Source organism: Cellulosimicrobium sp. SH8, assembly GCF_025818875.1.
Lineage (GTDB): Bacteria > Actinomycetota > Actinomycetes > Actinomycetales > Cellulomonadaceae > Cellulosimicrobium > Cellulosimicrobium cellulans_D.
In genome coordinates this window covers 115,344-230,686 of record NZ_JAMXMH010000003.1, presented here as the reverse complement: position 1 = coordinate 230,686, position 115,343 = coordinate 115,344, and the positions used below count along the sequence as shown (strand labels likewise).

101 protein-coding genes and 1 tRNA gene (1 of these 102 only partly in view) are annotated in these 115,343 nt (G+C 74.1%); 68 read left to right on the top strand and 34 right to left on the bottom strand.

Annotated features, from left to right (window positions below):
* The 3 genes from rfbA to NF338_RS05990 all read right to left on the bottom strand — a co-directional run.
* Positions 1 to 591, bottom strand: the 5' portion of a protein-coding gene (gene rfbA / locus NF338_RS06000) for a glucose-1-phosphate thymidylyltransferase RfbA (RefSeq protein ID WP_087469573.1). The gene continues 273 nt to the left of window position 1, outside the view; only the first 591 of its 864 coding nucleotides appear in the window; its start codon is at positions 589 to 591; the stop codon falls past the left edge of the window.
* A gap of 52 nt (positions 592 to 643) precedes the next feature.
* Positions 644 to 1,312: a class I SAM-dependent methyltransferase gene (locus NF338_RS05995; protein WP_264029940.1), complete on the bottom strand. Its 669-nt coding sequence runs from the start codon at positions 1,310 to 1,312 to the stop codon at positions 644 to 646.
* 88 nt (positions 1,313 to 1,400) lie between these two features.
* Complete coding sequence (locus NF338_RS05990; protein ID WP_264029939.1) at positions 1,401 to 2,195, bottom strand: TIGR03089 family protein; 795 nt, start codon at positions 2,193 to 2,195, stop codon at positions 1,401 to 1,403.
* A gap of 179 nt (positions 2,196 to 2,374) precedes the next feature.
* On the opposite strand from NF338_RS05990, the gene NF338_RS05985 reads away from it, so the two are divergent.
* The 3 genes from NF338_RS05985 to NF338_RS05975 all read left to right on the top strand — a co-directional run bounded on the left by NF338_RS05985 (position 2,375) and on the right by NF338_RS05975 (position 7,956).
* Positions 2,375 to 2,704, top strand: coding sequence for a WhiB family transcriptional regulator (locus NF338_RS05985; RefSeq protein WP_082141085.1), 330 nt, complete (start codon positions 2,375 to 2,377; stop codon positions 2,702 to 2,704).
* Positions 2,705 to 2,837: 133 nt separating this feature from the next.
* Positions 2,838 to 6,203 carry a glycosyltransferase gene (locus tag NF338_RS05980; protein WP_264029938.1) on the top strand — a complete coding sequence of 1,122 codons (3,366 nt, stop codon included), beginning with the start codon at positions 2,838 to 2,840 and terminating at the stop codon, positions 6,201 to 6,203.
* A gap of 4 nt (positions 6,204 to 6,207) precedes the next feature.
* Entirely contained in the window at positions 6,208 to 7,956 is a 1,749-nt protein-coding gene (locus NF338_RS05975) for a DUF5719 family protein (RefSeq protein WP_264029937.1), read from the top strand.
* A 10-nt stretch (positions 7,957 to 7,966) separates the two neighbouring features.
* Here the strand turns inward: NF338_RS05975 and NF338_RS20975 are convergent, their stop codons facing one another.
* A complete protein-coding gene (locus NF338_RS20975; RefSeq protein WP_307840181.1) occupies positions 7,967 to 8,545 on the bottom strand; it encodes a metallopeptidase family protein in 579 nt (192 codons plus the stop codon).
* A gap of 113 nt (positions 8,546 to 8,658) precedes the next feature.
* Between NF338_RS20975 and NF338_RS05965 the strand changes: the two genes are divergently transcribed.
* The 5 genes from NF338_RS05965 to NF338_RS05945 all read left to right on the top strand — a co-directional run bounded on the left by NF338_RS05965 (position 8,659) and on the right by NF338_RS05945 (position 13,341).
* On the top strand, positions 8,659 to 9,012 hold the full coding sequence (locus NF338_RS05965; RefSeq protein ID WP_047232115.1) for a DUF3499 domain-containing protein: 354 nt from the start codon (positions 8,659 to 8,661) through the stop codon (positions 9,010 to 9,012).
* 42 nt (positions 9,013 to 9,054) lie between these two features.
* Positions 9,055 to 10,512 carry a phosphomannomutase/phosphoglucomutase gene (locus tag NF338_RS05960; protein ID WP_264029936.1) on the top strand — a complete coding sequence of 486 codons (1,458 nt, stop codon included), beginning with the start codon at positions 9,055 to 9,057 and terminating at the stop codon, positions 10,510 to 10,512.
* A gap of 62 nt (positions 10,513 to 10,574) precedes the next feature.
* The gene (locus NF338_RS05955) at positions 10,575 to 11,753 is read left to right on the top strand and encodes a cell wall-binding repeat-containing protein (RefSeq protein ID WP_264029935.1); all 1,179 of its coding nucleotides are present in this window, start codon (positions 10,575 to 10,577) and stop codon (positions 11,751 to 11,753) included.
* 269 nt (positions 11,754 to 12,022) lie between these two features.
* Positions 12,023 to 13,075 (top strand): cell wall-binding repeat-containing protein, encoded by a 1,053-nt coding sequence (locus NF338_RS05950; RefSeq protein WP_264029934.1) that lies wholly within the window; start codon positions 12,023 to 12,025, stop codon positions 13,073 to 13,075.
* Positions 13,076 to 13,152: 77 nt separating this feature from the next.
* Positions 13,153 to 13,341 (top strand): Trm112 family protein, encoded by a 189-nt coding sequence (locus NF338_RS05945; RefSeq protein ID WP_087469567.1) that lies wholly within the window; start codon positions 13,153 to 13,155, stop codon positions 13,339 to 13,341.
* A gap of 78 nt (positions 13,342 to 13,419) precedes the next feature.
* On the opposite strand, the gene NF338_RS05940 is transcribed toward NF338_RS05945, so the two are convergent.
* The 3 genes from NF338_RS05940 to NF338_RS05930 all read right to left on the bottom strand — a co-directional run bounded on the left by NF338_RS05940 (position 13,420) and on the right by NF338_RS05930 (position 16,708).
* Positions 13,420 to 14,367, bottom strand: a complete 948-nt coding sequence (locus NF338_RS05940; RefSeq protein ID WP_264029933.1) for a glycine betaine ABC transporter substrate-binding protein — start codon at positions 14,365 to 14,367, stop codon at positions 13,420 to 13,422.
* A gap of 116 nt (positions 14,368 to 14,483) precedes the next feature.
* Positions 14,484 to 15,353, bottom strand: coding sequence for an ABC transporter permease (locus NF338_RS05935; RefSeq protein WP_264029932.1), 870 nt, complete (start codon positions 15,351 to 15,353; stop codon positions 14,484 to 14,486).
* On the bottom strand, positions 15,350 to 16,708 hold the full coding sequence (locus NF338_RS05930) for a quaternary amine ABC transporter ATP-binding protein (protein WP_264029931.1): 1,359 nt from the start codon (positions 16,706 to 16,708) through the stop codon (positions 15,350 to 15,352). Before NF338_RS05930 ends, NF338_RS05935 begins: the two co-directional genes overlap by 4 nt.
* Positions 16,709 to 17,278: 570 nt before the next feature.
* On the opposite strand from NF338_RS05930, the gene ahcY reads away from it, so the two are divergent.
* From ahcY to NF338_RS05905, 5 genes are all read left to right on the top strand, one after another.
* Positions 17,279 to 18,838: an adenosylhomocysteinase gene (gene ahcY / locus NF338_RS05925; RefSeq protein ID WP_264029930.1), complete on the top strand. Its 1,560-nt coding sequence runs from the start codon at positions 17,279 to 17,281 to the stop codon at positions 18,836 to 18,838.
* Positions 18,839 to 18,873: 35 nt separating this feature from the next.
* Positions 18,874 to 19,503, top strand: coding sequence for a hypothetical protein (locus NF338_RS05920; protein ID WP_087469563.1), 630 nt, complete (start codon positions 18,874 to 18,876; stop codon positions 19,501 to 19,503).
* A 262-nt stretch (positions 19,504 to 19,765) separates the two neighbouring features.
* Positions 19,766 to 21,286, top strand: a complete 1,521-nt coding sequence (locus NF338_RS05915) for a sensor histidine kinase (protein ID WP_264029929.1) — start codon at positions 19,766 to 19,768, stop codon at positions 21,284 to 21,286.
* 115 nt (positions 21,287 to 21,401) lie between these two features.
* Positions 21,402 to 22,061, top strand: coding sequence for a response regulator transcription factor (locus tag NF338_RS05910; protein WP_087472475.1), 660 nt, complete (start codon positions 21,402 to 21,404; stop codon positions 22,059 to 22,061).
* Positions 22,062 to 22,459: 398 nt separating this feature from the next.
* Complete coding sequence (locus NF338_RS05905; protein ID WP_264029928.1) at positions 22,460 to 23,668, top strand: acyltransferase family protein; 1,209 nt, start codon at positions 22,460 to 22,462, stop codon at positions 23,666 to 23,668.
* Between the two features lie 27 nt (positions 23,669 to 23,695).
* Here NF338_RS05905 and NF338_RS05900 read toward each other — a convergent pair whose 3' ends face one another.
* A complete protein-coding gene (locus NF338_RS05900; protein WP_264029927.1) occupies positions 23,696 to 24,514 on the bottom strand; it encodes an RDD family protein in 819 nt (272 codons plus the stop codon).
* An 88-nt stretch (positions 24,515 to 24,602) separates the two neighbouring features.
* Here NF338_RS05900 and NF338_RS05895 point away from each other — a divergent pair, with 88 nt between their 5' ends.
* Complete coding sequence (locus NF338_RS05895) at positions 24,603 to 25,592, top strand: stage II sporulation protein M (protein ID WP_264029926.1); 990 nt, start codon at positions 24,603 to 24,605, stop codon at positions 25,590 to 25,592.
* Between the two features lie 98 nt (positions 25,593 to 25,690).
* Here the strand turns inward: NF338_RS05895 and NF338_RS05890 are convergent, their stop codons facing one another.
* The 7 genes from NF338_RS05890 to NF338_RS05860 all read right to left on the bottom strand — a co-directional run bounded on the left by NF338_RS05890 (position 25,691) and on the right by NF338_RS05860 (position 33,092).
* A complete protein-coding gene (locus tag NF338_RS05890) occupies positions 25,691 to 26,992 on the bottom strand; it encodes a winged helix DNA-binding domain-containing protein (RefSeq protein WP_264029925.1) in 1,302 nt (433 codons plus the stop codon).
* A 7-nt stretch (positions 26,993 to 26,999) separates the two neighbouring features.
* The gene (locus NF338_RS05885; RefSeq protein ID WP_255318720.1) at positions 27,000 to 27,122 is read right to left on the bottom strand and encodes a hypothetical protein; all 123 of its coding nucleotides are present in this window, start codon (positions 27,120 to 27,122) and stop codon (positions 27,000 to 27,002) included.
* A 158-nt stretch (positions 27,123 to 27,280) separates the two neighbouring features.
* The gene (locus NF338_RS05880) at positions 27,281 to 28,573 is read right to left on the bottom strand and encodes a DUF58 domain-containing protein (protein ID WP_264029924.1); all 1,293 of its coding nucleotides are present in this window, start codon (positions 28,571 to 28,573) and stop codon (positions 27,281 to 27,283) included.
* A 10-nt stretch (positions 28,574 to 28,583) separates the two neighbouring features.
* Positions 28,584 to 29,558 carry an AAA family ATPase gene (locus NF338_RS05875; protein WP_264030055.1) on the bottom strand — a complete coding sequence of 325 codons (975 nt, stop codon included), beginning with the start codon at positions 29,556 to 29,558 and terminating at the stop codon, positions 28,584 to 28,586.
* Positions 29,559 to 29,773: 215 nt separating this feature from the next.
* A complete protein-coding gene (locus NF338_RS05870) occupies positions 29,774 to 31,030 on the bottom strand; it encodes a DUF4350 domain-containing protein (protein ID WP_264029923.1) in 1,257 nt (418 codons plus the stop codon).
* Complete coding sequence (locus NF338_RS05865; RefSeq protein ID WP_264029922.1) at positions 31,027 to 31,698, bottom strand: DUF4129 domain-containing protein; 672 nt, start codon at positions 31,696 to 31,698, stop codon at positions 31,027 to 31,029. The genes NF338_RS05870 and NF338_RS05865 overlap by 4 nt, the downstream gene beginning before the upstream one ends.
* Positions 31,695 to 33,092, bottom strand: a complete 1,398-nt coding sequence (locus NF338_RS05860; protein WP_264029921.1) for a hypothetical protein — start codon at positions 33,090 to 33,092, stop codon at positions 31,695 to 31,697. The genes NF338_RS05865 and NF338_RS05860 overlap by 4 nt, the downstream gene beginning before the upstream one ends.
* Before the next feature lie 197 nt (positions 33,093 to 33,289).
* Between NF338_RS05860 and mtrA the strand changes: the two genes are divergently transcribed.
* The 7 genes from mtrA (at position 33,290) to secA (ending at position 44,077) form a co-directional block, all read left to right on the top strand.
* Positions 33,290 to 33,973, top strand: a complete 684-nt coding sequence (gene mtrA / locus NF338_RS05855; RefSeq protein WP_047232133.1) for an MtrAB system response regulator MtrA — start codon at positions 33,290 to 33,292, stop codon at positions 33,971 to 33,973.
* The gene (gene mtrB / locus NF338_RS05850) at positions 33,970 to 35,811 is read left to right on the top strand and encodes an MtrAB system histidine kinase MtrB (RefSeq protein ID WP_318782974.1); all 1,842 of its coding nucleotides are present in this window, start codon (positions 33,970 to 33,972) and stop codon (positions 35,809 to 35,811) included. Before mtrA ends, mtrB begins: the two co-directional genes overlap by 4 nt.
* Positions 35,808 to 37,568: an LpqB family beta-propeller domain-containing protein gene (locus NF338_RS05845; protein WP_264029920.1), complete on the top strand. Its 1,761-nt coding sequence runs from the start codon at positions 35,808 to 35,810 to the stop codon at positions 37,566 to 37,568. Before mtrB ends, NF338_RS05845 begins: the two co-directional genes overlap by 4 nt.
* Positions 37,569 to 37,706: 138 nt before the next feature.
* On the top strand, positions 37,707 to 38,474 hold the full coding sequence (locus NF338_RS05840) for a ComF family protein (RefSeq protein WP_264029919.1): 768 nt from the start codon (positions 37,707 to 37,709) through the stop codon (positions 38,472 to 38,474).
* Between the two features lie 273 nt (positions 38,475 to 38,747).
* Positions 38,748 to 39,401, top strand: a complete 654-nt coding sequence (hpf, locus tag NF338_RS05835) for a ribosome hibernation-promoting factor, HPF/YfiA family (protein ID WP_087469553.1) — start codon at positions 38,748 to 38,750, stop codon at positions 39,399 to 39,401.
* Between the two features lie 152 nt (positions 39,402 to 39,553).
* Positions 39,554 to 40,786, top strand: a complete 1,233-nt coding sequence (locus NF338_RS05830; RefSeq protein ID WP_264029917.1) for a winged helix-turn-helix domain-containing protein — start codon at positions 39,554 to 39,556, stop codon at positions 40,784 to 40,786.
* Between the two features lie 240 nt (positions 40,787 to 41,026).
* Positions 41,027 to 44,077, top strand: coding sequence for a preprotein translocase subunit SecA (gene secA, locus NF338_RS05825; protein ID WP_264029916.1), 3,051 nt, complete (start codon positions 41,027 to 41,029; stop codon positions 44,075 to 44,077).
* 100 nt (positions 44,078 to 44,177) lie between these two features.
* Here the strand turns inward: secA and NF338_RS05820 are convergent, their stop codons facing one another.
* Positions 44,178 to 44,774, bottom strand: a complete 597-nt coding sequence (locus NF338_RS05820; protein WP_264029915.1) for an Rv3235 family protein — start codon at positions 44,772 to 44,774, stop codon at positions 44,178 to 44,180.
* 28 nt (positions 44,775 to 44,802) lie between these two features.
* Entirely contained in the window at positions 44,803 to 45,822 is a 1,020-nt protein-coding gene (locus NF338_RS05815) for a LysM peptidoglycan-binding domain-containing protein (protein WP_264029914.1), read from the bottom strand.
* Between the two features lie 167 nt (positions 45,823 to 45,989).
* Between NF338_RS05815 and NF338_RS05810 the strand changes: the two genes are divergently transcribed.
* Positions 45,990 to 46,529, top strand: a complete 540-nt coding sequence (locus tag NF338_RS05810; protein ID WP_264029913.1) for a hypothetical protein — start codon at positions 45,990 to 45,992, stop codon at positions 46,527 to 46,529.
* A gap of 83 nt (positions 46,530 to 46,612) precedes the next feature.
* Here NF338_RS05810 and NF338_RS05805 read toward each other — a convergent pair whose 3' ends face one another.
* Positions 46,613 to 46,828 (bottom strand): helix-turn-helix domain-containing protein, encoded by a 216-nt coding sequence (locus NF338_RS05805; RefSeq protein ID WP_087472469.1) that lies wholly within the window; start codon positions 46,826 to 46,828, stop codon positions 46,613 to 46,615.
* Between the two features lie 126 nt (positions 46,829 to 46,954).
* On the opposite strand from NF338_RS05805, the gene NF338_RS05800 reads away from it, so the two are divergent.
* From NF338_RS05800 to NF338_RS05790, 3 genes are read left to right on the top strand one after another with little or no spacing between them, the layout of a single operon-like run.
* On the top strand, positions 46,955 to 47,656 hold the full coding sequence (locus tag NF338_RS05800; RefSeq protein ID WP_264029912.1) for a hypothetical protein: 702 nt from the start codon (positions 46,955 to 46,957) through the stop codon (positions 47,654 to 47,656).
* Positions 47,653 to 49,029: an AAA family ATPase gene (locus tag NF338_RS05795; protein ID WP_264029911.1), complete on the top strand. Its 1,377-nt coding sequence runs from the start codon at positions 47,653 to 47,655 to the stop codon at positions 49,027 to 49,029. The genes NF338_RS05800 and NF338_RS05795 overlap by 4 nt, the downstream gene beginning before the upstream one ends.
* Before the next feature lie 4 nt (positions 49,030 to 49,033).
* Positions 49,034 to 49,564, top strand: a complete 531-nt coding sequence (locus NF338_RS05790) for a DUF6912 family protein (protein WP_264029910.1) — start codon at positions 49,034 to 49,036, stop codon at positions 49,562 to 49,564.
* 61 nt (positions 49,565 to 49,625) lie between these two features.
* On the opposite strand, the gene hisN is transcribed toward NF338_RS05790, so the two are convergent.
* The 5 genes from hisN to NF338_RS05765 all read right to left on the bottom strand — a co-directional run bounded on the left by hisN (position 49,626) and on the right by NF338_RS05765 (position 54,388).
* Positions 49,626 to 50,420 (bottom strand): histidinol-phosphatase, encoded by a 795-nt coding sequence (hisN, locus tag NF338_RS05785; RefSeq protein ID WP_264029909.1) that lies wholly within the window; start codon positions 50,418 to 50,420, stop codon positions 49,626 to 49,628.
* Between the two features lie 56 nt (positions 50,421 to 50,476).
* On the bottom strand, positions 50,477 to 51,571 hold the full coding sequence (gene rsgA, locus NF338_RS05780; RefSeq protein ID WP_264029908.1) for a ribosome small subunit-dependent GTPase A: 1,095 nt from the start codon (positions 51,569 to 51,571) through the stop codon (positions 50,477 to 50,479).
* A complete protein-coding gene (gene aroA, locus NF338_RS05775) occupies positions 51,571 to 52,926 on the bottom strand; it encodes a 3-phosphoshikimate 1-carboxyvinyltransferase (RefSeq protein ID WP_264029907.1) in 1,356 nt (451 codons plus the stop codon). Before aroA ends, rsgA begins: the two co-directional genes overlap by 1 nt.
* A 71-nt stretch (positions 52,927 to 52,997) precedes the next feature.
* Positions 52,998 to 53,702, bottom strand: coding sequence for a DoxX family membrane protein (locus NF338_RS05770; protein WP_264029906.1), 705 nt, complete (start codon positions 53,700 to 53,702; stop codon positions 52,998 to 53,000).
* A gap of 140 nt (positions 53,703 to 53,842) precedes the next feature.
* Positions 53,843 to 54,388 (bottom strand): ferritin, encoded by a 546-nt coding sequence (locus tag NF338_RS05765; protein WP_264029905.1) that lies wholly within the window; start codon positions 54,386 to 54,388, stop codon positions 53,843 to 53,845.
* Between the two features lie 242 nt (positions 54,389 to 54,630).
* Here NF338_RS05765 and NF338_RS05760 point away from each other — a divergent pair, with 242 nt between their 5' ends.
* Both NF338_RS05760 and rsrA read left to right on the top strand, forming a co-directional pair.
* Positions 54,631 to 55,350, top strand: a complete 720-nt coding sequence (locus tag NF338_RS05760) for a sigma-70 family RNA polymerase sigma factor (protein WP_239576732.1) — start codon at positions 54,631 to 54,633, stop codon at positions 55,348 to 55,350.
* Positions 55,347 to 55,682, top strand: coding sequence for a mycothiol system anti-sigma-R factor (rsrA, locus tag NF338_RS05755; RefSeq protein ID WP_244286228.1), 336 nt, complete (start codon positions 55,347 to 55,349; stop codon positions 55,680 to 55,682). Before NF338_RS05760 ends, rsrA begins: the two co-directional genes overlap by 4 nt.
* Before the next feature lie 120 nt (positions 55,683 to 55,802).
* Here the strand turns inward: rsrA and NF338_RS21025 are convergent, their stop codons facing one another.
* Positions 55,803 to 55,877: a 50S ribosomal protein bL37 gene (locus NF338_RS21025; RefSeq protein ID WP_099052597.1), complete on the bottom strand. Its 75-nt coding sequence runs from the start codon at positions 55,875 to 55,877 to the stop codon at positions 55,803 to 55,805.
* A 191-nt stretch (positions 55,878 to 56,068) separates the two neighbouring features.
* On the opposite strand from NF338_RS21025, the gene NF338_RS05750 reads away from it, so the two are divergent.
* From NF338_RS05750 to NF338_RS05740, 3 genes are all read left to right on the top strand, one after another.
* Positions 56,069 to 56,998: a DUF4097 family beta strand repeat-containing protein gene (locus NF338_RS05750; RefSeq protein WP_264029904.1), complete on the top strand. Its 930-nt coding sequence runs from the start codon at positions 56,069 to 56,071 to the stop codon at positions 56,996 to 56,998.
* Positions 56,998 to 57,597: a PadR family transcriptional regulator gene (locus NF338_RS05745; protein WP_087472465.1), complete on the top strand. Its 600-nt coding sequence runs from the start codon at positions 56,998 to 57,000 to the stop codon at positions 57,595 to 57,597. Before NF338_RS05750 ends, NF338_RS05745 begins: the two co-directional genes overlap by 1 nt.
* 76 nt (positions 57,598 to 57,673) lie before the next feature.
* Positions 57,674 to 58,477 carry a DUF4097 family beta strand repeat-containing protein gene (locus NF338_RS05740; RefSeq protein ID WP_264029903.1) on the top strand — a complete coding sequence of 268 codons (804 nt, stop codon included), beginning with the start codon at positions 57,674 to 57,676 and terminating at the stop codon, positions 58,475 to 58,477.
* Positions 58,478 to 58,549: 72 nt separating this feature from the next.
* Here NF338_RS05740 and NF338_RS05735 read toward each other — a convergent pair whose 3' ends face one another.
* The gene (locus NF338_RS05735; protein WP_412846191.1) at positions 58,550 to 59,173 is read right to left on the bottom strand and encodes a GDSL-type esterase/lipase family protein; all 624 of its coding nucleotides are present in this window, start codon (positions 59,171 to 59,173) and stop codon (positions 58,550 to 58,552) included.
* A 93-nt stretch (positions 59,174 to 59,266) separates the two neighbouring features.
* Entirely contained in the window at positions 59,267 to 60,181 is a 915-nt protein-coding gene (locus NF338_RS05730) for an aldose 1-epimerase family protein (RefSeq protein ID WP_264029901.1), read from the bottom strand.
* Between the two features lie 108 nt (positions 60,182 to 60,289).
* On the opposite strand from NF338_RS05730, the gene NF338_RS05725 reads away from it, so the two are divergent.
* A complete protein-coding gene (locus tag NF338_RS05725; protein ID WP_264029900.1) occupies positions 60,290 to 61,285 on the top strand; it encodes an aldo/keto reductase in 996 nt (331 codons plus the stop codon).
* Between the two features lie 181 nt (positions 61,286 to 61,466).
* Here the strand turns inward: NF338_RS05725 and NF338_RS05720 are convergent, their stop codons facing one another.
* The 3 genes from NF338_RS05720 to NF338_RS05710 all read right to left on the bottom strand — a co-directional run bounded on the left by NF338_RS05720 (position 61,467) and on the right by NF338_RS05710 (position 67,652).
* Entirely contained in the window at positions 61,467 to 65,291 is a 3,825-nt protein-coding gene (locus NF338_RS05720) for a multifunctional oxoglutarate decarboxylase/oxoglutarate dehydrogenase thiamine pyrophosphate-binding subunit/dihydrolipoyllysine-residue succinyltransferase subunit (RefSeq protein ID WP_264029899.1), read from the bottom strand.
* Positions 65,292 to 65,643: 352 nt separating this feature from the next.
* Positions 65,644 to 66,852, bottom strand: a complete 1,209-nt coding sequence (locus tag NF338_RS05715) for an ATP-binding protein (protein ID WP_264029898.1) — start codon at positions 66,850 to 66,852, stop codon at positions 65,644 to 65,646.
* The gene (locus NF338_RS05710) at positions 66,849 to 67,652 is read right to left on the bottom strand and encodes a response regulator transcription factor (RefSeq protein WP_239576730.1); all 804 of its coding nucleotides are present in this window, start codon (positions 67,650 to 67,652) and stop codon (positions 66,849 to 66,851) included. The genes NF338_RS05715 and NF338_RS05710 overlap by 4 nt, the downstream gene beginning before the upstream one ends.
* Before the next feature lie 150 nt (positions 67,653 to 67,802).
* Here NF338_RS05710 and NF338_RS05705 point away from each other — a divergent pair, with 150 nt between their 5' ends.
* From NF338_RS05705 to NF338_RS05690, 4 genes are all read left to right on the top strand, one after another.
* Positions 67,803 to 69,179: a hemolysin family protein gene (locus NF338_RS05705; RefSeq protein WP_264029897.1), complete on the top strand. Its 1,377-nt coding sequence runs from the start codon at positions 67,803 to 67,805 to the stop codon at positions 69,177 to 69,179.
* On the top strand, positions 69,176 to 70,219 hold the full coding sequence (locus NF338_RS05700) for a hemolysin family protein (protein ID WP_087469534.1): 1,044 nt from the start codon (positions 69,176 to 69,178) through the stop codon (positions 70,217 to 70,219). Before NF338_RS05705 ends, NF338_RS05700 begins: the two co-directional genes overlap by 4 nt.
* A gap of 132 nt (positions 70,220 to 70,351) precedes the next feature.
* On the top strand, positions 70,352 to 71,161 hold the full coding sequence (locus tag NF338_RS05695) for a D-alanyl-D-alanine carboxypeptidase family protein (RefSeq protein WP_264029896.1): 810 nt from the start codon (positions 70,352 to 70,354) through the stop codon (positions 71,159 to 71,161).
* A 54-nt stretch (positions 71,162 to 71,215) separates the two neighbouring features.
* A complete protein-coding gene (locus NF338_RS05690) occupies positions 71,216 to 71,779 on the top strand; it encodes a hypothetical protein (RefSeq protein WP_264029895.1) in 564 nt (187 codons plus the stop codon).
* A 38-nt stretch (positions 71,780 to 71,817) separates the two neighbouring features.
* On the opposite strand, the gene NF338_RS05685 is transcribed toward NF338_RS05690, so the two are convergent.
* A complete protein-coding gene (locus tag NF338_RS05685) occupies positions 71,818 to 72,450 on the bottom strand; it encodes a CYTH domain-containing protein (protein WP_204542651.1) in 633 nt (210 codons plus the stop codon).
* Between the two features lie 118 nt (positions 72,451 to 72,568).
* Positions 72,569 to 72,641 (bottom strand) — tRNA-Arg (locus NF338_RS05680).
* 151 nt (positions 72,642 to 72,792) lie between these two features.
* Between NF338_RS05680 and argS the strand changes: the two genes are divergently transcribed.
* The 22 genes from argS to nucS all read left to right on the top strand — a co-directional run bounded on the left by argS (position 72,793) and on the right by nucS (position 95,552).
* A complete protein-coding gene (gene argS, locus NF338_RS05675) occupies positions 72,793 to 74,478 on the top strand; it encodes an arginine--tRNA ligase (RefSeq protein WP_264029894.1) in 1,686 nt (561 codons plus the stop codon).
* Complete coding sequence (lysA, locus tag NF338_RS05670; RefSeq protein WP_264029893.1) at positions 74,475 to 75,863, top strand: diaminopimelate decarboxylase; 1,389 nt, start codon at positions 74,475 to 74,477, stop codon at positions 75,861 to 75,863. Before argS ends, lysA begins: the two co-directional genes overlap by 4 nt.
* A gap of 163 nt (positions 75,864 to 76,026) precedes the next feature.
* Entirely contained in the window at positions 76,027 to 77,367 is a 1,341-nt protein-coding gene (locus NF338_RS05665; protein ID WP_264029892.1) for a homoserine dehydrogenase, read from the top strand.
* 11 nt (positions 77,368 to 77,378) lie between these two features.
* Entirely contained in the window at positions 77,379 to 78,482 is a 1,104-nt protein-coding gene (gene thrC / locus NF338_RS05660) for a threonine synthase (RefSeq protein ID WP_264030053.1), read from the top strand.
* Positions 78,482 to 79,408 (top strand): homoserine kinase, encoded by a 927-nt coding sequence (gene thrB, locus NF338_RS05655; RefSeq protein WP_264029891.1) that lies wholly within the window; start codon positions 78,482 to 78,484, stop codon positions 79,406 to 79,408. Before thrC ends, thrB begins: the two co-directional genes overlap by 1 nt.
* A 262-nt stretch (positions 79,409 to 79,670) precedes the next feature.
* The gene (gene rho / locus NF338_RS05650; RefSeq protein ID WP_264029890.1) at positions 79,671 to 81,833 is read left to right on the top strand and encodes a transcription termination factor Rho; all 2,163 of its coding nucleotides are present in this window, start codon (positions 79,671 to 79,673) and stop codon (positions 81,831 to 81,833) included.
* A gap of 166 nt (positions 81,834 to 81,999) precedes the next feature.
* Complete coding sequence (gene rpmE / locus NF338_RS05645) at positions 82,000 to 82,218, top strand: 50S ribosomal protein L31 (protein ID WP_087469526.1); 219 nt, start codon at positions 82,000 to 82,002, stop codon at positions 82,216 to 82,218.
* A gap of 162 nt (positions 82,219 to 82,380) precedes the next feature.
* Positions 82,381 to 83,484: a peptide chain release factor 1 gene (prfA, locus tag NF338_RS05640; protein WP_264029889.1), complete on the top strand. Its 1,104-nt coding sequence runs from the start codon at positions 82,381 to 82,383 to the stop codon at positions 83,482 to 83,484.
* Entirely contained in the window at positions 83,477 to 84,466 is a 990-nt protein-coding gene (gene prmC / locus NF338_RS05635) for a peptide chain release factor N(5)-glutamine methyltransferase (RefSeq protein ID WP_264029888.1), read from the top strand. Before prfA ends, prmC begins: the two co-directional genes overlap by 8 nt.
* Positions 84,463 to 85,191: an L-threonylcarbamoyladenylate synthase gene (locus NF338_RS05630; RefSeq protein ID WP_087469524.1), complete on the top strand. Its 729-nt coding sequence runs from the start codon at positions 84,463 to 84,465 to the stop codon at positions 85,189 to 85,191. Before prmC ends, NF338_RS05630 begins: the two co-directional genes overlap by 4 nt.
* Positions 85,188 to 86,441: an MraY family glycosyltransferase gene (locus NF338_RS05625; RefSeq protein ID WP_264029887.1), complete on the top strand. Its 1,254-nt coding sequence runs from the start codon at positions 85,188 to 85,190 to the stop codon at positions 86,439 to 86,441. Before NF338_RS05630 ends, NF338_RS05625 begins: the two co-directional genes overlap by 4 nt.
* On the top strand, positions 86,438 to 86,974 hold the full coding sequence (locus tag NF338_RS05620) for a hypothetical protein (protein WP_264029886.1): 537 nt from the start codon (positions 86,438 to 86,440) through the stop codon (positions 86,972 to 86,974). Before NF338_RS05625 ends, NF338_RS05620 begins: the two co-directional genes overlap by 4 nt.
* 164 nt (positions 86,975 to 87,138) lie before the next feature.
* Positions 87,139 to 87,996: a F0F1 ATP synthase subunit A gene (gene atpB / locus NF338_RS05615; protein WP_264030052.1), complete on the top strand. Its 858-nt coding sequence runs from the start codon at positions 87,139 to 87,141 to the stop codon at positions 87,994 to 87,996.
* Positions 87,997 to 88,104: 108 nt separating this feature from the next.
* The gene (locus NF338_RS05610; protein WP_024839300.1) at positions 88,105 to 88,332 is read left to right on the top strand and encodes an ATP synthase F0 subunit C; all 228 of its coding nucleotides are present in this window, start codon (positions 88,105 to 88,107) and stop codon (positions 88,330 to 88,332) included.
* Positions 88,332 to 88,934, top strand: coding sequence for a F0F1 ATP synthase subunit B (locus NF338_RS05605; RefSeq protein WP_087469521.1), 603 nt, complete (start codon positions 88,332 to 88,334; stop codon positions 88,932 to 88,934). Before NF338_RS05610 ends, NF338_RS05605 begins: the two co-directional genes overlap by 1 nt.
* A complete protein-coding gene (locus NF338_RS05600; protein ID WP_264029885.1) occupies positions 88,934 to 89,749 on the top strand; it encodes a F0F1 ATP synthase subunit delta in 816 nt (271 codons plus the stop codon). The genes NF338_RS05605 and NF338_RS05600 overlap by 1 nt, the downstream gene beginning before the upstream one ends.
* Before the next feature lie 109 nt (positions 89,750 to 89,858).
* On the top strand, positions 89,859 to 91,490 hold the full coding sequence (atpA, locus tag NF338_RS05595) for a F0F1 ATP synthase subunit alpha (RefSeq protein ID WP_087469519.1): 1,632 nt from the start codon (positions 89,859 to 89,861) through the stop codon (positions 91,488 to 91,490).
* A 2-nt stretch (positions 91,491 to 91,492) separates the two neighbouring features.
* Positions 91,493 to 92,389, top strand: coding sequence for a F0F1 ATP synthase subunit gamma (locus NF338_RS05590; RefSeq protein WP_264029884.1), 897 nt, complete (start codon positions 91,493 to 91,495; stop codon positions 92,387 to 92,389).
* 91 nt (positions 92,390 to 92,480) lie between these two features.
* Positions 92,481 to 93,962 (top strand): F0F1 ATP synthase subunit beta, encoded by a 1,482-nt coding sequence (gene atpD, locus NF338_RS05585; protein ID WP_264029883.1) that lies wholly within the window; start codon positions 92,481 to 92,483, stop codon positions 93,960 to 93,962.
* Positions 93,963 to 94,095: 133 nt separating this feature from the next.
* Positions 94,096 to 94,362: a F0F1 ATP synthase subunit epsilon gene (locus tag NF338_RS05580; protein ID WP_087469516.1), complete on the top strand. Its 267-nt coding sequence runs from the start codon at positions 94,096 to 94,098 to the stop codon at positions 94,360 to 94,362.
* Between the two features lie 13 nt (positions 94,363 to 94,375).
* Positions 94,376 to 94,792 (top strand): DUF2550 domain-containing protein, encoded by a 417-nt coding sequence (locus NF338_RS05575; protein WP_047232904.1) that lies wholly within the window; start codon positions 94,376 to 94,378, stop codon positions 94,790 to 94,792.
* 64 nt (positions 94,793 to 94,856) lie between these two features.
* Positions 94,857 to 95,552 (top strand): endonuclease NucS, encoded by a 696-nt coding sequence (gene nucS / locus NF338_RS05570; RefSeq protein ID WP_264029882.1) that lies wholly within the window; start codon positions 94,857 to 94,859, stop codon positions 95,550 to 95,552.
* A gap of 123 nt (positions 95,553 to 95,675) precedes the next feature.
* Here the strand turns inward: nucS and NF338_RS05565 are convergent, their stop codons facing one another.
* A complete protein-coding gene (locus NF338_RS05565) occupies positions 95,676 to 99,056 on the bottom strand; it encodes an MGH1-like glycoside hydrolase domain-containing protein (RefSeq protein WP_264029881.1) in 3,381 nt (1,126 codons plus the stop codon).
* A gap of 185 nt (positions 99,057 to 99,241) precedes the next feature.
* Here NF338_RS05565 and NF338_RS05560 point away from each other — a divergent pair, with 185 nt between their 5' ends.
* The 11 genes from NF338_RS05560 to NF338_RS05510 all read left to right on the top strand — a co-directional run bounded on the left by NF338_RS05560 (position 99,242) and on the right by NF338_RS05510 (position 113,321).
* Complete coding sequence (locus NF338_RS05560) at positions 99,242 to 99,973, top strand: TetR/AcrR family transcriptional regulator (RefSeq protein ID WP_264029880.1); 732 nt, start codon at positions 99,242 to 99,244, stop codon at positions 99,971 to 99,973.
* Entirely contained in the window at positions 99,970 to 101,013 is a 1,044-nt protein-coding gene (locus NF338_RS05555; protein ID WP_264029879.1) for a YndJ family protein, read from the top strand. Before NF338_RS05560 ends, NF338_RS05555 begins: the two co-directional genes overlap by 4 nt.
* Complete coding sequence (locus tag NF338_RS05550) at positions 101,010 to 101,531, top strand: DUF1990 family protein (protein WP_264029878.1); 522 nt, start codon at positions 101,010 to 101,012, stop codon at positions 101,529 to 101,531. Before NF338_RS05555 ends, NF338_RS05550 begins: the two co-directional genes overlap by 4 nt.
* A gap of 80 nt (positions 101,532 to 101,611) precedes the next feature.
* On the top strand, positions 101,612 to 102,892 hold the full coding sequence (locus NF338_RS05545) for an N-acetylglucosamine-6-phosphate deacetylase (RefSeq protein WP_264029877.1): 1,281 nt from the start codon (positions 101,612 to 101,614) through the stop codon (positions 102,890 to 102,892).
* A 300-nt stretch (positions 102,893 to 103,192) separates the two neighbouring features.
* Complete coding sequence (locus NF338_RS05540) at positions 103,193 to 104,248, top strand: LacI family DNA-binding transcriptional regulator (RefSeq protein ID WP_264029876.1); 1,056 nt, start codon at positions 103,193 to 103,195, stop codon at positions 104,246 to 104,248.
* Between the two features lie 71 nt (positions 104,249 to 104,319).
* Positions 104,320 to 105,621: an ABC transporter substrate-binding protein gene (locus tag NF338_RS05535; protein ID WP_264029875.1), complete on the top strand. Its 1,302-nt coding sequence runs from the start codon at positions 104,320 to 104,322 to the stop codon at positions 105,619 to 105,621.
* A gap of 94 nt (positions 105,622 to 105,715) precedes the next feature.
* Complete coding sequence (locus NF338_RS05530; RefSeq protein ID WP_412846177.1) at positions 105,716 to 106,705, top strand: carbohydrate ABC transporter permease; 990 nt, start codon at positions 105,716 to 105,718, stop codon at positions 106,703 to 106,705.
* Positions 106,705 to 107,634, top strand: coding sequence for a carbohydrate ABC transporter permease (locus NF338_RS05525; protein ID WP_264029874.1), 930 nt, complete (start codon positions 106,705 to 106,707; stop codon positions 107,632 to 107,634). The genes NF338_RS05530 and NF338_RS05525 overlap by 1 nt, the downstream gene beginning before the upstream one ends.
* A gap of 103 nt (positions 107,635 to 107,737) precedes the next feature.
* Positions 107,738 to 110,035, top strand: a complete 2,298-nt coding sequence (gene yicI / locus NF338_RS05520; protein ID WP_264029873.1) for an alpha-xylosidase — start codon at positions 107,738 to 107,740, stop codon at positions 110,033 to 110,035.
* 159 nt (positions 110,036 to 110,194) lie between these two features.
* Entirely contained in the window at positions 110,195 to 111,679 is a 1,485-nt protein-coding gene (locus NF338_RS05515) for a GH1 family beta-glucosidase (RefSeq protein WP_264029872.1), read from the top strand.
* Positions 111,680 to 111,818: 139 nt separating this feature from the next.
* A complete protein-coding gene (locus tag NF338_RS05510; RefSeq protein WP_264029871.1) occupies positions 111,819 to 113,321 on the top strand; it encodes an MFS transporter in 1,503 nt (500 codons plus the stop codon).
* Between the two features lie 40 nt (positions 113,322 to 113,361).
* Here NF338_RS05510 and NF338_RS05505 read toward each other — a convergent pair whose 3' ends face one another.
* Positions 113,362 to 113,808: a hypothetical protein gene (locus tag NF338_RS05505; protein WP_087469504.1), complete on the bottom strand. Its 447-nt coding sequence runs from the start codon at positions 113,806 to 113,808 to the stop codon at positions 113,362 to 113,364.
* Entirely contained in the window at positions 113,805 to 115,289 is a 1,485-nt protein-coding gene (locus tag NF338_RS05500; RefSeq protein ID WP_264029870.1) for an APC family permease, read from the bottom strand. Before NF338_RS05500 ends, NF338_RS05505 begins: the two co-directional genes overlap by 4 nt.
* Positions 115,290 to 115,343 lie beyond the last annotated feature (54 nt).

The following is a 115,343-nucleotide window of genomic DNA, read 5'->3' as shown; positions in this document are numbered from 1 at the left end:
GGTGATCTCGTACTCGCCGCGCGCCGACGGCTCGAGGTCCCGTGCGATCGCGACGACGTCGTTGTCGTAGAAGTACAGGCCGGGGACGGCGTAGCTCGAGCGGGGCCGCTGCGGCTTCTCCTCGAGCGAGAGAGCCTTGCCGTGCTCGTCGAACTCCACGACGCCGTAGGCGGTCGGGTCGGAGACCCGGTAGGCGAACACGGCGCCCCCGTCGAGGCCGTCGAACCGCGAGAGCCGCGTACCGAGGCCCGGGCCGTAGAAGATGTTGTCGCCCAGGACGAGCGCCGCCGAGTCCGACCCGATGAAGTCCGCGCCGAGGACGAACGCCTGCGCGAGCCCGTTGGGCTCGGCCTGGACGGTGTACGAGATCGAGATGCCGAACTGCGACCCGTCGCCCAGCAGCCGACGGAACTGCTCGGCGTCGTGCGGGGTCGTGATGACGAGCACGTCGCGGATGCCCGCGAGGATCAGGGTCGACAGGGGGTAGTAGATCATCGGCTTGTCGTAGACCGGCACGAGCTGCTTGCTCACACCGAGCGTGATCGGGTGCAGTCGCGTGCCGGAGCCGCCGGCCAGGATGATTCCACGCATGGGCGCCATCCTCCCACGCGTGTCGCGCGCGATCACGACGGGCCCGCGTCGCTCAGGCCGGCAGGTGCCCGTGCACGACGAACTCGTTGTAGACGAAGAATCGGCCGGCCCAGCGGGGGAACGGGAAGGAACGCGACCCGTCCACGACGACGCCGAGCTGGTCGAGCGCCTGCGCGATGCTCCGGTCGTCGACGAAGTCCGTGTGGGTGGGGTCCGACGCGTACCCGCGCTCCTGGGGGCACACCACGAGCACCTGGGCACCCGCGGCGAGCCGTTCGACGTACGGACGCAGCATCTCGACCTGGCTCCCGGGCTCGAGGTGCTCGAGGACGTGCGAGACGAGGAGGGCGTCGAACGGCGCGAGCCGTCCGTCGGAGCTCGCCTCCAGGAAGTCCTCGGGGGTGAAGGCGTCCATCCCGAGGCTGCGGCAGAACGCGACCGACGAGGCGTTGTGGTCCACACCGACGCTGCCCGGGGCGAGGTGACGGAGGTTGCGCCCGATCCCGCACCCCAGGTCGAGCGCCCGGCGAGATCCCAGGTGGTGCCGGACGTTCCACCGGTACGGGGCCTGCACGTTCAGGACCCTCTTCCACCGGGCACCTTGGAGCTCACGCAGGCGACGCGTGTACTCGGCGTCCTCCGTGCTCGCGGCACGTGCCGCGGCGTCGCCGGGCCCGCTGGGCACGGAACGCACGAACGGCTTGTCGTCGGGCTGGGTCACGCGCACCTCGCTCGGGGTCGTGCCTGTCCTCGGGTCCACCCACGATAGCCGTGACGTCTCGCTCGTGGGAGGGGTGCAGGGGAGCCGGTCAGGACGGCGTCGCCTGCTCCTGAGCGAGGAGCCGGCGGAGCCGCTCGGGGTCGGAGTCGAGCGCTGTCGCGGTGGTCGGAGAGACGAGGACGACCGACCCGTCCGCCGCCCAGGTCGCGAGGACCCGCACCAGGATCGACGCCGTCGGAGGATTCTCGTCCCCGGGGTGCGGCGTCGGTGCCAGGAGCTGCCGTCCGCCGGCGGAGCGCTCGACCAGGTGCGCGTGGTCCCACGACGAGGACGGCGCGGAGAGCGCCTCCAGCCCGGGCTCGACCGCGGGCGCCCAGCCCACGCGGTCGCCGTAGGTCATGACCGCGGACGCGGCGTCGATCGCCCCCCCCGGGAGGTCGCCGTCGAACCGGCGGGCGAGTGCCGGCAGGGCGACGGCGACGAGCTCGGCGCGCGTGCCCCTCCAGCGGTCGGGGTGCGTGGTCACGACGACGTCCGGTGGCGCCGTGCCGTCGTCGGCCGTAGCGTCGTCGGCAGCGGCCACGAGGACGACCGTCGCGCCGACGCGCCATGCGGCGAGCGCCCAGACGATCGCGCGCCAATGCACGGGAAGGTCGAGAACGACCCGCGTGCCGGGTCCCGCGTCGAATTCTTCGACGAGAAGGTTGGTCGTCTTGTTGACCCAGTTCTCGAGCACCGCGCCGGAGAGCTCGACGCGCTCGCCGTCGTCGCCGTACCACGTGAGCCGCGGGCGGCCGGGGTCTCGTGTGACGAGACGCAGCAGGTCAGCGACGTGCGCGGGGCGGTCGTCGCGCGGGGCCGGGGGATGGGGAGCGGTCACCATGGACACCACCCTAGAGTGCTGATATCGCGTCCCGACATGTCGGAATTTCACCCCTCGCCTCCTCGTCGCTATCACATTTCGGCTTGACGCCCGCGGACGACACGCGTGTAATTTCTTCAATGCAGTTTCCGGCGGGGTTCTCGGCACGAGGCCCGGCGAACGGCATGAAGGGGCGCACGATGTGGAACATGCTGGACGGGACGGGAGGGGTCTTCCCCTCCGACGCTGAACGAGAGGTGGAGCGCGTGGCACCGGTGCTGCCGCTCTTCGGCGAGCCGGTCGACGACTCGCTCATGGGATGGCAGGAGCGGGCGCTCTGCGCCCAGACGGACCCGGAGGCCTTCTTCCCGGAGAAGGGCGGGTCGACGCGCGAGGCCAAGAAGGTCTGCACGGGCTGCGAGGTCCGCGCGGAGTGCCTGGAGTACGCGCTCGAGAACGACGAGCGGTTCGGCATCTGGGGCGGTCTCTCGGAGCGGGAGCGCCGCAAGCTCAAGCGCCGCGTCGTCTGACGACGAGCGTCGCCGCGGTCCGGCTCGGCGCGCGCCGTACCGGACCACCTCGTGACGGGGTCACGACACCCCGCCACACCGGGGCGCGCAAATGCCGCGCCCGGAGCCGTGTCCGTCGCATGATCGACGGGACATGACTTCCTCCGACCTCACCACGTCCGCGCGCAGCGCACGCCCCGGCGACGTCACCCCGGGGGCGGCCGCGCGTGCCGCCGCGGTGCCGGGTGTCGTCGCGGCACCCGAGATCGTCGCCGCCGTCACCGGGGCTCTGCCTGTGGTCACGACGGTCACGGCCGTGGTCGTCACGCGCGGCAGCACGCCGTTCCTCGCCGCGACGATGGCCGCGCTGCGGGCGCAGACGACGAGTCCGCACGCCGTCGTCGTGGTGGACGCCGCGACGGGTGACGCGACACGCGAGCACCAGGGCCTCCAGCTGGGGGACGCGCGGTTCGTCGCGGCTCCGCGCGCCCGCTCGTTCGGGGACGCGGTCGACGCCGCGCTCGCGCACGTCGAACCGGGCACGTGGCTCTGGCTGCTCCACGACGACTCGGCGCCCGCTCCCGACGCGCTCGCCGAGCTCCTGCGCGCGGTCGAGCACTCGACCGCGGTCGCGGTGGCGGGACCCAAGCAGGAGCGGTGGACGGTCGGCACGGGAGCCGAGCCCGCTGCGCCGTTCGAGCCGGGCACGGCGAGCCGCCTCGTCGAGGTCGGCGTCACGACGACGCCGCTGGGGCGCCGCATGACCGGGATCGACGACGACGAGATCGACCAGGGCCAGCACGACGCGCGCGACGACGTGCTCGCCGTCGGGCTCGCGGGCGCGCTCGTGCGCCGGACGGTGTGGCTGGAGCTCGGCGGGACCGACCCCGAGTACGGGCCGTTCGGCGACGGCCTCGACCTGTGCCGCCGGGCGCGCCTCGCCGGGCACCGCGTGATCGTCGTGCCGTCCGCGGTGGTGCGGCACGCGCAGGCGTCGCTCCTCGGCCTGCGGGACCGGCGGCGCGGGGCGACCACGCTCCCCACGCCGGACCCCGACTCCTCCTCCGCCGCGCGGCGTCGGTCGCAGCTCCACGCGCGGCTCGTCGGGGTCGCGGCGCCGTGGCTGCCGTTCGTCGCGCTCGCGATGGTCCTCGGTGCGCCGTTCCACGCCGCGTACCGGCTGCTCGTCAAGCAGCCCGGCCACGCGCGCGACGAGCTGCTCGCCCCGCTGTGGGCCCTCGTCCGGGTCGGGCCCGTGTGGCGCGCGCGGCGTGCCGCCCGGCGCACCCGCAGGCTCCCGCGTCGTGCGCTGCGTCCGCTGCGCGGCACGTGGCGCGAGGTCCTCGCCGAGCGCCGCGACCGCCGCCTGGCCCGTGCGGAGCAACGACGCACCGCATGGGCGCCGACCGACATCGAGCGGCGGGAGCTGCGCGCGCTCGCCCTGCGGCGGCGTGCGGGGCTCGCCGCGACGGTCGTGGCCCTCGGGGCGTTCACGGCCGTCGTGTTCGGCCCGCTCGCGGGGGCGCTGCTCGCCAGCGGGCGCCTCGTCGGCGGCTCGCTGCTACCCGCGACGGGCACGCTCGGCGACGTCTGGCGCGCCGCCACGACCGGGTGGGTCACGACAGGGCTCGGGGCGCCCGCCCCGGCCGACCCCTACGTCACGGCGCTGGTCCCCGCCTCCCTGCTCGCGGGCGGCGCGACGCAGACCGCGGTGAACCTGCTGGTGCCGGCGTGCTTCGTCGTGGCGGGACTGGGCGCCTGGTTCGCCGCGGGCGCGCTGGTCCGCTCGGTCCCGGCGCGCGCGTGGGCCACGCTCGTGTGGGTGGCCGCGCCCGCGATGCTCACCGCCGTCGGTGCGGGACGGGTGGGTGCCGTGCTCGTGCACGCCGCCCTGCCGTGGCTCGCGCTCGCGGTCGTCCGCGCGCTCGGGCTGCAGCGCGTCGACGCCGTCGCCCCGGCCACCCCCGACACCATGCGCCCGGCCCCGCGGCGCGAGCCGGGGTCGCTCGCCGCGGCGGCGACCGCCGGTCTGCTCTTGGCCGTCGTCGTCGCCGGCGCGCCCGTGCTCCTCCCGGTCGGCGTCGTCGTGCTCGTGGTGGTCGCGGTCGGGGTGCCCGCGCACCGGCGTTACCTCGCCCTCGTCCCCGTCCCCGCCGTCGTGCTCTTCGCGCCGTTCCTCGTGCACCTGGCGAGGACCGCGGGCGACGGCGGGTGGCGCCTCCTCCTCGCCGACCCCGGAGCGCCCGTCGCGGCCACGGCCGCGCCGCCGTGGCAGCAGCTCCTCGGCCTGCCGGTGACGCCCGGCGCCTGGTTCGGCCTCGACGGCTCGGGCGCCGTGGACCTGCTCGCGCGGTGGGCCCCGTTCGCGGCCGGCGCGGCGGTCGTGGCGCTCGCCGTCGTGGCCGTGCTCCGCGGGCGCCGCCTCGCCGTCGGCGCGTGGTTCGTCGCGGCGATCGGCCTCGCGACCGCGATCCTCGCCGGCTCGACCGTCGTCGCGGCCGGGGCGTCGCCGGACGCCCCGGTGACGGGCTGGCCCGGGGCGGGCACCTCGCTCGCGCTCCTCGCTCTCCTCGGCGCCGCGCTCGTCGGTGCGCCGCGCCTGCCCGACGGTGGCGCCCCGCCCTGGCGGTCCGGCGCCGTCGTCGCGCTCGGCCTCGTCGTGACGCTGCTCCCGCTGGGCACCGCGGCGTCCTGGACGGCGGGCGTCCTCGACCGGGACGACGCGCGGGTCGGCGACGTCCGCGCGACGACCCAGCCCGTCGTCCCGCCGGTCGGTCGCCAGATGCAGTCCTCCCCGCGTCAGGCCCGGGTCCTCAGCCTCGAGCTCGGCCCGGGCGGGGTGGTCGAGTACGCGGCCCTGCGCTCGGACGGTCCGCAGGCCGTCGACTCCTCGGTCGTCGTGGAGGCGTGGCAGGCCGCGGACCCCGGCGCGACCGAGGGCGAGCTGCCCCGGCTCGTCGCGGAGCTCGTGTCCGGGACGTCGTCCGACGCCGCGGGCGGGCTCGGTCGCCTCGGTGTGGGGGCGGTCCTGCTCCCGGCGAGCGCGGAGCAGGACCAGGCGCGGGCGGAGCTCGTGGCGCGCCTCGACACGGTGCCCGGGCTCGAGCGGATGACCGAGGGTCAGGTGGGGCTGGTCTGGCGCGTGGCCCCCGAGGGTGTCGAACCCTCCTACGCCCGGGTGGAGTCCGCCGCCGGGACGCAGCCGCTCGACGCCGACCGGCAGGCGCTGCGACCGGTCGACACGGCGGTGCCCGCAGGGACCGAGGACCGGGTGGTGGTGCTCGCGGAGAACGCCTCGTCCGGGTGGCGCGCGACGCTCGACGGCCGCCCGCTGGAGGCCGTCGACCCGTCCACCTCGGGCGGGCTCCAGGCGTTCTCGCTCGGCGCCGACGCCGGGCGGCTCGAGGTGTTCCACGCTGCGGACCACCGGTCGGGCTGGATGACCGCGGCAGGGATCACCCTGCTCGTGTACGTGCTGCTCGCGGTGCCGGTGCGGCGCCGACGGGCGGGGACGAGGTAGCACGGTGGCGACGGAGAACGAGACGGGTCAGGGTCGGAGTCGGACGGTCCCGGACGGGGCGAGCGCCGCGACGCCCCACGGCGGGCGGCGCGGGCTGGTGCGCCGGATCACGACGACGGGCGCAGGCCTGGTCGCGATGCTCGCGGCTGGCGCCGTGGCCGCGTTCGGGAGCACGGGCGCGACGCTCGTCCCCGCCGCACCGGTCCCCGCCGACGCGGTCGAGCAGGTCGCCGTCGAGCCGGGCCCGGAGGTCACGGTCTGCCCGGGCCCCGCGCGGCTCACCGACCCGGAGACGGTCGGCGACGCGCAGTTCGGTCCCGCGCCGGTGGGCACCGAGAGCAGCCTGCGCGCCGTCGTGGAGGGCGACGGGTCGGCCGAGCTCGGCGCGTTCGACGGCACGGTGGCGCGTGCCGACACCCGGGCGCTCGAGCCGGCGCCCGAAGGCGACGTCACGGTGAGCACCGTCGCGGACCCGGCCGCGGGCACCGTCCTGACCGTCCGCCCGGAGGAGGGGGCGGCGCCGCGCGTCGCGGCGTCGGTCGGGTCCGTGACGACCGCCGGTGACCTGCGTGGCCTCGCCGCGGCGAGCTGCTCACGGCCCGGCATCAGCCAGTGGCTCGTGGGCGGGAGCACCCAGATCGGCAGCAGCACCCAGCTCGTGCTCCAGAACCCTGGGCTCACGCCGGCGGTCGTGCAGGTCGACGTCTGGGGCCAGGGAGGGGCCGCGGTGCTCTCCGGGGGCGGGCAGCAGCTCGTGGGCCCGGGTGAGGAGGTCGTGACGCTCGTCGAGGCCGCCGCCCCCGAGCAGCGGCGCCTCGTGGTGCACGTCGCGGCGACCGGCGGGCTCGTCTCCGCGTACCTCCAGCACTCGACGCTCGACGGGCTGGTGCCGCTCGGCGTCGACTACGTGGTCCCCGGCGCGGAACCCGCGCACGACCTCGCGCTCGCGGGCGTCGCGAGCGTCGGCGAGGCCGTCGACGACCCGCACGCCCCGCAGCTCCGCCTCCTCGCCCCGGGCGACCAGGCCGGGTCCGCGCACGTGACGGTCTACGGCGCGGACGGGCCCGTGCCGCTGCGCGGCGTGGAGGACGTCGCCCTCACGCCCGGGGTCGTCACCGACGTCTCGCTCGGCGGCCTCCCCGCGGGGTCGTACGCCGTGGCCGTGCACGCGGACGTCCCCGTCGTCGCCGGGGCGTCGGTCGACCGGCGGGGCGAGCCGGACCCCGACCTGCTCCACGAGGAGCGCCAGTACGACCGGGCGTGGATCGCGGCACGCGCGCTGGCGCCCGCGGGGGACGACGTCCCGACCGAGGAGGACGACGTGCGCGCCGGGCAGGTCGCGCTCGTCCCGGGCACGTCGTCCGTCCTGACGCTGGCGGCCGTGCCCGCCGCGGGTGCGGAGGAGACAGCCGACGGTGCGCTCGAGCTCCGGGTAGGCGCCTACGACGACGCCGGGGCGGAGGCTGGCGCGACGACGGTGAGGCTGCCCGCCGGCACGACGCAGACGCTCGACCCCAGCACGCTGCGGGCGAAGGGCTCGGACGCGACGGTCGCGGTCGTGACGGTCGACGTCGTCGGCGCCCGCGGAGACCTGCACCCGGCATGGTCGGTCACGGCGAGCGCCGGTCCGCCGAGCGGGGACGACGGCGACGAGGCGCCGAGCCTGCTCTCGGTGCTCCTGCCCGTCGTCGACGCGCCGGCCCCCGGAACCGTCGCGGTCCGCGCCTCGGACACCGCGGGCCTCGGCGGCTAGGGGCCGTGGTTCAGCGGTCTCCGGTGTAGCGGGGGTCGATCTCCTCCGGGGTGCGCGCGAGCAGGTGGGCGACCTGCTCCACGAGCACGTCGCGGACCAGGTCCTCCAAGTCCTCGGCGTCGAACGCACGGGCCTCGACCGGTCGACGGTAGACGACGATGCGCGCGGGCTGTCCCGACTCGGCGGGGAAGCACCGGCCGAGCGGCACGCCGCCGTCCTCCCAGGGTGCGGGGTCCGACGGCGGGACGTCCTCGACCGCGAACTCCGTCCCGCGGAGCTGCTTGGCCCACGACTGCTCGACCCGCTCGACGACGTCGACGACGACGTCGTCGAACTTCTCCGCCCGCGTACGGCTCGCCGGTGCGGTCGGTGGCAGGAGCGGACCGCGGATCCCGCGACCACGACGGTCCCGACGCCGCGGGACCGGGCCCTGACCGCCCGGTCCGGGCGCACGGGGCGGGATGACGAGCTCGTCGAACGAGACGGGGGGCGGGGCGGGGGCCGCCCGGCGCGACCAGCGGTCGCGGGCCCGGCGCCCCTTGCCGGCGGGCTCGGGCCGCGAGCCCGGGGACGGAGTGTTGCCACGCACACCACGACTCTAGCCCGCCGACGCCCGGCGCAGCGCGCCCACCTGCGGTGGCGCGAGCACCAGGACGGCGTGTGCCGGCCCCACGGCACGCCCGGAGGGCGTAAGGTCAGCGCGTGAGATCCGTCAGGCAGTGCTCGCGCACGGCGTGCGTCCGTGCCGCCGTCGCGACCCTCACCTACGTCTACGCCGACTCCACGGCGGTCCTGGGCCCCCTCGCGCACCTCGCCGAGCCGCACAGCTACGACCTGTGCGCCGAGCACGCGGAGCGGCTCACCGCGCCGCGCGGCTGGGAGGTCGTGCGCCTGTCCCCGCAGTTCGTCGAGACCGGCCCGAGCGACGACGACCTGTCGGCGCTCGCGGACGCGGTACGCGAGGCGGGCAAGGTCCGGACGGAGCCCGAGCCGCCGGACGTCACCGAGGTGGGACGACGCGGCCACCTGCGCGTGCTGCGCGCCGAGGGCGACTGATCCGACGCACCCCCGCGCTCCCGCCTCGGTAGGGTGGGCGGCGTGACGACCGACCTCTCCCACCTCATCAAGGCGTACGACGTCCGCGGCACCGTCCCGGACCAGCTCAACCCTCGGGTGGCGAAGGCCGTCGGCGCGGCGTTCGCCCGCGCCGTCGTCCTTCCTGAGGCGCCGGCGACGGCCAGCGACGGACCTGCCCGTGCGAGCGTCGTCGTCGGGCACGACATGCGGGACTCCGGCCCGGAGCTCGTGGACGCGTTCGCGGCCGGGCTCACCGAGGCGGGGGTCGACGTCGTCCGGATCGGGCTCTGCTCCACGGACGGGCTGTACCACGCGTCAGGTGCTCTCGGCGTCCCCGGCGCCATGTTCACCGCGAGCCACAACCCCGCGGTCTACAACGGGATCAAGCTGTGCCGGGCGGGCGCGCGGCCCGTCGGGCAGGACTCGGGGCTCGCGGAGGTCCGCCGGCTCGCGGAGGGCTACCTGGACGACGGCCTGCCGGCCGCCGCGGACGAGCAGGGCACGGTCAGCGACCGGGACACGCTCGCGGACTACGCGCAGTTCCTGCGCTCGCTCGTGGACCTGTCGGAGATCCGGCCGCTCAAGGTCGTCGTCGACGCGGGCAACGGGATGGGCGGGTACACCGTCCCCGCGGTGCTCGGCACGGGCGCGGGGCTGCCCGCGTTCCCGCTCGACGTGGTGCCGCTGTACTTCGAGCTCGACGGCACGTTCCCGAACCACGAGGCCAACCCGCTCGACCCGAAGAACCTGCTCGACCTGCAGGCCGCCGTCGTCGAGCACGACGCCGACCTCGGGCTCGCGTTCGACGGCGACGCGGACCGCTGCTTCGTCGTCGACGAGCACGGCGACCCGGTGTCGCCGTCGGCGATCACGGCGCTCGTCGGGCTGCGCGAGGTCGCGAAGGAGGTCGAGGCCGGGCGCACGCCGACCGTGATCCACAACCTCATCACGTCGCGCGCCGTCCCCGACTTCCTCGGGGCGGCCGGCGCTCGCACGGTGCGCACGCGCGTGGGCCACTCGTTCATCAAGGCGGAGATGGCCGAGAACGACGCCGTCTTCGGCGGAGAGCACAGCGCGCACTACTACTTCCGCGACTTCTTCTTCGCGGACACGGGGATGCTCGCGGCGATGCACGTGCTCGCCGCGCTCGGGTCCCAGCCCCACCCTCTCTCGGCGCTCGGGGAGATGTACGAGCCGTACGTCGCCTCGGGCGAGATCAACTCGACCGTGGCCGACTTGCCCGCCGCCCGGGCGCGCGTCGTCGAGGCGTACGTGACGCAGCAGGGGGGCGGCCCGGTCGAGGTCGACGAGCTCGACGGCCTGACCGTCTCGCACTGGGACGCCCACCCGCAGTGGTGGTTCAACCTCCGCGCCTCGAACACCGAGCCGCTGCTGCGGCTCAACGTCGAGGCCGCCGACGAGGACATCATGGAGAAGGTGCGCGACGACGTCCTGTCGCTCGTGCGCGAGACTCGTTAGGGGAACGTCCGAACCACCGCTACTCTCAGCGCACCCTGTACAACCGCTGAGAGGAACTCAGAATGGCAACACCCCTGCGGGGCGCGGACCTCGACCGCCGCACCCCCGTCCGCGCGCGCCGCGTCGCGCGTGCGCTCCTCGCCTCCACGCTGGCGCTCACCGTGGTCGGTGGCGTGGCCGCTACCGCGGGGGCGGAGCCCCTCCCCGGTCCGGGCGCCACCACGCTCGGCGAGCAGTCCGGTGGGGTGAGGTCGTTCCAGGACCTCCTCGCGTCACGTCTGACCCCGGAGCATGAGGCCGAGCTCGAGCAGCGCGTCCAGGCCTTCGCGGCCGCCGGGACCGAGCGGGTAGCGGGCAAGGACCGCTACCAGACGGCGGTGGCCGTCTCCGCCGCCTTCGACCCGGGTGTCCCGGTCGTCTACGTCGCGAGCGGCACGGGCTTCGCCGACGCGTTGAGCGCGGCCCCGGCCGCCGCGGTGCAGGGTGGCCCGCTCCTGCTCGTCCAGCCGAACGGCGTCCCCACGGTCGTCGCGGACGAGCTGGCACGCCTCGCCCCGCAGCGCATCGTCGTCGTGGGCGGCTCCGGCGCCGTCTCGAACGCGGTGTACAGTCAGCTCGCGGCCTACACCCCCGCGATCCGTCGTGACTCGGGGGCCGACCGGTACGCGACGTCGCGCCTCGTGAGCGAGCGCGCGTTCGCCGGGTCCCCCGTCGGGGTCGCGTACCTCGCGACCGGCGTGGACTTCCCGGACGCGCTCTCCGCGGGCGCGGTGGCCGGCGCCTACGGGGTCCCCGTCGTCCTGGTCAACGGCAAGGCTCCCGGCGTCGACGCGACGACCAAGCAGCTGTTCCAGACGCTCGGAGTCGAGGCCGTCGGTATCGCCGGGGGCTACGGTGCGGTGAGCGCCGGCATCGAGGCCGACCTGCTGGACGAGCCGTACATTAACGGGGCGGTCGCCCGGTTCGCGGGCAAGAACCGCTACGAGACGTCGGTGGCACTGAACCAGGGCGTCTTCGAGTGGGCGACCGGGGCATTCCTCGCGACGGGCTCCGGGTATGCGGACGCGCTCGCGGGCGCGGCGGCCGCCGGCGCACTCCCCCTTCCTCTGTGGGTGGTCCCGAGCACGTGCGTCCCCGGCGGCGTGCTCGACGACGGTGCGGCGCTCGGCGTGACCACGTACTTCCTGCTCGGAGGGCGTGGGGCGCTGGGAGACGGCGTCGCGGCACTGTCGCGCTGCTGAGCGCTGGGGACGGTAGGCCTGGAGCGGATCGGTTCCAGGCCTGCCCTCCCCTCGTACCGAGCATCGACGGTGCAGTCCCCGCCTCTCGTGAGCTCCTGCATCCTCGGTGAGCCGTCGGCGGATCACGTTCGTCACCTCAGCCCTGGCGGCTGGCCTCCGGGGCCGCCGCCTCCCATCCGATAGACGAGGCCCAGATGCATCCCAACTGCCTTCGCACGACAGCGACTCCGCACGTATTCCGACGGCACCCACGCGTCGCGCGTCGGCTCGTGGCCGTCGCCGGAGCGCTCGCACTTCTCCTGGCGGCACCGACGGCGGCTTCCGCGGGCGCGGCCGTGGACGTCCGCACGACCGGCGCGGCAGGGGATGACGGCGCGGCTCTCGGCCCTGCCGACACGGATCCTGTCCTCAACCCGACGACCGCGCGTCTCGCCGGCGCGGATCGCTACGAGACGGCGGTCGCGATCTCGAGAGCGGGGCATCCTGAGGGCTCGCCTGTCGTCTACGTCGCGAGCGGGGTGGGCTTCGCAGACGCGCTGAGCGCCGGCCCGGCGGCCGCCCATGCGGGTGGCCCGCTCCTGCTCACCCCGTCGTCCGCGTTGCCCAGCGTGATCCGCTCCGAGATCGAACGGCTGGCACCGGAGCAGATCGTCGTCGTGGGGGGTGAGGGCGCGGTGTCCGCCGACGTCTACGCGACGCTCGCCGCCCTGGCGCCCGACATCCGACGCGACTCGGGTCCGGACCGCTACGCGACGTCGCGCGTCGTCAACGAGCGGGCGTTCGGAGGAGACGGTCCGTTCACGGTCTCGCTCGTCGCGACGGGTAGGGACTACCCCGATGCGCTCTCGGCCGGTGCGACCGCCGGGGCCTGGGGCGTCCCGGTGATCCTCGTCGACGGGCTCGCTTCGCGCGCTGACGCCGAGACGAAGGCCCTCCTCCAGCGCCTGGGCATCCGTGGGGTGCACATCGTCGGGGGGACGGGTGCCGTGACCGCAGGAGTCGAGAAGGACCTCGGGACGGTTCTCGTGGACGGCGTCGCCCGCCAGGCGGGGAGAGACCGGTACGAGACGTCGGTGCGGGTCAACGCGGCGGTCTTCGGCTCCGCGGACGAGGCGCTCCTCGCCACCGGCGGCGACTTCGCGGACGCGCTCGCCGGCGCGGCGCTCGCCGGCTCTGTCCCCATGCCGCTGTGGGTGGTTCCGAAGACGTGCGTCCCGAAGCTCACGCTCGGCGAGGGGCGCTACCTCGGCGTCACCCGGTACACGCTCCTCGGCGGTCGCGGAGCGCTGGACGACCGCGTCGCGAGCCTCGACCAGTGCTGACTCGACGGCCCGGGCTTCTCTCGCGGCAACCCGTAGACTCACGAAGGCGCTGTATCTGGAGACGACGAGGAGCGAGCATGAGCCTGCAGATCGACCCCTGGGTGCGCGAGGCCCTGCGCTGCCCCGTGACGGGCGCGCGGCTCGTGGACGGCACCGGGCCGACAGGAGAGCCCGAGCTGCACTCCACCGACCCCGACCGCCCGCTCGCGTACCCGGTGCGCGACGGTATCCCGGTCCTGCTGGAGGACGACGCGCGCCCGCTGTGACCGTGCTCGTCGGTCCGACGACGCGCCGAAGGCCGGCTCCCCCACGGGGAGCCGGCCTTCGGCGTCGAGCAGGGCGGGTCAGACGCCCGCGGACTCCTTGAGGTCGTCGACGAACGTCGGGTTCGCCTCGAGCCAGGCCTGGACGGCAGCGGCCTCGTCGGCGTACTCGTCGGAGTTGAACATCATGTTCTCGAGCGAGAAGAGCTGCTCGTCGTCCAGCGTGAAGGCGCCGAGCAGCTTGGTCAGCGTCGGGTAGCGCTCCTCGAAGTCGGACGAGCCCCACATGTGGATCTTCTCGGCCTCGCCGAGCGCGCCCTCGGGGTCCTCGAGGTCGCGGACCGGGAACTCGTCGTAGGCCCAGTGCGGACGCCACAGGGTCACGGCGATGTTCTCGCCGGCGTCGGTCGCGCCCTTGAGCTCGGCGAGCATCGCGGGGGTCGAGGAGATGGAGTAGTCCATGCCCTCGAGGCCGTAGGTCGGGATGACCTGCTCCTGGGTGATCTCGGTCAGGCCGGCGCCCGCCTCGATCCCGACGAGCTTGTTGCCGTACTCGTCGGCCATGCCGGCGAGATCCTCGAGCGACTGCGCGGGCGAGTCCTCGTTCACCGCGACGGTGAGCTTGGCGTCGTCGTACCAGTAGCCGAGGTCGGTGACCTCGTCGCCGTACTCCTTCTCGTAGGAGGCGTGCGTGTAGGGGAGCCACACGTCGAGCGTGACGTCGAAGTCCCCGCCGGCCAGGCCGGTGTAGATCACGCCGACGTCGGCGGTCTGGGAGGAGACGTCGTAGCCCTCCTCCTCGAGGATCGCCGTCCACAGGTGGGAGACGGCGATGCCCTCGTCCCAGCCGGACGGGATCCCGATGGAGACCGAGGTCTCGTCCTCGCCCGTGGACGACGCCCCGTCGTCGGCGCCCGACCCGGAGTCGGAGGCGCAGGCGGTGAGCGCGAGGCCGAGGACGGCGGTCGCTGCCACGGCGGCGGTGCGGCGGGCGGTGCGGCGGGTGGTGCGGGTGCGTGCGGGGGTCATGCTGTCCTTCCATGGGCCCGGGGGGACCCGGTCGGTGTGCCCGACGCCGGGGGTGCGGCGGGCGGGTTCCCGGCGCTGCGGCCGGGTTCGGTTCGTGCGCGCGTCAGACGCGCCCCTCAGACGCGCGCCGCGGCGAGCGCCCGCGAGACGGGGGCGCGGTTGCCGAGGGCCGAGGTCACGCGGTCGAGGAACATCGCGAGGATGACGACGGCGAGACCGGCCTCGAAGCCGAGCGCGACGTTGACGCGCTGGAGCGCGGCGACGACGTCGTTGCCGAGGCCGCCGGCGCCGACCATGCCCGCGATGACGACCATGGAGAGCGACAGCATGATGACCTGGTTGACGCCGGCCATGATGGTCGGGAGCGCGAGCGGGAGCTGGATCTGGCGCAGGATGCGCCCCGGGGTCGAGCCGAACGCCTGGCCCGCCTCGACGACCTCCTTGTCCACCTGCCGGATGCCGAGCTCGGTGAACCGGACGCCGGGCGCCATGGCGAAGATGATCGTCGCGATGATGCCCGGGACGGGTCCCGTGAGGAAGATGACGACGGTCGGGATGAGGTAGACGAACGCCGGCATCGTCTGCATGAAGTCGAGGACCGGCCGCACGACGGCCGAGACGCGGTCGTTGCGCGCGGCCCAGATGCCGACCGGGATCGCGACCACGAGGGCTAGGACGGCGGACAGCAGGACGAGCGCGAGGGTGTCCATCGCGTTGTCCCACTGGTCGACGCCGGCGATGACGACGAACCCGACGAGCGAGCCGAGCGCGAGCTTCCAGCCCTTGGCGAGGAGCGCGAGGGCGGCGAGCGCGAGCGCGACGACCCAGAACGGCGGGCTCGACAGGATCGTGTCGAGGCCGTCGTAGATGCCGACGAGGACGTCCTTGACGAAGCGGAACAGCGGCCGGAACGTCGTGGTCATCCAGTCGACGAACGTGTCGACCCACTCGCCGAGCGGGATCCGGGGGACGAGGGTGTCGTTCACGCGGCACCTCCCTCGGTCGTCGCCTGGGCGTCCACGGCGGCGTCCTCGACGGTCTCGTCCTGCACGGCCGGCGCGCCGAGGTCGATCTCGCCCGTGCGGGGCTGCTCGGTCGGGACCATGGCCTCGAGCAGGGTGACGCGCGGGACGACGCCGACGAGGCGGCCCTCGCCGTCGGTCACGGGCACGGGCAGCGAGGACTCGGCCGCGGGGGCGAAGATCTCCGCGAGGGGCGTGTCCGGGGAGACGGGGGCGACGCCGTCGTGCACGAGGTCGCCGATGGACTCCTGGCCAGCCTTGAGGGCGGCCACGGCGTCGTCGTCGCGCACGACGCCGTGCAGCACGCGCTGGCGGTCGACGACGTACGCGGCCGAGACCTGCGCCTCGCGCATCGCGCGGCTCGCCTGGCGCGGCCCGCCGCTGACGGGCACGACGACCGCGGGACGCACCATGACGGACGACGCGGTGAGGACGCGCGTGCGGTCGACGTCGGCGACGAACTGGGCGACGTAGTCGTTCGCGGGGTCGGACAGGATCTGCTCGGCGGTGCCGATCTGGACGATCCGCCCGTCGCGCATGACGGCGATGCGGTCGCCGAGGTGCATGGCCTCGTTGAGGTCGTGCGTGATGAAGACGATGGTCTTGCCGAGGCGCTGCTGCAGGTCGAGGAGCTGCTCCTGCATCTCGCGCCGGATGAGCGGGTCGAGCGCGCTGAACGCCTCGTCCATGAGGAGGACGTCGGTGTCGGCGGCGAGCGCGCGGGCGAGGCCGACGCGCTGGCGCATGCCGCCCGAGAGCTGCGACGGGAGCGAGTCCTCCCAGCCGCCGAGCCCGACGAGGTCGAGCGCGGTGCGGGCCTTCTCGCGGCGCTCGGCCTTGCCGACGCCCTGGATCTCGAGCGGGTAGGCCGCGTTGTCGAGCACGGTGCGGTGCGGCAGGAGCGCGAAGTGCTGGAACACCATGCTCACGCTGCTGCGGCGCAGGGCGCGCAGCTGCTTGGCGTCGGTGCTCGCGAGGTCGGTCCCGCCGACCACCACGTGCCCGGCCGTCGGCTTCCACAGGCCGTTGAGCATGCGGATGAGCGTGGACTTGCCGGAGCCGGAGAGGCCCATGACGACGAAGATCTCGCCGCGACGGACGTCGAAGCTCGCGTCGATGACCGCGGCCGTGCCGAGCGCCTTGACGTCGTCGCGGGTCGCGCCCTGCTCGAGGCGCCGGATGGCCTCGACGGGCCGACGGCCGAAGACCTTGTAGACGTCGCGGACGGAGACGGCCACGTCGGCGGCTGTCGTGCTCGGCTCGGCCTGCTCGGGTGCTGCGGTGGTGCTGTCTGGCGGGGTGATGCTGGGGGCAGTCATGCGGGCGGGTCTCGCCACCTTCCGTGCGGGGGACCGGCACGCCCCGCGCGAGGACGGCGCCAGAGGGGTCCGGCGGCGGCGTCTCGGGAGCGTGGCACGCGGCCCCTGATCGCGTCGCGGTCGGGCGCCCGGGGGGCGACCTCCGCGCTCGGCGCGCAGCGGGCCACATGCTGGTCCGACGTCAATCGGTACTCCAGCACCCTGCCTGATTCGAGGTTCAACTTCTACCTAGAGGTCGTGGATCAGGGGTTGTTCCAGGACGATTCTTGACCGATCATCGTTGCAACGGTGCGGATGACGGACGATCGCGGATCGTTATCCCTTTGTGATCTTGAGATGGTCAAGCATTCGTGTTACGCGCGCGCCCGGGCGCGCGCGCCGGACGAACGGTGTGACCCGCGTCGGGCGTCCCGCTCGCCGGGGCCGGTCGGCACCGTCGTCGGTAGGCTGGGACCGGGCGGGCCGCGGTCCCGTCCGGCGCGGACGGGAGCCCCCAGCGCAGCCACCGGCCGACCACCGGACCGGCCGGTACCACCGGCCCGACCGGCACCGAGAACGCACAGGAGAACCATGTCCACCACAGCGCCAGCCCCGACGGCCACCCCGGGAGCCGCTCCCGGCTTCGACGAGGTCCCCGGCCGCTACAAGGTCCGTGACCTGTCCCTCGCGGAGGCGGGCCGCCACCAGCTCCGCCTCGCGGAGCACGAGATGCCCGGCCTCATGGCGCTGCGTGCCGAGTACGGCGCGTCGCAGCCGCTCGCCGGCGCGCGGATCGCCGGGTCGCTCCACATGACCGTGCAGACCGCCGTCCTCATCGAGACGCTCGTCGCCCTCGGGGCGCAGGTGCGCTGGGCGAGCTGCAACATCTTCTCCACGCAGGACGAGGCCGCTGCCGCCGTCGTCGTCGGGCCGCACGGCACGCCCGAGGACCCGCAGGGCGTGCCCGTCTTCGCGTGGAAGGGCGAGAGCCTCGAGGAGTACTGGGACTGCACCGAGCAGATCCTGCTCTGGCCCGGGGACGAGTCGCCGAACCTCATCCTCGACGACGGCGGCGACGCCACGATGCTCGTCCACCTCGGCCTGCAGTACGAGCGTGCGGGCGTCGTCCCGCCGGACACGCTGCCGGGCGAGCCCGACCACACGCACGAGATGAACGTCGTGCGCGCCGTGCTGCGCCGCGCGCTCGAGGCCGACCCCCTGCGCTGGACGACGATCGCCCAGGCGATCCAGGGCGTCACCGAGGAGACGACGACGGGCGTGCACCGCCTCTACCAGCTCGCCGAGGCGGGCGAGCTGCTCTTCCCGGCGATCAACGTCAACGACTCGGTCACCAAGTCGAAGTTCGACAACAAGTACGGCATCCGCCACTCCCTGCCCGACGGCATCAACCGCGCGACCGACGTCCTCATGGGCGGCAAGGTCGCGTTCGTCGCGGGCTACGGCGACGTCGGCAAGGGCGCGGCCGAGGCGTTCCGCGGCCAGGGCGCGCGCGTCATCGTGTCCGAGGTCGACCCGATCTGCGCGCTCCAGGCCGCGATGGACGGCTACCAGGTCGCCCGGATCGAGGACGTGCTCGGCGAGGCGGACTTCTTCATCACGACCACGGGCAACAAGGACGTGATCCGCGCCGAGCACCTCGTCGCGATGAAGGACAAGGCCGTCGTCGGCAACATCGGCCACTTCGACAACGAGATCGACATGGCAGGCCTCGCCGAGGTGCCGGGCGTCTCCCGCACCGAGATCAAGGCGCAGGTCCACGAGTGGACGTTCGCCGAGCCCGGTCCGGGCGGGCAGCCCGCAGGCCGCTCGATCGTCGTGCTGTCGGAGGGGCGCCTGCTCAACCTCGGCAACGCGACCGGCCACCCGTCGTTCGTCATGAGCAACTCGTTCTCCAACCAGGTGATCGGCCAGATCGAGCTGTTCCAGGACGCGACCCGCGCCGAGCAGGAGGGCCGCGAGCGCTCGTACGCGCGCCAGGTCTACCGTCTGCCCAAGGTGCTCGACGAGAAGGTGGCCCGCCTGCACCTCGACGCGCTCGGCGTGCGGCTCACCGAGCTCTCGCCGTCCCAGGCCGACTACCTCGGCGTCCCGGTGGAGGGCCCGTACAAGCCCGAGCACTACCGCTACTGAGCGCCGACGACCCGCTCGCGCCACGAGGAGGCCGCATGGAACCGTCGTCCGACGAGCGCGGCCCCGTCGTGCCCCCGCCCGCACCGGGCGAGGGCACGACGGGGCCGAGCGACGGGCAGCCCGGCGGGCCGGGGGACGGGCCCGACAGCCCGCCGCCGGGCCGCGTCCGGCCCCTGTGGCACCGGGTGGGTGACCGCTGGGAGCGCGAGCCCCCGCACGACCTGCTGTACGGCGCGATCGTCGCCGGCTTCGTCATGGCCGTCTCGAGCGTGCACGCTCCGAGCGGGGACCGCGTCGTGATCGCGACCTCGCTCGTGGCGGTCGGCTACTGGCTAGCGCACTGCTACGTCGACGCGGTCAGCGGGCGCTTCCACGACAGCGGGCACTCCCTGTGGGACCGTACCCTCACGGCTCTCCGGCTCAACGTCGGGGTGTTGCTCGGTGCGGTTCCCGGGATCGCGGTCTACCTGATCGCCTACGCCTTCGGGCGCGACGCGGAGGCGGCCGCTCTCGTCGCGGTGTGGTTCACCGTCGTGCTGCTGGGCGTCGTCGGCTTCCTCGCGGCGTTCCGCGCGGGGGCGCGGGGCGCGCGGCTCGTCGGGGAGACCGCGCTGGCGGCAGCGTTCGGCGGCATCGTCATCGCCGTCAAGTACCTGCTGCACTGACGCGCGCCCCGGGCCGACCGCGCCGGCGGTCGCCCGATGAGCGCCGCGCTCGCGGTGTGGGTCGTGCCGGCCCGGAGGCGCGGGGTGGCCCTCGTCACGGGGACGTGGACGGCTGCGGGGCTCCTGCTCGTCGGCGCGATCGCGTTCGGGCGCGCGGACGGCGGAGGAGGCCGCTGCGACGGCGTGACACGGGGGTTGTCCCCACCCCGGTCGGGCGGACGCCTCCCTGTCGCCGTGACCTCGGGTCGCCGAGACTGGCACCATGACTGCCGTGACCCCTGACCAGCCGAGCGTCGTGCCCGCGGACGACGCGACGTCGGGCACCCCGACGCCCGGACCTGCGCGGGCACCTCTGGCGGCACCGACCGCACCCGCGACGGGCGTCACGGCGACGCCCACGGCGGCCGCGGACGCGACGTCGTTCGCCGGCACCCAGCCCGACCCACGGTACGTCGACCACCGCGAGCGCGTGGCGTTCGCGCGTGCGCCGTTCCACCGGCAGACGTGGCGCGCGTACGGGTACCTGTGGCTCGCGATCCTCCTCGCGCCGTTCGCGTTCACCTACGGGCTGTTCGCGGTGGTCTTCCTCGTGGCGATGCTGGTGCCGGTCATCGGCCTCGTGGTCGCGGGGTGGGTCGTGGTCGGCGGGCGGGGCTGGGGCTCGATGTACCGGTCCCTGGCGCGCTCGGCGCTCGGCATCGACGTCGCCGCCCCCGCGCCGTACGTCCGGCGCCGCGGGTTCTGGAGCACGCTGTGGAGCGGCATCGGCGACGGGACCGGCTGGCGGGCCGTGCTCTTCCTCCTCGTCACGTTCCCCCTCGCGATCGTGTCGTTCGTCGTGAGCACGGTGTTCCTCGCCGTGGGGCTGGGCGGGATGACGCACTGGATCTGGTCGCGCTGGCTCCCTCTCCAGCAGGCGAGCGACGGGTCGTGGCACCGCGGCGCGTCGTTCGGCACGGACTGGTTCGTCGACACCCCGGTGCGGCAGCTCGGCCTCGTCGTCGTCGGCCTGCTCTTCCTCTGGCTCTGGGCGCAGCTCACGCGGGGCTTCGCCCAGCTCTTCCGCGCCCTCACCGTGGCGCTGCTCGGGCCGACCCTCTCGAGCCTGCGCGTCGCCGACCTCGAGGAGTCGCGCGGACGCACCGTCGAGGACGCCGACGCGAAGCTGCGGCGCATCGAGCGCGACCTGCACGACGGCACGCAGGCTCGCCTGGTCGCCGTCGCGATGCAGCTCGGCGAGGCCAAGGAGCAGCTCGCCGCGGGGGGCGACCGCGACGACGCGCTCGAGCTCGTCGACCTCGCGCACTCGTCGACCAAGGAGGCGCTCGTCGAGCTCCGCGAGCTCGCGCGCGGCATCCACCCGCCGGCGCTCGACAACGGGCTCGCCGTCGCGCTCGAGACGCTCGCGGCGCGCTCGCCGCTCCCGGTCACGGTCGACGTCGACCCGGCCGTCGAGGCGTCGGGCAGGCTCGCGCCGGCCGTGGAGTCGATCGCGTACTTCTGCGTCGCCGAGCTCGTGACCAACGCGGTCAAGCACGCGCGCGCCACGGGCGCGTACGTGCTCGTCGAGCGGCAGGGGAGCGGGCGCGGCGCGCGGCTGCGCCTGCGGGTGCGCGACGACGGCCAGGGCGGCGCGCGCGTCGTGCAGCCCGGGTCCGACGGTCAGCGGTCCGGCCTCGCGGGCCTCGCGGAGCGCGTGCGCTCCGTGGACGGCACGTTCGAGCTCACGAGCCCGGTCGGCGGCCCGACGGTCGTCACGGTCCTCCTCCCCGTGCGGGTCTGACGTGCGCACGGACGACCGTGTCCTGCGGGGGCGCGCGGACGGCGTCGGGCACGATGTCCCCGGGGCATCCCGCCCGCCGGGGCCGTCGCACGGCCCGCCCGACCGGAAGGACACCATGCGGCTCGTCATCGCCGAGGACTCCGCCATCCTGCGCGACGGGCTCGTCGCGCTCGTCACGCGCCGCGGCCACGAGGTCGTGGCGGCGGTCGCGGACGGCGACGAGCTCGTCGCGCGGGTGGCCCGGCTCGCGGCCGAGGACGCCCTGCCCGACGTCGCGGTCGTCGACATCCGCATGCCCCCGACGTTCACCGACGAGGGCCTGCGCGCCGCTCTCGCGCTGCGCGCCGCGCACCCCGACCTCGGGGTGCTGCTGTTCTCCCAGTACGTCGAGACGCGGTTCGCGAGCGAGCTGCTCACGGGCGGCGCGCGCGGCGTCGGGTACCTTCTCAAGGACCGTGTCGCGGACGTCGGCGAGTTCGTCGACGCGCTCACGCGCATCGCGGCCGGGCAGACCGTGCTCGACCCCGAGGTCGTGAGCCAGCTCATGGGCGCCTCGCGGTCCGACGACGGGCTGGCGCGCCTCACGCCGCGCGAGACCGAGGTCCTGGAGCTCATGGCGCAGGGGCGGTCGAACTCCGCCATCGCGGAAGCGCTGTTCCTCTCCTACGGCGCGGTCGAGAAGAACGTCACGTCGATCTTCGGCAAGCTCGGCCTGCCCCAGGACGCGGGCGACCACCGGCGCGTGCTCGCCGTGCTGCGCTACCTCAAGGTGTAGCCGACCGTCCCTCCACCTGTCAGCACGCGCTCGCGCCCGAGCGCGACGTGCTGCTGACAAGTTGTCGGGACCGGGCCGGGGGACAACCCCCGTGCGCGGCGGTGGTCCGCCGCGGCGAGGTCGGGGGACCGTCCCGTACCAGGACGAACAGGATGTTTCGAGACTGGTGAGCACCGGGGATCCTCCCGGGCACGCCGACCTTGGAGCATCCCGTGGCCGTCCTGTCGCCGCCGCCGTCCCCGACCCGCGCGCCGTCCCGCACGCGGCCCGCGCCCGTCCGACCGTCGCCCCCGGGAGGATCGCCCGCCCACCGGGACGGGCCGCGGTCGGGCCCCGAGCGGACGCCCGGCACCGCCCCGCTCCCCGGAGGGGACGGTCCGCGCCGGCCTCGCCGCGACGTGTTCGTCGACGCCGTGCGGGCCCTCGCGACGCTCAGCGTCCTCACGGTGCACTGGCTCATGGCGGACGCGACGTGGGACGGCGAGCACCTGCGCATCGGCAACGCCCTCGCGCACGGCGCGGGCTGGACCGTCACCTGGGTGCTGCAGGTCCTCGCGCTCCTGTTCTTCGCCGCCGGGGCCTCGGCCGCGTACGGGCTGCAGCGCGGGGACGACGGCGGTCGCTCGCGCGGGCTCGCGGGCGCCGGGCGGGTGGTGGCCCGCCCGAGCGCCCTCGCCGACCTCGCGGCCGGGGCGCGGCTCGCCGGTCGGCGCGTGCCCCGTCTGCTGCGACCCGTCGGGGTTTTCGTCGGGGCGTGGGTCGTCGCGATCGGCGTGCTGCTCGTGGCGGGACTGCCCGGGGACGCCGTGCGCTCGCTCGCGACGCTCGCGCCGCAGCTCCTGTGGTTCCTCGCGGTGTACCTCGGCCTCGTCGTGCTCACGCCGCTCCTGCGCCGCGCGCTGCACGCCGCGGGCTGGTGGGCCGTGGGGGCGCTCGTCGCCGCACCGCTCGCCGTCGAGGCGCTCCGCTTCGGCGCGGGGCTGGAGCGCCTCGCGCTCGTCGACGTCGTGCTCGTGTGGGCCGTCCCCTACGCCATCGGGCTCCTGTACGCCGACGCGCGCTCCGGGACGCGGGTCGTGCGCCGGGGACGCGTGGTGCCGGTCGCCGTCCTGCCACGGCCGGTCGTGCTCGTGGGCGTCGGGCTCGCCGCGGCGGCGCTCGCGGCCCTGCTCGTCGCCGTCGGACCGTACCCGGTGTCGCTCATCGGCATGCCGGGGGACGCGATGTCGAACCTCGGCCCGCCGACGGCGCCGGTCGTCCTGCACGCGGTCGCTCTCGTCGCGCTGGCGCTCGCCGCCCGAGGGCCGCTCGTGCGCTGGGCGGACGGCCGCGGCCGGACGGTCGTCGCGGGGATCGCCCGGCGGTCCATGACGGTCTACCTGTGGCACCTCACGGCGATGATCGTCGTCGTCGGGATCGTGCTCGTGGTGCTCGGCCAGCAGCTCCCGGCGCCGGGCAGCGCCGACTGGTGGGCGAGCCGCCCGGTCTGGTTCGGTGCGTTCGCGCTCGTGCTCCTGGGCATCTCCCGCCTGGTGGGCCGCTTCGAGGACGCCCGTCCCGCGCGACCTGTCAGCGGCAGCACGCGCTCGAGCGCGACGAACCGCTGACAGGAGCGGCGGACAGGTGTCGTCGCGTCAGCGCGTGGGGTCGGGGATCGAGTAGGGGAGCCGGTGCAGCAGCTCGGCCTGCTCGCCGGCGAGCGCCTGCGCGCGCTGCGCCGTCGCCCAGTCGCGGTCCCGCCGTTCCGCGAGCACGGCCAGGAGGAACGTCTCCGGGTGCGTGCCGGGCGGCGGGCCCGGCGCGACGTACCGCTCGACCTGCCCCGCGAGCTCCTGCCCCAGCCGGGCCCGCGACGCCGGGTGGAGCTTGCCCGCGCGGGAGAGGAACTGCCGCGCGGCGAGCGCGAGACCGTCGGGCAGGCGGCGCATGTCGGCGCGGGACGCCCACGCGGCGAGGTACGGCGGCATGACGAGCGGCGCGAGCGTCGGCCGCCCGCCCCGCACCCGGATCGCGTACGTCCCCGCCGCCATGTCGCCGAGGCGCTTTCCCTTGTCGTTCGTCAGCGACGCCACGAGCGCGACGGAGCCGAGCGTCAGCCAGATCTCGCCGACGCCGACCAGGGCGCGCAGGAAGGCGTGCCGGAAGCGGACCGGGCCCCCGTCGTCGCGCACGATCCGGATGCCCAGCGCGAGCTTGCCGAGCGAGCGGCCGCGCGAGAGCGTCTCGACCGTCGTCGGGACGACGACCATGACGAGGACGGCGAGCGCGATCCCGATGGCCGGGGCGAAGTCCGGGTCGACGAGCTCGAGCGAGCCCGACGTCGCGAAGAACAGCGCGAACAGCGCGACGAAGAGCGTCAGCATGTCGAGGAAGAGCGCGAGGCCGCGCGTGACGAACGACGCCGGTCGTGCGTCGAGGACCACGCCCTCGCCGATCAGGATGCCGTCCCGCACGCTGCTCCTCGCCTCGTTCCGTCACGGGTCCGTGCCCGCGCGCCGGTCGGCGCACCGGCGGCACGCCCTGTGTGGCAGGGTATCGGTCGTGGACCTCGACGCCTTCACCGACGTGCACCGCGCGCAGTGGGACCGCCTGGAGACCCTCACCTCGCGGCGCACGCTCGACGGCGCCGAGGCGGACGAGCTGGTCCGGCTCTACCAGGCCGTCGCGACGCACCTGTCGACGGTCCGGTCCGTCGCGCCGGACCCCGTGCTCATCTCGCGCCTGTCCGTGCTGCTGGGCAAGGCCCGCACGCGCATCGCGGGAGCGCACGAGCCCGCGTGGCGCGACGTCGTGCGGTTCCTCACCGTGTCCTTGCCCGCCGCCCTGTACCGGATCCGGTGGTGGTCGGTCGGCGTGACGGTCGCGTGCCTCGTCGTGGCGCTCGTCGCCGGGATCTGGGTCGCGACGACGCCCGAGGGCCTCGCGTCCATGGGGCCGCCGAGCGTCCAGGAGAACTACGTGAACGAGGCGTTCGCGTCGTACTACGACCCCGGCCTCGACTTCGCCACCGTCGTCTGGACCAACAACGCCTGGATCGCGGCCCAGTGCATCGGGCTGGGGATCACGGGGATCTTCCCCGCCTACGTGCTGTTCACGAACGCCGTGGGCGTGGGCTCGATCGGCGGCATGATGGCCGCGCACGGCGAGCTGGGGCTCTTCCTCCAGCTCATCGCGCCGCACGGCCTGCTCGAGCTCATGTCGGTCTTCGTCGCCGGCGCCGCGGGGCTGCGGATCTTCTGGGCCTGGGTCGACCCCGGCCCGCTCCCGCGCTCGCGTGCCCTCGCGCAGGAGGGACGTGCGCTCGTCACGGTCGCGATCGGGCTCGCCATCGCGCTCGCGATCTCCGGCGTCATCGAGGGCTTCGTCACGGGCTCGACCATGCCGTGGTGGCTCAAGATCGTCATCGGCGCGATCGCGCTCGCCGGGTTCTGGGTCTACACGATCGTGCTCGGTCGTCGTGCCGTGGCGGCCGGAGAGACCGGCGACCTCACCGCCGACCACGCGGGCGACGTCGCCCCGGTCGCGGCCTGACGGTTTTCCCGGCTCCTCCCTCCTCCCGGCTCTGGACTCCTCGGCTCCCGGATCGGCTGCCGGCCATCGGCTCGGGGCCGGGGAGCCGTGGGGCGCGGTCAGTCGTGCACGACGACGCTCGCCCGCGCACCCGGCCACGCACACCGGACCCAGTCCTCGGCTCGCGCGACGACCGCGTCGCGCACGCCGGGCTCACGGAGCCGGTCCGCGGGGGAGCGACGGACGTCGGTGTCGCCCAGCCCGCGCGCGCCCGTGCCGCGTCCGGCCGCGTCACCCGCGGGTCCGCGCAGCGGGCGCACCTCGACGTGCACGACGTCGTCCGCAGCCTCGTCGGGCGGGGTCGCCCCGGTCGTCGCCCGGCTGGGGGCGGACGGGGTTGTCGGGCGCGCCGTCCACGCCCCGGCGACGCGGCCGTCGACCAGCACCGTCGCCGCGACCTGGCCGTTGACGCTCACGACGCTCTTGACCGGGACGTCACCGAGGACCCGCGTCCGGTCGTCGTGCGAGAGGACGAGGTTGTCGAAGTCGCCCGCGAGGACCACCGGCACGGGCACGTCGCCAGGCGGGCGGGGTGCGTCGGGGAGGTCGAGGAGCTCCTTGTCGTCCGGTCCGGTGAACGTCACGAGCTCGGGACGCAGCACGTCGAACGCGGCCTTGAGCCGGGTCAGTCCCGCCCAGCGCTGCGCGTCGGCCACGGAGGCCGGTCCGAACGCCGCCAGGTAGCGCCGCACGAGCCCGACGCGCGCCGCGAGGACGGCGGCGGGGTCCGTGTCGTGCGCGACCGCGTCGTGGACCGGGTCGGACCGGCCCAGCCACGCCTGCGCCGTCGTCCAGGTGGTCGTGGTGCCCGGCCCGTTCGCGCCCCAGAGCCCGCGCGGCGGCACCTGGACCAGCGGCAGCAGGCAGCGCGCCCCGTACGCGAGGTGCTTGGGGTCGACGTCGGGCCACCGCTCGGCGAGCCGCCTGCCGAGCTCGACCGAGGTCAGCGGCTCGTCGAGCAGGTCGCGTGCGACCTCCTCGAGGGCGTCGAGGTCGACGTCCGCGAGGGCTGCGCCGTGCTGGTTCTTCGCCCGCAGGTACGCGGCGAGCGTCGGTCGCACCAGCGCGGTGAGCCCCAGCGCGTCGTCCGCGGCGACCAGGTGCACCGTGCCGCGCAGCGCGCCGACGCGCACGATCTCGCGGTCGGTGAGGAGCGAGCCCAGGTCGTCGGGCGCGAACGCGGCGAGCCGCGACCACAGGGCGGGGTACGGCGACGACGGCACCTGTGACTGGAGCCCGACGAGGTGCCGCACCTCGTCCAGCACCGACGCCTCGCGCGGGGCGTCGAGGTGCTGACGCGCGAGCAGCGCGCGGCTGAGGTCGTCGTGGCTCAGCCGCGGCCCGTACCGCCCGTCCGCCATCGGCAGGTCAGGACAGCACGATCGCGAGCGCGGGGATGAGGAACGTCGCGAGGAGCGCCGCCACGACGATCATCGCGACTCGACGGTTGCGCCGTGCGCGCTGCCGGGGATCGGTCGGCTGCCAGGCCACGGGGTTCTCCTGAGCTCGGTGAAGATACCCGCAAGACCCTACCTCGCCCGCGAAGGCAGCAACGTTGCTCGCGAGATAGAACCCCCGGGCGCGAGGTAGAACGCCAGGAGCTCTACCTCGCGACCGGGGGTTCTACCTCGCGGTCGGCGGCCCGGATGTCAGAGGCGGCCGGCGGCCTTGAGGGCGAGGTAGGTGTCGGCGAGGCGGGGAGCGAGGTCGTCGGGGAGGGCGTCGACGACCTCGACGCCGCGCTGGCGCAGGACGGTCGTCACGGCGGCGCGCTCGATCTCGCCACGTGCCGCCGCGGCGGCGTCGTACGCCTCGGCGGTGCCGCTGCGGTCGTCGCGCAGGGCGGCGACCTCGGGGTCGCCGGCGGCGGCGAGCACGACCTGGTGCTTGGCCGTGAGCTGCCCGACGACGGGGAGCAGCCCGGTCTCGACCGCGGCGGGGTCGAGGGTGGACAGGAGCACGACGAGCGCGCGCTGGGACAGGCGCTCGTGGACGGCGCCGACGAGCCCCGGCCAGTCGGTCTCGAGCAGCGCGGGCTCGAGCGGGGCGAGCGCGTCGGCCATGGCGGGCATGAGACGTGGGCCGGCGGCCCCGGCGACGCGCGAGCGCACGGTGCGGTCGTACGCGACGAGCTCGACGCGGTCGCCCGCGCGCCCGGCGAGCGCGGCGAGCAGGAGCGCGGCCTCGATGCTCGCGTCGAGGCGCGGCTCGTCGCCGACGCGCGTCGTGGACGTGCGGGACGTGTCCACGACGATGAGCACGCGCCGGTCGCGCTCCGGACGCCAGGTGCGCACGACCATGTCCCGACCGCGGGCGGACGCCCGCCAGTCGATCGAGCGGACGTCGTCGCCGAGGACGTACTCGCGCAGCGAGTCGAACTCGGTGCCCTCGCCGCGCACCTGGACCGCGGCGCGACCGTCCATCTCGCGCAGGCGCGCGAGCCGGCTCGGCAGGTGGCGGCGGGACGCGAACTCGGGGAGCACGCGCAGCCGACCGGGCACGGTGATCGAGGCCTGGCGCGCGGCGAGGCGCAGGGGGCCGAACGAGCGGATCGTGACCCGGTCGGCGACGCGCTCGCCGCGCCGCGTGGGCACGAGGACGGTCGTGACGCGCGTGGCCTCGCCGGGCGGCAGGTCGACCGGGTGCCGGTTGACCTGGGTCCCCGCGGACGGCGGCCACGCGTCGCGCACGAGAGCGCGGAGCCGTCGGGGCGCGAGGTTGGTGAGGGTGAGGCGCGACGTCGTCGTGTCGGTGAGGCGGACCGAGCCCGGGACGCGCCGCTCGATCGCGACGCGTCGCGGGGACGCGGCGAGCGACGCGTCGAGCGCGCACAGCGCGACGACGAGCAGCGTCCACACCAGCACCGTCCCCGGCACGGGGAACAGCAGCACGGGGACGATCCCGAGCGCCGTCAGCACGACGGCGCGCCACGTCAGGGCCACGTGCGACGCCTCAGCGGGGGACGGGGACGGACGCGAGCACGGTGTCGAGCACGCTCTCGGCGGTCACGCCCTCGAGCTCGGCCTCGGGCCGGAGCTGCACGCGGTGGCGCAGCGTCGGGTGCGCGAGGGCCTTGACGTCGTCGGGGGTCACGTAGGAGCGGCCGGACAGCCAGGCCCACGCGCGCGCCGTCGCGAGGAGCGCGGTGGCGCCGCGCGGGGAGACACCGAGCGAGAGCGAGGGGGAGTGGCGCGTCGCGCGGCACACGTCGACGGCGTAGCCGAGGACCTCGCGCGCGACCTGAACGCGCGCGACCTCCGCACGAGCCCGGTCGAGAACGTCGCGCCCGGCGACGGCGCGCACGCCCGCGCCCGCGAGGTCGCGCGGGTTGAACCCGGCGGCGTGGCGCGCGAGCACCTCGACCTCCTGCTCGCGCTCGGGCAGGGGCAGCACGACCTTGAGCAGGAAGCGGTCGAGCTGGGCCTCCGGCAGCGGGTAGGTGCCCTCGTACTCGACGGGGTTCTGCGTCGCGATGACGAGGAACGGGTCGGGCAGCGGGCGCGGCGTCCCGTCCACCGACACCTGGCGCTCCTCCATCGCCTCGAGGAGCGAGGCCTGCGTCTTGGGGGGCGTGCGGTTGATCTCGTCCGCGAGCAGGAGGTTCGTGAAGACGGGGCCCTCGCGGAACGAGAACTCGGCGGTCCGCGCGTCGTACACGAGCGAGCCGGTCACGTCGCCGGGCATGAGGTCGGGCGTGAACTGCACGCGCTTGGTGCCGAGGTCGAGCGACGCGGCGAGCGTTCGCACGAGCAGCGTCTTCGCGACGCCGGGCACCCCCTCCAGCAGCACGTGGCCCTTGCACAGCAGCGCGATGAGCAGGCTCGTCACGGCCCCGTCCTGCCCGACGACGGCCTTGCCGACCTCGGTGCGCACGGCGGCCAGGGCCTGGCGCAGCTCGGGGGACGGCGCGGGCGGCGCGTCGTGCACGGGTGCGGGTCCGGGCTGGCCGTACGCGGCCTGGGGCGCGGTGGCGTAGCCGGGCGCCGGGGCGCCGGGACCGTGCGCTCCGGGCTCGTGCCCGGGTGCGCCGGCGGCCGCGCTGACGCGGTCGGCGACGCTCGGGTCCTGGCCCTGCGGCTGGTCCTGGCGCGGTGGCGGCGCGTAGCGGTCGGGCTGCGGCACGGAGCCGTCGGGGTGGTGCGTCACGAGTGGTAGACCTCGCTCTCGATCCGGTCAAGGTGACGCGCGAGCTCGAGCAGCGCCGCGTCGTCGGCGGGTGGTGGTCCGTACAGGAGCTGGGCGACCTGCTCGCCCGGGCGACCCGTCGCGCGGGCGACCGCGTCGACGAGGGCGGGCGCGTCGGCCGAGCGCGGGAGGCCGAGCCGGTTCGCGAGCCGGTCCGCGGCGCTCGCGCGCAGCCCGGCGGCGGCGTGCCCGCGCGCCCCGGCGCGCCGGTAGAGGCGGCCGCGGCCGCGCGTCGTCTCGGCCGCGCGCACGACGACCGGCAGGTCCTCCGTCACGAGCCGGCCGAGCCGGCGGCCGCGCCACAGCGCAACGACGAGCACGACGACGAGCACCTGGAGCGCGACGACGCCGAACCACGGCGGGAGGGAGAGCGCCGGGGTCTGCTCGTCCTCGCCTCCGCCGAGCGACGTGTCGAACGGGTCGGGCACGAGCCACACGAGGCGGTCGTGCGCGCCGAGCGTCCACAGGGCGAGGGCGGCGTTGCCGTCGTCGGTGACCGCGTCGTTGCGCAGCACGGCCGTCGTGTCGACGGCGCGCACGCTCCGCCCGTCCGTCTCGTGCACGAGGTAGGCGCCGATCGACGGGTCGTCGGCGGAGGGGAAGCACAGGACGGTCGTCCGGTCGAGCGAGAGGAAGCCCACGCCGTCGGAGCGCAGCGACCCGGCCGCCTCCGCGGCCGGGTCGTCGCAGCGCGCCGACCGGGCGGACGTCCCCGACCCCCAGTCGTAGGCGAGCTCCGCGCCGCCGTCGGTCGCGGTCGAGAGCAGGAAGTCGGGCGGAGCCACCAGGACGAGGTCGGTCGGCGTGCGGACGAGCGCGTCGACCTGCTCGTCGAGCAGGAAGTCGCCCTGCGCGACGAGGAGGGTGCCCCCGTCCGCGGCCGCCGCGACCGCGTCCGCGACCGTCGTGACGTACGTGATCTCGACGCCCTGGTCGCGCAGCACCTCGGCGACGGCGCGCGCGCCGTCGGGGCCGGGGTTGTCGGGCGCCAGGGGCGTCGCCGAGGTCGTGGGGCGCGCGATCGCGGACAGGCCGGCGAGCACGAGGAGCGCGACGACCACCGCGACGGGCCAGCGGGCGCGCCGCCACCGGCTCCGCGCCCGGGAACCGGCCGTCGTGCCGTCGCCGACGACGGGCACGTGCGCCGTCGTGACCGTGCGGGGGCCGTCCGTGGCCGCGGGAGCGGTGGGCCCCGGGGGTGCCGTGGTGCTCACGCGTCACCCCCCGAGGACGAGGCGGCCGCCGTCGCGAGCTCAGGCCGCAGCACGGGACGCGTCGCCAGGGTGCGCTCGTCGAGCGCCCGCAGGAACGCGTCCGCCTCGGGCCCGACGGCGGCCTTGCCGTACGCGACGTCGTCGAACAGGTGCGCGCCGCGGGCGAGGCCGTCCGCGACGTCGGGCACGCGCTCGCCCGCGGCCTCGGCGGCCTCCCACGCGGTGCGCCCGGGACGGGCGTCGAGGACGGCCCGCTCCTCGAGCGAGCGGACGACGGCGCGGAAGCGCTCGAGCGTGGCGGTCGCCCAGTCGGCCCGGGAGGCCGCGGCGTCGGCCGCCGCGCGCATCTCGGCGGCGGTCCGCACGTCGTCGTCCAGCACGACGGCGGACGTCGTCGCCCGGCGCGACAGGCGCACCGGGCCGGCGACCCAGTAGGCGATCCCGGCCACGAGGAGCACGACCGCGACGACGAGCACCGCGGTGAGCGGGCCGCCCAGGTCGATCGTGGGTGCGCCGTCGAAGAGCCCGAGCAGCCAGTCGAGGAACCGCTGGAGGAGCGACGGCTCCGTGCGGTACTCGGGCTTCGCGAGCTCCTCGACGAGCCACCGGCGCGCCTCGTCGGCGCCCGGCTGCACGGGCACGTCGGCCGCGAGCGACCGCAGCGTCATGCCGGCGGCTGCGCGTTCGCCGCGGTGGCGAGCTCGACGTCCAGGCCCTCGCGCCGCATGCGCACGTCGATGTAGAGCAGCGCCACGACGCTCCCGAGGAACAACGTCATGACGATCGTCGAGAGCGCGACACCGAGCGCCAGCAGAGCGTTCGCGACGAAGCCCTGCCCCGCGGCGAGGAGGAACGTGCTCACGAGGCTGAACGGCGAGACGACGATCTGCACGACGACGTACATCGCGACGTAGGCGAGCAGGTAGATGCCGAAGAGGCGCCAGAAGCTGCCGCGCGTCAGGAGCCACGAGCGCCGGACCGTCGCCCAGAACGGCTGACCCTCGAGCGCGAGCGCGGGCGGGACCAGACCGGTGCGCGTGCCGACCCAGACCGCCAGGGCGAGGAGACCCGGGAGGGCCACGACGAGCAGGACCACGCCGAGCCCGGTCGTGGCGGCGAAGCCGAGGACGACCAGGAGGACGACCAGCGAGACGGCGACCGCCCACGCCAGGCCCAGCAGGAGCGAGAAGCCGATGAGGAACCACGCGCGGCGGCCGACCTGGGACCAGACCTCCCCGATCGTGGCCTTGCGCCCGATGACGGACTGCCCGATCGAGACCGTGAGCAGCCCGCTGACGATGGGGGTGGCGAGGCTCGTCGTGAGCCCGGTCCCGAGCGTGCTCGAGTAGAGCATCGCGAAGTCGTTCTCCATCCCGCCCAGCCCGGACTCGCTGGGCAGGGAGAGGAAGAAGTCGGCGAAGTAGCCGGAGAACGCCCACCCGAGCAGCGCCCCGATGACGGTGGCGATCACGACGACGAGCGTGCTCATGCCGAGCATGACGCGGGGGTTGTGGCGGATCGCGCCGAACGCGCCGTCGAAGATCTCGCCGAGCGACAGCGGGCGCAGCGGGACGATCCCCGGCTTGGCGGCCGGGGCCACGTAGGGCGCGCCCGCGAACCCGGCGGGCGGGCCGTAGCCCGGGGCGCCGAACTGCTGCTGCCCGTACTGCTGCTGCCCGTACTGACCCTGCCCGTACTGACCCTGCCCGTACTGACCCTGCCCGTAGCCCGGCTGGCCGTACCCGCCCGGACCCTGCGGCGCGGCCTGCCCGTGCTGCGGCTGACCGGACGGCGGCTGTCCCCACCCGCTCGGCGCGGCGGGCGCGGGCGGCTGGTCCGTCGTCGGGACCTGGCCGGGTCCGTATCCCGGGGCGTACTGGCCGTACTGGGGCTGGGGGGCCGCGCCGCCCGGCGCGCCGTAGCCGGGCGCGCCGTACGCGGGGGCTCCCCAGCCGCCGGCGTCGTCGCCCTGGGCGGGGCCGGCGGGCGTCGTCGGACCGGGTGCCGTCGTCGGGTCCGGCGTGGCACCGTCCGGCGTGCCGGAGGTGTCGGGTGTGCTCATGTGCTCGTGGTCCCCCGCGGTCGGCTCGGGCGTCGTTCCAGGCCGCCGGGCGAGGATCGGGCGACGGCGGCGAGGCCACCCTAGTACGCGGCCCTGCGCGACGGCGGCCCGGCCCGGCGGGTCGGCCGGGCGGGTTCACCCGCGCCGCAGTCCCCGGGCCGCGCCGAGCGGCGGCCCGTCGATGGCAAGATGTCCGCATGAAGGTTCGTGTGCTCGTGGTCGACGACGACACCGCTCTGGCCGAGATGATCGGGATCGTCCTGCGCTCCGAGGGCTTCGAACCCGTGTTCTGCGCCGACGGCGACCTCGCGCTCGAGACGTTCCGCAGCACCCAGCCGGACCTCGTGCTCCTCGACCTCATGCTCCCGGGCAAGGACGGCACCGAGGTGTGCCGCCTCATCCGTGCCGAGTCGGGCGTTCCCGTCATCATGCTCACCGCGAAGAGCGACACGGTCGACGTCGTGCTCGGCCTCGAGTCGGGCGCCGACGACTACATCTCCAAGCCGTTCAAGCCCAAGGAGCTGGTCGCCCGCATCCGCGCGCGCCTGCGCCGTACGGAGGAGCCGGCCCCGGAGCACCTGTCGATCGGTGACGTCGAGATCGACGTCACCGGCCACCGCGTCTCGCGCGGCGGCGAGCAGGTCGCGCTCACCCCGCTCGAGTTCGACCTCCTCGTCGCGCTCGCGCGCAAGCCCTGGCAGGTGTTCACGCGCGAGGTGCTCCTCGAGAAGGTGTGGGGCTACCGGCACGCCGCGGACACGCGCCTCGTCAACGTCCACGTGCAGCGCCTGCGCTCGAAGATCGAGCACGACCCGGAGAACCCGGAGATCGTGCTGACCGTCCGCGGCGTCGGGTACAAGGCGGGCGCGACCCGCACGTGAGCACGACGGCCGGCTCCACCGACGGGCGCTGGCGGGGGCTCTGGCGCCGGGTGCGACGCCGTGCGCGCGCCACGGTCCGCCGCGTCGTGTGGCGGTGGCGCTCGTCGATGCAGCTCCGTGTCGTGACGTCCGCGCTCGTGGTGGGCGTGCTCACGGTCGGCGCGCTCGGCGCCTACCTGACCGACGCGATGCGCGACGGGCTCTACGAGCGCCGCGCCGCCGAGGTCGACCTGGAGAGCGCGCAGTCGACGCAGCAGGCGCGCAGCACGCTCGACGCGTCTCCCGCCGCGAACGCGACGGAGGCGCAGTCGTTGCTGTTCGACCTGTTCTCCATGCTCCAGAGCACGGGCTCCTCACGCGACGTCTTCCTGTGGCAGGCCGGGGGGTCGAGCACCGTCGGGTTCCTCGACCTGTCGACGAACCCGCAGCTCGCCGACCTCGTCACGCCCGAGATGCGGGCGGCGACGGTCGCCGCCGACGGCGAGCAGTACCTGCAGTCCGTCGGGATCCCGGTCGACCCGGCGGACCCGGACTCGCCGGTCGTGCCGGGCATCGTCGTCGGCTCGACGGTCGAGGTGCCGGTCGCCGGGACGTGGGAGCTCTACTACCTCTACGACCTGCAGGCGGACCAGGAGACGCTGCGCTTCCTGCAGTCGGTCCTGCTCGTCGGCGCGCTCGTGCTGCTCGGGCTGCTCGTCGGCATCACCGCGCTCGTCACGCGTCAGGCCGTGCTCCCCGTGCGCCAGGCGGCGAGCGTCGCGGAGCGGCTCGCCGACGGCCGCCTCGACGAGCGGCTCCCGGTCAAGGGCCACGACGAGATGGCGTCGCTCGCGCACTCGTTCAACGAGATGGCGCAGGGTCTGCAGGAGCAGATCGGGCGCATGGAGGAGCTGTCGATGCTCCAGCGCCGGTTCGTCTCCGACGTCTCCCACGAGCTGCGGACGCCGCTGACGACGATCCGCATGGCGTCCGAGGTGCTGTACTCCTCGCGCGAGGAGTTCGACCCCGTCTCGAAGCGCTCGACCGAGCTGCTGCAGGCCCAGCTCGACCGGTTCGAGGACCTCCTCGCGGACCTGCTCGAGATCAGCCGGTTCGACGCCGGGGCCGCGGTCCTGGACGCCGAGCGGCGCGACCTGCGCGACGTCGTCAACGCCGCGGTCGACCACGCCGCCCCGCTCGCCGAGCGCAAGGGCGTGTGGCTGTCGGTCCACCTCGGGGACGAGCCCGTCACGGCCGACATCGACCCGCGACGCGTCGAGCGCATCGTCCGCAACCTGGTCGTCAACGCGATCGAGCACGCGGAGGAGCGGCCCGTCGAGATCACGGTCGAGGGCGACGGGCACGCGGTCGCGATCGCGGTGCGCGACCACGGCGTCGGCATGACCTCGGACGAGGTCCAGCACGTGTTCGACCGCTTCTGGCGTGCGGACCCGGCCCGCGCGCGCACGACCGGGGGCACGGGACTCGGCCTCGCGATCTCGCTCGAGGACGCGCACCTGCACGGCGGCTGGCTCGAGGCGTGGGGTCGTCCCGGACGTGGCGCGAGCTTCCGCCTCACGCTCCCGCGGCGCGCGGGCATCCGGCTCCAGTCCTCGCCGCTGCCGCTCGTGGCCGAGGCTGCGGTCGGGAGGGGGCTCCCGGCCGAGTGGAGCGCCACGACGCCGGTCGTCGAGGACGTCGAGGGGACGGCGGGTCCCGCCGACATCCCGTCGGTCACGGGCGGCATCCCGGTCGTCCTGCCGCGGGACCACGCCGCGCACCCCGGCCGGGCGGCCGAGCCCGGACCCGGCGACAGCACGGAGCACCAGACCAGCGACGACGTGCAGGAGGCGCGATGACCACGACCGGGACGCTGCGCGGTCCGACACCGCGTGGTCGGACCCTGCGCCGACGGGCCGGGCGCGCGCTCGCCGCCGGGCTCGCGACGGCGCTGGTCGCAGCGCTCGGCGCGTGCGCGTCGATCCCGACCTCCGGGCCCGTCACGGAGGGGCAGGCCACCCCGGAGGATCCGGGCCAGCCGTTCGTCAGCGCCGCGGCCCCGATCCGGGACGCGTCGCCGACCCAGATCGTCCAGGGTTTCCTCGCGGCGCAGGCCCAGGGTGCGCGGAGCTCCTTCGACGTCGCCTCGGAGTTCCTCACGTCCGAGGTGCAGGAGGAGTGGTCCCCCCTCGCCCAGGTCGCGATCCTCTCGGGCGAGCCGGAGCTCGTCGTGGACGAGTCGACGCTCGAGGACGGCACGACGACGGTCCGCACGACCGCGGAGCTGATCGGCACCGTCGACGAGCACGGCGTCTACACCGAGCAGGTCCGGGGTCAGACCATCGAGATCTCCTACGGGCTCGTGCGCGACGACGACGACCAGTGGCGCATCGACACGGTCGACGACGGCCTGACGATCACGGAGACGAACTTCGCGCAGACGTACAAGCAGGTCAACCTCTACTTCCCGACGATCGACCGCGCCTACCTCGTGCCCGACGCGCGCTGGTTCCCCAGCCGCAACTGGCAGGCGCTCGCGGTGCGCGAGACGTTGCGCGGGCCGGCGGAGTGGCTCGCCGGCTCCGTGTCGACCGTCGCCCCCGAGGGCACCGCGCTGAGCATCGACTCGGTCCCGCCCGGGGAGGGCGCCGTCATCGTTCCGCTCAACGAACCCGTGGCCGAGGCGTCGTCCGCCGACCGCGCCCTCCTGCTGGCCCAGCTCCAGGCCTCGCTCGGAGGGCGGGTCGAGATCACGGTCGGCGTGGGCGGCTCCACCCTCTCCGCGGACGAGGTCCCGACCATCGGCGTCGCGACCACCCCGGACGACCCCGTCGTCCTGGCCGGGGACCAGATCATGAGCCTGGAGGGCCGCACGACCAAGGCCGTCGCGTCCGCCGCGCCGCTCACCGGGCTCCAGCCGACCGCGCTCGCGTTCCGCGGGCGGTCCGTCGACGCGACGTACGTGGTCCGGGACGGGGCGAGCCGCATCGTCACGGCGCCCACCGCGGAGTCCGGTCCGACGACGCTGCTCACCGGGTCGAACCTGCTCGCCCCGACGATCGACCGCTTCCAGTACCTGTGGAGCGGGCCGCAGGTCCAGGACGGCACGCTGCAGGTCGTCGACCTCCGCGAGGCGGGGTCCGACGCGGCGGTCTCCACCGTCGCGGCCCCCTGGCTCGAGGGCCGCACGATCATGTCGGTGCGCGTGGCACCGGACGGCGCGCGGGTCGCCGTCGTGAGCGACGCCGGGAGCGGGGCGCAGATCCAGGTCGCCGGCATCGTCCGCGACGAGGCCGGTCGCCCGACCCAGCTCTCGGAGCCGGTCCGCGTGGGGCAGCCCGTGGTCGCCGCCACCCAGGTCACGTGGATGGACCGTGCCCTGCTGGGGGTGCTCGGCCGCACCGCCGGTACGGCCGAGCCTGTCGTGCAGCGCGTGCCCGTCGGCGGACCGACGGCGGCCGCGTCGCCGGTCGAGGACGCCGTGTCCCTCGCCTCGGCGACCGGCATCGCCACGGCCCTCGTCGGGACGAGCGACAGCAGCCTCTACGCGGCGGGCACCTCGACGCTCTGGACGAAGGTCGCGACCGAGGTGCGCCTGCCCACCTACCCGGGCTGACCGGGGCGCGGACCGCCGCCGTCGAGGCCGGACCACAGGCTCGGCCGCCGCTCGCCGGTCCGGCCCGTGGGCCGCCGTCGTCCACCGGGTCCCGCCCCGCGCCCGCCCGCGGACGGCGCTCACGGGCATGCTGGTCCGGTGCTCCTCCGTGCTCTCGACGACGTCGCGCGCGTCGCGCTGCCGGTCGCGTGCCCCGGGTGCGACCGTCCCGACGTCCGGTGGTGCCCCGACTGCCTCGCGCCCCTGGGCGCCCCGCTGCGGCGGCGCGAGCTCGCGGCCCCGCGCCTCGACCGGCTCGACGGCGTCCCACCCCTCCCCGTCTGGGCCCCGGCGCACTACGTGGGCCCGGTGCGCGGCGTGGTCGTCGCCTGGAAGGACCGCGGCCGGGCCGACCTCGACCGCCCGCTGGGCTCCGTCGCGAGACGAGCGGGCGCCGCGCTGGGACAGGTCCTCGGCACCCGCAGCGGACCACCGGGTCCGGTCCTGGTCGTGCCCGCGCCGACGTCGGCCGCCGCGCGCCGGACGCGCGGACGCGACCCCGTCAGCGTGCTCGCGCGGGCGGTCGCCGCAGGCCTCGTCGCGTCCGGGACGGCGGCGCGGACCGCACCCCTGCTCGTGCAACGGGGACCGGTGCGTGACCAGGTCGGTCTCGGCTCCCGGGCGCGGGGTGCCCGCCTCGGGGCGGTCCGTCTCGCGGCGGGTCCGGTGACCGGACGCCGGGCGCGCGCGGCCGTGCAGGACGGGATCCCGTGCCTCCTCGTCGACGACGTCCTCACCACCGGGGCGACGCTCGCCGCGTGCGCGGCCGCCCTCGTGGGCGCCGGGACACCCGTGCTGGGAGCCTTCGTGCTGGCCGCGACACCCGCGCCGTCGACGCGTCGGCGGGCGCCCGAGGGGACGGGGTGACGCCCGACGGGGCGTGCGGGTCGAAGGTCCTCCGGTTCACCTCCCGTTGGTGCTGCCGACACCCCGGACCGCGGGTTAGTCTGAGGGCCAGTCGCCGCGGACGACGGAGGTGCAGGGCACGTCCGACGCCGCGCGAGCGTACCGAGCGCGCGGCCTCGCGCCGCAAGGAGGTGGTAGCCCACCGCACCCGGGAACGGGTGCTCCTACCGAATCCGAACGAGGCGCTCGGACGCATCGAGCCGGGCGCCGCACAAGATCCTCGCGGAGGCTCACATGGAGATCGTCGTCGTCGGCAGGCACACGGAAGTGGCAGACCGCTTCCGCCGGCACGTGGAGGACAAGCTCGCCAAGGTCCAGCAGCTCGCGCCCACGGCGCAGCGCGTGGACGTCGAGGTCACCCACGAGAACAACCCGAGGCTCTCCGGGGTCCGCGAACGCGTCGAGCTGACCGTGCGCGCCAAGGGACCCGTCGTCCGCGCCGAGGCAGCGGCAGACGACCGGTTCGGCGCCCTCGACCTCGCGATGGACAAGCTCGCCGAGCGCCTGCGCCGTGCCCGCGACCGTCGCAAGGACCACCGCAACCACACCGTCGTGCCGCCCGTCGACGTGCGCCCCTACGACCCGGCAGCGCACGCCGCACCCCCGCCGCCGGCGCCGACCGCGCCCAGCGAGCCCGGGGAGGCCGTCGAGACGACCCTCGGCGACTCGCCCGTCGTCATCCGGCAGAAGCTGCACTCCGCGGAACCCATGACCGTGGACGACGCGCTGTACGAGATGGAGATGGTCGGTCACGACTTCTTCCTCTTCGTCGACGTCGAGACCTCGCGCCCGTCCGTCGCCTATCGGCGCCGCGGCTGGACGTACGGGGTCGTCGCGCTCGACACGTCCTGCGACTGCGCCGACGCCGCGGTCGAGAAGACCGCCTGACCCGCACCGACGCGCCCGGACCCTCCTCGGGTCCGGGCGCGTCGTGCTGTCCGCGCCCGGCCGACCAGGCGGTCCTGGTGGGCAGGGGCGGGCGTGTGGGTGGGGCAGGGCAGGATCGGGGGGTGGTCGCCACGCCGTCGAGGTCCGAGTCGATGTCCCTGTCCCAGGCGCGCCGCGTCGCGCTCGCCGCGCAGGGGCTGCACCGCGAGCGTCCGTACGACGGGACGGGCGGGCGGGCCCCGACGATGCGGCAGGTCCAGGGGGTGATCGACCGCCTCGGGCTGCTGCAGATCGACTCGGTGAACGTGCTCGCGCGGGCGCACCTGATGCCGCTGTACGCGCGTCTCGGCCCGTACGACACCGCGCTGCTGGACCGCGCGGCAGGTCGTGCCCCGCGCCGGCTCGTGGAGACGTGGGCGCACGTCGCGTCGTACGTCCCGCCCAGCACGTGGCCGCTGCTGGAGTGGCGCCGCCGTCGGTACCGGACCGAGGCGTGGGGGACCATCAGCGCGGTCGAGATGAGCCACTCCGAGGCCGTGGAGGACGTGCGTCGCCTCGTCACCGAACGCGGCCCGATCACCGCGAGCGAGGTGCACGAGATCCTGGAGGCCGAGGGCCGGGCGCACCCGCGGGACCGGTCCCAGTGGGGCTGGAACTGGACCGTCGCCAAGCGCGCGCTCGAGTTCCTGTTCTTCACCGGGGAGATCACGTCCGCGCGCCGCAACGGCGCGTTCGAGCGCTGCTACGACCTCACGGAACGCGTGCTGCCGCCGGCAGTCCTCGCGGCGCCGCCCGTCACGGACGCCGACGCCGTCCGGGCTCTCCTCGAGATCGGTGCGCGCGCGCACGGGGTGGGGACGCTGCGCTGCTTCAAGGACTACTTCCGGCTCCGCGGTCCCGCGGTGCGGACGGCGTTCGACGAGCTCGTCGAGGCCGGGACGCTGCGGCCGGTGACGGTGCGGGGCTGGGACGAGCCGACCTACCTGCACGCGGACGCCGCGCTCCCGCGCCGCGCGACGGCGACGACGCTGCTCAACCCGTTCGACCCGCTCGTGTTCGAGCGCACGCGGCTCGAGCGGCTGTTCGACGTGCACTACCGGATCGAGATCTACGTGCCGGCGCCCAAGCGGGTGCACGGCTACTACGTGCTGCCGTTCCTCGAGGGCGAGGACCTCACGGCGCGGGTCGACCTCAAGGCCGACCGGCGGGCGGGCGTCCTGCGCGTGCTGTCGGCGCACCACGAGCAGGCGGCGGGAGAGGGGACGGCGGCGCGCCTCGCCGCGGAGCTCCGCGTGCTCGGGGGCTGGCTGGGGGTGCCCGAGGTCGACGTCGCGCCGTCGGGAGACCTGGCCCCGGCACTTGCCGCCGAGGTGGCGGCCGCCTGACGACGCCCACCCCGACGGTGGGCGGGACCGCCGGAGGACGCCCTGTCGTCGTACCCTGGCGCGGGTCTCGCCGGCGAGGTTCGTCGTCGGCGAAACCCGGACGGGTCCGACGTCGCTCCGACTCGCCTACGATGTTGTGTGACGTTGCCGACGTCCGCTGCCGTGCGCGCCCGCGCGGGAGAGCGTCGGCGCTGCTCCCGGACCACCCGGCCCGGGCACCGATCGATACGGGAGTCCTGCGTGCCTTCGATCCTCGACAAGGTCCTTCGCATCGGCGAGGGCCGGATCCTCAAGAAGCTGTCCGGCCTCGCCGACCAGGTCAACAAGCTCGAGCCGGGCTTCGAGGATCTCACCGACGAGGAGCTGCGGGAGGAGACCGACCGCTTCAAGGCGCGCCTCGAGGCGGGTGAGACCCTCGACGACCTGCTCCCCGAGGCGTTCGCCGCGGTGCGCGAGGCGTCGCGTCGCACGCTCGGCCAGCGGCACTTCGACGTCCAGCTCATGGGCGGTGCGGCGCTGCACCTCGGCAACATCGCCGAGATGAAGACCGGTGAGGGCAAGACGCTCGTCGCGACCACGGCCGCGTACCTCAACGCGCTCGAGGGCAAGGGCGTGCACGTCGTCACGGTCAACGACTACCTGGCGAAGTACCAGAGCGAGCTCATGGGCCGCGTCTACCGCTTCCTCGGCCTCACGACGGGCGTGATCCTGTCCGGCCAGACGCCCGCCCAGCGCCGCGAGGAGTACGCCGCGGACATCACGTACGGCACGAACAACGAGTTCGGCTTCGACTACCTGCGCGACAACATGGCGTGGTCCACGGACGACCTCGTGCAGCGCGGCCACCACTTCGCGATCGTCGACGAGGTCGACTCGATCCTCATCGACGAGGCGCGCACGCCGCTCATCATCTCGGGTCCCGCGTCGGGCGACACGAACCGCTGGTTCGGCGAGTTCGCGAAGGTCGTGCGGCGCCTGAACCAGGGGGCCGACTACGAGGTCGACGAGAAGAAGCGCACCGTCGGCGTGCTCGAGCCGGGCATCGAGAAGGTCGAGGACTACCTCGGCATCGACAACCTCTACGAGTCGCTCAACACGCCGCTCATCGGGTTCCTCAACAACGCCATCAAGGCGAAGGAGCTCTTCAAGCGCGACAAGGACTACGTCGTGCTGAACGGCGAGGTCATGATCGTCGACGAGCACACGGGGCGCATCCTGCCCGGCCGCCGGTACAACGAGGGCATGCACCAGGCCATCGAGGCCAAGGAGGGCGTGCAGATCAAGGCGGAGAACCAGACGCTCGCCACGATCACGCTCCAGAACTACTTCCGCCTGTACTCCAAGCTCTCGGGCATGACCGGTACCGCGGACACCGAGGCCGCCGAGTTCCAGGGCACCTACAAGCTCGGCGTGGTGCCGATCCCGACGAACCGTCCGATGCAGCGCGTCGACCAGGCCGACCTCGTGTACAAGAACGAGGAGGGCAAGTTCGACGCGGTCGTCGCGGACATCGTCGAGCGCCACGCGCAGGGCCAGCCGGTGCTCGTCGGCACGACGAGCGTCGAGAAGTCCGAGCTGCTGTCGTCCAAGCTGAAGAAGCAGGGCGTGCCGCACGAGGTCCTCAACGCGAAGCAGCACGAGCGCGAGGCCTCGATCGTCGCGCTGGCGGGCCGCAAGGGCGCCGTCACGGTCGCGACGAACATGGCCGGTCGCGGTACCGACATCATGCTCGGCGGCAACGCCGAGTTCATGGCGGTCGCGGACCTCGCGGCGCGCGGCCTCGACGCCGCGGAGAACCCGGAGGAGTACGAGGCCGCCTGGCCCGACGCGCTCGAGAAGGCGAAGGCCGCGGTCGCGGCGGAGCACGACGAGGTCCGTGAGCTCGGTGGCCTCTACGTGCTCGGCACCGAGCGCCACGAGTCCCGCCGGATCGACAACCAGCTCCGTGGTCGTTCCGGCCGTCAGGGCGACCCGGGCGAGTCCCGGTTCTACCTGTCGATGCAGGACGACCTCATGCGCCTGTTCAACTCGACCCTCGCCGAGTCGATGATGAACCGCGCCGGGTTCCCCGACGACGTGCCGCTCGAGTCGAAGATGGTCACGCGCGGCATCGCGAGCGCGCAGGGTCAGGTCGAGTCGCGCAACTTCGAGATCCGCAAGAACGTCCTCAAGTACGACGACGTCCTGTCGCGCCAGCGCACCGTCATCTACGACGAGCGCCGCCGCGTGCTCGAGGGCGAGGACCTGCACGAGCAGGTGCAGCACTTCCTCACCGACGTCGTCACCGCGTACGTCGAGGGCGCCACGGCCGAGGGCAACCCGGAGCACTGGGACCTGGACGCCCTGTGGACCGCGATCAAGGCCGTCTTCCCCATCTCGATCTCGCCGGAGGAGGTCGTCGAGCAGGCGGGCGGGGAGACCCGGCTGTCCCAGGACCTGCTCCTCGAGGAGATCCTCTCCGACGCCCGCATCGCCTACCAGAACCGCGAGGAGCAGCTCGGCTCGACGAACATGCGCCAGCTCGAGCGACGCGTGACGCTCTCGGTCCTGGACCGCAAGTGGCGCGAGCACCTCTACGAGATGGACTACCTCAAGGAGGGCATCGGGCTGCGCGCGATGGCGCAGCGCGACCCGCTCGTCGAGTACCAGCGCGAGGGCTTCCAGCTTTTCCAGGCCATGACGGAGGCCATCAAGGAGGAGACGGTCGGCTACCTCTTCAACCTCGAGGTCAAGGTCGCGGAGCCCGGTGCGGCCGACCCCGCCCAGTCCCCGGCGATCTCCGCCGCGGCGGCGGCGCAGGCCGCGCAGTCGGCGGCGGGCCAGGCGCTCGGCGGCGCGGCGGGTGCGGCCTCGGCGGGCGCGGCCGCGGGTCTCGCGGCGGCGGCGCAGTCCGCCACGCAGGACGCGCCGGCCGCGGAGGACGCGACCGAGGACGCGCCGTCCGAGGAGGTCGCGACCGAGGACGCCCCGGTCGAGGAGCCCGCACCCGTCACGGCACCGGCGGCGTTCGGTGGCCCGGCGAGCGGCGATCGCCCCGGCACGCTCATCGCGAAGGGCCTCGACGGCCCCGACCGTCAGGTCCCGCTGTCGTACAGCGCGCCGAGCGAGGACGGCACCGGCCAGGCCGTCGTGTCCGGCGACGCGGGTCGACGCTCGCGCCGGGCGCTGCACGGCGAGGCGAGCGCCGTCGAGAGCGACGGTCGCACGTTCCCCGGGACGCCGCGCAACGCCCAGTGCCCGTGCGGCTCGGGCAAGAAGTACAAGGTCTGCCACGGTCAGAACGAGGAGTGACCCTCCTCCCGTCCGGCCTGCGCCGTGACGGGACCGACGACGGCGGGGCGTGCCACCACTGGTGGCGCGCCCCGCCGTCGTCGTGCCGGGTGAGGTCCGCTCACCCGATCTCGAGCGCGACCACGCGCCACGTGCCGCGGCGCGCCTCGAGCCGCGCCGCAGCGGCCCGGACGCGGTCGCCGTCCTCGACCACGACGGTGCCCTCCGCGACGCCGTCGCCGATCCGCAGCACGCGGGCGCGGCGCACGGCGACGGGCCGCGTCGTCGTCGGGCGGGGGCCGTCGGCGACGAGACGCGACCGCCGGGCGAGCGTCTCGTAGATCTCGGGCGACACCCACCGGGCGAGCTGGCCCACGGTGCGCTCGCCGCGGACGACCTCGACGGCGGCCCGCACGACGGCGCAGCACAGGGCCGTCGGGTCCGGGAGCGGGAGCGGTGCGGTCGGGGGTTCGAGGGGGCGTCCCCGCACGACGTGCTGCGGTGCCCGTGCGGTCGTGACGTCGGTCAGGTCCATCGTCGGGACGGGGCGCTCGCCGACGCACCGCACCAGGCGGGCGGGCGGGTCGGCGGGCACGCTCGTGGAGCGGGCGGGTCGCGCGGGCCGCTCGGGCGACGCGGGGGCAGTGCGACGGTGCGACGGGGTGGCGACGTCGGTCGCGGGCTGGACGTCCGCGGCGGTCAGCAGGGGAGCGGTCATGGTCGGGCTCCTTCGTGGCGGGCGGTCGTCACGAGCTCGGTGCGACGAGCACCTGGCCGGGGCGGACGAGGTCGGGGTCGTCGCCGACGACCTCGACGTTCGCGGCGTACCAGCGCTGGACCGCGTCGGCGACCTGCGCGTCGGACGCGCCGTCCGGCAGGTGGCGTGCGGCGATCGACCAGAGCGAGTCGCCGCGCACGACGACGACCTCGCGCGGCCCGTCCGCCGCGGCGTCACGCACCACCGTGAGTGCCGCGTCACGCTGCGCGGCCGCGGCGCTCGGGGCCTGCGGTGCACGTGCGGGAGCGGAGGCGCCCGACGTCGGCGCGGTGCCCGGGGCCGTCGCCCGGTCCGGGGCCGAGGCCGTGGCGGGGGTCGACGGCGAGGTCGGAGCGGTACTCGAAGCGTCGGGAGCGCCCGTTGACGTCGACGGTGCGGCCGGCGCGGTGGTCGCGGGGTCGGGCGACTCCGGGACCGGGACGGTGACCGCGGGCGCCGGCTGGGCGGCGGCCGACGTCGGCACGGAGGGGGCGTGCGAGGGCGCGGGGACGGAGGCGTCCGTCGGGTGCGGAGCGGGCTCCGCGGGTGCGTCCGGCTCGGGGGCGGACGCCGAGGTCTGCCACCCCAGGTCGACCGCCGCGACGCCGGGGTCGGCGTCGGGGGTCGTGGCGGCCTGCGCGGTCCCTCCGGCGAGGACGAGGCCCGCCCCCACGGTCAGCCCCACGCCGGCCCGCACCGCCCGGCGGACGACGGCCGGCGCCACGCGCAGGACGAGCCGTTCTCCGGCTCCCCACGAGCGGCCCACGGCACGCACGACGATGCAGCCCAGGCCGAGGAGCGCGCTGACGCCCACCCAGGTGGCTGCCACGGCGCCGAGCGCCACGGCGAGAAGCTCCACGTAGGGCTCCGGGCGGGCGCCGGAGAGGGTGCCGGCGAGGTGCTCAGCGCGGAGCGAGAGCGCCGTCACGGCGCCGCTCATGACGAGGAGGAGCGCGAGGAGGACGGCGATCCCCCCGGCTCGTGCGGGTACGGCGGTGCGACGGTCCATCGGTGCCCCCTGCGTGGCCGTCCGTGGAGGACGGCCCTTGGTGTCGTTTGATGTCGTTTGATGTCGACAGGTCGATCTAAGCGCGACCCGACCCGGCTGTCCAGAGGGCTTCTCGTGATGTGGACACAGCGGGGGTCGCCGGTGCGCGGGACCGCTACGGTGTCCCGGTGCGATGGGACGCCCTCTTCGACGACCTCGCGGCACAGCTCGCCGCCGCGGAGTCGCAGGACCGGGCCGCCGCCGTCGCCGACCTCACCCGCGCCGAGCACGCGACGATCACGCTCGTCGAGCGGCTGCGCGGCACGCCCGGCACGGTCACGCTCGAGCTGCGCGACGGGTCGACCGTCACCGGAGAGCTGCGCGAGGCGGCGGAGGAGTGGGTGCTCGTAGGCGACGCCCGGCGTCAGCACCTCGTCCCGACCGGGGCGATCGCCACCGTCCAGGGCGTCGGCCGTCACGCACAGCCCGCGCCCTCGGCCCGGTCGGCACGACTGGGTCTCGGCCACGCCCTGCGCGCGCTCATGCGCGACCGCCGACCGGTCCAGGTGCGGACCCCCGCGGGGACGTTCCCCGGCTGGGTCGCGCGCGTCGGCAAGGACCACGTCGACCTCGAGGTCGCCCCCGGCACCGGGCACGGCGCGCGGGTCGTGCCCTGGTCCGCCGTCCTGTGCGTGAGCGAGTCGGAACCGGGGTTCGTCCCGCGATGACGAGCGTGCAGGGGGAGCGCGCGAGACTCGCGGCCGTGCCCGCCCAGGTCGTCTCAGGCCGAGCCCGAGGACGCGACGTGAGCTCAGCCGTCGAAGTCGCCGGCCTCGATGCGTTGGCGCGTCTGGGCGTACATCCGCTGGATGTACGCCTCGAGCTCGCTGACCTCGACGCGCCACTGCCCCCGGCCGCCCACCTGGATCGCGGGGAGCTCCCCGGAGCGGACGAGCGCGTACGCCTGCGCCGCCGAGATGTTGAGCTCGTCCGTGACGTCGGCGAGGGTGAGGAACCGCTGGGCCATGGCGTCAGTCTGGCACGCGCGCGCCGCGACCCGGCGCTCGTCCACAGGCTCCGCCACGGGCGGCGCGGAGCGGGGATCATGAAGCCGCGGCACGGCTGACGTGCCGGACCACCGAGGGGGAGATCGATGACGACGACCACGGAACGACCTGTGCGGGTCGAACCGGCACCACGTGCCGCCGCGCGCCTGAGGCGACCCGGCTGGAAGGACCCACGGCTCCTCGTGGGGATCGTCGTGGTCGCGCTGTCCGTGGCCCTCGGGTCCTGGGCCGTGAGCACCGCGAGCCGGACCGTCACCGTCTACGCGGCCGGGGAGGCGCTCACGCCCGGGACGGCCGTGACCGTCGCGGACCTGAGGGCGGTGGAGGTGCGGCTCGGCACGCAGACGGACCGCTACCTCCTCGCGGCGGACGGGCTCCCGGACGAGGCCGTCGTCCTGCGGACCGTCGCCGAGGGCGAGCTGGTCCCCGCGTCCTCGCTCGGTGCGGCGGCCGACCTCGCGGTGCGCGCCGTCGCCGTACCCGTGACGACGGGCCTCTCGGAGCGCATCGTCGCCGGGGCGACGGTCGACGTCTGGTACGTCCCCGAGACACCCGGCCCGACGGCCGGCGCCGACCCGGGTGCCGGAGCGGCCGACGAGCCGCCGCAGCCCGAGCTGCTCGTCGGCGGCGTCACCGTCGCGCAGGTCGACGAGGGGGAGGGGACGCTCGTCGTGGGCGGCCCGACGACGGTCCACCTCCTGGTCGGTGTCGACGACCTCCCGGCCGTGCTCGCGGCGGTGGCCGGGGACGGGACGATCGCGCTCGTCCCGGCCGGGGGTGCGGGGTGAGCGGGGCGACGACGGTCGCGACCGTCCTGTGCGCGGTCCGCGGTGCGCGCGAGGCCGAGGTGGTCACCACGCTCGCCGCCCCCGGGCTCCAGGTCACGCGGAGGTGCGCGGACGTCGTCGAGCTGCTCGCCGCGGCCGCGGCGGGTGCGGGGCGGGTCGCCGTCGTGTCGTGCGACCTGCCGGCGCTGGACCGGCAGGCGGTCGTCGACCTGCACGCCCACGACGTCCGGGTCGTCGCGCTCGCCCCGGGCGGGACGTGGGAGGAGGGACGGGTGCGGGCCTACGGCGTCGACGCGGTCGTCGACCTGGACGCCGCCCCGGGCGCGCTGTGCGACGTCGTCCGCGCCGTCCTTCCGCCGCGCGAGGCGGCCACGGGCGCACCCGGCGTCCCCCGGCCGGCCGCCGGCACCGGTGCGGCGGCCCCAGGGCGGGAACCCCGCCGCGGGCGGACCGTCGCCGTGTGGGGGCCGACCGGTGCACCCGGTCGCACGACCGTGGCGACGAACCTCGCCGCCGAGCTCGCGGGACCGCCGCCGGCGCGGCGTGCTCGTCCGCCGCGCCGGGAGCGGCGCGCCGCCGACGTGGACGTCCCGGCCGGCGTCCTGCCGTCGCCCGAGGCGGAGGTCCTGCTCGTCGACGCCGACACGTACGGCGGGAGCGTCGCGCAGCGCCTCGGCCTGCTCGACGAGTCACCGGGGCTGGCCGCGGCCGCCCGCAGCGCGGGTCAGGGCGCGCTCGACGCCGCGGGGCTGGTCGCGCTGGCGCCGACGGTCCTGCCGCGGGTCCGGGTGCTCACGGGCCTGACCCGGGCGGCCCGCTGGCCGGAGCTGCCCGGGGCGTCGCTCGACGCCGTGTGGGAGGTCGCGCGATCCGTCGCGGACTGGACGGTCGTCGACTGCGGCTTCGGGATCGAGCGGGACGAGCTCCTGACGTACGACACCCGTGCCCCGCAGCGCAACGACGCGACGTGGAGCGCCCTCGGCGCCGCGGACGTCGTGGTCGTCGTCGGCGCGGGCGACCCCGTCGGGCTCCAGCGCCTCGTCCGTGCGCTCGACGAGCTCGCCGAGACGGGCGCGTGCGTCGGTGCGGCGCGCGCCGTCGTGGTGAACCGGGTGCGCGCGAGCGTCGTGGGGCCACGACCCGAGCGAGCGGTGCGTGACGCGATGGCCCGCTACGCGAGCGTCGACGACCTCCACGTCGTCCCCGAGGACGGTGCGGTCGACCTCGGCCTCCGGGAGGGCCGGACGCTCGCGGAGTCGGCCCCCGCGAGCCCCGCCCGCCGCGCCCTCGCGCGGCTCGCCGCGCACGTGCGGGAGGCGGCACCTCCCGGGCGTGGTGCGGCGCACGGACAGGCGCTGGAGGCGGCACACTGAACCCATGCGCATCTACCTCCCCGCGACGCTCGACGAGCTCGACGCCGTCACCGTGACCGCCGACGCCGCCCGCTGGAGCGTCGCCCCGCGCGGCGCGCACGCCGTGACCGCCGCGCTGACGCGCGCGCTGCCCGACGAGGACGAGGAGGGCCTGGAGTACGCGGCCGCGCTCGAGGCGGCGGACGACTCGCTCGCGCTCGTCGCGGCGCGCCCGGACGCGCCGCGCCAGCGGCTCGTCGTCACGCTCGAGGTGCCCGACGGCGCGGTGCAGGTCGTGGGGGCCGACGACTCCGACGACGAGGACGCCCCCGCGCCGAGCGCCGTCGAGGTCCTGCGGACCGTGCCCGACGTCGCGATCGTGTGCGTGCACGTCGACGAGCCCGAGGCGGTCCCGGACGTGGAGGCGGTGCTCGCCGCGGCCGACGACGACGGGCCCGGTGCCGACGAGGCGCTCGACGCCGCGATCGACCGCGTCAACGAGCGCGACCTGCTCTGGTACGACTGGTCGGAGCTCAAGGACGTGCCGCGGGGCTGACGGGCGCGCCGTGGCACGCCGTGGTCTGCCGATCGGGGGCGGCGCCCGACGGCGGTCCGCGTCAGCCCAGGCGGCCGAGCACCTCGTCGTGCAGCAGGCCGTTCGTCGCGACGGCGTTGCCGCCCCACGGGCCGTCGGCGCCGTCGAGCGACGTGAACCGGCCGCCGGCCTCGGTGACGATGGGGACGAGCGCGGCCATGTCGTAGAGCTCGAGCTCGGGCTCGGCGGCCGCGTCGGCCGCGCCCTCGGCGACGAGCATGTACGACCAGAAGTCGCCGTACCCGCGCGTGCGCCAGGCACCGCGCATGAGGTCGAGGAACGGGTCGAGCTTTCCGCGCTCCTCCCAGCCGTCGAGCGACGAGTAGGCGAGCGAGGCGTCGGACCACGACGCGACGCCCGAGACCTGCAGGCGGCTCGCGGCCGCGAGCGACTTGCCGGTCCACGCGCCGGTGCCCTTCGAGGCCCACCAGCGACGGCCCAGCGCGGGCGCCGAGACGAGCCCGACGACGACCTCGTCGCCGTCGGCGAGCGCGATGAGCGTCGCCCACACCGGGACGCCGCGCACGAAGTTCTTGGTCCCGTCGATGGGGTCGACGATCCAGCGTCGGGCGCCGTGACCCGACTCGCCGAACTCCTCCCCGACGATCGCGTCGCGACCGCGCGCCCGTCCGAGCTGGCCGCGGATGATCTCCTCGGCGGTGCGGTCGGCGTCGCTCACGGGCGTCGAGTCCGGCTTCGACTCGACGTGCAGGTCCAGCGCCTTGAAGCGCGACATCGTGTGCGCGTCGACCTGGTCGGCGATCACGTGGGCGAGGCGCAGGTCGTCGTCGTAGCCGCGCGTCGAGGGGGGCGTCATGGCTCACACCGTAGCGGTGCCCGCCCGGCCGGGGGAGGCGCCGCGCGGTCGGGGGCTCAGGCCGCGCCGGTGCGCGAGGCGAGCACGCGGCGGAACGACTCGAGCCGGGCGGCCCGGGCGGCGCGGGTCTCGTCGTCGGGGGACGCCTCGACCCACTCGTCGAGAGCGCAGTCCGGGGCGTCGTCCAGGTGGGTGCACCCGCGGGGGCAGTCCGCGGCGACCGCGTCGAGGTCCTCGAACGCGTGCAGCAGGTGGTCGACCTGCACGTGCGCGAGGCCGAACGACCGCACGCCGGGGGTGTCGATGACCCAGCCACCACCGGGCAGGCGCAGCGCGACGGCGGACGTGGACGTGTGGCGGCCGCGGCCCGTGACGTCGTTGACGTGGCCGGTCGCGCGCTGCGCGTCGGGGACGAGGGCGTTGACGAGCGTCGACTTGCCGACGCCCGAGTGCCCGACGAACACGGACGTGCGCCCGGCCAGCGCCTCGCGCACCGCGTCGAGCGGCTCGATCGCCCAGCCGTCCGGCGCGAGGCCGTCGGGCGCGCGGCGCGTCACGACCACGGACACCCCGAGCGGCTCGTACAGCGCGCGCAGCGGGCCGGGGTCGGCGAGGTCGGCCTTGGTGAGGCACAGGAGGACGTCCATGCCGGCGTCGTACGCGGCGACGACGCACCGGTCGATCATGCGCGTGCGCGGCTCGGGCTCGGCGAGCGCGGTGACGACGACGAGCTGGTCGGCGTTGGCGACGATGACCCGCTCGTAGGGGTCGGTGTCGTCGGCCGTGCGGCGCAGCACCGACGAGCGGTCCTGGATGCGCACGATCCGCGCGAGCGACCCGTCGTCGCCGGTCACGTCCCCGACGAGGTCGACACGGTCCCCGCACACGATGCGCGTGCGGCCGAGCTCGCGCGCCTTCATCGCGAGGACGGTGCGCTCGTCGTCCCCGGTCCCGTGGCCGGTCCCGTCGCCCGTCCCGTCGCCCGTCCCGTCGTGGTTCCCGACGAGCAGCGTGTACCGGCCGCGGTCCACGCCCGTGACGAACCCCGTGACTGCGTCCGCGTGCTCGGGCCGCTGCTTGGTGCGCGGCCGGCTGCCGTGCTTGCCGGGGCGAGAGCGGAAGTCGGACTCGTCCGGGACGCGGCGGGCCATCAGCGGGCCGCCGCTCCCGCGCCGGGTCCGGTCCCGCCCCCGAGCATGCGCTCCCACATCCCCGCGAACCCGGGCAGCGTCTTGGCCGTCGTCTCGACGTTCTCGACGCCGACCCCCGGGACGCGCAGGCCGATCACGGCGGCGGACGTCGCCATGCGGTGGTCGTGGTACGTGCGGAACAGCGCGCCGTGCAGGGGGCGCGGCGTGATGACGAGACCGTCGCGCGTCTCCTTCGCCTGCCCGCCGAGGCGCGTGATCTCCGTCGCGAGCGCGGCGAGCCGGTCGGTCTCGTGCCCGCGGAGGTGGGCGATGCCGCGCAGGCGGCTGGGGGAGTCGGCCAGGGCGGCGAGCGCGGCGATCGTCGGCGCGAGCTCGCCGGCCGCGTGCAGGTCCACGTCGACGCCGCGCACCTCGCCCGTGCCCGTCACGGACAGCACGTCGCCGTCCAGCGACGTGGTCGCGCCCATGGACTCGAGCAGCTCGGGGACCATCGCGCCCGGCTGGGTCGTCGCCGTCGGCCAGCCCGTGACGCGCACCGTGCCCCCCGCGACGAGCGCGGCGGCGAGGAACGGAGCGGCGTTCGACAGGTCGGGCTCGACCTGCACGTCGCGCGCCGCGATCGGACCGGGCTCGACCCGCCAGATCGCGGGCCGGGAGTCGTCGACGACGACGCCGACCTCCCGCAGGACCTCCACCGTCATCTCGATGTGGGGCATGCTCGGCAGCGTGTGGCCGATGTGCCGCACCGTGAGGCCCTGGTCGTAGCGCGCGGCGGCGAGGAGGAGCCCGGAGACGAACTGGCTCGACGCCGACGCGTCCACGTCGACCGACCCGCCACGCACCCGGCCGCGGCCGCGGATCGTGAAGGGGAGCGTCGTCGGCAGGCCGCCGCGGTCGCCCTCGACCGGCACGTCGAGCGCGCTGAGCGCCGCGAGCACGGGGCCCATGGGACGCACGCGCGCGCCCTCGTCGCCGTCGAACCGGACGGTGCCGTCGGCGAGCGCGGCGAGCGGCGGCAGGAAGCGCATGACGGTGCCGGCGAGGCCGCAGTCGACCTCGACGGGTCCGCGCAGCGGACCGGGGGTCACGCGCAGCTCGCTCGGCGACGCACCCTCCTCGACGCCGACGCCGAGCGTGCGCAGGGCGGCGATCATCAGGTCCGCGTCGCGGCTGCGCAGGGCGCCGCGCAGCGTCCCGGGCCCGTCGGCGAGCGCGGCCAGGACGAGCAGCCGGTTCGTCAGCGACTTCGACCCCGGGACCTCGACCGTCGCGTCGAGCGGCCCACCCGCCGTGGGCGCGGCCCAGCCCTCGTCGACGGAGGCGGGCACGGACGCGGCGGAGGGCGAGGTCGTCATGGCCTCCAGGCTAGTGGAGGGACCGCGCCCGACGGCGGACGGTTCCGCCGCCCGGACGCGTCGCGACCGCGTCAGGCGACCTTCGCGCGGACCGCGGCCTCGGCGTCGTGCACGGCCCCCGCGGCGAGGGTCGCGGCGTGCTCCGCGGCCTCCTGGGCGGCCTTCGTGGCGCGCCGCGCCGAGCGCCGCGCCTCCTCGGCCGCGTGCTTCGCGGCGTTCTTCGTGGAGCGTCCCGCCTCCTTCGCCGCTCCCCGGGCCGAGGCGGAGACGTCCTTCACGGCACCCTTCGCGCTCGCGACCACGGCCTCCTGCTTCGCCTGCTTGGCGAGCGCGAGGTCGTGCCGCGCCTGCTCGAGCCGCCACTGCACGCCGGGGCGGCCCTCGTAGTCCGCGCCCGCGATGAGCGCCGCGCCGATCGCGCCGACGTTCGCGACGAACTTCCGCGTGCGCTCGGCACGCGTCGCCTCGCCCGGGGTGAAGGGCTGGTTGACGACCGCGAGCGGCACCGTGAGCGCGGCGAGGGTCAGGGCGGCCGTGCGAGGCGCCTTCCCGACGGCGAGGAACAACCCCGCGACGGCCGTCGCGGCCCCGTGGGCGCGCACGAGCAGGGCGACCTGCTTCTCGCTGAGCGGAGCCTCGATCCCGGCGCTCTTCTCCACGAGCTCGACGCCCGAGCGCGCGGCTCGCACGTGCTCGGCAGGCTTGAGCGCGGCCTGGAGCCCGTCGTAGACGAACCACGAGGCCAGCATGGGCCTCGCGAGGTGACGCAGCAGCATCGGTTCTCTCCTCATCGCCGGTGACTCGCCGGTGTCCGTCCCAGGTGTCCGCCCCGGGCGTCCGCCGGTCGGTCCCAGCCTGCCGCGACCGCCCGGGCGGCGCCACCCGCGGGACGTGAGGCGCGCCTCACGGCGGAGCGTCAGAGCGCCCCGCCCGCGGCTTCCGGTGCGTCGGCCGACTCGCCCGAGTCGCCGATCGTCTCGCGCGCGACGAAGTTCTCGAGGTCGAACAGGTTGTCGCCCGCGCGCTGCGCGACGGTGAGCAGGGTCGTCGCCGACGCGACCTCCTCCACCTGCTCCTTGAGGAACCACAGGAGGAACTGCTCGCCGAGGGCGTCGCCCTCCTCGCGCGCGGCGCGGAAGATCGCCTCGATCTGCGCCGTGACCTGCTTCTCCTGGTCGAGCGCGAGCCGCAGCGGCTCGACGACGTCCCCGAAGTCGTTGCGGACCGGGCCGGAGCCGGGGATCTCGACGGGCAGGTCCCGGTCGAGGTGGTACTGCACGATCATCATCGCGTGGTTGCGCTCCTCCACCGACTGCCGGTAGAAGTGCGCGGCGAGCTGCGGCAGGTCGTGCGCGTCGAACCACACGGCGATCGCGATGTACTGCTGGTGCGCGTCGAGCTCGTGCCCGACCTGCTCGCGCAGCAGGGTGAGGAAGCGGGACGGGGTCTGCGAGGTCGTCATGGCGCCACGCTAGCGAGGCCGTGCCTGCTGCGCTCGGGCGGGTCCCCGGGCGCGGGAATGCGCGAGGGCGTGCGCGGGTTGCACCACTCGTGACCGTCCTGCTCGAGACTCCCGCACCCGCTGCCCGGGCCGCGTCGTCGACCCCCGAGGCGCCGACGGCGGACGCGGCGTTCGCCGCCGCGTGGTCGGCACCGGTCACGTCACCGGACACCCAGACGAACAGGGGACTAGGCTCGTTGTTGATGACAGAGCGAATCTCCGGCAGCGACGTCTCCGGCAGCCCCGCGACGGCGTCGGGAACGACGCCGGTCGAAGGCACGACGCTGCCCGTGGACACGACGGACGCCGAGGACACGAACCGCGCGCCGCAGACCGAGAGCGACGCCGCGCGCGCCGCACGGTTCGAGCAGGACGCGTTGCAGTACCTCGACCAGCTGTACTCCGCGGCCCTGCGCATGACGCGCAACCCGTCGGACGCCGAGGACCTGGTGCAGGAGACGTTCGCGAAGGCGTTCGCGGCGTTCCACCAGTACCGGCCGGGCACGAACCTCAAGGCGTGGCTGTACCGCATCCTCACGAACACGTTCATCAACACGTACCGCAAGAAGCAGCGCGAGCCGCAGCAGGCGCAGACGGACGACGTCGAGGACTGGCAGATCGCGCGCGCCGCGTCGCACACCTCGCAGGGGCTGCGCTCCGCCGAGGCGGAGGCGCTCGACCGGCTGCCGGACTCGGACGTGAAGCGCGCGCTGCAGGAGCTGCCCGAGGACCGTCGCATGGTCGTGTACTACGCGGACGTCGAGGGCTTCCCCTACAAGGAGATCGCGGAGATCATGGGGACACCGATCGGCACGGTCATGTCGCGCCTGCACCGAGGCAGGCGTCAGCTGCGCGAGCTGCTGGCCGACTACGCCGTGAGGCGAGGACTGGTGGGGGCCAAGACCCCCGGAGGTGAGTCGTGAGCACGTCAGAGAGCCGGATTCCCGGGCGCGGCCCCGTGGAGGAGTCGGTGACGCCCATCCCGCACTCGACGGCGGGCGAGTCGGAGTGCGAGCACGCGCTCACGCACCTCTACGAGTACCTCGACTCGGAGATGACTCCGGACGACGAGCTGCGCATGCGCGCGCACGTCGCGCACTGCTCGCCGTGCCTCGCCGAGCTGAGCGTGGAGGAGCTCGTCAAGCAGCTCGTGCGCCGCTCGTGCCACGAGAAGGCGCCGGCGGGACTGCGGGAGCGCATCCACACGCAGCTCACGGTCATGGTCACGACGACGACGGTCGTCGAGACGCGCTGAGACCACCCGAGGCGCCCGCCACCGCGGGCAGAGCGGGTAGAGCGGGTAGAGAACGAGAGAGGGCCCGGACCGACGTCGTCGGTCCGGGCCCTCTCGCCGTCCCCTGGGGGGCGCGCCGTCTCAGGCGTTGGGGCGCTTGCCGTGGTTCGCGGCGTTGCCCTTGCGGCTGCGACGCTTGCGTCCGCGCTTGCTCATGGTGTTCTCCTGACGATCGGGGGAGTCCCGCCGGTCTCGGCGGGTCCAGTCCGCCCACCATCGTCCCACACGCGACCCCTTGCCACGGTCGAGCACGCGATATATCGTGTCTGGCAGAACGAGATATATCGCGAGTCTCGCACGCGACCGCCTCCATGGCGCAGGGGGCGCGACCACGGACGGAGCACAGGATGACGCAGGAGAGCTGGACCGTCACCAGTCCCCAGGCCATCGACCTCGCGCGCGTGCGGACGCTCGACGCGACCGTCATCGGCGGGCGTATCGACGTCGTCGCGCACGACGACCCGACGCGCACCGACACGCGCGTCGAGGTCCACTCGGTCGTGGGCCGTCCCCTGGAGGTGCGCCTCGAGGGGACCACGCTCCGGGTCGGCTACGGGCCGTTCGTCGCGGGCTGGAAGGGCTTCCTCGAACGCTTCCGCACGTACACCGGCAAGGACGCGGCCGACGTGCACGTGGCCGTGCCGGCGACGACGACGGTCAAGGTCGCGACCGTGCAGGGCGAGGCGCTCGTCGCGGGCGTGCGCGACGGCGCCCGGCTGGCGACCGTCTCCGGCTCCGTGATGACGAGCCGCACGAGCGGCGAGCTGCGCGTCGACACGGTCTCGGGCGAGGTCTCGGCGAGCGAGCACGACGGCCCGGTCCGCATGGACTCGGTGTCCGGCGGCCTCACCGCGACCGGCGCGCTCCGTGCGCTGCGCCTCGACTCCGTCTCGGGGTCCGTCACGGTCGACACCCGCACGACCCCGTCCGAGATCACGGTCAGCGCCGTCTCCGCCGACGTGCTCGTGCGGCTGCCCGACCCGGACGCGATGGACTACGCGATCCGCTGCGTGAGCGGGCGGCTGCTCGTGGACGGCGCGGAGCAGCGCGGGTCCGCGCGCTCGTTCCACCAGCCCGCGCGGTCCGGGAAGGGTTCGCCGGTCCGGGTCTCCGCCGTCTCCGGCGACGTGACCGTCCTGCGCGGGGCGCCGGACGAGACGTCGTGGGACGCGGCCGTGCACCCGGTCGAGGACGCCCCGGTCGACGCCGACGCCCCCGTGTGGGGGAGCCCGGGGGCTCGCGACGGCGCGCCGTCGAGCGGGCCGGTGGACCGCTGATGGCCACCGTCTTCGCGCACGGCGAGCTCCGGCTCTACCTCCTGGCGCTCCTCGACACGGGGCCGAAGCACGGCTACGAGCTCATCACCGAGCTCTCGGAGCGGTTCGGCGGCACCTACCGGCCGAGCGCCGGGACGATCTACCCCCGCCTCGCGCGGCTCGAGGACGAGGGCCTCGTGCACCGCAGCGCGGACGGTCGCAAGACGACGTACGAGCTGACCCCGGCGGGCCGCGCGGAGATCGAGGCGCGCCGCGCCGACGTCGCCGCGCTGGAGCACGGCATCGCCGAGACGGTGCGCCAGCGCGCCGAGGCGCTGCGCGCCGACGTGCAGGGCTCGCTGAAGGGACTGCGGGCCGAGCTCGCGGCCGCCGCGCAGACCGCGCGCGCCCGCCCGCGCGACGGCGAGCCCGACCCGCGGCGACGCGAGTCGTACGCGTGGCGCATGGAGGCCGAGGCGGTGCTGCAGCGCTTCCGCGAGGACGTGCGCGCCGACCTGCGCCGGGCCGACGCGGCGAGCGTCGTCTCGGAGCTCACGGTCGACACCCTGCGCACCGTGCTCGACAGCGCGCGCAAGGCCGTGCGAGCGACCCTGCCCTGACCGACGATCACGAGAACCCCTCGACGAACGACCAGCACCGCACCCCTGAACCGCAGCACCGAACGAGGAGAAGCGCATGAGCACCGAGTCCTGGGTCATCAACGCCCCCCAGACCGTCGACGTCGCCGACGTCCGGCGCGTCGTCGTCCAGCTCACCGACGGCGCGGTGGACGTCGTCGCCGACCCTGCGCGCGACGCCGGGGCGCACCTCTACGTCAGCGAGGTGTCCGAGCGCCCGCTCCAGGTGAGCGTGCACGACGGCGAGCTGCGCGTCGGCTACGACTTCGCCGGCGTCGAGGGCCTCGTCGAGCGGGCGAAGGGCCTGCGCGACAAGGACCGCGCCGTCGTCCGGCTCACCGTCCCCGCGCACGTGCCGGTCAAGGTGACGACCGCGCGCGCCACGGCCTCCGTCGTCGGGACGCGGGCCGACCTGTCCGTGACGACCGCGAAGGGCGCGGTGCGCGTCCAGGGCGTGTCGGGCACGGCGTCGATCAAGACGGCGACCGGTGCGGTCGACGTCAGCGAGCACGTCGGCGACGTCCACGTGAGCACCGCGTCCGGGGCGGTCACGCTCGACGGGACGCTCGGCCGGGTGTCGGTCAACACGGTGACGAGCGGCGTCGAGGTCGTGGCACGCGAGAGCACCCCGCTCGTCGACGCGCGCACCGTCTCCGGCGACGTGGCCGTGCGCCTCGGCGCCGGGTCGCCGGTCAACCTGAAGGCCCGCAGCGTCACGGGCAAGGCCGTGCTCGACGGCGTCCGCCTGGACTCCGCCGCGCAGCGCACGACGTCGGTCGACCACGTCGACCAGCCCGGCGCGGGCGGCGCGTACGTCTCGGCGAACACCGTCTCGGGCGACCTCACGGTCTCGCGCGGCTGACGCCGACGCGCCGACGGCCCGCCGTCCCAGGAGTGGTCCTGGGGCGACGGGCCGTCGTCGTGCGCGGTGGGTTCAGACGGTGTCGTCCGGCAGGCCCAGCCACGCGTGCCAGCCCGTGTGCAGCACGAGCCAGGCCATGAGCCCGTAGCCCGCCTGCCCGGGGAAGCCGTTGCCGCTCTGCGCGAGGTCGGCGAGCCACTGCTCGTGCGTGACGAGCGGGCTGAAGGTGTCGACGTACGGCACGCGGCGCCGGTTCGCGACGTCGGAGAAGGCGTGCGAGAGCTCGGCGAGCCGGTCGGCGTCCTGCGCGTGGCCCGGCGGGGGGCCCACGACGAACGTCGGCAGCCGGTGCGACTCCGCGACGTCGAGCACGTTCGCCAGGTTGAGGCGCGAGCGCGCGACCGAGAGCCCCGCGTCGAGGTCGTGGCGGCCGAGGCCGATGACGAGGCGGTTGTCCACGTCCGGCTCCGGGGCGAACCGTCGCGCGGTCTCCGCCTCCCAGCGCTGGCTGAGCGCCGTCGTCGTCTCGCCGGGGATGGCGAGCGGGAACACGTACGCCGGCTGGGGGAAGCGCGTGCGCGCCACGACGCGCCCCGCCCACCCCAGGGCCTTCGCGTCGCCGACGCCGGCGCTCAGCTCGTCGCCGACGACGCAGATCCGTACCTCACGACTCACGGCGTCCTCCACGGGCGCCATTCTCCCCGACGTGGGCGGCGTGGGTCGAAACCGCCTCGTGGGCCCGGCGTGTCCAGCCGGGCATATCGGACGGACCGCCCACGATCCGACAGGTCAGAGCAGCGTCGCGCCCCAGGTGACCTCGTGCGAGGCGCCCGGCTCGAGCCGCACGAGGCGCTCGCCGGTGCGGAACGCGTCCGCGATGCAGCTCATCGGCTCCGCGGCGACGCCGGACCGGCGGAACGCGACGTCCCCGACGTGGTCGCCCGTGCAGACCTGCCAGGTGTCCATCGAGCCGTCCATCCAGACGGCGGACGTGCGGCCGTCGGGAGCGGCGAGCCGCATCCAGGACAGGCCGTCGGCGTCGCGCAGCACGTCGACGTACGCGTCGTCGAGGTCGACGCCCGCGAGCGGGCGCGGCTCGCGCAGGTCGTAGCTCCCTGCGACAGGCTCGGTGCCGGTGGGCAGGAGCCGGTCGTCGGTCGTGACGCGCGTCGCGGCGTCGAGGCGCAGCGTGCACTCGTCGAGGTTCGCGCCGTCGGCGGAGAGCCACGGGTGGAAGCCGATGCCGTAGGGAGCCGTCGTCGCGCCGACGTTCGTGGTCCGCACGTGGACGCGCAGCCCGGCGTCGTCGAGCGAGTAGGTGACGCGCGTGACGAGGTCGAACGGGTAGCCGGGCGAGGGCGGCAGGTGCAGCTCGAGCGTCGCGCGCGCGGCCTCGTGCTCGACGACGACCCAGCGCTGCCAGCACGCGAGCCCGTGCAGGGCGGTGCTGCGGTCGGGCTCCGACACGGGCACCTGGTACGCGGTGCCGTCCACCTCGTACGCGCCGTCCCGCAGCCGATTGGGCCAGGGGAGCAGGACCGCGCCGTTGAACGCGGGTGCGACCTCGTCCTCCGCGAAGGGGGTGAAGACGGGCCGGCCGCCGACCGCGTACTCGCGCACGGCCGCGCCCACCTCGGTGATCGTCGCTGCGTGCTCGCCGTGGGCGATGCGGACCTGGGTCCCCGAGGGGGCATGGGTGTTCACGCTCACATACGGTACTCGGCGTGCGAGGGTGCGCGATGCGCTCTCGGCAGTCAGACTCGGTGCCCGGGTGTGTCTCCCGGCGCACCCGACGCAGCACGAGGAGGAACGATGGAACGACAGGTGCTCGGACGCACGGGACGGCTCGTCTCGGTCGTCGGACTGGGAACCTGGCAGCTCGGCGCCGACTGGGGCGACGTGAGCGAGGACGACGCGCGCGCCGTGCTCGACGCCTCCGCCGAGGCCGGCGTGACGTTCTTCGACACCGCGGACGTCTACGGCGACGGGCGCAGCGAGCAGATCATCGGCGGGTACCTCGCGGACAACCCGAGCCACGCGATCACGGTCGCGACCAAGATGGGGCGCCGCGAGGCCCAGGACGCGGACAACTTCACGCTCGCGAAGTTCCGCGAGTGGACCGACCGGTCGCGTCGCAACCTCCGGACGGACCGCCTCGACCTCGTCCAGCTCCACTGCCCCCCGACGGCGGTCTACTCGCGCGACGAGGTCTACGACGGCCTCGACACCCTGGTCGCCGAGGGTGCCATCGCGAGCTACGGCGTGAGCGTCGAGACCGTCGACGAGGCGCTCACCGCGATCGCGCGCCCCGGCGTCGCGACCGTGCAGATCATCCTCAACGCGTTCCGGCTCAAGCCCCTCGACGCCGTCCTGCCCGCGGCGTCCGCCGCCGGGGTCGGCGTCATCGCGCGAGTGCCGCTCGCGTCCGGGTTGCTGTCCGGCAAGTACACGAAGGACACGACCTTCGCGGCCGACGACCACCGCACGTACAACCGCGACGGGAGCGCGTTCGACGTCGGCGAGACGTTCTCCGGCGTCGACTTCGAGACGGGTGTCCAGGCGGCGGGCGAGTTCACCACGCTCGTGCACGACATCGTCGGGCAGGAGCTCACGCCCGCCCAGGTCGCGATCGCGTGGGTCTGGCAGCAGCCCGGCGTGTCGACCGTCATCCCCGGCGCGCGCAACGTCGATCAGGCACGTTCGAACGCCGCCGCGGGCGACGCGGACGTCCTCGGTCCGCTCTTCACCTCGGGCGTCCGCGAGATCTACGACGAGCACCTGCGCGCGAAGATCCACGACCGCTGGTGACCCGCGAGGTCGACCCGCACGTCGCCAGGTCGGTCCCCTGAGGGTCGATCTCGGACGCCCGGGTCGGTCTCGGCGGGGACGGCCCCGAGCGCCCGGCGCGACCGTGCCGCGCGCCCGACGACGAAGGCCCCCTCCGTGCGGAGGGGGCCTTCGTCGTGTCCAGGGCCGGAGCCCGGCGAGGTCAGCGGGCGAACGCCTGCTCGAGGAGCACGGCCTGCTGGGCCTGGTGCTTCTTCGCCGTGCCAGCGGCGGTCGACGCCGACGCCGGGCGCGAGACGACGCTCACGCGCGGCAGGTCCTCGGGCAGGTTGATGTGCACGAACGACCAGGCGCCCTGGTTCTCCGGCTCGTCCTGGACCCACACGACCTCGGCGCCCGGGTACTTCGCGAGCTCGGCGCGGATGCCGTCGACGTCGAGCGGGTAGAGCTGCTCGAGGCGGACGAGCGCCACGCCCTCGTCGCCGCGCTTGGTGCGCTCGGCGAGGAGGTCGTAGTACACGCGGCCCGTGCTGAGGAGCACGCGGTCGACCTTCGCCGGGTCCACCGTCGCGTCCGGGATGACGGGCTGGAACGTGCCCGTCGTGAAGTCCTCGACGCTCGACGCGGCGGCCTTGAGGCGCAGGAGCTGCTTGGGCGTGAACACGACGAGCGGACGGCGCGGGCGGGCGTACGCCTGCTGGCGCAGCAGGTGGAAGTACGACGCGGGCGTCGACGGCTGCGCGATCGTCATGTTGTCCTCGGCCGCGAGCTGGAGGAACCGCTCGATGCGCGCGGACGAGTGGTCCGGCCCCTGGCCCTCGTAGCCGTGGGGGAGGAGCATGACGACCGACGAGTACTGGCCCCACTTCTGCTCGGCGGACGAGATGAACTCGTCGATCACCGTCTGGGCACCGTTGACGAAGTCGCCGAACTGCGCCTCCCACAGCACGAGCGCGTCCGGACGCTCCACGGAGTAGCCGTACTCGAAGCCGAGCGCGGCGTACTCGGACAGGGACGAGTCGTAGACCCAGAACTTGGCCTGGTCCGCCGACAGGTACAGCAGCGGCGTCCACTCGGCGCCGGTCTCGCGGTCGTGCAGGACGGCGTGGCGCTGCACGAACGTGCCGCGGCGCGAGTCCTGCCCGGCGAGGCGCACGGGCGTGCCCTCCGCGAGGAGCGAGCCGAACGCGGCGAGCTCGCCGAAGCCCCAGTCGATGCCGCCCTCGACGGACATCTGCCGGCGCTTCTCGAGGAGCTGCGCGAGCTTGGGGTGGACGGTGAAGCCCTCCGGCGGCGCGACGTGCACCTGGCCGACGCGCTCGAGGACCGAGCGGTCGATCGCCGTCTTCCAGCCGACCATCGTGCCGGCGTCCTCGAGCTGGGACTCCGGGCGCTCGAGACCGGCGACCGGCTCGCGGTCCGCGGCGGGCGTGAAGCCGCCCTCCTTGGTCTCGGTGAAGACGCGCTCGAGCTGGGCCTGGTAGTCCTGGAGGACGTGCTCGGCCTCCTCGAGCGTGATGTCGCCGCGCGCGACGAGGTTCTCGGTGTAGAGCTTGCGCACCGAGCGCTTGGCCTCGATGAGGTTGTACATGAGCGGCTGCGTCATCGAGGGGTCGTCGCCCTCGTTGTGACCGCGGCGGCGGTAGCAGATCATGTCGATGATCACGTCGCGGTCGAACTGCTCGCGGAACGCGAAGGCGAGCTCGGCGACGCGCACGCACGCCTCGGGGTCGTCGCCGTTCACGTGGAAGATCGGGACCTGGTAGCCCTTGGCGACGTCGGTCGCGTACGTCGTCGAGCGCGACGACGACGGGCCCGTGGTGAAGCCGACCTGGTTGTTGATGATGACGTGCACGGTGCCGCCGGTGCGGTACCCGCGCAGCTGCGCGAGGTTGAGCACCTCGGGCACGACGCCCTGGCCCGCGAAGGCCGCGTCGCCGTGGATGAGGATCGGCAGCACGGAGAAGCCGTCGCCGCCCAGGTCGATGCGGTCCTGCTTGGCGCGCACGATGCCCTCGAGCACCGGGTCGACCGCCTCGAGGTGCGAGGGGTTCGCCGCGAGGTAGACCTTCGTCGTCGCGCCGGTCTCGGCCGTGAAGACGCCCTCGGTGCCGAGGTGGTACTTCACGTCGCCCGAGCCCTGGACGCTCTTCGGGTCGAGGTTGCCCTCGAACTCCGCGAAGATCTGCGCGTAGCTCTTGCCCGCGATGTTGGCGAGCACGTTGAGGCGACCACGGTGGGCCATGCCGATGCCGACCTCGTCGAGGCCGTTCTCCGCGGCCTTCGACAGGATCGCGTCGAGCAGCGGGATGAGCGCCTCCCCGCCCTCGAGCGAGAAGCGCTTCTGCCCGACGAACTTCGTCTGCAGGAACGTCTCGAACGCCTCGGCCGAGTTGAGGCGGCGCAGGATGCGGAGCTGGTCCTCGCGCGGCGTGCGCGCGTACCCGGACTCGAGGCGCTCCTGGAGCCACTTGCGCTGCGTGCGGTCGGCCAGGTGCATGTACTCCACGCCGACGGTGCGGCAGTAGGAGTCGCGCAGCAGGCCGAGGATGTCGCGCAGCGTCGACTTGGTGCGGCCGCCGAACCCGCCCGTGGGGAACGTGCGGTCGAGGTCCCACAGCGTCATGCCGTGGTTCTGGATGTCGAGGTCGCCGTGCTTGCGCTGGCGGTACGCGAGCGGGTCGGTGTCGGCCATGAGGTGGCCGCGCGAGCGGTAGGAGTGGACCAGCTCGGCGATCTTGGCGGGCTTGGCCGCCTCGATCTCGGCGTCCGTCGTGTTGTCGCGGACCCAGCGCACCGGCTCGTACGGGATGCGCAGCGCGGCGAACACGCGGTCGTAGAAGCCGTCCTCGCCGAGGAGCTTCTGCGACAGGATCCGCAGGAACTCGCCCGACTGCGCGCCCTGGATGATGCGGTGGTCGTAGGTCGACGTGATCGTCAGGACCTTCGAGATGCCCAGGCGCGCGAGGCGCTCGGTCGAAGCGCCCGCGAACTCGGCGGGGTAGTCCATCGCGCCGACGCCGATGATCGTGCCCTGACCCGCCATAAGGCGCGGGACCGAGTGCACGGTGCCGATGCCGCCGGGGTTGGTGAGCGAGATCGTGGTCCCGGCGAAGTCGTCGACGCCGAGCTTGCCGCCGCGCGCGCGACGCACGAGGTCCTCGTAGGCCGCCCAGAACTGGGCGAAGTCCATCGACTCGGCCTTCTTGATGCTCGGCACGAGGAGCTGGCGCGACCCGTCCGGCTTGGCGAGGTCGATCGCGAGGCCGAAGTTGACGTGCGCGGGATGGTTCACCGCGGGCTTGCCGTCGAGCTGCGTGTAGCTCGCGTTCATGACTGGCATGTCCGCCAGCGCCTCGACGAGCGCGAACCCGATGAGGTGCGTGAACGAGATCTTGCCGCCGCGGCCGCGCGCGAGGTGGTTGTTGATGACGATCCGGTTGTCGACCATGAGCTTGGCCGGCACCGCGCGCACCGACGTCGCCGTCGGCACCTGGATGCTGGCCTCCATGTTCGTCACGACGCGAGCCGCGGGACCGCGGAGCTTCTGCACGTCGTCGCCGACGGTCTCCGCCTCGGCCTCCGGCGCGCCGGCGACCTTGCGGGCCGGGACCTGCGCGTACGGCGCGGTCGCCGGCTGTGCCGTCGCGACGGGCCGGGTCGCCAGGACCGCCTCGGCGGCGGCGTTGACCTCGGGGTCGGCCGGGAGCTTCGGGGGCTTGACGCGCTGCGCCGCCTCGGCGGCGGCCGAGCCGTCCGTCACCGCGGCCGGCACGGCGGGGGCTGCCGGAGCCGCGGCGGGCGCAGCGGGAGCGCCGTTCACGGGCGCCGGCGGCGCGCCGGCCGTCGTCGTGGCTGTCTCGGCACGCTCCGCCGGACGGTAGTCCTCGAAGAAGTCCCACCACGCGGGGTCCACCGCGTTCTTGTCCTGGAGGTACTGCTCGTACAGCTCGTCGACGAGCCACTCGTTCGCTCCGAACACGGAGCTTGCGTCGCTGATCGCCTCTGACTCAGCCTTCGGGGACACGCGAGGATCGCCCACTTTCACACACAGGTCGCTGTCGGTCACAGTCTGCGAAGCAGACGCGAGGCGGCACGCGGAAGGCGTGGCGCCCGACGTCGGCACAGACTCGTCCGGATTCCGGACCACTCCAGCCTAGGCCCTCGACGGCGGCCCGGGGGGCTGCGCGGGGCGTTCGCGCGCGGCCTGTTCGCGGGTTCTTCACGCCGTGTCTGGGCCAGGCAAACGCGACCCCACGCGGACCTCGTCGGACGGCAAGATCGCGGAATTCCAAGCCATCGCGAGGTATCCGGGGCGCGCGGTGTGACGGAACTCACTCGTCCTCGCGCGCTCGTGACCCACGCTGTCAGCGCCGGGCTCAGCGCACGGTCGGGTCCTCGCGGCCCGGCGCCGGGTCGTCGAGCAGGTCGGGCTCGACGGGGTGGGCGTGCGCCGGGAGCGTGACACGCATCGTCGCTCCGCTGCGCGAGTCCGCGACCTCGATCCGCCCCCCGTGCAGGTCGATCGCCCACCGGACGATCGCGAGGCCGATGCCCGTCCCGCCCGTCGAGCCGCCGGTCGTCGTGTGCGAACCCGTCGCGCTCGCCCGGGCGAAGCGCTCGAAGATGCGCTCGCGGTCCTCCTTCGCGATCCCCGGTCCCTCGTCCACGATCTCGAGCACGACGTCGTCGTCCACGGGGTACGCCTCGAGCCGGATCTCGCCCCCCTGGGGAGAGTGCCGGATCGCGTTCTGCAGGAGGTTGGTCACGACCTGGTGCAGGCGCTCGCGGTCCGCCTCGAGCACGAGGTCGGGCGGCGTCACGTCGACGACGTACCGCAGCTGCTTCCCGGCCTCCACCATCGACACGGCCTCGGCGTTCTCCTCGAGGAAGTCGCCCACGTCGATCTCGGTGATGTTGAGGGCCGCCGCGCCGGCCTCGATGCGCGACAGGTCCAGCAGGTAGGAGACGAGGCGCGTGAGGCGCTCGGTCTGGGCCAGGGCCATCTCCATCGTCGCGGGCGTCGGCTGCGTGACGCCGTCGACGACGTTCTCGAGCTGCGCCTGGAGCGCCGCGATCGGCGTCCGCAGCTCGTGCGACACGTTCGCGATGAGCTCGCGGCGCACCTGGTCGCTCGTCGCGAGGTCCTCCGCCATGACGTTGAACGCGACGGCGAGCTGGCCCACCTCGTCCCGGCTCGTCGCCCGCACCCGACGCGTGTAGTCGCCGTCGGCCATGGCGCGCGCCGCCGCCGTCATCTCGCGCAGCGGCGACGTCATCCCGCGCGCGAGGAGCTGGGTGAGGAGCAGCGACAGGACGATCGCGAGCGGGAACGTGCGCGACGGCCCGAGCTGGTTCTGGAGCCCGATCCACGTGATGAGGACCGCGAGCGTGACGGTCGCTGCGACGAGCACGCCGAGCTTGATCTTCAGCGAGCGGAACGAGTCGAGCGGCCGGACGTCCGGCAGGTGCGGGCGGATCGTGTGCGCGCGGTGCACGCCGTTCCGCGCCGGGCCGGGACTCGCCGACCCGCCCTGCGCCCGGCCCGTGCCCGCGCCGTCGACGGGGTCGGCGGGGTGGGAGGTCATCCGGCGGGCGGCTCGAACGCGTAGCCGACGCCGTGCACGGTCCGGATGAGGTCGGCGCCGAGCTTGCGGCGCAGCGCCTTGATGTGCGAGTCGACGGTGCGCGTCCCGCTCGCGTCGGCCCAGTCCCAGACCTCCGCGAGAAGCCGCTCGCGCGTGAGCACGGTCTTGGGCGAGCTCGCCAGCATGACGAGGAGCTCGAACTCGGTGGGCGTGAGGTGGACCTCCTCGCCGGCGCGGTACACGCGGCGCTGGGCCTTGTCGATCGTCACGTCGCCCACGGTCATGGGCGGGTCGGTCGGGGCGGTGCTCGCGGCCTGCGTGGCACGGTCGACCCGGCGCAGCAGCGCCTTGATGCGCGCGACGAGCTCGCGCATCGAGAAGGGCTTCGTCATGTAGTCGTCGGCGCCCACGCCGAGCCCGATGAGCATGTCGGTCTCGTCGTCGCGCGCGGTGAGCATGAGGATCGGCACGGGCTGCTCGGCCTGGATGCGCCGCGTCACCTCGAGGCCGTCGATTCCGGGCAGCATGACGTCGAGCACGATGAGGTCCGGTCGTAGCCGTGCCGCGGCGTCGACGCCGGAGAGCCCGTCGCGCGCGACCTCGACCCGCCAGCCCTCTGCGCTCAGACGCTGCGCGATCGCCGTCGCGATGGCGGGCTCGTCCTCGACGACGAGGACCGTGGCCGCCTGCTGCGGGGTGCCGCCGGCCAACGGCGCCGTCGTGGGCACGGGCCCGCGGCCCGGGACGGGACCGGCGCCCGCGCCGGTCGGTGATGCGCTCGCTGCCCTCGGATCTGCCATGGGATACAGCGTGGCACACGTCGGCCCAGGTCGGCCGGATTTCACCGCCACCCGGCGGTCGGACGCCGCGCGCCCGGGCGGCGCGAGGCGAGCGGGCGCTAGCATCGTCGGCACGATGAAGAGCACCTCCCGATATCGGTGGAGCACCTCGTGGTAGGCGACTGGGTCATGGTCGCGCTCGGGGTGCTCCTCACCGCAGGCACCGCCGTCTTCGTGGCCAGCGAGTTCTCCCTGGTCACCCTCGACCCCGCCGTCCTCCCCGCGGGCGACGACCCCGACCAGGAGGGCGACAGACGCGGCTCCCCGCCGTCGGGCGGGAAGGCCCGTGCCGACCGGCGCGACCGCAGCGTCCGGGCCGGGCTCAAGCACCTGTCGACCGAGCTGTCGTCCGCGCAGGTCGGCATCACGCTCACCACGATCCTCCTCGGCTACACGGCCCAGCCGGCGCTGCTCTCGCTGTTCGGCGCCGGGCTGAGCGCCACCGCGCTCGGGCAGGCGGCCGCGGCGGTCCTCGCCGGGGTCCTGGCCCTCCTCGTCGTGAACTTCGTCTCGATGCTCTTCGGCGAGCTCATCCCCAAGAACTTCGCCCTGAGCGCCCCCTACGCGACGGCCCGGCAGGTCGTGCCGGTGCAGCGTCAGTTCACCAAGCTGTTCCGGCCCGTGATCGCCGTGCTCAACGGGTCGGCCAACGCGATCCTGCGACGCGTCGGCGTCGAGCCGCGCGAGGAGCTGTCGGGCGCCCGCTCGGCCTCCGAGCTCGCCGCGCTCGTGCGCCGCTCCGCCCAGGAGGGCACGCTGGACGTGTCCGTCGCGACGCTCCTCACCAACTCCATCGAGCTCGACGAGCTGAGCGCCGTCGACGTCATGACCGACCGCATGCGGATGGTCGTCGTGGACCGTGACGCGACGGCCGCGGACGTCGTGGACGCCGCGCGGCGGACCGGGCACTCCCGGTTCCCCGTCATCGGCGAGGACCGCGACGACGTCGTCGGCCTCGTCCACCTGCGCCGCGCCGTCGCCGTCCCGTACGAGCGGCGCGAGGAGGTCCCTGCGGCGGCGCTCATGGTCGAGGCGCCCCGGGTGCCCGAGACCGTGCGCCTCGGCCCGCTGCTCGTCGAGCTGCGCGGCTTCGGGCTCCAGATGGCGGTCGTGGTGGACGAGTACGGCGGCACCTCCGGCGTCGTGACGCTCGAGGACGTCGTCGAGGAGCTCGTGGGCGACGTGGCGGACGAGCACGACCCGCGCCGCTCCGGAGCGGCCCGGCGCGCGGACGGCTCCTGGCTGGTCCCGGGCGTCATGCGGCCCGACGAGCTCACCGAGGTCACCGGGCTCCGCGCGCCCGAGGACGGCGCGTACGAGACGCTCGGCGGCCTCGTCATGGCACGGCTCGGGCGCGTGCCGGAGCCGGGCGACGAGGTCGTCGCGGGCGATGGCCGCGACCGCGTCGTGCTGCGCGTGGAGGCGATGGAGGGCCGGCGGGTCGAGCGGCTCTCGGTCCGCGCGGCCCCCGTGGAGGTGGAGTCGTGAGCTCGACCACCGCGCTCCTCGTCGCCGTCCTCCTGCTCGCGGGCAACGCGTTCTTCGTCGGCGCCGAGTTCGCCGTCATCTCCGCGCGCCGCTCGGCGATCGAGCCGCTCGCCGCGCAGGGGAACCGGCGGGCGCAGACCGTCCTGTGGGCGATGGAGAACGTGTCGCTCATGCTCGCGTGCGCCCAGCTCGGCGTGACGGTCTGCTCCACCGGCCTCGGCGTCGTCGCGGAGCCCGCGCTCGCGCACCTCATCGAGGACCCGTTGCGCGCCCTGGGCGTGAGCACGTCGCTCGCTCACCCGATCGCCTTCGTCGTCGCGCTCGCGATCGTCGTCTACCTGCACGTGGTGCTGGGCGAGATGGTGCCCAAGAACCTCGCCGTCGCCGGTCCCGAGACGGCCGTCATGTGGTTCGGCCCGCCGCTCGTGTGGATCGGGCGCGTGCTGCGGCCCGTCATCGTCGCGCTCAACTGGCTCGCGAACCACGCCGTCCGGGCGACGGGGGTCGAGCCCAAGGACGAGGTCGCCTCCGCCTTCACGGCGGAGGAGGTCCAGTCGATCGTCGAGCACTCCCAGGCGGAGGGCGTGCTCCGGGACGAGCAGGGCCTCCTCTCGGGCGCGATCGAGTTCTCCGAGCGCACCGCGCAGGACGTCATGGTGCCCGTCGCCGACCTCGTCACGGTCACCGAGGGCTGCACGCCCGAGGAGGTCGAGCGCCTCGTGGCGAAGACCGGGTTCTCGCGGTTCGCGGTCGCCGACGTCGCGGGCGAGCTCGTCGGCTACCTCCACGTCAAGGACGTGCTGTACGCGGACGAGACGACGCGCGGGGCCCCCGTCCCGTCCTGGCGCGTGCGGGCGCTCGCGACCGCCGCGCCCGGCGACGAGGTCGAGGACGCGCTCCGGGCGATGCAGCGCTCGGGAGCGCACCTGGCGCGCGTCGACGCGCCCGAGGGCGGAGGCGCCCTCGGCGTCGTCTTCCTCGAGGACATCCTCGAGGAGCTCGTGGGGGAGGTGCGCGACGCCATGCAGCGTCGGCACTGACGAGCGCCCCGGCGTCCGGCACCGGTCCTGAGCAGGGGACTTGGCATCGTCGGAGTGCTTCGTTACTGTTCCGTGATTGATCGGTCATCGGTGGCCCGAGGGCCACCCCGAAGGGTGAGAGGCAGGTGGCGGGTGGAGTCGCAGCAGACCGACGCACCCGCCCTCGAATCCCGACGGGCACGGCGCGAGGCGGAGCAGGGCACGCGCCGTCGCCGCCCCCAGGCACAGGTCTCCAGCCAGCACCGCTGGATGCCGCGCATCGCCGTCCTCGGGACGCTCGCCGCCGCGACGATCGCGATGCCCCTCTCCGCCGGCGCGGACGACGGGCTCGGCACGGGATCACCCTTCGAGCCCGACACCCGCCCGCTCGGCCCCAGCGCGCTCGACCTCGCGACCGCCGCGTCGACGGCGCCCGCGGTCTCCCAGAGCGTCGCCGCCGCGCCCCGTGTCGAGGTGCGGCGCGAGGCCGCCTCCCGGTCCGCCGCGCGCGACCCGCTCCCCGGCTGCGATCCGACGGTCCGCCCCGCGGGCACCAACGGCAAGCTCGACGAGCACGCGCTGTGCGAGCTCTGGCAGGCGGGCGAGCACCTGCGGCCCGACGCGGCCGTCTCGCTGTCGGCCATGAACGAGGCCTTCCGGGCGACGTTCGGTCGCGACCTGTGCCTCGTCTCGTCGTACCGCACGCTCTCGACGCAGGTCTCGCTCAAGTCCTCGCGCGGCGCGTTCGCCGCACCTCCCGGCTGGTCCATGCACGGGTGGGGCCTCGCGATCGACCTGTGCTCGGTCGAGACCGGCTCGCGCGAGGTCTACGCGTGGATCAACCAGAACGGTGCCACCTACGGCTGGGCCAACCCGGCCTGGGCCAAGCGCGGCGGCAGCGGCGCCTACGAGCCGTGGCACTTCGAGTTCGTCCAGGGCGTCGAGGAAGTCCAGAACTCCTGACACGCGGCCCCCGTCGTCCGCCGTGGCGGCTCGGAGAACCGTAGGCTCGGAACCGTGGCCGACCTGCTTCTCGCCGCGGTCGTCCTGCGCCGTCCCGAGCACGCGCTCGCTGCGCAGGTGCTGAGCCTCGCGCTCACCGGCCTCGTCCGGGTGGAGCCGACCACGCCCGGCTCGTCCCCCGTGCTCGTGGTCCTCGACGCGTCGCCCACCTCCGAGCGAGAGCACCTCGTGCTGTCGGTACTGTTCGGGGACGCTGCGTCGCCCGGCGCGCGCGTCGCCCTCGACCCGGCCGACGGCGTCCTGCGGGGCCGGGTGCACGACGCGTCCCGCCGCGTCGTGCAGGGTGCGCGCCGCGACGGCTACCTCGAGCCCGGGCGGGCGCGTCGTCTCACGGAGAAGGGCGAGGCGGTGCGCGCCGAGCTCGTGGCGCTGGAGGACGCCGTCGAGCGCGAGGTCGCCGACGCTCGGGCGCACGACCACGCGCGCCAGCACGTCTCTTCCGGGGCGCTCCCGTGGGCCGTGCTGTTCGGGCACGAGCCCGGGTGGGTGCCGGTCGACCGCCGGTCGGTCCGCTTCGACGTCGCCGCCGTGTGCGCGGCGGCCGACGCGCTGCGCTGACGACCCGCGTCGGACTCCCGTGAAGCCCGGACGCGGATCTACGGCCCGGAGAGCCGCTCGTTGCGGCCGAAGTCCTGGAGGAACCGCGGGCCCGACGCCGCGAGCTCGGCCTCGAACTCCTCGCGCCACGAGCCGTACGGCCGGTTCGCGAGGGCGTCGTTGGAGAAGCGGGGGTCGTCGGTGAGCTCCGTGACGCAGAAGGCGGGGATCTGCAGGTCCGTGACGGGGCCGGTGCGCTCGCACTCCGCGACGACGAGCGGGTGGTTCGCCCCGCCGAACACGTCGACGACCCAGCCGTCCGCCCCGACCCAGACCGAGTACCGCGTCTTGACGACGCGCGCCCCGCCGCGCCGGATCATCTGCACGCCCACCGCGACGTCGACCTCGCGCTCCGCCTCGTACCGCGTGCCGCCCGCCACCGGACCCTTGACGGTCAGGGTGCACAGGTCGACGGCGGGTGCGTAGCGGTCCAGGAGGTGCACGGCGTCCGTCGTGGGGTCCATCGTCGCGTCGACCGTGGGGACCTTGGCGCGCAGCCGCAGGGCGTAGCCCTCGTCGGCCAGGTAGTAGCTCTGCACGATCAGCGCCGGCGCGTCGCGCAGGTCCTCGGGCAGGTCGCGCACGAGGAACCGCCGCTCGAACTCGAAGTCCCCGTAGCCGCCGTCGGTCATGGCCCCACCGTAGCGGGCGCGCGGGACGAGGCACGGGAAGCAGGCGAGGTCGACGGTCCCGGAGACGGCGCGAGCCCGGCCGCCGGAGGCGGGCCGGGCTCGTCGGAGCGGTGCAGGGTGCCCTCGATAGGATTCGAACCTACGACCTTCTGCTCCGGAGGCAGACGCTCTATCCACTGAGCTACGAGGGCGAGCGCCGACGGTGTCCGCCGACGCGATGCACGAGACTACCAGCACGTCCGGGGTGCGTGGGCCCGTCGGCGGCCCGGTGGTCCGGACGCCCCGCGGGCCTCGCGCGAAATGCCGCGACGGAGGGTGCTCGCGCCTCGGTAGAATCGCCCGGTGACCCCCGACGAGCTCTCCGAAGCGCTGAGCGCTGCCCTGGCCGCCGCCGTCGCCGACGGCACCCTTGCCCTGGACCCGACCGCGGTCCCCGAGCGCGTCCACGTGGAGCGACCCCGCCAGCGCGAGCACGGCGACTGGGCCACGAACGTCGCGCTGCAGCTCGCCAAGAAGGCGGGCACGACGCCGCGCGCCCTCGCCGAGGACCTCGCGACGCGGCTCGCCGCGACCCCGGGCGTCAAGGCCGTGGACGTCGCCGGCCCGGGCTTCCTCAACATCACGCTCGACGCGGCCGCGGCGGGCGAGCTCGCGCGCACGATCGTCGAGGCCGGCCCGGCGTACGGGCGCGGCAGCTCCGAGGCGGGCACGAAGGTCAACCTCGAGTTCGTCTCCGCGAACCCGACGGGTCCCATCCACATCGGCGGCGTCCGCTGGGCCGCCGTCGGCGACTCGCTCGCGCGCGTGCTCGAGGCGAGCGGCGCGGACGTGACGCGCGAGTACTACTTCAACGACCACGGGGCGCAGATCGACCGGTTCGCCCGCTCGCTCCTCGCGCGAGCCCGCGGCCTGGAGGCGCCCGAGGACGGGTACGGCGGCGAGTACATCAGCGAGATCGCGGACGCGGTCATCGCGGACGCGGTCGCCGCGGGCGACCCCGACCCGCGCACGCTGCCCGACGCCGAGGCGCAGGAGGTCTTCCGCGCGCGCGGCGTCGAGCGGATGTTCGGCGAGATCAAGGCGTCGCTGCACGACTTCGGCGTCGACTTCGACGTGTACTTCCACGAGGACTCGCTGCACGAGTCGGGCGCCGTGGAGCGGGCCGTCGAGCGCCTGCGCGCGTCGGGCCACATGTTCGAGCAGGACGGCGCGACGTGGCTGCGCACGACCGACTTCGGCGACGACAAGGACCGCGTCGTCATCAAGTCGGACGGCGACGCCGCGTACATCGCGGGCGACATCGCGTACTACCTCGACAAGCGCGAGCGCGGCTTCGACGAGGTCATCATCATGCTCGGCGCCGACCATCACGGGTACGTCGGGCGCATGATGGCGGTGTGCGCCGCGTTCGGCGACACCCCCGGGAAGAACCTGCAGCTCCTCATCGGGCAGATGGTCAACCTCGTCAAGGACGGACACCCCGTGCGCATGTCCAAGCGCGCCGGGACCGTCGTGACGCTCGAGGACCTGGTAGACGCGGTCGGCGTCGACGCCGCGCGCTACTCGCTCGCGCGCTCGTCCGCGGACCAGAACATCGACCTCGACCTCGACCTGCTCGCCCGGGCGACGAACGAGAACCCGGTCTACTACGTGCAGTACGCGCACTCGCGCACGGCGGCGGTGGACCGCAACGCGGCCGACCGCGGGGTCGCGCGCGCCGACGGCTTCGAGCCCGCGCTGCTCGACCACCCGAGCGAGGCCGCGCTCATCGGGCGCCTCACCGAGTTCCCGCGCATCGTGGCCCAGGCCGCGGAGCTGCGCGAGCCGCACCGCGTCGCGCGCTACCTCGAGGCGCTCGCGGGCGACTACCACACGTGGTACCAGCAGAAGTCGCAGCGCGTCCTGCCCTACCCCGACGAGGAGGTCACGGACACGCACCGCACGCGGCTGTGGCTCAACGACGCGGTGCGTCAGGTGCTCGCCAACGGCCTCGGCCTGCTCGGCGTGTCCGCGCCGGAGCGCATGTGAGCACGGGCCTGCCGGGACATCCCGGCGAGCCGTGGTCGCGGGGCGTGCGCCGCGGTGAGGACGGGGTCGTCGAGGTCGCGGGCGTCGACGTCCACGCGCTCGCGGCCGAGCACGGCACACCGGCCTACGTGCTCGACGAGGCGGACTTCCGCGCCCGCGCCCGCGCGTACCGCACGGCGTTCGAGACGGCGTTCCGCGCGGTCGGGTCGGACGTCGACGTCTACTACGCGGGCAAGGCGCTGCTGACGGTGGCGGTCGCGCGCTGGGCGCGCGAGGAGGGCCTGCGGGTCGACACCGCGAGCGGGGGAGAGCTCGCGGTCGCGCTGCGCGCGGGCGTCCCGGGCCGGGAGATCGGGCTGCACGGCAACAACAAGTCCGACGCCGAGATCGGCCGGGCCCTCGACGAGGGCGTGGGCCGGATCATCGTCGACTCGCTCGTCGAGGTCGAGCGCGTCGCGCGCCTCGCGGGGGAGCGTGGCGTCGTCGCGCCCGTCATGGTGCGCGTGACGACGGGGGTCCACGCTGGTGGGCATGAGTACATCTCGACGGCGCACGAGGACCAGAAGTTCGGCCTGTCGATCGCCGCGCCGCGCGCGGCGGACGGCACCCGGACCGGCGACTCCCCGGCCATGACCGCGCTGCTCGACGTCGTCGCGCGCCCCGAGCTGCACCTGCTGGGGATCCACTCGCACATCGGGTCGCAGATCCTCGACCCGTCGGGGTTCGAGGTCGCGGCGCGCGCGGTGCTGGAGCTGCGCGCCGAGCTCGCCGCACGCACGGGCGTGCTCGTCGACGAGGTCGACATCGGCGGCGGCTACGGCATCGCCTACCTCCCCGGCGAGGTCGCGCTCGACCCCGAGCGCGTGGCGAAGGACGTCGCGGCCGCCGTCGACGCGGCGGCCGCGGAGCTCGGCACGCCGCTGCCGCGGTTCTCGATCGAGCCCGGCCGCGCGATCGTCGGGCCGGCCGGCCTCACGCTCTACACCGTGGGCACGGTCAAGCCGGTGACGCTCGACGACGGCCGCGTGCGCACGTACGTCTCCGTCGACGGCGGCATGAGCGACAACATCCGCCCGGCGCTCTACGAGGCGCAGTACCACGCCGAGGTCGTCGGTCGGACGTCGGACGCGGAGCCTGTGCTCGCGCGCGTCGTCGGCAAGCACTGCGAGAGCGGCGACATCGTCGTCCACGAGGTGCAGCTCCCCGGCGACGTGCGCGCGGGCGACCTCCTGGCGGTCCCGGCGACCGGTGCCTACGGCCGCTCGATGGCGTCGAACTACAACCTGCTGACGCGCCCGCCCGTGGTCGCCGTGCGCGACGGCGCGAGCCGCGTGCTCGTGCGCCGCGAGACCGTCGAGGACCTGCTGGCGCTCGACGAGGGCTGACGGCGAGGGCGAGGTCGGCGCACCGGCATCCGACCCGTGGGCACGCCCGGGACGGGCGCACGGGGCGCCGTATCCTGTGCCTGCGGCTCCCGAGCCACCCGGGCACGACCCGGGTCGCGCGCACGGCGCCGCACCCGTCCTGACCACCCGAGGAAGGTCCGTCGTGCCCCCTGCCGCCGAGTCCCACCCGCCCCTGCGCGTCGCCCTGCTGGGCTGCGGCGTCGTCGGCACCCAGGTCGCGCGGCTGCTGACGGAGCAGGCCGACGACCTCGCCTCGCGCGTGGGTGCGCGTCTCGAGCTCGTCGGGATCGCGGTGCGGAACGCGGCCGCGCCGCGCGCCTCGTCGGTCGACCGCTCGCTGCTCACCGAGGACGCGGAGGGTCTCGTCGCGCGCGCGGACATCGTCGTCGAGGTCATGGGCGGCATCGAGCCCGCGAGGTCGCTCCTGCTGCGCGCGATCGACGCGGGCGCCGCCGTCGTCACGGCGAACAAGGCGCTGCTCGCCGAGGACGGGCCGACGCTCTACAAGGCCGCGGACGCGGCCGGCGTCGACATCTACTTCGAGGCCGCCGTCGCGGGCGCGATCCCCATCGTGCGCCCGGTGCGCGAGTCGCTCGCGGGCGACCGCGTGCGCCGCGTGCTCGGGATCGTCAACGGGACGACGAACTACGTCCTCGACCAGATGGCCACGACGGGCATGGACCTCGAGGAGGCCGTCAAGGAGGCGCAGGACCTCGGCTACGCGGAGGCGGACCCGACGGCCGACGTCGAGGGCTACGACGCCGCGGCCAAGGCCGCGATCCTCGCGAGCCTCGCGTTCCACACCCGCGTCTCGCTGGACGACGTCGCGCGCGAGGGCATCATGTCCGTCACGGCCGACGACGTCGCCTGGGCCGCGCAGACCGGCCACGTCATCAAGCTCCTCGCCATCGCGGAGCTGCGTGACGGCACCTCGGCGGGCGCGCCGGCCGGCGTCTCGGTGCGCGTGCACCCGGCGCTCGTGCCCACGTCGCACCCCCTCGCGAACGTCCGCGGGTCGTTCAACGCGGTGTTCGTCGAGGCGGAGTCCGCGGGCGAGCTGATGTTCTACGGGCGGGGTGCCGGCGGCGCGCCCACGGCGTCGGCCGTCCTGGGCGACGTCGTCTCGGCCGCGCGCCACCGCGTGCTCGGGGGCAAGGGGCCGCAGGAGTCCACGTACGCCGAGCTCGCGATCCTTCCCGCGAGCGCGGCCGTGACCCGCTACCAGGTGCGCCTCGACGTCGACGACCGCCCGGGCGTGCTCGCGCAGGTCGCGCACGCCCTCGCCGAGCACGACGTCTCCATCGAGGCCGTCCGCCAGCCCGCAGCGCAGGGCGGGGCGGACGTCGCGGAGCCCGGGGTCGCCGAGCTCGTCATCACCACGCACGCGGCGCCGGAGTCGGCGCTGTCCGCGACCGTCGCGGCGGTCGCCGAGCTCGAGCCCGTCCGCACGATCACGTCCGTCCTGAGAGTCGAGGGAGCCTGATGGCCCACCAGGTGGTACACCAGTGGCAGGGAATCATCGCCGAGTATCGTGAGCGTCTGCCCGCGCACCTGTCCGAGCGCGTCGTCACGCTCGGCGAGGGCGGCACGCCCCTCGTCGAGGCCCCGGCGCTCTCGGAGCGCACCGGTGCCCAGGTCTTCGTCAAGGTCGAGGGCATGAACCCCACGGGGTCGTTCAAGGACCGCGGCATGACGGCGGCCATCTCCGCCGCCGCGGGCCGCGGCGCGCAGGCGGTCGTGTGCGCGTCGACGGGCAACACGTCCGCCTCGGCGGCCGCGTACGCGGTGCGTGCCGGGATGACGTGCGCCGTGCTCGTCCCGGACGGCAAGATCGCGATGGGCAAGCTCAGCCAGGCGATCGCGCACGGCGCGCGCCTGCTCCAGGTCGACGGCAACTTCGACGACTGCCTCGTCGCCGCGCGCAAGCTCGCCGACGCCTACCCGGTCGAGCTCGTCAACTCCGTGAACCCCGACCGCATCGAGGGCCAGAAGACCGGCGCGTTCGAGATCGTCGACGCGCTGGGCGATGCGCCCGACATCCACGCGCTGCCCGTCGGCAACGCGGGGAACATCACCGCGTACTGGAAGGGCTTCCGGGAGTACGCCGGTCAGGGCGCCCCCGGCCACGCGGGCGAGGGCCTGCCGGCCGTGTCGACGCTCGTCCCGCAGATGTGGGGCTTCCAGGCGGCGGGCGCCGCGCCGATCGTCGCGGGCCACCCCATCACCGAGCCGGAGACGATCGCGACCGCGATCCGCATCGGCAACCCTGCCTCGTGGGAGCTCGCCGAGGCGGCGCGCGACGAGTCGAGCGGCGTCATCGAGGCCGTCACGGACGAGCAGATCCTCGCGGCCCACCGGGTCCTGTCGAGCGAGGTCGGCGTGTTCGTCGAGCCCGCGTCGGCCGCCGGCGTCGCCGGGATCCTGTCGCGCGCGGAGCGCGGGCTCGTCCCCGCGGGTGCGCGCATCGTCGTCACGGTCACGGGCCACGGGCTCAAGGACCCGCAGTGGGCGCTGCGCACGCTCGACGGCAGCGACGTCACCCCGACGCGCGTGAGCGCCGACGTCGTGTCCATCGCCGACGCCCTCGGGCTCGACTGATGCAGCTCGGCGCGGACCACGTGCGGGTGCGCGTCCCGGCGACGAGCGCCAACCTCGGCCCCGGCTTCGACGCGCTGGGCCTGGCGCTCGGGCTCCACGACGTGCTCGAGGTGCGCGCGCTCGCCAGCGACGAGGTCGTGGTGGACGTCGAGGGCGAGGGCGCGGGGGAGGTGCCCGGCGACGAGACGCACCTCGTGGTGCGGGCCCTGCGCGCGGCGCTCGACGTGGCGGGCGCGCCGCAGACCGGCCTGCACCTGACCTGCACCAACCGTGTCCCGCACGGGCGGGGCCTCGGCTCCTCGGCGGCTGCCGTCGTCGCGGGCATCGTGGCGGCGCGGGCGCTCGTCGCGGACCCGTCGGTCCTCGACGACGACGTGGTCCTCGGCCTCGCGACGGCGATCGAGGGACATCCCGACAACGCGGCGCCCGCGCTCCTGGGCGGCGCCACCGTCGCGTGGGACGCCGGGCACGCCGGGGGCCCCCGCGCGGTGCGGCTCGACGTGCACGACGACGTCCGGGCCACGGTGCTGGTGCCCTCCGCCCGCCTCGCGACCAGCCGGGCGCGAGGCGTGCTCCCTGCGCACGTGCCGCACGCAGACGCCGCCTTCAACGCCGGGCGCGCCGCCCTCCTCGTCGAGGCGCTCACCCGGCGGCCCGACCTGCTGCTCGACGCGACGGACGACCGGCTGCACCAGGCGTACCGGGCCGACGTCATGCCGTCGTCGTTCGAGCTCGTCCAGGCGCTGCGGGACCGCGGACTCGCCGCGACCGTCTCGGGGGCCGGTCCGACGGTGCTCGTGCTGTCGACGGCGGACGGCCTGGAGGAGGTCGCGCGCGTCGCGGACACGCTCGTCGGAGGGACCGCCGACTGGGCGGTGCACCGCCTCGACGTCGACACGCGGGGCGTCGTGGCCGACCGGCTCTGACCTCGGGTGCGCCGGTGCTAGGATGATTGTCAGCCTTCGGTCACGCTCTCGCACCAGTACATCCGCACGCAGAGCGCGCTCTCACCCACCGGGTGTGCTGCGACCGAGCAGTCCGAGAGAAGGCAATCCAGCCCCGCGTCAGATGACGTCGTCGTACCACTGACGCGTGGCGACACCTACGCACCGGCCGTCACGGCCGGGCGTCGACCACCCGCGGCCCGCCCTCTGAGCGGCGGGCGCAAACGAGGGGGAAGGGTCCTTCGTGACAGACACCATCGACACCGCCACGAGCAGCGCGACCGGTTCGGCCGCTGCCGGCGGGAACGCCCGGACCGGCGCGCTCTCCACGCTGCGCCTCCCGGAGCTGCAGGCTCTCGCCTCGCAGCTCGGGGTCAAGGGCACGTCCAAGATGCGCAAGGGCGATCTTGTGGACGTCATCCGCGCCCGCACCGGCGAGCAGGGCGCCTCCGAGCGCCCCGCCGCGCCGCGGCGCGACACGGACGGGGCGAGCGCCGCGGTCCGTGAGACGAGCGAGGCGCCTGCCGCCTCCGGGCGCGGCCGCAGCCGCCGCGCCGAGCGGCCCGCCGCGAGCCCGACGGGCACCACCGACTCGGCGGCGCCGGCGCGCCAGGACGCACCGTCGGCCGCGAGCCGCGAGGAGCGCACCGCCGCTCCGGTGCTCGACCTGCCGGTGCGCTCCGACGAGCAGCGGACCGAACAGCGCGGGGAGCCGCGTGCCGAGCGTCGTGACGGTCGTCGCGACTCCCGCTCGGAGGCCGCTGCCGCGGTCGCGGAGGCGCTCGGCGAGCAGGGCGTGCGCACGCGCGACGCCTCGAACGAGTCCGCCGACGAGCGCGCCGCGCGCGCCGCCGCGGCGGTCGGCCTCGTCACGGGCGAGCGGGGCTCGCGTCGCGCGGGCCGCGGCGCCGGCGCCCCCCGGACGGGCGAGGGCGACGGTGACGCGTCGCGCGCCGACCGTCAGCGCGACCAGCAGGTCGGCGAGCGTCAGCGTGACCAGCAGGGCGGCGACCGTCAGCGCGACCAGCAGGGAGGCCAGCAGGCCAACCAGCAGGTCCGCGGCGAGCGCCAGTCCGACCGCCGCGACGACCGCCAGCTGCTCGACGACGAGCGCGGCGGCCGCCGTCGCCGGGGTCGTGACCGTGGCCGTGAGCGCGACCGCAAGCGTGGCCGCAACCGCCAGGGACCGGACGTCGCGGGCCTCGACGACATCGAGGTCAGCGAGGACGACGTCCTGCTCCCCGTCGCGGGCATCCTCGACATCCTGGACAACTACGCGTTCGTGCGCACGAGCGGGTACCTGCCGGGCCAGAACGACGTCTACGTCTCGCTCGGCCAGGTGAAGAAGGCCGGCCTGCGCCGCGGCGACGCGGTCACGGGCGCCGTGCGCCAGCCGCGCGAGGGCGAGAACCAGGGCAACACCGCGCGCCAGAAGTTCAACGCGCTCGTGCGCCTGGACACCGTCAACGGCATGTCGCCCGACGAGGCGCGCCAGCGCCCCGAGTTCACCAAGCTCACGCCCCTGTACCCGCAGGACCGTCTGCGTCTGGAGAACACCGAGGCGACGCGTCTGACGCCGCGCGTGATCGACATCGTTGCGCCGATCGGCAAGGGCCAGCGCGGCCTCATCGTCGCGCCGCCCAAGGCCGGCAAGACGATCATCATGCAGCAGATCGCCAACGCGATCACGGCCAACAACCCCGAGGTCCACCTCATGGTGGTGCTCGTGGACGAGCGGCCCGAAGAGGTCACGGACATGGAGCGGACGGTGAAGGGCGAGGTCATCGCCTCGACGTTCGACCGCCCCGCGTCCGACCACACGATCGTCGCCGAGCTCGCGATCGAGCGCGCGAAGCGCCTGGTCGAGCTCGGCCAGGACGTCGTGGTGCTCCTCGACTCGCTCACCCGCCTGTCGCGCGCGTACAACCTCGCGGCGCCCGCGTCGGGCCGCATCCTGTCCGGTGGTGTGGACGCGTCCGCGCTCTACCCGCCCAAGCGGTTCTTCGGCGCGGCCCGCAACATCGAGAACGGCGGCTCGCTGACGATCCTCGCCTCGGCGCTGGTGGAGACGGGCTCGAAGATGGACGAGGTCATCTTCGAGGAGTTCAAGGGCACCGGGAACATGGAGCTGCGGCTCTCCCGGAACCTCGCCGACAAGCGCATCTTCCCGGCCGTGGACGTCAACGCGTCCGGCACGCGCCGCGAGGAGATCCTCCTGTCGCAGGACGAGCTGAAGATCGTCTACAAGCTCCGTCGCGTCATGGGCGCGCTCGACCAGCAGCAGGCGATCGAGCTGCTGCTCGGCCAGCTCAAGAAGACGCAGACGAACGTCGAGTTCCTGCTCCACGTCCAGAAGACGACGCCCGGTGGTCTCGCGGACGACGACAACGTCGGCCGCACGATCTGACGGTCGTCCGGCAGGAGCCGACGGCGGGCGGCCCCGGGAAGTTCCCGGGGCGCTCGCGCGTTCTGGCACAATGGTTCGTCGGCCTGCGTCCGTCAGGCCGCCTGTCGCCGGTTCACAGGTGCGGTCGCCGCACCTGACCCGGAGACGTCACCCCAAGGAGAAAACCGTGAAGTCTGGTATCCACCCCGAGTACGTCCTCACCGAGGTGACCTGCACCTGTGGGAACACCTTCGTGACGCGCAGCACCGAGACGTCGGGCAAGATCAGCTCCGACGTGTGCAGCGCCTGCCACCCGTTCTACACGGGCAAGCAGAAGATCCTCGACACCGGTGGCCGTGTGGCCCGCTTCGAGGCCCGCTACGGCAAGAAGGCCGCCGACAAGTAGCGACACCGCAGCGCCGGTGGTCCGAGCCCGACAACCTCTCCAGGGGCAGTCGGCGCGCTCGGACCACCGGCGCTGTTGCTTTGCCCGAGCGATCCTCCCGATCCTCGCGCGGTCGAGCCCCGTGCCGACGACCGCGACCCGCCCGTCCCCGAGGAGCCGTCCGTGACCGAGTCGTTCGCCGCCGTCGAGCCGCTGCTGGCCGAGCACGCCGACATCGAGGCCCAGCTCGCCGACCCCACCGTCCACGCCGACGCGGGCCGCGCGCGCACGCTCGGGCGGCGCTACGCCGAACTGAACCAGGTCGTCGGTGCGTACCGCGCATGGCGGGAGGCGAGCGACGACGCGGAGGCCGCCGCCGAGCTCGCGGCCCTCGGCGGCGAGGACGGCGACGCGTTCGCCGCGGAGCTCCCCGGCCTGCGCGCCGCCGAGGAGGAGGCGCGCGAGCGCCTGCGCCGCGTGCTCGTCCCGCGCGACCCGGACGACGGGCGCGACGTCATCCTCGAGATCAAGGCCGGGGAGGGCGGCGAGGAGTCCGCCCTGTTCGCGGGCGACCTGCTGCGCATGTACCTGCGGTACGCGGAGCGCCGAGGGTGGAAGACGGAGGTCCTCGAGTCGACCGACTCCGACCTCGGCGGCTACAAGGACGTCCAGGTCGCGGTCAAGGCGCGCAGCACGCCGACCGACCCCGCCGACGGCGTCTGGGCGAACCTCAAGTACGAGGGTGGCGTGCACCGCGTCCAGCGCGTCCCCGTGACCGAGTCGCAGGGCCGGATCCACACGTCGGCGGCCGGCGTGCTCGTGTTCCCCGAGGTCGAGGACGCGGGCGAGGTCGAGGTCGACCCCAACGACCTGCGCATCGACGTCTACCGCTCGTCGGGACCCGGCGGGCAGTCCGTCAACACGACCGACTCCGCCGTGCGCATCACCCACCTGCCCACGGGCATCGTCGTGTCGATGCAGAACGAGAAGTCCCAGCTCCAGAACCGCGAGCAGGCCATGCGCGTGCTGCGCGCGCGCCTGCTCGCCGCCCAGCAGGAGGCCGCGGCCGCGGAGGCCGCCGACCTGCGCCGCTCCCAGGTCCGGACCGTGGACCGCTCCGAGCGCATCCGCACGTACAACTTCCCGGAGAACCGCATCGCGGACCACCGCACCGGCTACAAGGCGTACAACCTCGACCAGGTGCTCGACGGCGACCTCGACCCGGTCGTGCGCTCGGCGGTCGAGGCCGACGAGGCGGCCCGCCTCGCGAGCGCCGGCGATGCCTGAGCCGGTGGGTCCGACCCCGCCGTCGGACGCCCGCACCTCCGCCTGGCTGCGCTGGGCGACGGCCGTCCTGGACGCCGCCGGGGTGCCCTCGGCGCGCGCGGACGCCGAGCTCCTGCTCGCCCACGCACTCGTGGTGCCCCGGAGCGACGTGGCGCGTCGCGCGATCCTCGGCACGCCCGTCCCCGACGACGTCGCGCCCGCCCTCACCGAGCTCGTCACCCGGCGCGCGCAGCGCGTGCCGCTCCAGCACCTCGTGGGCACCGCGCCGTTCCGGCACCTCGAGCTGGCCGTCGGGCCGGGCGTCTTCGTCCCGCGGCCCGAGACCGAGCAGGTCGCGCAGGTCGCCGTCGACGAGGCCCGGACGGTCGTGGCCGGAGCGGGACGCGCGACCGTCGTCGACCTGTGCACCGGCTCGGGGGCGATCGCGCTCGCCGTCGCGACGGAGGTCGCCGGGACCGACGTGCACGCGGTCGAGCTCGACGCGTCCGCCCACGCCTGGGCCGAGCGGAACGTGACGGCCGCGCGCGAGGCGGGCGGCGTCGTCGTGCACCTGGTGCGGGGGGACGCCCGCACGGCGCTCGCCGGGGGCGTCGACGTCGGCGGTCTCGACGGCACGGTCGACGTCGTCGTGTCCAACCCGCCGTACGTGCCCCCCGGCGCCGTCCCGCGCGACCCCGAGGTGGCCGACCACGACCCCGGCGTGGCGCTCTACGGCCTCGGGCCGGACGGTCTCGAGGTGCCGCGGGGGATCACCACCGCGGCCGCGCGGCTCCTGCGCCCCGGCGGCCTCTACGTCATGGAGCACGCCGAGGTCCAGGCCGCGGCCGCGCGGGACATGGTCGCGGCGACCGGCGCGTTCGTCGACGTCCGCACCGTCGCCGACCTCACGGGACGCGACCGCATGGTCGTGGCCCGGCGATCAGGGCCGGAGCCCGCCGACGACCCGGAGCCTGCCCGTGGGCGTGGAAGGATGGACCCGTGAGCTCCGTCCACCCCGTGACCGACCCGAACACCTGGGGCGCCGGCATCGACGAGGCGGTCAACGCGATCTCCCGCGGTGGCCTCGTCGTGCTGCCCACCGACACCGTCTACGGCATCGGCGCCGACGCCTTCGACGCGGAGGCCGTCGCCGCGCTCCTCGCGGCCAAGGGCCGGGGCCGGCAGATGCCCCCGCCCGTGCTCGTGCCGGACGCGCGCACGCTCGACGGCCTCGCCACGGACGTGCCCGACGCCGCGCGCCGCCTCGTCGAGGCCTTCTGGCCCGGCGGCTTCACGATCATCCTGCGCGCCCAGCCCTCGCTCGCGTGGGACCTGGGGGAGACGCACGGGACCGTCGCGCTGCGCATGCCCGACCACCCGGCCGCGCTCGCGCTCCTGCGCCGCACGGGCCCGCTCGCGGTGTCCTCGGCGAACGCGACCGGCAGACCCGCGGCCCTCGACGTCGAGGACGCGCGGGAGCAGCTCGGGGACCCGGTGGCGGTCTACCTCGACGGGGGGACGGCACCCGGCGGGGTGGCGTCGACCATCGTCGACGCGACATCGGACACGCTGCGCGTCGTGCGCCAGGGTGCGGTCACGCTCGACCGGCTCCGTGAGGTCGCGGACGTCGCGGGCCCCGACGACGCGCCGGACGACCCGCCCGCCGCCGCGACCTCCGACGCTCCCACCTCCGACGACGCCGGGGAGCCGGAGGCGAACGGCGGGTGAGGGTCTACCTGCTCGTGATGCTCGTCGCCGCCGTGGTGACGTTCCTCACGACGCCCTTCGCGCGCTGGGTCGCGCTGCGCACCGGCGCGATCACCGCCGTGCGCGACCGCGACGTCCACACGATCCCGACCCCCCGGCTCGGCGGGCTCGCCATGCTGCTGGGCCTCGTGGTGGCGGTGGTCTTCGCGTCGCAGATGCCGTTCCTCGAGAGCGTGTTCGTGGGCGAGGTCGCGGGCCGGCTCGTGGCCGACCCGAGGATCTGGGGGATCGTGGGCGGGGCGGCGATCGTCTGCCTGCTCGGGATCGCCGACGACATCTGGGACCTCGACTGGATGACGAAGCTCGCGGGCCAGGTGCTCGCGGCCGGGCTGATGGCGACGCAGGGCGTCGTCCTGTACCGCCTGCCCCTCGGGATCGGCGACCAGCAGCTCATCTGGTCCTCGCGCCTCCAGCTCGCCGCGACGATCCTCGTGGTGGTCGTCGCGATGAACGCGGTGAACTTCGTCGACGGCCTGGACGGGCTCGCCGCCGGGCTCGTCGCGATCGGCGGCACGGCGTTCTTCGTCTACTCGTACGTGCTCACGCAGAAGGCGAGCGCCGACGACTACTCGAGCCTCGCGACCCTCGTGATCGCCGCGCTCGTGGGCGTCTGCGTCGGCTTCCTGCCGCACAACTTCCATCCCGCGCGCATCTTCATGGGGGACTCGGGCTCGATGGTCCTCGGGCTCGTCATGTCCGCCGCGGCCATCGTCGTGACCGGCAAGATCGAGACCGACGCGCTCTCCGGCGCTCAGCAGATCCCGGCGTTCATCCCGATCCTGCTGCCGCTCGCGGTGATCCTCCTGCCCCTGCTCGACATGGGCATGGCGGTCGTGCGCCGGGTCGCGCGCGGGAAGTCGCCGTTCCACCCGGACCGCATGCACCTGCACCACAGGATGCTCGCGATCGGGCACTCGCACCGGCGCGCCGTCCTCATCCTCTACGTCTGGACGGCCGTGTTCGCGTTCGCCGCGGTCGCGCTCGTCCAGTGGCACTGGCACGGCGTGGCCGTCGGCCTCGCCGTCGCCGTCCTGGTCTCCGCGGTCCTCACGCTCGGCCCGCTGCGCACGCGCGGCCGGTTCCTCGACGACGACGCCGCGACCTCCACCGCGCCGGTGCCGCTCGCCACCACCTCCGACGACGTCCCGCCCGAGACGGCCGCCCCCTCGGCGCCCGCCGTCCCCACCCCGCCGAAGGAAGCCCTGAGATGACGACCAGCCAGCCCGAGCCCGCACGCCCGGACGACGCGGGGCCAGAGGTCGCCCGTCCGTCCGCCGAGGGTGCCGACGAGCACGCCGGCGGCACGGCTGCCGAACCCACGCTCGGGTCGCAGGGGCAGGCCGTGCGCGTCGTGTTCCGCAGGGCGCTGCGGGACGTCCTCGTGCTCCTGGGCGCGCTCACCGTCCTCGGGGTCGCGATCGGGGCGCTGGTGTCGGGGCTCCCGGGGGTCTGGGGTGCCCTGCTCGGCGTGGGCGTGGCCCTGGTCTTCTCCGCGACCACGGTGTGGGTCATGCTGCGGACCGTCGACGCGAGCCCGACGACCACCGCGGCCGTGGTCATGGGGAGCTGGCTCGCGAAGATGGTCGTGCTCATCGCGGTCCTCGTCGTGCTGCGGGGCATGGACTTCTACGACCGGTGGGTGTTCGCGGGCGTCCTGCTCGTCGGCGTGATCGGCTCCGCCGTCCTCGACTACCGGGCCGTGAGCCGCGGCCGGATCCCCTACGTGGAACCTGCCGAACGCTGACCTGGAGCTCCGTGCGGGGCGGCCGCGTCGCACTACCAGGAACCGCGTCCCGCTCGCATGAGCAAAAAGTCACAAGCAGGCCAGGATCGGCGGGACCATGCCGATCCATGCGTTAGGCTACTGGCGAATCCATGACGGCCAGGTCCGACGGCGTGCCCACAACAATGTGCTGGCTGCCGGGACCACACGACCATTGGGAGTCCACCCTGTCCACGCTTGCGACCCCCGTGCTCCTCGCTGCTTCCGAGGGCGAGAGTGGCTTCCACGCGCCGTCGATCGCCGACTTCTTCCCTCCGGCCATCCTCTTCGAGGACACGATCTTCCAGATCGACCGGATCTGGATCATCCGCATCGTCGCGACGATCGTCCTGCTGGCGATCTTCGTCGCCGGTGCGCGCCGCGCGCGGCTCGTGCCCGGTCGGCTCCAGAACGCCCTCGAGATGCTCATCGACTTCGTGCGGGTGCAGATCGTCGAGGAGATCATGGGGAAGGAGAACGCCAAGCGCTTCGTCCCGATGATCGCGACGATCTTCTTCTCCGTCCTCGCGTTCAACATCACGAGCGTCATCCCGGGCCTCAACCTGGCCGGGACCTCGCGCATCGGCCTGCCGATCGTGCTCGCACTCTGGGTGTTCGTCGCCTACTGGGCGGTCGGCATCAAGAAGCACGGCCTCGGCGGCTACCTGAAGAACAGCCTCTTCCCCCCGGGGGTGCCGGCGCCGATCTACCTGATCGTGACGCCGATCGAGCTCCTGCAGATCCTCATCATCCGGCCCGCCTCGCTGGCGATCCGACTCGCGGCCAACATGATCGCCGGGCACATCATGCTCGTGCTCTGCTTCGCGGCGACGCAGTACTTCGTCTTCGAGGCGGTCCCCGCCATGAAGGCGTTCGGCGCCCTGACGTTCGCCGGCGGTTTCGCGATCACGCTGTTCGAGATCCTCGTGGCCTTCCTGCAGGCCTACATCTTCGCGCTCCTCGCCGCCGTGTACATCAACATGTCGCTCGAGGAGGAGCACTGACCCCCCGGGTCGTGCACCGACTCCGCTCCACCAGACACACCATCAAGCGCAGCACCAACGCGACGCCCGGTCATCCGGTCGGGCGCCCAACGGAAGGAACGAGCAATCGTGGACGTCACCACTCTCGCTGAGGTCACCGGCAACATCGGCACCGTCGGTTACGGCCTCGCCGCGATCGGCCCGGGCATCGGCCTCGGCATCCTGATCGGCAAGACCATCGAGGGCATGGCCCGCCAGCCCGAGGTCGCCGGGCAGCTCCGCGCGACGATGTTCATCGGTGTCGCGTTCGTCGAGGTGCTCGCGCTGCTGGGTCTCGTCGCCGGCTTCCTGTTCTGATGACGGCGCTGGCTGACGCCGCGCTCACCATCGCGGCGGAGACGGGCGAGGAGCACGAGGGCATCGAGCTCTTCCTGCCGGCCGGGTACGACCTGCTCTGGTCGACCGTCATCATGGTCGTCATCGCGATCGTCTTCTACAAGGCGGTCCTGCCCAAGTTCCAGGCCATCCTCGACGAGCGCACCGCGAAGATCGAGGGCGGGCTCGCCAAGGCCGAGTCCGCCCAGGCCGAGGCCGCGGCGGCGCTGGCCGAGTACCACCAGCAGCTCCAGGAGGCTCGGGCCGAGGCCGCGAAGATCCGCGAGGAGGCGCGTGCCGAGGGCGGCGCCATCGTGGCCGACCTGCGGACCAAGGCGTCCGACGACGCCGCGCGCATCGTCGAGACGGCGCACCGCCAGATCGAGGCCGAGCGTCAGCAGGCCGCGGTCTCGCTGCGCAACGACGTCGGTCTGCTCGCGACGGAGCTCGCCTCGAAGATCGTCGGCGAGTCGCTCGCCGACTCGGCGCGCCAGAGCCGCGTCGTCGACCGGTTCCTCGACGAGCTCGAGGCCGCGGGTCCCGCGGCGGCGAGCGCGGCGGGCACGGCTGCCGAGGAGCGCTGATGCGCGGAACGAGCGGCGAGTCCCTCACGCAGGCGCGGGACCGGTTCGAGCCGGTCCTGCGCTCGGCGGGCGAGGGCGCGCTCGCGCTGGGCGAGCAGCTCTTCGCGGTCACCGCGGCGCTCGACGAGTCGGCGCCGCTGCGGCGCTCGCTCGCAGACCCCTCGCGGTCCGGCGCGGACAAGGCGGCCCTCGTGTCCGCGGTCCTCGCGTCGGGCTTCGACGGTCGGGTCGTGGACCTCGTGTCCGGACTGGTCCGGTCGCGCTGGACCCGTGAGGGCGACCTCGCGGACGCGACCGAGCGACTGGGCCTGGACGCGGTCCTCGCGTCGGCCGAGGCCCGCGGTGCGCTGGAGACGGTCGAGGACGAGCTGTTCCGGACCTCGCGCGCGCTCGTCGGGCAGCGCGAGGCGCGGCAGGTCCTCTCCGACGACACGACCGCTCCCGAGCGGCGCGCGGCGTTCGTGCACGCGCTCCTCGACGGCAAGGTCGACCGCGTCACCGAGGTGCTCGCCGTCCACGCGACGCGCGCGCTGCGCGGTCGCCGGTTCGTCCCGACGCTGGGCTGGATCGGGGAGATCGCGGCCGAGCGTCGCCAGCGCCTCGTCGCCTCGGTCACCTCGGCCGCGGTGCTCACGCAGGCACAGCTCGACCGCCTCGCGGGACTGCTCGAGCGGGCCTACGGGCGCGCCGTGCAGCTCAACGTGACGGTGGACCCGGCCGTGCTCGGTGGGCTGCGCGTCCAGGTGGGCGCCGACGTCGTGGACTCCACCGTGCTCTCCCGGCTCGCCGACGCGCGCCGACGCCTCGTGAGCTGACGAGCCGACCCTTCCGACCGACGACCGTCCTGCCGGCCACCGGCCGCACAACCGACAAACGTTCGACCGCACCCGAACCACGAGGTGCGGCCACGACAGGAGAAGAGCAATGGCTGAGCTGACGATCCGGCCGGAGGAGATCCGGGCCGCTCTGGACAGCTTCGTGAAGTCCTACGAGCCCGAGGGCGCCGTGTCCGAGGAGGTGGGCCGGGTCACCCTGGCCGCCGACGGCATCGCCCAGGTCGAGGGTCTGCCGGGCGCGATGGCCAACGAGCTGCTGCGCTTCGAGGACGGGACCCTGGGTCTCGCCCTCACCCTCGACGTCCGCGAGATCGGTGTCGTCGTCCTCGGCGAGTTCACCGGCATCGAGGAGGGCCAGGAGGTCCGCCGGACGGGCGAGGTCCTCTCCGTCGCCGTCGGCGACGGCTACCTCGGTCGCGTCGTCGACCCGCTGGGCAACCCGATCGACGGCCTCGGCGAGGTCGCCACGGAGGGCCGTCGCGCCCTCGAGCTCCAGGCGCCCGGCGTCATGGACCGCAAGTCGGTCCACGAGCCGCTGCAGACCGGTCTCAAGGCGATCGACTCGATGATCCCGATCGGTCGCGGCCAGCGCCAGCTGATCATCGGTGACCGCCAGACGGGCAAGACGGCGATCGCGATCGACACGATCATCAACCAGAAGGCCAACTGGGAGTCGGGCGACCCCGAGAAGCAGGTCCGCTGCATCTACGTCGCCATCGGCCAGAAGGGCTCCACGATCGCGGCCGTGCGCGGCGCGCTCGAGGAGGCCGGCGCTCTCGAGTACACGACGATCGTCGCGGCCCCCGCGTCCGACCCGGCGGGCTTCAAGTACCTCGCCCCGTACACCGGTTCGGCCATCGGCCAGCACTGGATGTACGGCGGCAAGCACGTCCTCATCGTGTTCGACGACCTGTCGAAGCAGGCCGAGGCCTACCGTGCCGTGTCGCTCCTGCTGCGCCGCCCGCCGGGCCGCGAGGCGTACCCCGGTGACGTCTTCTACCTGCACTCCCGCCTGCTCGAGCGTTGCGCGAAGCTCTCGGACGAGCTCGGCGCCGGCTCGATGACGGGCCTGCCGGTCATCGAGACCAAGGGGAACGACGTCTCGGCGTACATCCCGACGAACGTCATCTCCATCACCGACGGCCAGATCTTCCTCCAGTCGGACCTGTTCAACGCCGACCAGCGCCCCGCCGTCGACGTCGGCATCTCGGTGTCCCGCGTCGGTGGTGCCGCACAGGTCAAGGCGATGAAGCAGGTCTCCGGCACGCTGAAGCTCGAGCTCGCGCAGTTCCGTTCGCTCGAGGCGTTCGCGATGTTCGCGTCCGACCTCGACGCGGCCTCGCGCGGCCAGCTGAAGCGCGGCGCGGCCCTCATGGAGCTGCTCAAGCAGGGCCAGTACTCGCCGTACCCGGTCGAGGACCAGGTCGCGTCGATCTGGGCCGGCACCAAGGGCAAGATCGACGACGTCCCGGTCGAGGACGTGCGTCGCTTCGAGTCCGAGCTGCTCGACCACCTGCGCCGCAACACGGACGTCCTGTCGACGATCGCGGAGACCGGCAAGCTGTCGGACGAGACCGAGGCCCAGCTCTCCTCGGCGGTCGACGTGTTCCGCTCCGGCTTCCTCACGGGTGACGGCACGCCGCTCGTCGGTGGGGACACCGAGGACGAGGCCGAGACGGAGATCGAGCAGGAGCAGATCGTCCGGCAGAAGAGGGCCTGACGATGGCCGGATCCCAGCGCGTCTACAAGCAGCGGATCAAGTCGACGCAGTCGCTCAAGAAGATGTTCCGCGCGCAGGAGCTCATCGCCGCGTCGCGCATCGGCAAGGCGCGCGACCGCACCGCGGCCGCGGCGCCGTACGCCCGGGCGATCACCCGGGCCGTGTCGGCCGTCGCGACGCACACGTCGACGAAGCACCCGCTGACGAGCGAGCGCACGGACACGAACCGCGTGGCGGTGCTCGTCGTGGCCTCCGACCGCGGCATGGCCGGTGCCTACTCGGCGTCGATCATCCGCGAGACGGAGCGCCTCGTCGAGCGTCTCGTGGCCGAGGGCAAGGAGGTCGCGCTCTACGGTGCCGGCCGTCGTGCCATCACGTACTACACGTTCCGCGGGCGCGAGCTCGCCGGCTCGTGGTCGTACGGGTCGGACGCGCCGAACTCCGAGGTCGCGGGCGAGATCGCGGACGCCCTGCTCGGGGCGTTCCTCGCGCCGGCGGCCGAGGGCGGCGTGAGCGAGCTGCACATCGTCTACACGCAGTTCGTCAACATGGTCACGCAGCGCCCGCGCGTCGTGCGGATGCTCCCGCTCGAGGTCGTCGAGGGCGTCGCACCGGCGGGCAAGCACGACGTGCTCCCGCTGTACGACTTCGAGCCCTCGCCCGAGGCCGTGCTCGACGAGCTGCTCCCGCGCTACGTGCGCAGCCGGATCTTCAGCTGCCTCCTCGAGGCGGCGGCGTCCGAGCTCGCGGCACGTCAGCGGGCGATGCACACGGCGACGGACAACGCGGAGGACCTCATCCGCAACTACACGCGGCTGGCGAACCAGGCGCGTCAGGCGGACATCACCCAGGAGATCAGCGAGATCGTCTCGGGTGCCGACGCCCTGGCGGCGTCATGACGGGCCGCACGGCCCGCGCGGCCAGCACCATCACCGACATCCTGACCGACACCGCCGGGGACCACTCCGGCACTGCGAAGCGAGGCCAGCAATGACCGCCACCACCGTGGAAGCACAGGTCGAGCACTCCAGCGGTCCCGGCGTGGGCCGAGTCGCTCGTGTGATCGGCCCCGTCGTGGACATCGAGTTCCCGGCGGACGCGATCCCCGACATCTACAACGCGCTGACCGTCGAGATCGACCTCTCGTCGCAGGGCGAGGGCGAGAAGTCGTTCACGCTCACGCTCGAGGTCGCCCAGCACCTGGGTGACTCGCTCGTCCGCGCCATCGCCCTCAAGCCGACGGACGGCCTCGTCCGCGGTGCCCAGGTCACCGACACCGGCGCGCCGATCAGCGTGCCCGTCGGCGACGTCACCAAGGGCAAGGTCTTCAACGTCACGGGCGACGTGCTCAACGGGACTCCCGGCGAGACCGTCGAGATCACCGAGCGCTGGCCGATCCACCGCAAGCCCCCGGCGTTCGACCAGCTCGAGTCGAAGACCACGATGTTCGAGACGGGCATCAAGGTCATCGACCTCCTCACCCCGTACGTCCAGGGTGGGAAGATCGGCCTCTTCGGTGGTGCGGGCGTCGGCAAGACGGTCCTCATCCAGGAGATGATCCAGCGTGTCGCGCAGGACCACGGCGGTGTGTCCGTGTTCGCCGGCGTCGGCGAGCGCACGCGTGAGGGCAACGACCTCATCGTCGAGATGGAGGAGGCCGGCGTCTTCGACAAGACGGCGCTCGTCTTCGGCCAGATGGACGAGCCCCCGGGCACGCGTCTTCGCGTCGCGCTCTCCGCGCTGACGATGGCGGAGTACTTCCGCGACGTGAAGAAGCAGGACGTCCTCCTGTTCATCGACAACATCTTCCGCTTCACGCAGGCGGGCTCCGAGGTGTCGACGCTGCTCGGCCGCATGCCGTCCGCGGTGGGCTACCAGCCGAACCTCGCGGACGAGATGGGTCTGCTCCAGGAGCGCATCACCTCGACGCGTGGTCACTCGATCACGTCGCTCCAGGCGATCTACGTGCCCGCGGACGACTACACCGACCCGGCGCCGGCGACGACGTTCGCGCACCTCGACGCGACGACGGAGCTCTCCCGTGAGATCGCCTCGCGCGGTCTGTACCCCGCGGTGGACCCGCTCGCGTCGACGAGCCGCATCCTCGACCCGCGCTACGTGGGCCAGGAGCACTACGACGTCGCGACGCGCGTGAAGTCGATCCTGCAGCGCAACAAGGAGCTCCAGGACATCATCGCGATCCTCGGTGTCGACGAGCTCTCGGAGGAGGACAAGACGGTCGTCGCGCGTGCGCGTCGTATCCAGCAGTTCCTCTCCCAGAACACCTACATGGCCGAGAAGTTCACCGGTGTCGTGGGCTCGACCGTCCCGCTGAGCGAGACCATCGAGGCGTTCAAGAAGATCGCGGACGGCGAGTTCGACCACATCGCCGAGCAGGCGTTCTTCAACATCGGCGGCCTCGAGGACCTCGAGCGCAACTGGGCGCGCATCCAGCAGGAGTACGGCGCCTGATCCGACGCACACGCGGGGCCGGGCCGCTCGGCCCGGCCCCGCGGGCGTCGCACCCGGACCCGGTCCGCGTCATGCGGGCCGGGCGTCGTCCCGGACACCACGCCGGGCTTGAACCGCCCATGAAGGAGTTCCCGTGGCACAGCTGAACGTCGACCTCGTGGCGGCGGACCGCAAGATCTGGTCAGGCCGCGCGCAGCGGGTCACGGCCCCTGCGGCAGACGGTGAGATCGGCATCCTCGCGGACCACTCGCCCCTGCTCTCCGTGCTGCGCGAGGGCTCGGTGCGCATCGTCGCCGAGGGCGAGACCCTCGACGTGCACGTCAGCGGAGGGTTCCTCTCCGTCGACTCCAACCAGGTCACGATCGTCGCGGACTCGGTCGAGTCCGTACCGGCCCGCTGACCCTCGCACGACCATGACGCCCCTGGCCTGGCTCGCGATCGGACTGCTCGTCCTCGTCCTTCTCGCGATCGGGCTGGGGGCGTGGCGTCTGCGCGCCCTGTCGCACCGCGTCGGCTCGTTCGAGTGCGGCGCGCGGCGCGCGGGCGCGGCCGGCGCGCCCTGGGTCGCGGGCATCGCGCACTACGGCGTCGGCCGCATCGACTGGTGGCGGCTGTGGTCGGTGTCGATCCGCCCCGCCCGGACGTGGTCGCGCTACGACCTCGTCATCGCGGGCCGCGAGCCGTTCGTCGGCGACGGCCCCGACACCTACCTCGTCCGGTGCCGCTACCACGGCCAGGACTTCGAGCTCACGATGTCGCGCGCCGCGTACGAGGGGCTCGCCTCGTGGCTGGAGGCCGCGCCCCCCGGCCGGCGCGACGTCGTCGTCTGAGGCGTCGCCCGGGGGCTGACGCCACGTCCCGGACCGCCCACCACCGACCCGGAGGACCTGCCCCGTGCGTCTCGTCGTCGCCCGCTGCTCCGCCCGCTACACCGGCCGTCTCTCGGCGCACCTGCCGCTCGCGACGCGCGTGCTCATCGTCAAGGCCGACGGGAGCGTGCTGCTGCACTCCGACGGCGGCTCGTACAAGCCCCTCAACTGGATGAGCCCGCCGTGCTCGCTCGCGGTCCGCGAGCCGTCCGAGGAGGCGCGCGAGCGCGGCGTGACCGAGGTCTGGGCGGTACAGCACGCGAAGAGCGACGACCGCCTCGAGATCGAGCTCCACGAGGTCCACCACGACAGCTCTCACGAGCTCGGCATCGACCCGGGGCTGGTCAAGGACGGCGTCGAGGCGCACCTGCAGGAGATGCTCGCCGCGCAGATCGAGCTGCTCGGGTCCGGCCACACGCTCGTCCGCCGGGAGTACCCGACCGCGATCGGTCCGGTGGACATCCTCGCCAAGGACGCGAGCGGCGCGACGGTCGCCGTCGAGATCAAGCGCCGGGGCGACATCGACGGGGTCGAGCAGCTCACGCGCTACCTCGAGCTGCTCAACCGGGACCCGCTCCTGGCACCCGTGCGCGGCGTGTTCGCCGCGCAGGAGATCAAGCCCCAGGCGCGCGTGCTCGCGACGGACCGGGGGATCGGCTGCCTCGTGCTCGACTACGACGCGATGCGCGGCGTCGACGACGTGGACTCCCGCCTCTTCTGACGCGCGGCCTTCTCGCGCGAGAGCCGCCGACCCGCACGACCAGGCGGTCGTGGCCTGTCCCGCAGCGGGGACGGGCCACGACCGCCTGGTCGTGGAGTCAGGGCCGTGGGCTCGGCCGACCGATCAGCACGTGGTCGCCGGGAACGGGGCCGCGTGCTCGGTGACCGTCCCCGCGGCGTCGGTCACCCGGACGGTCGCCGTGCCCGCCGCGAGCGACGCGGCGCGGGCGGAGAACGACTGGTAGGCGTTGGTGCCCGGGGCGACGCCCGTGGCCGTGCGCGAACCGAACGGCGTCACGAGCTCGACGTCCACCGGGTCGCCCGCCCCGGCGCCGCCCGTGCCGACGTACGCCGCCCGGACCGCGACGTACGCCGTGCCGGCGAGGCAGCGCGGGACGGCGGCGACGTCGACCTGCGGCGCGGGTGTCCCGACGGACCGGGAGCGTACCTCGAACGACGCGATGCTCACGGTGCCGCGGTCGGCCCGGAAGCCGATCGTCGGCAGGAGCCCGGCGAGCACGTCCGGGTCGGACGTGTCGAGCGCGCCGCCGGTCGTCGTGCCGCCGTACCACGTCCATTCGCCGTCCTCCTCGGCGAACACGTCGACGCGCGCGCCGTTCACCTGGAGCGCGATCCGGTCGCCGGGGCCGTAGCCCCGGATGCCGAAGTACGGCGACGACCCGTCCGCGCCCCCGACGTAGTCGAGGCCGGACGCGACGTTCGTGTGGTTGAACCACGCGAGCGCGTAGGTGCGGTCCGCTGCCGCGAGGCCGAGGAACAGCGAGTCCTCCTGCGTCCCCGCGCCGGAGAACGCGCCGATCTCCGCGACGACCACGGACGACGACGTCGCGCGGGCCGTGCGGTGCCCGTACAGCCCCCAGTAGCGCGCGTCGCCGGTCGCGGCGAGCGTCCCGTCCCCGGCCGCGAGGGCGGGCAGCGCCTCGCCGGAGGGCCGCAGCGTCGTCCAGTCCGCGGTCGTGTCGGTGTCGAAGTCGTCGTGCAGCACGACGTCGTCGTACCAGGAGGGGTCGAACGCGAGCCGGGCGGTCGTGGTCGCGCGTGCCTCCTCGGGGGTGCTCGACCCGGCCCAGCGCGCGACGGCGCCGATCCGCGCCTCGCTGCCGGGGACGGCGTCGGGCCCGGGCGTGACGTCCCACGAGCGGGTCGCGCGGTCCCACGCCCCGAGGTCGAGCGGGCCCGCCTCGCCCACGGCGACGGCGGTCCAGCCGGCCGGGAGCTCGGGCGCGACCTCCACGCCCGTCACGGCGTCCGCGCGCGCCGACACGGTCACGTCCACGCGGGAGGAACGCCCGACGGCGGGCTCCGCGGCCTCGACGCGCGCGGAGACGGCCCGTGACACGGGGCTCCACGACTCGAGCTCGGTCACGCCGACCGACTTGCCGGGCGCGGCGTCGAACGTGATGCGGTAGCTCGTCGTCTCGAGCGGCGGGAACGTGATGCGGTTGAGGCCGTTGCCGACGGGCTGCTCGGGCACGCGCGTCTGGTCGGGGACGACCTGCCAGGCCGCGCCGTCCCAGTACTCGAGCTCGTAGCCGGCGGCGGGCTGGACGGCGTCGGCGTCCTGGTAGCCGTGGAAGCGGACGTCGCCGATCGTCGTCGGCTCGGCGAACTCGACGCCGACCCAGTCGCGCGCGTTGGGCGAGGAGTAGTTCGACCAGCGCGTGTTCTGCGGCAACTCGTCGTACCAGACCTTGCCGTCGAGGACCCGCCACGCGTCGTCGTACCGCCACGTGTACGACGCGACGGGGCGCGGGTAGGCGTTCCGGAGCGGGTTCGCCGACGTGTTGACCGCGTGGGGGAGGCGCTGCGGGTCGCCGCTCGGCACCGGCACCTCGACCGGGTCGGCACCCTCGGCGACCGCGTCGGCGTCGGCCTGCAGCACCTGCTCGCCGTCGACGTAGACGCGCAGGCCCGCGCCGGCCCCGTAGCGCGAGCCGTCACGGTCGAACAGGACCGTGACGTTGCGCCCGTGGTATGGCACGTTCTCCGCGGCGAACCAGTCCCAGTCGGCGGGCACGAGCGGGTCGAGCACGAGCGAGTCGTCGGACTGCGGCTGGAGGCCGAGGAGGTCCTGGAGCACGAGGTCCACGTAGCTGGAGTGCAGGTAGTCCTCGGAGTGGTTGTTCCCGTCGTAGATCCAGCGGTCCTCGTCGGGGTGGTGCGCCTCGGCGACGTACGGCTCGCCGTCGCGGAACTGCGTGCGCACGTAGGTGTCGAACAGGTCGAGGTAGTCCGCGCGCGTGAGGTCGCCCGCGGCGTCGTCACGCAGCGCGGTCGCGACGCCGTCGAGCGTGAGCGACGTCGAGAACGGCCACGACGGCCCGTCCCACTTGCAGCAGCCCTGGTCGGACGAGCGCCAGAAGTCGGGGGAGCGGCGCTCGGTCACCGTCGGGCCGTACGGCGCCGCGAACCCCTGCGGGTCGAGGAGCTGGTCGAGGGCGACCGCCTGCTCCGGCGAGGCGAGGCCGAACTTCCACGGCACGAACCCGACGTCGAGCCGGTCGCGCAGCCGCTCGTGGTCCGGGTTCTCCCAGTCCACGACGTCGTAGAAGAAGTCGCGCTCGTCGTCCCAGAGGTAGGCGTCCACGGCCTCGCGCAGCGCCGCGGCGCGGTCGCGGTACTCCGTCGCGGTCTCCTCGTCGCCGTTGAGCGTCGCGACCTCGGCGAGCGCGAGCATGTCGCCGTAGAGGTAGGCGTTGATCGACGGCCGGAACGTGTGGCGACCCGCGTAGTCGCGGTCGGTCGCGTACGACGCGGGCGAGCTCTCCTTGGCGTCGTACTCGGGCGTCTGCCAGTAGAGCCCGAGGTCGGCGTCGAACTGGTTCCCCCAGTCCTCGACGAAGGTCTCCAGCTCGGGCTGGAGCGCGCGCAGGCGGTCGAGGTTCCCGGTGACCTTCGCGCGCTCGACGATCGCGGACACGGCCCAGAACGAGTACTGGTGCGCCCAGTCGGCCGCCTCGGGGTTCTGCGCGGGCTCGATCTGGCCTGGGCCGGTGAGCCAGTAGTCCTCGTAGTCGTCGAGGTAGCGCTGGTCGCGCAGCCAGCGGCCCTCGGCGAGCTGGTGGCCCGCCGCGGCGTTGATGGCCTGGTACGGCGCGGCGTAGCCGCAGCAGTCGAGGAACTCCGTGAGCACCCAGCCCGTGCCGGGCTCGGTGTAGCGCAGGTGCTCCTTGAGCACGCGCCAGCGGTAGTAGTAGACCGCCTCGGCGTCCGCGTCGGGGAGGTCGACGACCGGGACGTTGGCCGCGTACCAGTCGGGGTCGGCGTAGCCGTCGAGCTTCTCGCGGACGTCGACGAAGGACGTCCCGGGCCCGACCTCGGGCCGGTCGAGCGGCGTCGTCGGGTCGTCGGTCGCTGCCGCCGGGGAGGTGGCCGGCGCGGCCGCGGGGGTCGGCGGCGTCGCCGCGACCGCCGGGGCCGCGAGGGCGAGGGCCAGGAGGCCGGAGGCGAGCGCCAGGGCGCCCGTCGAGCGTGGTCGTCGCATGCGTGTCCTTCGTCGTCGAAGAGCGGGTCCCCCGTGGTCCAGGGCACGGGAACGTGACTGCGCTGTCGGCCACAGATTCCCACAAGAGCGAACAGAAAACAACAGGCGCCGGAGGTGGGCTCCCTCGTGCCGACCGGATGCTCGCCGTGGTAGTTTTTGAACATGTTCAAAAACAGCGGCGTCGCATGAGCACGACACCGAAGTCCGAGCGCACGCGCGCCCACCTGCGCGACGTCGCGGTCCGGATGCTGCGCGACGTCGGGTACGAGCGCACGACCATGCGCGCCGTCGCCGCCGAGGCGGGCGTGAGCACCGGGAACGCCTACTACCACTTCCCGTCCAAGGACGCGCTCGTCCAGGAGCTCTACCTCGAGGTGCAGCGCGAGCACGCCGAGCGCGCCGCACCCGTGCTCGCCGCGGGCGGCTCGCTCGCCGACCGGCTGCGCGGCGTCTGGGGGGCGTCGGTCGACGCGTTCGCTCCCTTCCACGCGTTCGGCGGCGAGTTCGTGTCCGTCGCGATCCGCCCGGGCTCGGACGCGAGCCCGTTCTCCGCCGCGTCCACGGGCTCGCGTGACCTCTCCCGCGCTCTCTTCGAGGAGGTCGTCGCCGGGACGTCGACCCGCGTCCCCGAGCGGCTGCGCGCCCAGCTCCCCGAGCTGCTGTGGCTCGCGCAGCTCGGCATCACGCTCTACTGGGTGCACGACACCTCGCCCGGGTTCGCGCGCACCCGCCGGCTCGTCGACGGCGGAGCCTCGCTCGTCGCCAGCCTCGTCCGGCTCGCGCGGCTGCCCGTCGCGCGCGGCGTGGTCGACGACGCCCTGCGCCTCGTCCGCGCGGTCCACCCCGGCGTGCCCGGGGCGTCGGTCCCGGAGGACGTCGCCCGCGAGCGCGCGGGCGGGCCGGAGGCGGGCGCGTGAGCCCCGCCGGCGCGGCCCTCGTCTCGGGGCTGGTCGTCCTCGGCATGGTCGTGGTCCTGCCGCTCGGCCTCCGCCTCCTGGGGCCCGACGTCGTCCCCGCCCCGCGCAGCGCGGCGTGGCCCCTCGCGGGGGTCGCCGGGTCGGCGAGCCTCGTCCTGCCGCACGGCACCGCGTCCGTCCTCCTCGCGCTCGTCTTCGCGGCGGCGACCGTCGTGCTCGCCGGCGCCGGCGCGCGTCTGGCGGTCCGCACGGTGCGCGACCTGCGCGACGGGCGGGTCGCCGCGGCAGGTCTCGCCTCGCGCGCGGCGACCGCGACCGCGCTGGTCATGCCGGCGGTCGGCGCGAGCGCGCTGGTCGCCGAGCGTGCCGGGTGGGGGCTCCTCGGGTTCTCCGGGACGTATCTCGCGCTCACGGTCCCGCACATGCTCTACGCCGGGTTCGGCGCGGCACTCGTCGCGGGCACGGTCGCGCGCCTCGCGGTCGCCGACCGGCTCGCCGTCGTCGGCGCGTGGGGCGTACCGGTCGGGACGGTGCTCGTCCTCGTCGGCTACTTCGTCGGCGACGTGGCCGAGCTCGTCGGCGCCGGGGTGCTCACGCTCGCCCTGTGGGCGACCGCGGCCGCGGCGGTCCGCTCGCTCGCGCGGCCCACCGGTCCGGCCCGCCTGGTCGGCGGCGCCGGCCCGGACGATGCGCACCCGGCTGAGGGTGCGCACCCCGCGGGTTCCGTGGGCACGGGGAGTGCCGCGGGCGCCCGCGCCCTGCTCGGTACGGGTGCGGTCGTCGTCGGGCTGTCGATGCTGCTCGCGCTCTGGTGGGCCGCGGGCGAGGCGCTCGGGTTCGCGCACCCGAGCCTCGACGTCATGGCGGCGACGCACGGCGTCGCGAACGCGCTCGGCTTCGTGCTGTGCACGTTCCTCGGGCTGCGGGTCCTCGCGGCCCGGCCGACCGCCTCGGGTGAGGCGGGGGACGCGGAGCCGGACGGCGCGGGACGAGAGACGAGACGCGGGCCCGCACGGGCCCCGGAGGGGAGTGCGGCATGACGTTCACGTACCCGGAGGTCGGCGCGACCCGCACCGACACCTGGCCCGCGGGGTACCGGCACCTGCACGTGCGCCGGCGGCTCACCGACCGGCCGCGCACGCCCGACGACCTCGCGTGGCTCGGCGAGCAGCTCCTCACGTGGCGCGTCCACGCCGAGGCGCGCGTGCGGCTCGAGACCGAGGCTCCGGTCGCCGAGCCCGGTGCGCGCGTGACCACGCTGCTCGGCGTCGGGCGGCTGCGGCTGCACGAGCCGTGCGAGATCGTGTGGGTCGAGCGGTCCGGACACCGGGTCGCGTTCGGGTACGGCACCCTGCCCGGGCACGCGTTCGTGGGCGAGGAGCGCTTCGCCATCGAGCGCGACGACGCGGGCGACCTGTGGTGGAGCATCGACGTGTTCAGCCGCCCGGTGCTGTGGTGGGTGCGTCCGCTCGCGTTCGCGGTGCCGACGTTCCAGCGGCTCTTCGCCCTGCACCTCGGCCGCGGCGCGAAGCGGCTCCTCGCCGCGCGCGACCACTGACGTCTCGCCTCCCGACCCCCGCGCGTCCACGGCCGCACGAGTTTGCACGCCAGGTGTACGAAGTGCGCCAGAATGGGCCCATGACCGACGCCCGCAGCCCTCGTCCCGACCAGCAGCCCGGCACCGCGCGAGTCCTCGTGGGTCGCGTCGTCACCCCGACGGGAGTGCTCGACGACGGCGTCGTGGCCCTGCAGGACGGGCTCGTCGCGTGGGTCGGGACCCGCGCGCAGGCCGCGGACGCCGGCTACGACGCCAACCTGCCTGCGGGCGACGGCGCGACGCTGCTCCCGGGCCTCGTCGACGTCCACGACCACGGCGGCGGCGGGTCGAGCTTCCCGGACGCGACGAGCGTCGACGAGGCGCGAGTCGCCGCGCGCGAGCACCTGCACCACGGCACGACGAGCCTCGTCGCGTCGCTCGTCACCGCGCCGCGCGACGTCCTGCTCGAGCGCACCGCGAACCTCGCGGACCTCGCCGACGCGGGCGAGATCGTCGGCATCCACCTCGAGGGCCCGTTCCTCTCCGAGGTGCGGTGCGGCGCGCAGAACCCGCACGACATGCTCGAGGGCGACCCGGAGCTCGTGCGCGCGATCGCGGGCGCGGCGCGCGGGTACCTGCGGACCATGACGGTCGCGCCCGAGGTGCCGGGCGTCGTCGGCGCCGGGGGAGTGATCGAGACGCTCGTCGAGGTCGGGGCGCTCCCGTCGATCGGGCACACCGACGCGAGCACCGAGCAGACCGAGGCGGCGATCGCGGCCGGCGTCGCGGCGCTCGCGGCCGCCGGTCGGCCCGGCGCGCGGCTCACCGCGACCCACCTGTTCAACGGCATGCGCCCTCTGCACCACCGTGAGCCCGGCCCCATCGCGGCGTGCCTCGCGGCGGCCGCGCGCGGCGAGCTGGTCGTCGAGCTCGTGGCCGACGGCACGCACCTCGCGCACGGCACGATCCGTAGCGTCGTCGAGCTCGTGGGGTCGCACGTCGGTGCCGACGGCGCCGTCGCCGGGCCGGATGCCGTCGCGCTCGTCACCGACGCGATGGCCGCGGCGGGCATGGCCGACGGCGCCTACGAGCTCGGGCCGATGCGCGTGACCGTCGCGCACGGCGTCGCGCGGCTCACCGAGGGCGGGTCCATCGCAGGCGGCACGTACCACCTGCTCGACGTCGTGCGCGAGACGGTCGAGGCCGGCGTGCCGCTGGTCGACGCGGTCCGCGCCGCCTCCTGGACCCCGGCGGGCGTGCTCGGCCTCGACGACCGCGGGGGCCTCGTCGCGGGCCGCCGCGCCGACGTCGTCGTCACGGACGCCGACCTGCGCGTCCGCGAGGTCCTGAGCGCCGGCGCCCCGGTCGACCTCGCACCCTGACCCGCCAGCGCCGACACCCGTCGCGCCGCACCGCACCCGCCGAACCCGGGGTCGCTCCTCACCCAGCCCGTCCCGTGAGGAGCGACCCCGGGTTCGGCGCTTCGGGGAGCGGGCGGAGCCCCGGCGTCGTCGCAGGTCGCGCCGTGCACCCCGAACCGGAGAGCGCGTTCTTGCTCCGCGGGCTTGACTCTCGTCATTTGTTCATCCAATACTCGTAACAGCGAAGCGCTTCGACGATGCGTTTCGACGAAGCGCTTCGACGGCCGAGGCGACGGACCGGACCACAGGGGAGTGGTGACGATGGCGACGATGCAGGACGTGGCGCGACGCGCGCAGGTCTCGCTGAGCACGGTGTCCTACGCGCTGTCCGGGACCCGTCCCGTCTCCGACGAGACGCGTCGCCGGATCGAGGACGCCATGGCCGAGCTCGGCTACCAGCCCAACGCCATGGCCCGCGGGCTCGCCTCGCGCCGCAGCCACGTGCTCGCACTGATCTACCCCGCGATGGAGAAGGGCCTCGGTGGCACGGTCGCCGAGTTCGTCTCGTCCGCGGCGGAGACGGCGCGCGAGAACGGGTACCACCTCGTGCTGTGGCCCTTCCGCACGACCCAGGCCCCGGAGATCCGCGACCTCGTGCGCCAGGGGATGGCGGACGGCGTCCTGCTCATGGAGGTCGCGCTCGACGACGACCGCGTCGACGTGCTCGACGAGGCCGGGGTGCCGTACACGATGATCGGCCGCACGCGCGACGTGACGGACCGGCCGTCCGTGGACATCGACTTCGAGCGCACGACGGACGACGCGGTCCAGCACCTCGTCGACCTGAGGCACCGGCACGTGGCGCTCGTCAACCACTCGCAGGCGACGGCGGACGACGGCTACGCGCCGACGTTCCGCGCCGAGGAGGGCTTCGAGGCGGCGATGCGTCGCCGCGGGCTCGAGCCGGTCGCGCTGCGCGTCGACGAGTCCCCGCGCGCGGGCCGCGACGCCGTCGCGACGCTCCTGGATCGCGAGCCCCGTCTGACGGCCTTCGTCACCATGAACGAGATCGCGACGTTCGGCGTCGTCGCCGAGCTTCAGCAGCGCGGCGTCGCGATCCCCGCGGACATGTCGATCCTGTCGATCGTCACGTCGCCCGGCGTCGGGGAGATGAGCAACCCGCCGCTGACCACGATGCACGCTCCCGGGGCCGAGCTCGGCCGCCTGGGTGTGCAGAAGCTGCTGTCCCTCGTGGACGGCTCCCGTCCGAGCACGCCGAACGTGCTCATCCCGTGCGTCCTCGAACCCGGCAGCAGCGTCGCCCCCGCGGCCGGCCGGTCCCCGGACGACGACGACCGCGAGCCCGAGGCTCGCTGACCCGACCGGCCGGGCCAGGCCCCGGTCACCCTCCGGCTCCAGCGCCGGAACTCGATGAGGAGGACACGCACATGCTGCGATCCCGGAAGATCTCGCTCGTCGCTGCCGTGGTAGCGCTCCCACTCGCCCTCGCGGCGTGCGGGAGCTCCGGCGGCAGCGGCGGGTCCGACGACCAGACCCTGACGATCTGGCACTACGAGAACGAGGACTCCGCCATGGGCCAGGCATGGGCCAAGGCGATCGAGATCTTCGAGGAGGAGAACCCCGACGTCGACGTCGTGGTCGAGAAGCAGACGTTCGAGCAGATCCAGAAGAACGCCAAGATCGTGCTCACCGGCGACGACGTGCCCGACGTCATGGAGTACAACAAGGGCAACGCGACCGCCGGCCAGCTCGCGGCGCAGGGCCTGCTGACGCCGCTCACCGACGCGGCGACCGAGCGCGGCTGGGACGAGAAGCTCAGCGGCTCGCTCCAGACGACCGCGACCTACGACGACCAGGGCCTCATGGGCTCGGGCGAGTGGTACGGCGTCCCGAACTACGGCGAGTTCGTGCAGGTCTACTACAACAAGGACATGTTCGCCCAGTACGGGCTCGAGGTGCCGACGACGCTCGACGAGCTCGAGACGGTCATGCAGGCGTTCAAGGACCAGGGCGTGACCCCGCTCGCCGAGGCCGGCGCCGAGTACCCGATGGGCCAGCTCTGGTACGAGCTCGTGCTCGCGAGCTCCGAGCGCGACTTCGTCGACCAGTACCAGCTCTTCGACGGCGACCCGGACTTCCACGGCCCGGAGATGACGCAGGCGACCGAGAAGCTCGACTCCTGGATCAAGGACGGCTACGTCGCGTCCGACTCCGCGGCCCTCACGGCCGAGGACATGGGCGTCTCCTTCATCAACGGCACCTACCCGATGATGGTCTCCGGCTCGTGGTGGTTCGGCCGCATCGTCGAGGAGATGGACGCCGACTGGGGCCAGTTCAACTTCCCCGGCAACACGCTCCAGGTCGGCTCGTCCGGCAACCTCTGGGTCGTCCCCGCGAACGCCGACTCGCCCGACCTCGCCGAGGAGTTCATCGACATCACGCTGCGCCCCGAGGTGCAGAACATCCTCGCGGAGAAGGGCGGCCTGCCCGTCGCCGGTGACGCGTCCGTCATCACGGACGAGCGCACGCAGCAGCTCACCGAGAACTTCCAGGCGATCCTCGACGACGACGGCCTGGCGTTCTACCCCGACTGGCCCGTGCCCGGCTACTACGACGTGATCGTCAGCGAGCTCCAGTCGCTCATCAACCAGTCGAAGTCGCCGACCGAGGTGCTCGACGGCCTCGAGTCCGCCTACGTGGACGGCAAGGCGGACCTGCTCGACAGCTGAGCGGACGCACGCGCCCGGCCGGTCGGGGCGGATCCCAGGATCGCCCCGGCCGGCCCGGCCCCCCACCCGAGGACCTCCCGCGAAAGAGACCGTCATGACCACCCGCACCGACACCGTGCCCGACGCCGGGCCCGGCCCCGCGCGCGAGGCGTCGCGCGCGACCGCGGCGCCCCGCCGCCGTCGCCGGCCCGCCTGGCTCCCGTACCTGCCCTACCTCCTGCCCGGCGCGGTGGCGTTCGTCGTCGTGATCGGCTACCCGTTCGTGATGAACGTCTACTACAGCCTGTTCAAGTGGCGCGGCGGCATGGCGCCGATGCGCTGGTACGGGCTGGGCAACTACGCCGACCTCATGCACGACTCGGCGTTCTGGACCTCGTTCCAGAACTCGATCGCGATGATCCTCGCGATGGTCGTCGCGCCGACCCTCATCGGCCTCGTCCTCGCGGCCGTCCTGTTCGACTACCTCGGCCGGCGCTTCGGCCCGCGCGTCGCGGCGTTCCTGCGCGCCACGTACTACCTGCCGCAGATCCTCCCGGTCGCCGTCGCCGGCGTGCTGTGGAACTGGATCCTCAACTCCCAGACCGGTGCGCTCAACGTGATCCTGCGCGGGATCGGCATCGAGAACCCGCCCAACTGGCTCGGCGACACGACGACCGCGCTGCCGAGCGTCATGCTCGTGCTCATCTGGGTGCAGATCGGCTACCCCGTCGTCATCTTCATGTCCGCGCTCCAGCGCGTGGACCCCGAGCTGTACGAGGCGGCCGAGCTCGACGGCGCGGGCTGGTGGCGCCGCTTCGGGGCGATCACGATCCCGCAGATCCGCCCGGAGACGTTCGTCGTGACGCTCACGTGCACGGTCGCCGCGCTCAAGGTGTTCGGCCCCATCTACGTGCTCACGCGCGGCGGGCCCGAGAGCTCGACGCTCGTCCCGAGCTACTACTCGTACCTCAACTTCTTCGACAAGTCGAAGGTCGGTTACGGCGCCGCGGTGGCGACCGTGCTCACCCTCGTCATCATCGTCGTCGCCGTCGTGATCCTCGCGCTGCAGAGCCGCGCCGAGCGTCGTGAGCAGGAGGGCCGCTGATGTCCACCGTCACCACCACCCCGACCGCGGGCGCCACGCCCGCGGGGTCCACGACGTCGTCCGGCCGACGCGGCCCCGTGCGCGCCACGCGCCAGGACGAGCGCTACCGCCGCGGCGTCGGCCGCTGGTTCGTGCTCGCCGCGGCGATCCTCGTCGCGCTGCTCATGCTGTCGCCGTTCGTCATCATGGTGCTCAACGCGTTCAAGTCGCCGGCGGAGTACTCGCAGGACGGCCCGCTGAGCATCCCGAAGGAGCTCTACCTCGAGGGCGTGCAGAACTTCTGGACGCGGACGAACTTCCCGCAGAAGCTCTGGAACTCCGTCTTCATCTCGGCGCTCGTCGCCGTGTTCGGGACGCTCCTGTCGCTGCTCAGCGCCTACGCGATCGGCGTCGGCCGCATCAAGGGCCGCCTGTGGATCGTCACGCTCTTCCTCGTGGCCAACATGCTGCCGCAGGAGGCGCTCATCTACCCCCTGTTCGACATGGCGCAGAAGGTCGGCCTGTCGAACTCGCAGTGGTCGATCATCATCATCTTCACCGTCATCCAGGCGGCGTTCGGCACGTACCTGCTCGCGTCCGTGCTCGGCACGTTCCCGCCCGCGCTGCTCGAGGCCGCCCAGCTCGACGGCGCCGGCCGCTGGCGCATCCTGTGGCAGGTCGTCTACCCGATCGTCAAGCCCACGCTCGGCGTCCTCATGATCTTCTTCTTCATCTGGACGTGGAACGAGTTCTTCATCCCGCTGGTCATGCTGACGACCAACGACACCCAGACGATCCCCATCGCCCTCGCGTCGCTCCAGGGCGACCGGATGATGGACGCCCCGACGACGAACGCGGGCGCGCTCGTCTCGCTGATCCCCGCGCTGATCTTCTTCCTCATCTTCCAGCGCACGCTCACCCGGGGCGTCACGGCCGGCGCCGTGAAGTGACGCCCTCCGCGTGACGCCGTGCCGCACCGTGCCCGCCCCCCCGGGCGAGGCCCCGGAGCGGCCACCGAGACTCCTGAACGCACCGACGAAGGAAGCACCACCCATGAAGTTCACCGACGGGTACTGGCAGGTCCGGCCCGGCATGCACCCGCTCTACGCGGTCGAGGTCGACGACGTCCGCGCGGACGAGGCGGCCGGCACGCTCACCGTGTACGCGCCGACGGCGACGATCCGCGGTCGTGGCGACACGCTCAACCGCCCGATGCTCACGACGACGTACTCCTCGCCCGCGCCCGGCGTGATCCGCGTGCGCGTCGAGCACCACCAGGGCGCGGTCCGCCGCGGCCCGGCGTTCCAGGTGGCCGACGAGCCCGGGTTCCGGCCCGAGGTCGAGGTGCACGACGACGTCGCGGTCCTGCGCTCCAAGGACCTCGCCGTGCGCGTGCACCGGGGCGACCGCTGGCGCGTCGACTTCGAGGCGGACGGCGAGGTGCTGACGTCCTCGCTGCCCAAGTCCGTCGGGCACGTGACCTCCGACGACGGCCGCGCCTGGACGCACGAGCAGCTCGCGCTCGAGCCGGGCGAGCTCGTCTACGGCCTGGGGGAGCGGTTCGGTCCGTTCGTCAAGAACGGCCAGGTCGTCGACATCTGGAACGAGGACGGCGGCACGTCGAGCGAGCAGGCCTACAAGTCCGTGCCGCTCTACCTCACGACCAAGGGCTACGGCGTGTTCGTCGAGCACCCGGAGAAGGTCTCGTTCGAGGTCGCGTCCGAGGTGAACACGCGCGTCCAGTTCTCCGTCGAGGGCCAGGCGCTGGAGTACCTGGTCATCCAGGGCCCGACCCCCAAGGACGTGCTGCGCCGGTACACCGCGCTCACCGGCCGCCCCGCGCGCGTCCCGGCGTGGTCGTTCGGGCTGTGGCTCACCACGTCGTTCACGACGAGCTACGACGAGCAGACGGTGAACGGGTTCATCGACGGCATGGCCGAGCGCGACCTGCCGCTGTCGGTGTTCCACTTCGACTGCTTCTGGATGCGTGAGTACCAGTGGGTCGACTTCGAGTGGGACCCGCGCACGTTCCCCGACCCCGAGGGCATGCTGCGCCGCTTGCACGACCGCGGGCTCAAGGTGTGCGTGTGGATCAACCCGTACGTCGCGCAGCGCTCGCCCCTCTTCGCGGAGGCCGCGGAGCAGGGCTTCCTCGTGAAGCGCGAGGACGGGTCCGTGTGGCAGTGGGACCTGTGGCAGGCGGGCATGGGCCTGGTGGACTTCACCAACCCCGACGCGACCGCGTGGTACGTGGGCAAGCTCGAGGGCCTGCTCGACCAGGGCGTCGACTGCTTCAAGACCGACTTCGGCGAGCGGATCCCCGTCGACGGCATCGCGTGGCACGACGGGTCCGACCCGCGCAAGATGCACAACTACTACGCCCAGCTCTACAACGAGGCCGTCTTCCGGCTGCTCGAGCGCAAGCGCGGCGAGGGCGAGGCGGTCTTGTTCGCGCGGTCCGCGACGGCGGGCGGCCAGCAGTTCCCCGTGCACTGGGGCGGCGACTGCGACTCGACGTACGCGTCGATGGCCGAGTCGCTGCGCGGCGGCCTGTCGATGTCGATGTCGGGCTTCGGCTACTGGAGCCACGACATGGGCGGCTTCGAGGGCACGCCCGACCCGGGCGTGTTCAAGCGCTGGACGGCGTTCGGCCTGCTGTCGTCGCACTCGCGCCTGCACGGCTCGGGGTCGGTCCGAGTCCCGTGGGCGTTCGACGACGAGGCCGTCGACGTGACCCGCAAGTTCACGCACCTCAAGCTCTCGCTCATGCCGTACCTCGGGCGGGTGGCCGAGGAGGCGCACACCGACGGCGTGCCGATGATGCGACCGCTCGTGCTCGAGCTCCCGCACGACCGCGCCGGGTACACCGCGGACACGCAGTACCTGCTGGGCGATGCGCTCCTCGTCGCGCCGGTGTTCCGCGCGGACGGCCGCGTCGAGTACTACGTGCCGGAGGGCACGTGGACGCGTCTCGTCCAGCCCGACGGCGGCCCCGCGCTGAGCGAGACCGTCACCGGTCCGCGCTGGGTCACCGAGACCCACGGGTTCGACTCGCTCCCGGTGCTCGTGCGCCCGGGCACGGTCCTCCCGGTGGGTGCCCGCACCGACCGGCCGGACTACGACTGGGCCGACGGCGTCACGCTGCACGCGTTCGAGCTGCCCGACGGGCACGACGAGCTCGTGGTCGTCCCGCCGGCGGACGGCGCTCCGGGGGCGACGTTCCGCGTGCGCCGGTCGGGCGCGACGCTCACCGTCTCGTCCGACGACGCCGTCGCGGCCTGGTCCGTGCGGGCCGGCTCCGCGACGGCCGAGGCGCACGGCGCGACGAGCGTGACGATCGACCTCGGCTGAGGACGTATCCTGGGCGAGCATGTCATGGAAGCGCTCCCATGACATGCTCGCCCCTGTACCTCCGGCCCGTGCCCCGCTCGCACCCACCGAGACGCACGAGCACCCACCGACCACCCGTCGCGGACCGCGTCGTCCGACGACCGACCAGCGAGGACCCTCGTGACCACCGACACCACCGCCCCCGTCGACGCCCAGGCCGCGCCCGCGGCGTCGGGCCGCCGGACGTTCCCGACCGACTTCCTCTGGGGCTCCGCCACCGCCGCCTACCAGATCGAGGGCGCCGCCGCCGAGGACGGCCGCACGCCGTCCATCTGGGACACGTACTCCCACACCCCGGGCCGCACCCTCAACGGGGACACGGGCGACGTCGCCGACGACCACTACCACCGGTGGCAGGAGGACGTGCAGCACATCGCCGACCTCGGCCTCGGCGCGTACCGGTTCTCCATCTCGTGGTCTCGCGTCCAGCCCGGCGGCACCGGCCCGCTCAACCCCGAGGGCGTCGCGTTCTACTCGCGCCTCGTCGACGCGCTGCTCGAGAAGGGCGTCAAGCCCGTCGTCACGCTCTACCACTGGGACCTCCCGCAGGAGCTCGAGGACGCCGGCGGCTGGGCGAACCGCGACACCGCGTACGCCTTCGCCGAGTACGCCCGCCACATGGCGCGCGAGCTCGGCGACCGCATCGACACGTGGACGACGCTCAACGAGCCCTGGTGCTCCGCCTACCTCGGCTACGGCTCCGGCGTGCACGCGCCCGGCCGCACCGAGCCGGCCGCGGCGCTCGCGGCCGTGCACCACCTCAACCTCGCGCACGGCCTCGCCGTCCAGGCGATCCGCGACGAGCTCGGCGAGGACGCGAGGACGTCCGTCACGCTCAACCTGCACGTCATCCGGCCCGACGACCCGTCGTCGGCCGCCGACCTCGACGCGGTGCGGAAGATCGACGCGCTCGCCAACCGCGCGTTCCTCGCGCCCATGCTCGACGGCGAGTACCCCGCCGACCTGCTCGCCGACACCGCGCACGTGAGCGACTGGTCGTTCGTGCAGGCGGGCGACCTCGAGACGGTGCGGCAGCCCCTGTCGATCCTCGGCGTCAACTACTACTCGACCGTGCGCGTACGCCACTTCTCCGGCGAGGGCGAGCGGTCGGAGAACGACGGCCACGGCGCGTCGAAGCACAGCCCGTGGATCGGGGTCGAGGACGTCGAGTTCGTCCAGCAGCCCGGCCCGTACACCGCCATGGGCTGGAACATCGAGCCCGCCGGCATGACCGAGCTGCTCGTGTCCGTCGCGAAGACCTACCCGGACCAGCCGATGATGGTCACCGAGAACGGCGCCGCGTTCGACGACGAGGTCACCGTTGATGCCGACGGCACCCCCCGCGTGCACGACGACCGCCGCGTGGCCTACCTGCACGACCACGTCGACGCCGTGGGGGCGGCGATCGACGCGGGCGCCGACGTGCGCGGCTACTTCGCGTGGTCCCTGCTCGACAACTTCGAGTGGGGCTACGGGTACGAGCGACGCTTCGGCATCATCCGCGTCGACTACGACACGCTCGAGCGCACGTGGAAGGACTCCGCGCACTGGTACCGCCGGCTCGCGACGTCGAACACGCTCCCCACGGTCGACGAGACCGTCTGACACACCGCTCCACCCGCGAGGGCCCGTCCGGTCGCACCGGGCGGGCCCTCGCCGTGCACCGTGTCGGGCGCGGGCGGCCTCCCGTCTCGCCCGGACGGGGTGAGGCGCGACCCGGGTGAACTTCCCTAGCCTCGCAGCCATGAGCGATGTCGAGGTCAAGGCCAGGACGGGCGGGGTGCTCGCCGCCGCGTGCCTGTCGACGCTGGTCGTCAACGCGAACACGTCGGCGGTCAGCATCCTGCTCCCCGCGATCAGCGAGGACACGGGCACGAGCGTGACGACCCTCCAGTGGGCGGTCACCGGCTACTCGCTCGTCGGGGCCGCGGTGATCGTCACCTCGGGAGCCCTGGGCGACGTGTTCGGCCGCAAGCGGGTGTTCCAGCTCGGGCTCCTGCTCTTCGTGGCGTCGTGCGTGCTCATCGCGCTGGCGCCGTCGGGCGGCATGGTCATCGCCGGGCGGTTCGTGCAGGGCGCCGCCGGGGCGACCATCGTGGCGTGCGGGCTGAGCCTGCTCTCCGTCGCCAACAGCGGCGACGCCCAGCTCCGGGCGGTCTCGTTGTGGGGTGCGGCGTCCGCCGTCGGCGCCGCGGCGGGGCCGCTGCTCGGCGGGGTGCTCGTCAACCTCACCGGGTGGCAGGGCCTCTTCTGGGTCGACGCCGTCGTCGCCGCGGCCTGCGTCGTCCTGACGTACGTCGTCGTGACGGAGTCCCGCGACCCCGACCGCTCGCGCTCGATCGACTTCGCGGGCACCGTGCTCGTCGCGCTCACCCTCGCGCCCCTCATCCTCGCGCTGAGCAAGGGCAGCGACTGGGGCTGGGGCTCGCTCGCGACCCTCGGCAGCCTCGCGGTCGCCGTCGTGGCAGGCTGGCTGTTCGTCGTCGTCGAACGCCGGGTCGCGGTCCCGCTCCTCGACCTCGCCCTCCTGCGGAACCGCGTGCTCGTCGGCGCGACCGCGGCCATCCTCATCGGCTCCGGCACGATCAACGGGCTCATGTACCTCCTCAGCATCTACTTCCAGGACCCCGCCACGCTGGGGCTCAGCCCGCTCGAGGCGGGGCTCGCGACGCTCCCCGCGACAGCCGGGCTCGTGATCGTCGCCCCGCTCGTGCCACGGTTCGCCGCGAAGATCGGCGGTCGGCAGGTCGTGGGGCTCGGGTTCCTCCTCACCGCGGTCGGGTTCGGCGTCATCGGCGTCGTCCAGGCCGACTGGCGGTACGGCGCCTTCGTCCTCCCCCTGATCGCCATCGCCGTCGGCATGGGCCTGTCCAACGGCCCCGCGTCCTCGGCGTCCACGGCGTGCGTCTCCGCGAACGAGGTCGGTGCGGCCTCGGGCGTCTCCAACATGGCGCGCTACGTCGGCGCCGCCGTCGCGACGGCGGTCGTGGCCTCGATCTACGCCGCCGTGGTCGCGGACCGCACCGCCGACGGCGCCACGACGGCCGACGCGCTCGCCGCCGGCCTCGGCACGGCCTCGTGGGTGATGGCCGGGACCAGCGCGCTCGGAGTCGTCATGGCGGTCGTCATGGGGCGGCGCTACCGGGCCGAGCGCGGCACGGTGCACGACGCCGCCTCGGCCGCAGCGGCGGTGGCGCACACCCTGCCGACGTCGGCCACACCCGTCGCCGCGCGGGCGACGGACTGACCGCAGCCCTCGACTCGCCCGCGGACCGGGTCGGTCCGTGTCAGCCCTTGACCGTGTCGTCGAGCTTCAGGCCGTCCACGAGGTCCTGGAACCCGGCGAGCTCGTCCGGGCAGTAGATCTGGATGACGAGGAGCTGTCCCTGGACGACGCGGTTGTCCGCGACGACGGGCCGCATGCCCGGACCTGCGGCCCCGTTGACGAGCTGGCCCAGGAGGGTCGCCCGGCTCAGCGCGCTGCCGGGGTCCTCGCACGTGGCTCCGCCGTCGTCGCCGAGGACCCGTACGACCTGGTCGACCTGCGGTGTCGGCGCGCCCGCGGCGGCGAGCGCGGTGAGGAGCTGCTCCGCCTTCTGCTCGGCCTCCGTCGTCGTCTGCCGCTCGCCGCGGACGAGCAGCGCGACGACGACGAGCGCGACGACCACGACGGCCGCGACGACGTAGATGGTCCGGCGCTCGCGGCGCGGCTGCCGCTCCGTGACCTCGCTCATGGTGCGCTCGCCTCCTTCTCCTGCGTCGTCGCGTCCGGGAGCCTCCACGACGGCTTGCGCAACCGGTAGAACAGGTACGGCACCAGGAGGCCCAGGCCGAGGGCCCCGCCGGCGACGATGACGAGGTACGAGCCGGGGCTGCCCGACCCGAACTGCGACGGCGGGATGAACCCGACCAGCAGCGCGGCGAGCGACGCGACGAAGCCGACCCCGCACAGCGCGCCGAGCAGAGGCGCGCGGTACCCGCGCGCGTGGTCGGGCTGCTGGCGGCGCAGGCGGACGGCGGCGACGAACATAAGGAGGTACATGATCAGGTACACCTGCGTGGTGATCACCGAGAAGATCCAGTACGCGCTCGACACGCTCGGGATGAGCGCGTAGCCCAGCGCGATCACCGTGGTGACGACGCCCTGCGTGACGAGGATGTTCTGCTGGACGCCGTTCTTGTTGAGCTTCTGGAGGAACGGCGGGAGGTAGCCCTCCTGGCGCGAGATGAGCAGGAGCCCCTTGGACGGGCCCGCCAGCCACGTGAGCATGCCGGCGACGGACGCCGTGACGAGCATGATCCCGATGATCGGGGTGAGCCACTGCGAGCCGAAGTAGGCGAACACGGCGTCGAAGGCCTGCATGATGCCGGCGGTCAGCGAGAGCTGCTCGGCCGGGACGACCCAGCTGATCGCGAGCGCGGGCAGGATGAAGATCAGCAGGACCATGCCCATGGCGAGGAAGATCGAGCGCGGGAACTCGCGCGCGGGGTTGCGCAGCGAGCCGACGTGCACGGCGTTCATCTCCATGCCGGAGTACGACAGGAAGTTGTTGACGATGAGCACGAGGCTCGACAGCCCGGCCCACGCGGGGAGCAGGTGCTCCGCGTCCATCGGTGCGGCGGACGCGTTGCCCTGCCCGAGGAACACGACGCCGAGCGTCACGAGGATCACGCCCGGGATGAGCGTGCCGATGATGAGCCCGCCGCTCGCGAGCCCCGCGACGCCCTTGGTGCCGCGCGAGGAGACCCACACGCCGGACCAGTAGACGACCACGATGACGATCGCCGTCCACACCCCGCTGCTCGCGAGGCTCGGGTTGATCACGTAGGCGAGGGTGCTCGCGACGAACCCGAGCAGGCTCGGGTAGTAGAAGATCGTCATCGCGAACTGGCACCACACGGCGAGGAAGCCCATCGGCTTCGAGATGCCCTCGGAGACCCACTTGTAGACGCCGCCGCTCCACCCCGAGGCCAGCTCTGCCGAGACCAGCGACGTCGGGAGCAGGAAGACGACGGCCGGCAGGAGGTAGAGGAAGACGCACGCCAGGCCGTAGACGGCCATCGTGGGCGCGGCGCGCAGGCTCGCGACGGAGCTCGTCGTCATCATCGCGAGGGCGATCCACGAGATGTAGCTGCTCGCCGGGACCGCGGCGCGGGCGCGCGCGGTCGTGGCCGGGACGGCCGGCCCCTCGGCGGCCGCGTCGGCCGCGCTCATCCTGCGCGCCCCGCGGCGCTGCGGGCTTGAGTTCCGTGCTCTGGGTGCATCTCG

Bases quoted from the DNA above. Each gene is read 5' to 3' on its own strand.
- NF338_RS05890 (WP_264029925.1), bottom strand. From the start codon at position 26,992: ATGGCGGACGGGCGGTACGGGCCGCGGCTGAGCCACGACGACCTCAGC.
- atpD (WP_264029883.1), top strand. From the start codon at position 92,481: ATGACCGCCACCACCGTGGAAGCACAGGTCGAGCACTCCAGCGGTCCC.
- NF338_RS05560 (WP_264029880.1), top strand. From the start codon at position 99,242: ATGAGCACGACACCGAAGTCCGAGCGCACGCGCGCCCACCTGCGCGAC.
- NF338_RS05505 (WP_087469504.1), bottom strand. From the start codon at position 113,808: ATGAGCGAGGTCACGGAGCGGCAGCCGCGCCGCGAGCGCCGGACCATC.
- NF338_RS05735 (WP_412846191.1), bottom strand. From the start codon at position 59,173: ATGGCGCCCGTGGAGGACGCCGTGAGTCGTGAGGTACGGATCTGCGTC.
- hisN (WP_264029909.1), bottom strand. From the start codon at position 50,420: ATGACGCCCCCCTCGACGCGCGGCTACGACGACGACCTGCGCCTCGCC.
- NF338_RS05760 (WP_239576732.1), top strand. From the start codon at position 54,631: ATGACAGAGCGAATCTCCGGCAGCGACGTCTCCGGCAGCCCCGCGACG.
- NF338_RS05620 (WP_264029886.1), top strand. From the start codon at position 86,438: ATGACGACCAGCCAGCCCGAGCCCGCACGCCCGGACGACGCGGGGCCA.
- NF338_RS05930 (WP_264029931.1), bottom strand. From the start codon at position 16,708: ATGACTGCCCCCAGCATCACCCCGCCAGACAGCACCACCGCAGCACCC.
- NF338_RS05575 (WP_047232904.1), top strand. From the start codon at position 94,376: ATGACGCCCCTGGCCTGGCTCGCGATCGGACTGCTCGTCCTCGTCCTT.
- mtrA (WP_047232133.1), top strand. From the start codon at position 33,290: ATGAAGGTTCGTGTGCTCGTGGTCGACGACGACACCGCTCTGGCCGAG.
- NF338_RS05710 (WP_239576730.1), bottom strand. From the start codon at position 67,652: ATGGCAGATCCGAGGGCAGCGAGCGCATCACCGACCGGCGCGGGCGCC.
- NF338_RS05545 (WP_264029877.1), top strand. From the start codon at position 101,612: ATGACCGACGCCCGCAGCCCTCGTCCCGACCAGCAGCCCGGCACCGCG.
- NF338_RS05865 (WP_264029922.1), bottom strand. From the start codon at position 31,698: ATGACGCTGCGGTCGCTCGCGGCCGACGTGCCCGTGCAGCCGGGCGCC.
- NF338_RS05510 (WP_264029871.1), top strand. From the start codon at position 111,819: ATGAGCGATGTCGAGGTCAAGGCCAGGACGGGCGGGGTGCTCGCCGCC.
- NF338_RS05500 (WP_264029870.1), bottom strand. From the start codon at position 115,289: ATGAGCGCGGCCGACGCGGCCGCCGAGGGGCCGGCCGTCCCGGCCACG.
- yicI (WP_264029873.1), top strand. From the start codon at position 107,738: ATGAAGTTCACCGACGGGTACTGGCAGGTCCGGCCCGGCATGCACCCG.
- NF338_RS05980 (WP_264029938.1), top strand. From the start codon at position 2,838: ATGACTTCCTCCGACCTCACCACGTCCGCGCGCAGCGCACGCCCCGGC.
- NF338_RS05800 (WP_264029912.1), top strand. From the start codon at position 46,955: ATGACGACGACCACGGAACGACCTGTGCGGGTCGAACCGGCACCACGT.
- NF338_RS05530 (WP_412846177.1), top strand. From the start codon at position 105,716: ATGACCACCCGCACCGACACCGTGCCCGACGCCGGGCCCGGCCCCGCG.
- aroA (WP_264029907.1), bottom strand. From the start codon at position 52,926: ATGACGACCTCGCCCTCCGCCGCGTCCGTGCCCGCCTCCGTCGACGAG.
- NF338_RS05955 (WP_264029935.1), top strand. From the start codon at position 10,575: ATGGCAACACCCCTGCGGGGCGCGGACCTCGACCGCCGCACCCCCGTC.
- prmC (WP_264029888.1), top strand. From the start codon at position 83,477: ATGCCTGAGCCGGTGGGTCCGACCCCGCCGTCGGACGCCCGCACCTCC.
- NF338_RS05525 (WP_264029874.1), top strand. From the start codon at position 106,705: ATGTCCACCGTCACCACCACCCCGACCGCGGGCGCCACGCCCGCGGGG.
- atpA (WP_087469519.1), top strand. From the start codon at position 89,859: ATGGCTGAGCTGACGATCCGGCCGGAGGAGATCCGGGCCGCTCTGGAC.
- NF338_RS05725 (WP_264029900.1), top strand. From the start codon at position 60,290: ATGGAACGACAGGTGCTCGGACGCACGGGACGGCTCGTCTCGGTCGTC.
- NF338_RS05740 (WP_264029903.1), top strand. From the start codon at position 57,674: ATGAGCACCGAGTCCTGGGTCATCAACGCCCCCCAGACCGTCGACGTC.
- ahcY (WP_264029930.1), top strand. From the start codon at position 17,279: ATGTCCACCACAGCGCCAGCCCCGACGGCCACCCCGGGAGCCGCTCCC.
- NF338_RS05990 (WP_264029939.1), bottom strand. From the start codon at position 2,195: ATGGTGACCGCTCCCCATCCCCCGGCCCCGCGCGACGACCGCCCCGCG.
- NF338_RS05820 (WP_264029915.1), bottom strand. From the start codon at position 44,774: ATGACCGCTCCCCTGCTGACCGCCGCGGACGTCCAGCCCGCGACCGAC.
- NF338_RS05540 (WP_264029876.1), top strand. From the start codon at position 103,193: ATGGCGACGATGCAGGACGTGGCGCGACGCGCGCAGGTCTCGCTGAGC.
- NF338_RS05750 (WP_264029904.1), top strand. From the start codon at position 56,069: ATGACGCAGGAGAGCTGGACCGTCACCAGTCCCCAGGCCATCGACCTC.
- NF338_RS05600 (WP_264029885.1), top strand. From the start codon at position 88,934: ATGCGCGGAACGAGCGGCGAGTCCCTCACGCAGGCGCGGGACCGGTTC.
- NF338_RS05910 (WP_087472475.1), top strand. From the start codon at position 21,402: ATGCGGCTCGTCATCGCCGAGGACTCCGCCATCCTGCGCGACGGGCTC.
- NF338_RS05685 (WP_204542651.1), bottom strand. From the start codon at position 72,450: ATGACCGACGGCGGCTACGGGGACTTCGAGTTCGAGCGGCGGTTCCTC.
- NF338_RS05940 (WP_264029933.1), bottom strand. From the start codon at position 14,367: ATGACCCCCGCACGCACCCGCACCACCCGCCGCACCGCCCGCCGCACC.
- NF338_RS05985 (WP_082141085.1), top strand. From the start codon at position 2,375: ATGTGGAACATGCTGGACGGGACGGGAGGGGTCTTCCCCTCCGACGCT.
- NF338_RS05550 (WP_264029878.1), top strand. From the start codon at position 101,010: ATGACGTTCACGTACCCGGAGGTCGGCGCGACCCGCACCGACACCTGG.
- NF338_RS05915 (WP_264029929.1), top strand. From the start codon at position 19,766: ATGACTGCCGTGACCCCTGACCAGCCGAGCGTCGTGCCCGCGGACGAC.
- NF338_RS05565 (WP_264029881.1), bottom strand. From the start codon at position 99,056: ATGCGACGACCACGCTCGACGGGCGCCCTGGCGCTCGCCTCCGGCCTC.
- NF338_RS05770 (WP_264029906.1), bottom strand. From the start codon at position 53,702: ATGCTGCTGCGTCACCTCGCGAGGCCCATGCTGGCCTCGTGGTTCGTC.
- NF338_RS05590 (WP_264029884.1), top strand. From the start codon at position 91,493: ATGGCCGGATCCCAGCGCGTCTACAAGCAGCGGATCAAGTCGACGCAG.
- NF338_RS05845 (WP_264029920.1), top strand. From the start codon at position 35,808: ATGACCACGACCGGGACGCTGCGCGGTCCGACACCGCGTGGTCGGACC.
- atpB (WP_264030052.1), top strand. From the start codon at position 87,139: ATGTGCTGGCTGCCGGGACCACACGACCATTGGGAGTCCACCCTGTCC.
- NF338_RS05605 (WP_087469521.1), top strand. From the start codon at position 88,332: ATGACGGCGCTGGCTGACGCCGCGCTCACCATCGCGGCGGAGACGGGC.
- NF338_RS05805 (WP_087472469.1), bottom strand. From the start codon at position 46,828: ATGGCCCAGCGGTTCCTCACCCTCGCCGACGTCACGGACGAGCTCAAC.
- NF338_RS05920 (WP_087469563.1), top strand. From the start codon at position 18,874: ATGGAACCGTCGTCCGACGAGCGCGGCCCCGTCGTGCCCCCGCCCGCA.
- NF338_RS05745 (WP_087472465.1), top strand. From the start codon at position 56,998: ATGGCCACCGTCTTCGCGCACGGCGAGCTCCGGCTCTACCTCCTGGCG.
- rsgA (WP_264029908.1), bottom strand. From the start codon at position 51,571: ATGGCCCGCCGCGTCCCGGACGAGTCCGACTTCCGCTCTCGCCCCGGC.
- NF338_RS05790 (WP_264029910.1), top strand. From the start codon at position 49,034: ATGCGCATCTACCTCCCCGCGACGCTCGACGAGCTCGACGCCGTCACC.
- NF338_RS05765 (WP_264029905.1), bottom strand. From the start codon at position 54,388: ATGACGACCTCGCAGACCCCGTCCCGCTTCCTCACCCTGCTGCGCGAG.
- NF338_RS05815 (WP_264029914.1), bottom strand. From the start codon at position 45,822: ATGGACCGTCGCACCGCCGTACCCGCACGAGCCGGGGGGATCGCCGTC.
- thrB (WP_264029891.1), top strand. From the start codon at position 78,482: ATGCAGCTCGGCGCGGACCACGTGCGGGTGCGCGTCCCGGCGACGAGC.
- hpf (WP_087469553.1), top strand. From the start codon at position 38,748: ATGGAGATCGTCGTCGTCGGCAGGCACACGGAAGTGGCAGACCGCTTC.
- NF338_RS05830 (WP_264029917.1), top strand. From the start codon at position 39,554: ATGTCCCTGTCCCAGGCGCGCCGCGTCGCGCTCGCCGCGCAGGGGCTG.
- NF338_RS05860 (WP_264029921.1), bottom strand. From the start codon at position 33,092: ATGAGCACACCCGACACCTCCGGCACGCCGGACGGTGCCACGCCGGAC.
- NF338_RS05715 (WP_264029898.1), bottom strand. From the start codon at position 66,852: ATGACCTCCCACCCCGCCGACCCCGTCGACGGCGCGGGCACGGGCCGG.
- NF338_RS05945 (WP_087469567.1), top strand. From the start codon at position 13,153: ATGAGCCTGCAGATCGACCCCTGGGTGCGCGAGGCCCTGCGCTGCCCC.
- NF338_RS05535 (WP_264029875.1), top strand. From the start codon at position 104,320: ATGCTGCGATCCCGGAAGATCTCGCTCGTCGCTGCCGTGGTAGCGCTC.